This window comes from Enterobacter chuandaensis, from assembly GCF_003594915.1.
In the GTDB taxonomy this organism is placed as follows: Bacteria; Pseudomonadota; Gammaproteobacteria; order Enterobacterales; family Enterobacteriaceae; genus Enterobacter; species Enterobacter chuandaensis.
The window spans coordinates 57,672-173,014 of sequence record NZ_QZCS01000006.1; the positions used below are offsets into that span (position 1 = coordinate 57,672).

Annotated in this window: 100 protein-coding genes and 1 riboswitch (2 of these 101 cut by a window edge); of the genes, 51 read left to right on the plus strand and 49 right to left on the minus strand. The window is 55.3% G+C overall.

Going from position 1 to position 115,343, the window contains the following annotated elements:
- From D5066_RS11465 to hrpB, 5 genes are all read right to left on the minus strand, one after another.
- Window positions 1-478, minus strand: partial view of a fimbria/pilus outer membrane usher protein gene (locus tag D5066_RS11465; protein ID WP_119916001.1) — the beginning only. The gene continues 2,000 nt to the left of window position 1, outside the view; the window shows 478 of its 2,478 coding nt (coding positions 1-478); its start codon is at window positions 476-478; its stop codon lies beyond the left edge, outside the window.
- A 19-nt stretch (window positions 479-497) separates the two neighbouring features.
- The gene (locus tag D5066_RS11470; protein ID WP_080328736.1) at window positions 498-1,211 is read right to left on the minus strand and encodes a fimbrial biogenesis chaperone; all 714 of its coding nucleotides are present in this window, start codon (window positions 1,209-1,211) and stop codon (window positions 498-500) included.
- A 42-nt stretch (window positions 1,212-1,253) separates the two neighbouring features.
- The gene (locus tag D5066_RS11475; RefSeq protein WP_119916002.1) at window positions 1,254-1,826 is read right to left on the minus strand and encodes a fimbrial protein; all 573 of its coding nucleotides are present in this window, start codon (window positions 1,824-1,826) and stop codon (window positions 1,254-1,256) included.
- A gap of 334 nt (window positions 1,827-2,160) precedes the next feature.
- Window positions 2,161-4,683, minus strand: coding sequence for a bifunctional glycosyl transferase/transpeptidase (gene mrcB, locus D5066_RS11480; protein WP_080328734.1), 2,523 nt, complete (start codon window positions 4,681-4,683; stop codon window positions 2,161-2,163).
- 155 nt (window positions 4,684-4,838) lie between these two features.
- A complete protein-coding gene (hrpB, locus tag D5066_RS11485) occupies window positions 4,839-7,268 on the minus strand; it encodes an ATP-dependent helicase HrpB (RefSeq protein ID WP_119916003.1) in 2,430 nt (809 codons plus the stop codon).
- 73 nt (window positions 7,269-7,341) lie between these two features.
- Here hrpB and thpR point away from each other — a divergent pair, with 73 nt between their 5' ends.
- The 16 genes from thpR to D5066_RS11565 all read left to right on the plus strand — a co-directional run bounded on the left by thpR (window position 7,342) and on the right by D5066_RS11565 (window position 21,532).
- Window positions 7,342-7,896, plus strand: coding sequence for an RNA 2',3'-cyclic phosphodiesterase (gene thpR, locus D5066_RS11490; protein WP_119916004.1), 555 nt, complete (start codon window positions 7,342-7,344; stop codon window positions 7,894-7,896).
- Window positions 7,886-8,590, plus strand: coding sequence for a DNA/RNA nuclease SfsA (gene sfsA / locus D5066_RS11495; protein ID WP_119916005.1), 705 nt, complete (start codon window positions 7,886-7,888; stop codon window positions 8,588-8,590). The genes thpR and sfsA overlap by 11 nt, the downstream gene beginning before the upstream one ends.
- 176 nt (window positions 8,591-8,766) lie before the next feature.
- Window positions 8,767-9,222, plus strand: a complete 456-nt coding sequence (dksA, locus tag D5066_RS11500; protein WP_001155232.1) for an RNA polymerase-binding protein DksA — start codon at window positions 8,767-8,769, stop codon at window positions 9,220-9,222.
- 59 nt (window positions 9,223-9,281) lie between these two features.
- The gene (gene gluQRS / locus D5066_RS11505) at window positions 9,282-10,172 is read left to right on the plus strand and encodes a tRNA glutamyl-Q(34) synthetase GluQRS (protein WP_119916006.1); all 891 of its coding nucleotides are present in this window, start codon (window positions 9,282-9,284) and stop codon (window positions 10,170-10,172) included.
- 42 nt (window positions 10,173-10,214) lie between these two features.
- A complete protein-coding gene (pcnB, locus tag D5066_RS11510) occupies window positions 10,215-11,612 on the plus strand; it encodes a polynucleotide adenylyltransferase PcnB (RefSeq protein ID WP_208861685.1) in 1,398 nt (465 codons plus the stop codon).
- A complete protein-coding gene (folK, locus tag D5066_RS11515) occupies window positions 11,609-12,088 on the plus strand; it encodes a 2-amino-4-hydroxy-6-hydroxymethyldihydropteridine diphosphokinase (protein WP_119916007.1) in 480 nt (159 codons plus the stop codon). Before pcnB ends, folK begins: the two co-directional genes overlap by 4 nt.
- A gap of 123 nt (window positions 12,089-12,211) precedes the next feature.
- The gene (panB, locus tag D5066_RS11520) at window positions 12,212-13,003 is read left to right on the plus strand and encodes a 3-methyl-2-oxobutanoate hydroxymethyltransferase (RefSeq protein ID WP_080328727.1); all 792 of its coding nucleotides are present in this window, start codon (window positions 12,212-12,214) and stop codon (window positions 13,001-13,003) included.
- Window positions 13,004-13,014: 11 nt separating this feature from the next.
- Complete coding sequence (gene panC / locus D5066_RS11525) at window positions 13,015-13,866, plus strand: pantoate--beta-alanine ligase (protein ID WP_119916008.1); 852 nt, start codon at window positions 13,015-13,017, stop codon at window positions 13,864-13,866.
- A gap of 32 nt (window positions 13,867-13,898) precedes the next feature.
- Window positions 13,899-14,279, plus strand: coding sequence for an aspartate 1-decarboxylase (panD, locus tag D5066_RS11530; RefSeq protein ID WP_014168672.1), 381 nt, complete (start codon window positions 13,899-13,901; stop codon window positions 14,277-14,279).
- A 251-nt stretch (window positions 14,280-14,530) separates the two neighbouring features.
- Complete coding sequence (locus D5066_RS11535; protein WP_119916009.1) at window positions 14,531-15,139, plus strand: fimbrial protein; 609 nt, start codon at window positions 14,531-14,533, stop codon at window positions 15,137-15,139.
- A gap of 81 nt (window positions 15,140-15,220) precedes the next feature.
- Window positions 15,221-15,964: a fimbrial chaperone gene (locus D5066_RS11540; RefSeq protein ID WP_119916010.1), complete on the plus strand. Its 744-nt coding sequence runs from the start codon at window positions 15,221-15,223 to the stop codon at window positions 15,962-15,964.
- 80 nt (window positions 15,965-16,044) lie between these two features.
- Window positions 16,045-18,639 (plus strand): outer membrane usher protein, encoded by a 2,595-nt coding sequence (locus tag D5066_RS11545; protein ID WP_119916011.1) that lies wholly within the window; start codon window positions 16,045-16,047, stop codon window positions 18,637-18,639.
- A gap of 28 nt (window positions 18,640-18,667) precedes the next feature.
- Window positions 18,668-19,243: a fimbrial protein gene (locus D5066_RS11550; protein WP_119916012.1), complete on the plus strand. Its 576-nt coding sequence runs from the start codon at window positions 18,668-18,670 to the stop codon at window positions 19,241-19,243.
- Window positions 19,244-19,269: 26 nt separating this feature from the next.
- Complete coding sequence (locus tag D5066_RS11555) at window positions 19,270-19,833, plus strand: fimbrial protein (RefSeq protein WP_119916013.1); 564 nt, start codon at window positions 19,270-19,272, stop codon at window positions 19,831-19,833.
- Window positions 19,834-19,846: 13 nt separating this feature from the next.
- Window positions 19,847-20,455, plus strand: coding sequence for a fimbrial-like protein (locus D5066_RS11560; RefSeq protein ID WP_119916014.1), 609 nt, complete (start codon window positions 19,847-19,849; stop codon window positions 20,453-20,455).
- A 12-nt stretch (window positions 20,456-20,467) separates the two neighbouring features.
- Window positions 20,468-21,532, plus strand: a complete 1,065-nt coding sequence (locus D5066_RS11565; protein WP_119916015.1) for a fimbrial protein StkG — start codon at window positions 20,468-20,470, stop codon at window positions 21,530-21,532.
- 1 nt (window position 21,533) lies between these two features.
- Here the strand turns inward: D5066_RS11565 and D5066_RS11570 are convergent, their stop codons facing one another.
- The 4 genes from D5066_RS11570 to D5066_RS11585 all read right to left on the minus strand — a co-directional run bounded on the left by D5066_RS11570 (window position 21,534) and on the right by D5066_RS11585 (window position 25,083).
- The gene (locus D5066_RS11570; RefSeq protein WP_119916016.1) at window positions 21,534-22,781 is read right to left on the minus strand and encodes a polysaccharide deacetylase family protein; all 1,248 of its coding nucleotides are present in this window, start codon (window positions 22,779-22,781) and stop codon (window positions 21,534-21,536) included.
- Window positions 22,782-22,844: 63 nt separating this feature from the next.
- The gene (locus tag D5066_RS11575) at window positions 22,845-23,285 is read right to left on the minus strand and encodes a PTS sugar transporter subunit IIA (protein WP_119916017.1); all 441 of its coding nucleotides are present in this window, start codon (window positions 23,283-23,285) and stop codon (window positions 22,845-22,847) included.
- Window positions 23,286-23,389: 104 nt separating this feature from the next.
- Window positions 23,390-24,160 carry an ABC transporter permease gene (locus D5066_RS11580; protein WP_023334536.1) on the minus strand — a complete coding sequence of 257 codons (771 nt, stop codon included), beginning with the start codon at window positions 24,158-24,160 and terminating at the stop codon, window positions 23,390-23,392.
- Entirely contained in the window at window positions 24,157-25,083 is a 927-nt protein-coding gene (locus D5066_RS11585; RefSeq protein ID WP_119916018.1) for an ABC transporter ATP-binding protein, read from the minus strand. Before D5066_RS11585 ends, D5066_RS11580 begins: the two co-directional genes overlap by 4 nt.
- Before the next feature lie 107 nt (window positions 25,084-25,190).
- On the opposite strand from D5066_RS11585, the gene can reads away from it, so the two are divergent.
- Window positions 25,191-25,853: a carbonate dehydratase gene (gene can, locus D5066_RS11590; RefSeq protein ID WP_013095615.1), complete on the plus strand. Its 663-nt coding sequence runs from the start codon at window positions 25,191-25,193 to the stop codon at window positions 25,851-25,853.
- A 65-nt stretch (window positions 25,854-25,918) separates the two neighbouring features.
- On the opposite strand, the gene hpt is transcribed toward can, so the two are convergent.
- Window positions 25,919-26,455 carry a hypoxanthine phosphoribosyltransferase gene (hpt, locus tag D5066_RS11595; protein WP_003856303.1) on the minus strand — a complete coding sequence of 179 codons (537 nt, stop codon included), beginning with the start codon at window positions 26,453-26,455 and terminating at the stop codon, window positions 25,919-25,921.
- Between the two features lie 208 nt (window positions 26,456-26,663).
- Between hpt and D5066_RS11600 the strand changes: the two genes are divergently transcribed.
- The gene (locus D5066_RS11600; RefSeq protein WP_119916019.1) at window positions 26,664-29,054 is read left to right on the plus strand and encodes a glucose/quinate/shikimate family membrane-bound PQQ-dependent dehydrogenase; all 2,391 of its coding nucleotides are present in this window, start codon (window positions 26,664-26,666) and stop codon (window positions 29,052-29,054) included.
- 74 nt (window positions 29,055-29,128) lie between these two features.
- Here D5066_RS11600 and cueO read toward each other — a convergent pair whose 3' ends face one another.
- Window positions 29,129-30,697 (minus strand): multicopper oxidase CueO, encoded by a 1,569-nt coding sequence (cueO, locus tag D5066_RS11605; RefSeq protein WP_119916020.1) that lies wholly within the window; start codon window positions 30,695-30,697, stop codon window positions 29,129-29,131.
- A gap of 145 nt (window positions 30,698-30,842) precedes the next feature.
- Here cueO and D5066_RS11610 point away from each other — a divergent pair, with 145 nt between their 5' ends.
- The 3 genes from D5066_RS11610 to speD all read left to right on the plus strand — a co-directional run bounded on the left by D5066_RS11610 (window position 30,843) and on the right by speD (window position 32,970).
- Window positions 30,843-31,190, plus strand: a complete 348-nt coding sequence (locus D5066_RS11610) for a YacC family pilotin-like protein (RefSeq protein ID WP_014882582.1) — start codon at window positions 30,843-30,845, stop codon at window positions 31,188-31,190.
- Between the two features lie 115 nt (window positions 31,191-31,305).
- Complete coding sequence (gene speE / locus D5066_RS11615) at window positions 31,306-32,175, plus strand: polyamine aminopropyltransferase (protein ID WP_119916021.1); 870 nt, start codon at window positions 31,306-31,308, stop codon at window positions 32,173-32,175.
- Window positions 32,176-32,970, plus strand: coding sequence for an adenosylmethionine decarboxylase (speD, locus tag D5066_RS11620; protein ID WP_080328665.1), 795 nt, complete (start codon window positions 32,176-32,178; stop codon window positions 32,968-32,970). It abuts the gene before it with no gap.
- Between the two features lie 31 nt (window positions 32,971-33,001).
- On the opposite strand, the gene yacL is transcribed toward speD, so the two are convergent.
- Both yacL and acnB read right to left on the minus strand, forming a co-directional pair.
- Window positions 33,002-33,364 (minus strand): protein YacL, encoded by a 363-nt coding sequence (gene yacL / locus D5066_RS11625; protein ID WP_041911228.1) that lies wholly within the window; start codon window positions 33,362-33,364, stop codon window positions 33,002-33,004.
- Between the two features lie 188 nt (window positions 33,365-33,552).
- On the minus strand, window positions 33,553-36,150 hold the full coding sequence (gene acnB, locus D5066_RS11630) for a bifunctional aconitate hydratase 2/2-methylisocitrate dehydratase (protein ID WP_119916022.1): 2,598 nt from the start codon (window positions 36,148-36,150) through the stop codon (window positions 33,553-33,555).
- Window positions 36,151-37,043: 893 nt separating this feature from the next.
- Here acnB and D5066_RS11635 point away from each other — a divergent pair.
- Together D5066_RS11635 and D5066_RS11640 are read left to right on the plus strand one after the other, a co-directional pair.
- Complete coding sequence (locus D5066_RS11635) at window positions 37,044-38,606, plus strand: DUF3300 domain-containing protein (RefSeq protein ID WP_119916023.1); 1,563 nt, start codon at window positions 37,044-37,046, stop codon at window positions 38,604-38,606.
- A 10-nt stretch (window positions 38,607-38,616) separates the two neighbouring features.
- The gene (locus D5066_RS11640; RefSeq protein WP_119916024.1) at window positions 38,617-39,408 is read left to right on the plus strand and encodes a DUF2950 family protein; all 792 of its coding nucleotides are present in this window, start codon (window positions 38,617-38,619) and stop codon (window positions 39,406-39,408) included.
- A gap of 53 nt (window positions 39,409-39,461) precedes the next feature.
- Here D5066_RS11640 and lpdA read toward each other — a convergent pair whose 3' ends face one another.
- The 4 genes from lpdA to pdhR form a co-directional block, all read right to left on the minus strand.
- Window positions 39,462-40,886 carry a dihydrolipoyl dehydrogenase gene (gene lpdA, locus D5066_RS11645; protein ID WP_080328669.1) on the minus strand — a complete coding sequence of 475 codons (1,425 nt, stop codon included), beginning with the start codon at window positions 40,884-40,886 and terminating at the stop codon, window positions 39,462-39,464.
- Between the two features lie 175 nt (window positions 40,887-41,061).
- Window positions 41,062-42,960: a pyruvate dehydrogenase complex dihydrolipoyllysine-residue acetyltransferase gene (gene aceF, locus D5066_RS11650; RefSeq protein ID WP_119916025.1), complete on the minus strand. Its 1,899-nt coding sequence runs from the start codon at window positions 42,958-42,960 to the stop codon at window positions 41,062-41,064.
- Between the two features lie 14 nt (window positions 42,961-42,974).
- The gene (gene aceE, locus D5066_RS11655; RefSeq protein WP_080328671.1) at window positions 42,975-45,638 is read right to left on the minus strand and encodes a pyruvate dehydrogenase (acetyl-transferring), homodimeric type; all 2,664 of its coding nucleotides are present in this window, start codon (window positions 45,636-45,638) and stop codon (window positions 42,975-42,977) included.
- A gap of 123 nt (window positions 45,639-45,761) precedes the next feature.
- The gene (pdhR, locus tag D5066_RS11660) at window positions 45,762-46,526 is read right to left on the minus strand and encodes a pyruvate dehydrogenase complex transcriptional repressor PdhR (protein WP_006173806.1); all 765 of its coding nucleotides are present in this window, start codon (window positions 46,524-46,526) and stop codon (window positions 45,762-45,764) included.
- Window positions 46,527-46,789: 263 nt separating this feature from the next.
- On the opposite strand from pdhR, the gene D5066_RS11665 reads away from it, so the two are divergent.
- The 4 genes from D5066_RS11665 to D5066_RS11680 all read left to right on the plus strand — a co-directional run bounded on the left by D5066_RS11665 (window position 46,790) and on the right by D5066_RS11680 (window position 50,957).
- Window positions 46,790-47,017 carry a hypothetical protein gene (locus D5066_RS11665; RefSeq protein ID WP_119916026.1) on the plus strand — a complete coding sequence of 76 codons (228 nt, stop codon included), beginning with the start codon at window positions 46,790-46,792 and terminating at the stop codon, window positions 47,015-47,017.
- 46 nt (window positions 47,018-47,063) lie between these two features.
- Window positions 47,064-48,434, plus strand: a complete 1,371-nt coding sequence (gene aroP / locus D5066_RS11670) for an aromatic amino acid transporter AroP (protein WP_028015528.1) — start codon at window positions 47,064-47,066, stop codon at window positions 48,432-48,434.
- 164 nt (window positions 48,435-48,598) lie between these two features.
- Entirely contained in the window at window positions 48,599-49,996 is a 1,398-nt protein-coding gene (locus tag D5066_RS11675; RefSeq protein WP_080328673.1) for a glycoside-pentoside-hexuronide (GPH):cation symporter, read from the plus strand.
- A 10-nt stretch (window positions 49,997-50,006) separates the two neighbouring features.
- Window positions 50,007-50,957, plus strand: a complete 951-nt coding sequence (locus tag D5066_RS11680; protein WP_119916027.1) for a glycoside hydrolase family 43 protein — start codon at window positions 50,007-50,009, stop codon at window positions 50,955-50,957.
- 18 nt (window positions 50,958-50,975) lie between these two features.
- Here the strand turns inward: D5066_RS11680 and ampE are convergent, their stop codons facing one another.
- Complete coding sequence (ampE, locus tag D5066_RS11685; protein WP_080328675.1) at window positions 50,976-51,830, minus strand: beta-lactamase regulator AmpE; 855 nt, start codon at window positions 51,828-51,830, stop codon at window positions 50,976-50,978.
- A 9-nt stretch (window positions 51,831-51,839) separates the two neighbouring features.
- Window positions 51,840-52,391 (minus strand): 1,6-anhydro-N-acetylmuramyl-L-alanine amidase AmpD, encoded by a 552-nt coding sequence (ampD, locus tag D5066_RS11690; protein ID WP_119916028.1) that lies wholly within the window; start codon window positions 52,389-52,391, stop codon window positions 51,840-51,842.
- Window positions 52,392-52,478: 87 nt separating this feature from the next.
- Here ampD and nadC point away from each other — a divergent pair, with 87 nt between their 5' ends.
- The 4 genes from nadC (at window position 52,479) to hofC (ending at window position 56,551) form a co-directional block, all read left to right on the plus strand.
- On the plus strand, window positions 52,479-53,372 hold the full coding sequence (gene nadC / locus D5066_RS11695; RefSeq protein WP_119916029.1) for a carboxylating nicotinate-nucleotide diphosphorylase: 894 nt from the start codon (window positions 52,479-52,481) through the stop codon (window positions 53,370-53,372).
- Window positions 53,373-53,546: 174 nt separating this feature from the next.
- Window positions 53,547-53,984, plus strand: coding sequence for a prepilin peptidase-dependent pilin (gene ppdD, locus D5066_RS11700; protein WP_119916030.1), 438 nt, complete (start codon window positions 53,547-53,549; stop codon window positions 53,982-53,984).
- A gap of 10 nt (window positions 53,985-53,994) precedes the next feature.
- Window positions 53,995-55,377: a type II secretion system protein GspE gene (gene gspE / locus D5066_RS11705; protein WP_119916031.1), complete on the plus strand. Its 1,383-nt coding sequence runs from the start codon at window positions 53,995-53,997 to the stop codon at window positions 55,375-55,377.
- Window positions 55,367-56,551, plus strand: a complete 1,185-nt coding sequence (hofC, locus tag D5066_RS11710; protein WP_080328680.1) for a protein transport protein HofC — start codon at window positions 55,367-55,369, stop codon at window positions 56,549-56,551. The genes gspE and hofC overlap by 11 nt, the downstream gene beginning before the upstream one ends.
- A 38-nt stretch (window positions 56,552-56,589) precedes the next feature.
- Here hofC and D5066_RS11715 read toward each other — a convergent pair whose 3' ends face one another.
- Window positions 56,590-57,633 (minus strand): GMP reductase, encoded by a 1,044-nt coding sequence (locus tag D5066_RS11715; RefSeq protein ID WP_119916032.1) that lies wholly within the window; start codon window positions 57,631-57,633, stop codon window positions 56,590-56,592.
- A gap of 228 nt (window positions 57,634-57,861) precedes the next feature.
- Between D5066_RS11715 and coaE the strand changes: the two genes are divergently transcribed.
- Genes coaE through yacG form a run of 3 tightly spaced genes read left to right on the plus strand, consistent with a single transcriptional unit; the run spans window position 57,862 to window position 59,429 of the window.
- Window positions 57,862-58,482, plus strand: a complete 621-nt coding sequence (gene coaE, locus D5066_RS11720) for a dephospho-CoA kinase (RefSeq protein WP_080328682.1) — start codon at window positions 57,862-57,864, stop codon at window positions 58,480-58,482.
- On the plus strand, window positions 58,482-59,225 hold the full coding sequence (gene zapD / locus D5066_RS11725; protein ID WP_119916033.1) for a cell division protein ZapD: 744 nt from the start codon (window positions 58,482-58,484) through the stop codon (window positions 59,223-59,225). The genes coaE and zapD overlap by 1 nt, the downstream gene beginning before the upstream one ends.
- Before the next feature lie 9 nt (window positions 59,226-59,234).
- Entirely contained in the window at window positions 59,235-59,429 is a 195-nt protein-coding gene (gene yacG, locus D5066_RS11730) for a DNA gyrase inhibitor YacG (protein WP_119916034.1), read from the plus strand.
- Window positions 59,430-59,466: 37 nt separating this feature from the next.
- On the opposite strand, the gene mutT is transcribed toward yacG, so the two are convergent.
- The 23 genes from mutT to leuO form a co-directional block, all read right to left on the minus strand.
- The gene (gene mutT / locus D5066_RS11735) at window positions 59,467-59,856 is read right to left on the minus strand and encodes an 8-oxo-dGTP diphosphatase MutT (protein WP_080328684.1); all 390 of its coding nucleotides are present in this window, start codon (window positions 59,854-59,856) and stop codon (window positions 59,467-59,469) included.
- 56 nt (window positions 59,857-59,912) lie between these two features.
- On the minus strand, window positions 59,913-62,618 hold the full coding sequence (gene secA, locus D5066_RS11740; protein ID WP_119916035.1) for a preprotein translocase subunit SecA: 2,706 nt from the start codon (window positions 62,616-62,618) through the stop codon (window positions 59,913-59,915).
- A gap of 59 nt (window positions 62,619-62,677) precedes the next feature.
- A complete protein-coding gene (gene secM, locus D5066_RS11745; protein ID WP_080328723.1) occupies window positions 62,678-63,181 on the minus strand; it encodes a secA translation cis-regulator SecM in 504 nt (167 codons plus the stop codon).
- Between the two features lie 280 nt (window positions 63,182-63,461).
- Window positions 63,462-64,379, minus strand: a complete 918-nt coding sequence (gene lpxC / locus D5066_RS11750) for a UDP-3-O-acyl-N-acetylglucosamine deacetylase (RefSeq protein ID WP_008501977.1) — start codon at window positions 64,377-64,379, stop codon at window positions 63,462-63,464.
- Window positions 64,380-64,480: 101 nt separating this feature from the next.
- On the minus strand, window positions 64,481-65,632 hold the full coding sequence (ftsZ, locus tag D5066_RS11755) for a cell division protein FtsZ (protein ID WP_008501978.1): 1,152 nt from the start codon (window positions 65,630-65,632) through the stop codon (window positions 64,481-64,483).
- A 63-nt stretch (window positions 65,633-65,695) separates the two neighbouring features.
- Entirely contained in the window at window positions 65,696-66,952 is a 1,257-nt protein-coding gene (ftsA, locus tag D5066_RS11760; RefSeq protein ID WP_006173845.1) for a cell division protein FtsA, read from the minus strand.
- On the minus strand, window positions 66,949-67,791 hold the full coding sequence (gene ftsQ, locus D5066_RS11765; RefSeq protein WP_116342512.1) for a cell division protein FtsQ: 843 nt from the start codon (window positions 67,789-67,791) through the stop codon (window positions 66,949-66,951). Before ftsQ ends, ftsA begins: the two co-directional genes overlap by 4 nt.
- 1 nt (window position 67,792) lies before the next feature.
- Complete coding sequence (locus tag D5066_RS11770) at window positions 67,793-68,713, minus strand: D-alanine--D-alanine ligase (RefSeq protein ID WP_119916036.1); 921 nt, start codon at window positions 68,711-68,713, stop codon at window positions 67,793-67,795.
- Complete coding sequence (murC, locus tag D5066_RS11775; protein ID WP_119916037.1) at window positions 68,706-70,181, minus strand: UDP-N-acetylmuramate--L-alanine ligase; 1,476 nt, start codon at window positions 70,179-70,181, stop codon at window positions 68,706-68,708. Before murC ends, D5066_RS11770 begins: the two co-directional genes overlap by 8 nt.
- 58 nt (window positions 70,182-70,239) lie before the next feature.
- A complete protein-coding gene (gene murG / locus D5066_RS11780; protein ID WP_119916038.1) occupies window positions 70,240-71,304 on the minus strand; it encodes an undecaprenyldiphospho-muramoylpentapeptide beta-N-acetylglucosaminyltransferase in 1,065 nt (354 codons plus the stop codon).
- Window positions 71,301-72,545 (minus strand): cell division protein FtsW, encoded by a 1,245-nt coding sequence (gene ftsW / locus D5066_RS11785; RefSeq protein ID WP_119916039.1) that lies wholly within the window; start codon window positions 72,543-72,545, stop codon window positions 71,301-71,303. The genes murG and ftsW overlap by 4 nt, the downstream gene beginning before the upstream one ends.
- Window positions 72,545-73,861 carry a UDP-N-acetylmuramoyl-L-alanine--D-glutamate ligase gene (murD, locus tag D5066_RS11790; protein WP_119916040.1) on the minus strand — a complete coding sequence of 439 codons (1,317 nt, stop codon included), beginning with the start codon at window positions 73,859-73,861 and terminating at the stop codon, window positions 72,545-72,547. The genes ftsW and murD overlap by 1 nt, the downstream gene beginning before the upstream one ends.
- A 2-nt stretch (window positions 73,862-73,863) precedes the next feature.
- The gene (gene mraY, locus D5066_RS11795; protein WP_008501985.1) at window positions 73,864-74,946 is read right to left on the minus strand and encodes a phospho-N-acetylmuramoyl-pentapeptide-transferase; all 1,083 of its coding nucleotides are present in this window, start codon (window positions 74,944-74,946) and stop codon (window positions 73,864-73,866) included.
- Window positions 74,940-76,298: a UDP-N-acetylmuramoyl-tripeptide--D-alanyl-D-alanine ligase gene (gene murF, locus D5066_RS11800; RefSeq protein ID WP_119916041.1), complete on the minus strand. Its 1,359-nt coding sequence runs from the start codon at window positions 76,296-76,298 to the stop codon at window positions 74,940-74,942. The genes mraY and murF overlap by 7 nt, the downstream gene beginning before the upstream one ends.
- The gene (gene murE, locus D5066_RS11805; protein ID WP_119916042.1) at window positions 76,295-77,782 is read right to left on the minus strand and encodes a UDP-N-acetylmuramoyl-L-alanyl-D-glutamate--2,6-diaminopimelate ligase; all 1,488 of its coding nucleotides are present in this window, start codon (window positions 77,780-77,782) and stop codon (window positions 76,295-76,297) included. The genes murF and murE overlap by 4 nt, the downstream gene beginning before the upstream one ends.
- Entirely contained in the window at window positions 77,769-79,535 is a 1,767-nt protein-coding gene (ftsI, locus tag D5066_RS11810; RefSeq protein ID WP_080328694.1) for a peptidoglycan DD-transpeptidase PBP3, read from the minus strand. Before ftsI ends, murE begins: the two co-directional genes overlap by 14 nt.
- Before the next feature lie 15 nt (window positions 79,536-79,550).
- Entirely contained in the window at window positions 79,551-79,916 is a 366-nt protein-coding gene (ftsL, locus tag D5066_RS11815) for a cell division protein FtsL (RefSeq protein WP_006173860.1), read from the minus strand.
- Entirely contained in the window at window positions 79,913-80,854 is a 942-nt protein-coding gene (gene rsmH / locus D5066_RS11820) for a 16S rRNA (cytosine(1402)-N(4))-methyltransferase RsmH (protein ID WP_119916043.1), read from the minus strand. Before rsmH ends, ftsL begins: the two co-directional genes overlap by 4 nt.
- A gap of 2 nt (window positions 80,855-80,856) precedes the next feature.
- Window positions 80,857-81,315, minus strand: a complete 459-nt coding sequence (mraZ, locus tag D5066_RS11825; protein WP_119916044.1) for a division/cell wall cluster transcriptional repressor MraZ — start codon at window positions 81,313-81,315, stop codon at window positions 80,857-80,859.
- 598 nt (window positions 81,316-81,913) lie between these two features.
- The gene (gene cra, locus D5066_RS11830; RefSeq protein WP_014168621.1) at window positions 81,914-82,921 is read right to left on the minus strand and encodes a catabolite repressor/activator; all 1,008 of its coding nucleotides are present in this window, start codon (window positions 82,919-82,921) and stop codon (window positions 81,914-81,916) included.
- A 179-nt stretch (window positions 82,922-83,100) separates the two neighbouring features.
- Window positions 83,101-83,592 (minus strand): acetolactate synthase small subunit, encoded by a 492-nt coding sequence (ilvN, locus tag D5066_RS11835; RefSeq protein WP_045259452.1) that lies wholly within the window; start codon window positions 83,590-83,592, stop codon window positions 83,101-83,103.
- A gap of 1 nt (window position 83,593) precedes the next feature.
- Complete coding sequence (gene ilvI / locus D5066_RS11840) at window positions 83,594-85,318, minus strand: acetolactate synthase 3 large subunit (RefSeq protein ID WP_080328695.1); 1,725 nt, start codon at window positions 85,316-85,318, stop codon at window positions 83,594-83,596.
- 380 nt (window positions 85,319-85,698) lie between these two features.
- Complete coding sequence (gene leuO, locus D5066_RS11845) at window positions 85,699-86,643, minus strand: transcriptional regulator LeuO (protein ID WP_119916045.1); 945 nt, start codon at window positions 86,641-86,643, stop codon at window positions 85,699-85,701.
- 611 nt (window positions 86,644-87,254) lie between these two features.
- On the opposite strand from leuO, the gene leuL reads away from it, so the two are divergent.
- The 5 genes from leuL to leuD all read left to right on the plus strand — a co-directional run bounded on the left by leuL (window position 87,255) and on the right by leuD (window position 92,114).
- On the plus strand, window positions 87,255-87,341 hold the full coding sequence (gene leuL / locus D5066_RS23340) for a leu operon leader peptide (RefSeq protein ID WP_119916046.1): 87 nt from the start codon (window positions 87,255-87,257) through the stop codon (window positions 87,339-87,341).
- A gap of 91 nt (window positions 87,342-87,432) precedes the next feature.
- On the plus strand, window positions 87,433-89,004 hold the full coding sequence (leuA, locus tag D5066_RS11855) for a 2-isopropylmalate synthase (RefSeq protein WP_119916047.1): 1,572 nt from the start codon (window positions 87,433-87,435) through the stop codon (window positions 89,002-89,004).
- Window positions 89,004-90,095 carry a 3-isopropylmalate dehydrogenase gene (gene leuB, locus D5066_RS11860; RefSeq protein WP_014882533.1) on the plus strand — a complete coding sequence of 364 codons (1,092 nt, stop codon included), beginning with the start codon at window positions 89,004-89,006 and terminating at the stop codon, window positions 90,093-90,095. Before leuA ends, leuB begins: the two co-directional genes overlap by 1 nt.
- A 2-nt stretch (window positions 90,096-90,097) precedes the next feature.
- On the plus strand, window positions 90,098-91,498 hold the full coding sequence (leuC, locus tag D5066_RS11865; protein WP_119916048.1) for a 3-isopropylmalate dehydratase large subunit: 1,401 nt from the start codon (window positions 90,098-90,100) through the stop codon (window positions 91,496-91,498).
- 10 nt (window positions 91,499-91,508) lie between these two features.
- Window positions 91,509-92,114 (plus strand): 3-isopropylmalate dehydratase small subunit, encoded by a 606-nt coding sequence (gene leuD / locus D5066_RS11870; RefSeq protein WP_080328698.1) that lies wholly within the window; start codon window positions 91,509-91,511, stop codon window positions 92,112-92,114.
- A gap of 91 nt (window positions 92,115-92,205) precedes the next feature.
- Here the strand turns inward: leuD and D5066_RS11875 are convergent, their stop codons facing one another.
- The 3 genes from D5066_RS11875 to sgrT form a co-directional block, all read right to left on the minus strand.
- A complete protein-coding gene (locus tag D5066_RS11875; RefSeq protein ID WP_010427008.1) occupies window positions 92,206-92,358 on the minus strand; it encodes a Hok/Gef family protein in 153 nt (50 codons plus the stop codon).
- A gap of 216 nt (window positions 92,359-92,574) precedes the next feature.
- Window positions 92,575-93,753, minus strand: a complete 1,179-nt coding sequence (locus D5066_RS11880; RefSeq protein ID WP_119916049.1) for a sugar efflux transporter — start codon at window positions 93,751-93,753, stop codon at window positions 92,575-92,577.
- 120 nt (window positions 93,754-93,873) lie between these two features.
- Entirely contained in the window at window positions 93,874-94,026 is a 153-nt protein-coding gene (sgrT, locus tag D5066_RS11885) for a glucose uptake inhibitor SgrT (RefSeq protein WP_119916050.1), read from the minus strand.
- A gap of 88 nt (window positions 94,027-94,114) precedes the next feature.
- On the opposite strand from sgrT, the gene sgrR reads away from it, so the two are divergent.
- The 4 genes from sgrR to thiQ all read left to right on the plus strand — a co-directional run bounded on the left by sgrR (window position 94,115) and on the right by thiQ (window position 99,193).
- The gene (gene sgrR / locus D5066_RS11890) at window positions 94,115-95,770 is read left to right on the plus strand and encodes an HTH-type transcriptional regulator SgrR (protein WP_119916051.1); all 1,656 of its coding nucleotides are present in this window, start codon (window positions 94,115-94,117) and stop codon (window positions 95,768-95,770) included.
- A 36-nt stretch (window positions 95,771-95,806) separates the two neighbouring features.
- Window positions 95,807-95,907, plus strand: a riboswitch (TPP riboswitch).
- Between the two features lie 31 nt (window positions 95,908-95,938).
- Window positions 95,939-96,922 carry a thiamine ABC transporter substrate binding subunit gene (thiB, locus tag D5066_RS11895; protein WP_119916052.1) on the plus strand — a complete coding sequence of 328 codons (984 nt, stop codon included), beginning with the start codon at window positions 95,939-95,941 and terminating at the stop codon, window positions 96,920-96,922.
- Window positions 96,898-98,508, plus strand: coding sequence for a thiamine/thiamine pyrophosphate ABC transporter permease ThiP (thiP, locus tag D5066_RS11900; protein WP_119916053.1), 1,611 nt, complete (start codon window positions 96,898-96,900; stop codon window positions 98,506-98,508). The genes thiB and thiP overlap by 25 nt, the downstream gene beginning before the upstream one ends.
- A complete protein-coding gene (gene thiQ, locus D5066_RS11905) occupies window positions 98,492-99,193 on the plus strand; it encodes a thiamine ABC transporter ATP-binding protein ThiQ (RefSeq protein WP_080328704.1) in 702 nt (233 codons plus the stop codon). The genes thiP and thiQ overlap by 17 nt, the downstream gene beginning before the upstream one ends.
- 29 nt (window positions 99,194-99,222) lie before the next feature.
- Here the strand turns inward: thiQ and D5066_RS11910 are convergent, their stop codons facing one another.
- Both D5066_RS11910 and araC read right to left on the minus strand, forming a co-directional pair.
- Complete coding sequence (locus D5066_RS11910) at window positions 99,223-99,990, minus strand: DedA family protein (protein ID WP_119916054.1); 768 nt, start codon at window positions 99,988-99,990, stop codon at window positions 99,223-99,225.
- A 118-nt stretch (window positions 99,991-100,108) separates the two neighbouring features.
- Window positions 100,109-100,954, minus strand: coding sequence for an arabinose operon transcriptional regulator AraC (gene araC, locus D5066_RS11915; RefSeq protein ID WP_119916055.1), 846 nt, complete (start codon window positions 100,952-100,954; stop codon window positions 100,109-100,111).
- 337 nt (window positions 100,955-101,291) lie between these two features.
- On the opposite strand from araC, the gene araB reads away from it, so the two are divergent.
- From araB to rluA, 6 genes are all read left to right on the plus strand, one after another.
- On the plus strand, window positions 101,292-103,001 hold the full coding sequence (araB, locus tag D5066_RS11920; RefSeq protein ID WP_119916056.1) for a ribulokinase: 1,710 nt from the start codon (window positions 101,292-101,294) through the stop codon (window positions 102,999-103,001).
- Window positions 103,002-103,011: 10 nt separating this feature from the next.
- Complete coding sequence (gene araA / locus D5066_RS11925; protein WP_080328707.1) at window positions 103,012-104,514, plus strand: L-arabinose isomerase; 1,503 nt, start codon at window positions 103,012-103,014, stop codon at window positions 104,512-104,514.
- Between the two features lie 47 nt (window positions 104,515-104,561).
- Window positions 104,562-105,257 carry an L-ribulose-5-phosphate 4-epimerase gene (araD, locus tag D5066_RS11930; RefSeq protein ID WP_119916057.1) on the plus strand — a complete coding sequence of 232 codons (696 nt, stop codon included), beginning with the start codon at window positions 104,562-104,564 and terminating at the stop codon, window positions 105,255-105,257.
- 74 nt (window positions 105,258-105,331) lie between these two features.
- A complete protein-coding gene (gene polB / locus D5066_RS11935) occupies window positions 105,332-107,689 on the plus strand; it encodes a DNA polymerase II (RefSeq protein ID WP_119916058.1) in 2,358 nt (785 codons plus the stop codon).
- A 129-nt stretch (window positions 107,690-107,818) separates the two neighbouring features.
- On the plus strand, window positions 107,819-110,725 hold the full coding sequence (gene rapA / locus D5066_RS11940; protein ID WP_119916059.1) for an RNA polymerase-associated protein RapA: 2,907 nt from the start codon (window positions 107,819-107,821) through the stop codon (window positions 110,723-110,725).
- Window positions 110,726-110,737: 12 nt separating this feature from the next.
- Entirely contained in the window at window positions 110,738-111,397 is a 660-nt protein-coding gene (rluA, locus tag D5066_RS11945; RefSeq protein WP_119916060.1) for a bifunctional tRNA pseudouridine(32) synthase/23S rRNA pseudouridine(746) synthase RluA, read from the plus strand.
- Between the two features lie 30 nt (window positions 111,398-111,427).
- On the opposite strand, the gene djlA is transcribed toward rluA, so the two are convergent.
- Window positions 111,428-112,243 (minus strand): co-chaperone DjlA, encoded by an 816-nt coding sequence (gene djlA / locus D5066_RS11950; RefSeq protein ID WP_080328712.1) that lies wholly within the window; start codon window positions 112,241-112,243, stop codon window positions 111,428-111,430.
- A gap of 239 nt (window positions 112,244-112,482) precedes the next feature.
- Between djlA and lptD the strand changes: the two genes are divergently transcribed.
- On the plus strand, window positions 112,483-114,834 hold the full coding sequence (lptD, locus tag D5066_RS11955; protein WP_119916061.1) for an LPS assembly protein LptD: 2,352 nt from the start codon (window positions 112,483-112,485) through the stop codon (window positions 114,832-114,834).
- A gap of 53 nt (window positions 114,835-114,887) precedes the next feature.
- On the plus strand, window positions 114,888-115,343 hold the 5' end (the start) of the coding sequence (surA, locus tag D5066_RS11960; protein ID WP_119916062.1) for a peptidylprolyl isomerase SurA. 831 nt of this gene lie beyond the right edge of the window; the window shows 456 of its 1,287 coding nt (coding positions 1-456); its start codon is at window positions 114,888-114,890; its stop codon lies off the right edge, out of view.

The window sequence follows — 115,343 nt, forward strand, 5'->3', positions numbered from 1 at the left end:
CCGGAATGGCGCCAGCGGCAGCGCGATCGCGATACGCCTGCGGGATAACCAGCTTCAGGGTCTGGTTGTCCTGATTGTATTCGTAACGGGCATTTTCGATGAAATGGGAGATATCGCGGACGTAAGCACCGTCATCCAGATCTTTTAAATCCGGGATCGTGTCGACTTTTACGCCGTAATCACGCAGATCGGCTTTCGTCAGCTCCGGCAGCAGGCGCTGTTTATCGTCAGACAGCACGTAGGAAACGCTACGTTTATCCAGAATGTCGCGATCCCACATAATGGTCGTGAGGTAGCTTCCTGCAAGTAACCCGTTATCCTTGATGAAGTTTTCGAGCGTGGAGGTATTTTCGAGAGGCGTATCCAGCTCAAGGATCCGCAGGTTGAATTCGTCATCGCCACTTGCAGGCGGGATCGCGGCGAGCAGCGCCAGCGCGATCCCGGACAGTACCTGTTTGCGAAGCAGAGATGACGACATAACATACCAACATGATTATTTAAAGAGCCTGCTTGCGTTGCGGGGTCTGCCCACCGAAATCATTGATTGCCGTCCAGGTCACCGCGCCCTTTGCTGATGCGGGTAACGCGAAACGCTGTTCGCTGAAGGGGGCAACCATCATAGAAATGGCACCAGGCGTGGTTTTGGTCTCTTTCACCGGCACGCTTTTCCCGCCAACGGCCAGTTCGCCAAACGAGACATAAAACGGTGTCGGGTTTTTTGCGATTAGCGTGTCACCCTGACGGTTGAACGTTATTTTTTCATAGGCACTCAGAGCATCGGTTTCTTTCAACTGAGCGGGGCGCCAGAAAAGTTTCAGACGCGTTTTCATTGCAAACTGCAGCGTGTTTTTCTCTTTCAGCTCAGGCGAGAGTGCCGATACGGATTTAACGTTCGCCAGAAACAGTGATTCGCGGTCCGCTGGCAGACTGTTTTTATCGCCGGTGAAAATAACGTGCAAAAGCGTTTGACGATTTTCCTGCAATTTGTAAACGGGTGGCGTAATAATGAAAGGCGCTTTTGCGTCATTGGGATAACTAACCCAGCTCTGCACCAGATAACGTGTATGAGGATCTTTATTTTTAAGTGCTATCTGAACTTCAGACTTATTCGATGGATAAATAATTCTCGTACCACCGAGCACAACGCTTGCCTGTACTGAACAGCAAGAAATAATTAAACAACCACATAACAATTTAAATAAAGTCTTCATACAACGTTCCAGAAGGCAGCCGTTCAGGCTGCCCGTAATTGCTTAGCGATAGACAACCTCGAATGTTGCAGAGGAGGAGTAATGACCCGCGGTTGGCGCGGTATCACCCACCTGAATCACTTTCGCGGTGTAGTTAAAGACAGAAGCCGTTGCCCCCGTCGCGTCGTTATTCACATCGGTACCTGAATCCGGTACTGAGCCATCGAAGACCACATCGCCTTTAGAGCCATTATCATTGCTGACGATGATGCCAACGTTGGTTGCATTGCCTGCGCCGGAGAGATCGTTTTTCAAACGTTTGTAGGCGGCGTCTGTCGTTGTACCGCTGAACTTGAGGTTCAGTTTTGCAACCAGTGGATCACATTTTTTCACTTCAATTTTAAACGCTTTGGAGGTACCCACCGTACCATCAGCGCCAAAGTCTGAAGGATAGGTATCCGCAAACGTAACGGTGGAGGCGTTCGTTCCTGAGCCATCAACGTTAATTTCGCAGGTATCGGCAACAATTTTCCCGGCGAAATTCACCGTACCGGAATCATTGGATGCAAATACAGGCAGAGACAGCGCAGCCATAATGCTTCCGGCTAATAATGTAGAAAAAATTTGTTTGTTCATGAAAAATATCCTTATATTTGACAATTGAGGCATCCATTCGCACTACAAATATTTTGAGTCGAAATGTTATCCAGCATGTTACACATGACTGACTAAATAGGAATATCCTTTGAGCCAGTGAATTTCTTGAGGCGATTACATCAGATTATTCTTCATTATGTCCAGAGAGGATAATGTCACGTAACACGCAGATGATTCCAACTGCATGTTTTAGATAAAAAAGTGCGAGCTTAAAAATTCTAAATTAGATGTTTAATTTTTTTAAAAATTGCAGAATGTAAAAGATAAAAAAAAGCCGCTTTATATTAAAGCGGCTTTTTTTTCAGGGAATTAATTAGTTCCCACCAAACATATCCTTGATCCAGCCAGCGACGCCATCGCTGTCTTTCTTCTCATTCTGCTGCTGCGGCTGTTGTTGCTGCGGCTGCTGCTGAGAGGATTGATCGAACGGGTTGCCCGTTGGCTGTTCAGGCTGGCTCTGCTGGCACAGCGAGTCCGGGTTGGTCGTCCAGACAGGCAGAGTACGCATCCCGCCGCCGCAGACAAAGTTACCGGAACCATCCACGCCCATATCCACGATATCTTCCGGCGCAACCAGATTCAGCGGCACAGGAGACTGATTCGCCAGATAGCGCTGGTAAATCGACATCGCCCCGCTCGCCCCGTACAGTTTGGTCGGCTGGTTGTTATCACGGCCTACCCAGGTGATCACCACTTCACGGCCATCAATACCGGCAAACCAGGTATCGACGTTGTTATTGGTGGTCCCGGTTTTACCCGCCAGGTGCAGACCCGGATACTTCGCCCCCAGCTGACGCCCGGTACCACGCTGCACAACCTGCTGCATCGTCCACAACGTCATATAAGCCGCCTGCGCAGGAACGGCACGTTCCGCCTGCGGGAAGCTTTGATACAGCACGGAGCCATCTTCGGCAATCACCGAACGCAGCGCCGAGAGCGGAGCGCGGTTACCGCCGCTGGCAATGGTCTGGAACGCCTGCGCCACTTCGATCGGCGTCAGGTTAAGCGCCCCAAGAATCATCGCCGGCACCGGATGCAGCTGATCTTTCGCAACGCCGAGTTTCTGCCAGGTGTCGACAATCGCTGGCAGACCCAGCGCCATACCGAGGTTAACCGTTGGTACGTTCATGGAGCGGGTCAACGCATCCACCAGCATCACCTGGCCGCTGAACTGTTTGTCATCGTTCTGAGGTGACCAGACCTGGCCGTTAGGCTGGCGCAGGGAGATTGGCGCATCGGCAATCCAGGTGTTCAGTCGATAGAGGTTCGGCTGGCTCAGCGCGGTGAGATAGGTCGCTGGTTTTGCCAGAGAACCAATCGAACGACGCGCCTGCATCGCACGGTTATAGCCCGCATACTGCGGCTCGGCGCCGCCGACCATCGCGCGCACTTCGCCGGTATTACGGTCAACCACCACCATCGCGGTTTCGAGATCGCTCAGCTTACGCTGCTTCTTCAGCGCCGGAATACCTTCCACAGCCGCTTTTTCTGCCGCATCCTGCGCCACGGAGTCAAAGGTGGTGAAGATCTTCACGCCGGAAAGATCTTTGACCTTATCACCGAGCTTGCTTTGCAGCTCCTGACGCACCATCTGCATAAACGCAGGCTGCGGAGAGATCACCCCACCGCGCGGCTGAACGCCCAGCGGACGCGCGCTCAGCATGTCGTACAGCTCCTGGTCGATGACCTGCTGCTGTTGCAGCAGACGCAGTACCAGGTTACGACGCTCCAGCGCCAGTTTCGGGTTACGCCACGGGTTATAAATGGACGCCCCTTTTACCATGCCCACCAGCAGCGCCTGCTGGTCAAGGCTCAGCTCTTCAACAGGACGGCCAAAGTAGTACAGGCTCGCCAGCGGGAAGCCGCGGATCTCGTTATCGCCGCTCTGACCGAGATACACCTCGTTCATGTACAGCTCAAGGATACGATCCTTGCTGTAGCGTGCATCCATCAGCACGGCCATGTACGCTTCGTTGGCTTTACGCCAGTATGAGCGCTCGCTGGAGAGGAACAGGTTCTTCACCAGCTGCTGGGTCAGCGTACTCGCTCCCTGTACTGTACGGCCCGCCGTCAGGTTGGCCAGCACCGCACGGCCAATGGAGTAGAGGCTGATACCGTCGTGCTCGTAGAAGTGACGGTCTTCGGTTGCCAGCAGCGTGTCCACCAGCAGGTCCGGGAAGCCGTTACGCGCCACGAACAGGCGCTGTTCGCCGTTTGCGGACGACAGCATGGTGATCAGGCGCGGATCGAGACGGAAGAAACCGAACTGGCGGTCGTTATCCATGTTCTCAATGGTTTCCAGGCGATCGCCGTCAAAGGTCAGACGCGCGCGCACCTGCCCCTCTTTGCTGTCCGGGAAGTCGAACGGACGGCGGATCATCTCAATGCTTTTCGCCTGCACGGTAAATTCGCCAGGTCGGGTCATTTTAGATACCTGACGATACTGGGTGGCCTCCAGCAGTTTTACCATCTCGTTCTTACTGATCGACATGTCAGGCTCAAGGTTCACCATGCGACCATACACTGCCGCAGGCAATTGCCAGACTTTACCGTCGATACGGCTGCGGATCTTCTGATCCAGATAGACGCCGTAAATCGCCATCAGCACAACAAAAACAATGAACAGCTTCAGCAGCAGCCAGAACCAGCCGCGCTTGCCCCGAGGCTTACGCCCTTTGCCTTTTCCTTTACGCGGCATCGGTTCTTCATCCTCATAATCGTCTTCATAGTCATCGTCATAGTCCTCATCTCTGAGGCGACGACGGCTCACCTTTTCTTTGGCCGGACGCGTTGGTTTTCCCTTACGCCCAATTGGCTCGCGGTCATTCCCCGCCATGCTTTTTCTCCGCAACGTTCAGGCGCAAAGGCCCGATTCTCATTTCTTCCACTGGCCTGTGAAAGAAGAAATCTCTCAAAATTAGTTTTCTCCCTCTCCCTGTGAGAGAGGGCCGGGGTGAGGGCATCAGGCCGCACTCTCCTCTTTCTCCTGACTCACGAATATTTCTTCGTGCGCCGCGTCGGTGCCGTATTCGCCGGATCGTCCGGCCAGACGTGTTTGGGGTAGCGCCCCTTCATCTCTTTCTGCACTTCACGGTAGCTCCCCGCCCAGAAAGCCCCCAGATCGCGGGTGATCTGCAACGGGCGGTGCGCCGGAGACAATAGTTCAAGCACCAGAGAAACGCGCCCTTCCGCAATAGACGGCGTGGTGGCCTCACCAAACATCTCCTGCATCCGCACTGCCAGCGCCGGAGGATTATCCTCATGATAACGAATGGCAATCCGGCTTCCGGTGGGCACAGTGTAATGCCCAGGAAGCTCACTATCCAGACGTTGACGTAATGACCAGTCCAGTAAATTCTGTAACGCGGTCTTAACATCAAGTGCTTTAAGGGCGCGCAGAGAGTGCACGCCGCGCATTTCCGGCAGCAGCCACTGCTCAAGCGTCGCGAGTAGCGTCTCATCATCCACTGCGGGCCAGCTATATTCCGGTAGCCACTTCGCGGCACAATGCAGGCGAATGCGATACTGTTCAGCCTCCGGCGTCCAGTTCAGGACGCCCAGCCCCTTTTCCCGGATGCCGTTGAGCATCGCCTGGTGCAACTCTTCTTCCGACGGCTTCGCCAGCGGCTTTGTGCCGAGCGTCAGTTTGCCAATCTGGCTGCGCCGAAACGCCTTCAGCGTGCCCTGCGCATCATCCCACTCCACGATGTCCGATTGCTGAAGCAGCTGCGGGCAGTCGCGCGTCAGAGCGTCTATGTCCACGGCAATCGCCTGCAAAATACGCGCATCCGGGGAGTGGCTCCCCTGCAATAAAAGCGGCGCGATCAGCCATTCATGTCGCGTCAGCGCATCGTCGCTGTCCAGCATCGCGCCCATGCCGTTTGCCAGCTGATAGCGTCCATCCAGCCCGCGACGGCGTGCAATCCTGTCCGGGAAGGCCAGCGCCAGCAGGGAGGTAATCTTATCGCTAGCAGGTGAACCGCCCCGGCAATTCAGGCGTTTGCACAGCTGCTGCGCCCGCTGCTGCCAGTTCCCCTGATTGCGCGAAAACGCCTGCCCCAGATCGCTGCTGCCACCGCGAGGCGGCTCCTCAAGAATAGCCGCCAGTTTTGCCGCCGTGGCAATTTCATCTTCGCCCTGCGCGGCCACCAGCATCGCCGCCAGCCGCGGATCGTTGCCCAGCGCCGCCATTTTCTGACCGCGCGCCGTCAGACGCTCGCCTTCCAGCGCGCCAAGCTGGCTCAGCAAGGTGCGCGCAGCAGCGAGGTTCACGGCAGGCGGAGGATTAAGCCAGGTGAGCTGTTCAGGACTCGGGCAGCCCCACTGCAGCAGATCCATCACCAGCCCTGAGAGATCGCTTTGTAAAATCTCAGGCGTGCTTTGCATAGCCGCACGTTCAGCCTGCTCCGCGCTGATTAGATGCAGGCAAATACCCGGCTCAAGACGCCCCGCACGGCCCGCGCGCTGCACCATCGATGCCTGACTAATGCGCTGGGTAAGCAGTTTAGTCAGCCCGGTGCGCGGGTCAAAGCTTGCCACCCTCTCCTGCGCGCTATCCACCACCAGGCGAATGCCTTCGATGGTTAAACTGGTTTCGGCGATATTGGTCGCCAGCACCACCTTGCGCTGCCCCACCGGGGCTGGAAGGATGGCTTTACGCTGATCCTGTAGCGACAACGCGCCGTAGAGCGGGCAAAGCAGCACATCGCCGCCTACGCGGGTAGAAAGCTGCTCCTGTACGCGCTGAATCTCCCCCACGCCGGGCAAAAACAGCAGCAGCGAGCCGGGCTCCTGGCGAAGCAATTCGGCGGTGGCGATGGCCACCGCTTCATCAAAGCGCTGATGAGCAGGAAGCGGCTGATAGCGCCGCTCAACAGGAAATGCCCGCCCTTCTGAGCTGATGACCGGCGCATCGGGTAATGCCTGTCGTAGCCGCTCGTTATCCAGCGTCGCCGACATAATCAGCAGCCGCAGATCGTCGCGCAGCCCCTGCTGAACGTCGAGCAACAGCGCGAGAGCCAGATCGGCCTGCAGGCTGCGCTCGTGGAATTCATCCAGGATCACCAGCCCGACGCCGGTCAGCTCCGGGTCGTTTTGCAGCATGCGGGTGAGAATGCCCTCGGTGACCACCTCAAGACGCGTGGACGGGCCGATGCAGGTTTCGGCGCGCATCCGGTAGCCCACCGTCTCGCCCGGTTTTTCGTTCAACAGTTCCGCCAGGCGTTGCGCTACGTTGCGCGCGGCCAGCCTGCGCGGCTCCAGCAGGATAATTTTCCCGCTGATATTCCCGTCTTTCAGAAGCTGAATCGTCAGCCAGGTGGATTTACCCGCCCCCGTGGGCGCGTTAAGCAGCACCTGTGGGGCATGTTGTAAGGCAGCGAGAAGCTCAGGAAGGACGACGGCGACCGGCAATGAGGACACTAACAGCTCCAGAGGGTTAACATTAGTCGGCGTACATTGTAGCATCGGCGCATATCATTACCGAGTCCCCCGTATGTCTGAGTCGAAACGGCTGTTTTTTGCCATTGAGTTGCCCACTCCAATACAGCGTCAAATTGTACGCTGGCGCGCTGAACACTTCCCGCCGGAAGCTGGCCGCCCTGTAGCGGCGGCAAACCTGCACCTGACGCTGGCCTTTTTGGGCGACGTCAGTGCCGAAAAACAGCGGGCGTTAGCCGCCATGGCCGGGCGAATTTCTCAGCCACCGTTTACGCTGCACCTTGACGATGCGGGTCAGTGGCTGCGTTCGCGCGTGGTCTGGATGGGGACGCGCCAGCCGCCGCGCGGCTTATTACAGCTGGCGAATATGCTGCGCGCGCAGGCAGCGCGCAGCGGCTGTTATCAGAGCCCACAGCCGTTTCATCCGCATATCACGTTGCTGCGCGATGCGGGTCAGGCCGTTGCCATTCCGCCGCCGGGTTTTCACTGGGCTATTCCGGTCAATGAATTCGCGCTTTACGAATCCGTCTTTGCACAGGGACGCACCCGTTACAAGCCGCTACAGCGCTGGACGCTGGGCGACACCACAAGGAATCCTGATGAAGTTTAGCCCTGCACTACAATCTGCCACGCTGATCCAACGCTACAAACGCTTCCTCGCGGACGTGGTGACGCCAGAAGGCGAAGCGCTTACTCTGCACTGCCCCAACACCGGCGCCATGACCGGCTGCGCCACGCCGGGTGACACGGTGTGGTATTCCACTTCAGAAAATACTAAACGTAAATATCCCCATACCTGGGAAATGACCGAGACGCAAAACGGGGCATTTATTTGTGTTAACACTCTGCGCGCAAATCAGCTGGTTAAGGAAGCACTGACTCATGGCACTATTCCCGAACTGGTGGGTTACGGTACGCATAAAAGCGAAGTGAAATATGGCGATGAAGGCAGCAGAATTGACTTCATGTTACAGGCGGAAGACCGCCCTGAGTGCTATATTGAAGTAAAATCAGTAACGTTAGCGGAACAGGAAAATGGCTTCTTTCCGGATGCGGTAACGCTACGCGGGCAGAAGCATCTGCGGGAGCTGATGAGTGTTGCGGCGGCGGGCAAACGCGCCGTATTGCTGTTTGCGGTATTGCACTCAGCGATTGTACGGTTTTCCCCTGCCCGCCATATCGATCCTAAATACGCACAACTGTTGAATGAGGCACAAAAGCAGGGGGTAGAGGTTTTAGCTTATAAAGCGGAACTTTCTGCCGATAATATGACTCTGAGATCCTCTCTTCCCATTGTCTTATAAGGGATTAGACGATTGATGAATAAGTGTTCTGGCCGCGTGCGCAAATACGCTTTTCCTCACAGGCTTGTCAAGTGTTACGTTTAGATAATTGCCATACGGAAAAGCATCTGCTATTTATAGCGACCTGATTTTTCCCCCAACACGGGGATCGATAGTGCGTGTTAAGGAGAAGCAACATGCAAGAAGGGCAAAACCGTAAAACATCGTCCCTGAGTATTCTCGCCATCGCTGGGGTGGAGCCGTATCAAGAGAAGCCGGGCGAAGAGTATATGAACGAAGCCCAGCTGTCGCACTTCAAGCGTATTCTTGAAGCATGGCGTAATCAACTCAGGGATGAAGTCGATCGCACCGTTACTCATATGCAGGATGAAGCTGCTAACTTCCCGGATCCGGTCGACCGTGCCGCTCAGGAAGAAGAGTTCAGCCTCGAACTGCGTAACCGTGACCGCGAACGCAAACTGATCAAAAAGATCGAGAAAACGCTGAAAAAAGTCGAAGACGAAGATTTTGGCTACTGCGAATCCTGCGGTGTTGAAATTGGTATTCGTCGCCTGGAAGCGCGTCCAACCGCCGATCTGTGCATCGACTGTAAAACGCTGGCCGAAATCCGCGAAAAACAGATGGCCGGTTAATACCAGCGCTGTTTACACACTCCAAAGGCGGGAGTCTCTCCCGCCTTGTTACTATTGATATGTCTGAATCACACTATATCGGGCGCTTCGCGCCATCTCCTTCCGGTGAATTGCACTTCGGCTCATTAATTGCCGCGCTCGGCAGCTACCTGCAGGCTCGCGCCAGCCAGGGCAAATGGCTCGTCCGCATCGAAGATATCGATCCTCCGCGTGAAGTTCCCGGTGCTGCAGACACCATTCTGCGTCAGCTGGAACATTACGGTCTTCACTGGGACGGCGACGTTCTGTGGCAGTCGCAGCGTCATGAGGCTTATCGGGAACGCCTGGCATGGCTCAGCGCTCAGGGGTTCTCCTATAACTGCACTTGCACCCGCGCGCGTATTCAGGGCGTGGGAGGGGTTTATGACGGTCACTGCCGCACGATGAATCTTCCCCCGGAAAATGCCGCCGTACGCTTGCTACAGCGTGCGCCCGTCACCCGCTTCCACGATCGGCTCTCCGGTGAGATTCAGGCGGATGAACGTCTGGCATGTGAAGATTTTATTATCCACCGTCGTGATGGTCTGTTTGCGTATAACCTGGCAGTGGTGGTCGACGATCATTTTCAGGGCGTCACGGAAATTGTGCGCGGGGCGGACCTGGTCGAACCGACCGTACGGCAAATCTCGCTTTATCATCAGTTTGGCTGGACGGCGCCGGATTACATTCATCTGCCGCTGGCGGTCAACGCGCAGGGCGTTAAGCTCTCCAAGCAAAACCACGCTCCGGCCCTGCCAGACGGCGATCCGCGTCCTGTTTTGATCGACGCGCTGCGATTTCTCAACCAGAATGTAACCAACGAATGGCAGGATCTGCGCATTGACGAACTGCTGAAAATAGCCATTGCCAACTGGACGCTCACGGCAGTGCCAAAAATCCAGCATTCTCAAATGCGTTGCGCTGAGCTATGATTAGCCGCTTTTTTCATAACAAAACACACTACGAGGTGTACCATTTTTACCCGAGTCGCTAATTTTTGCCGTAAAGTGCTAAGCCGCGAAGAGAGCATGGCGAACGATGCTATTGCACAGCCACACATGTCGGTTATTCCGCGTGAGCAGCACAATATTTCCCGCAAAGATATCAGTGAAAATGCCCTCAAGGTGCTCTATCGTCTGAATAAAGCGGGCTACGAGGCCTATCTCGTTGGCGGTGGGGTGCGTGATTTACTTCTGGGCAAAAAACCGAAAGATTTCGACGTGACGACCAGCGCCACGCCTGAGCAGGTGCGCAAATTATTCCGTAACTGCCGTCTCGTTGGCCGCCGTTTCCGTCTGGCTCACGTGATGTTTGGGCCGGAAATTATCGAAGTGGCAACCTTCCGCGGCCACCACGAAGCGGGCGCATCCGATCGCACCACGTCACAGCGCGGCCAGAACGGCATGCTGCTGCGCGACAATATCTTCGGCTCCATCGAAGAAGATGCCCAACGCCGCGACTTCACCATCAACAGCCTTTATTACAGCGTGGCGGATTTCACCGTGCGCGATTACGTCGGCGGCATGCAGGACCTGAAAGAGGGTCTGATCCGCCTGATCGGCACACCGGAAACGCGCTACCGCGAAGATCCGGTGCGTATGCTGCGCGCCGTGCGTTTTGCCGCCAAGCTGAACATGCGCATCAGCCCTGAAACCGCAGAGCCGATCCCGCGTCTGGCAACGCTGATCAACGACGTGCCGCCTGCCCGTCTGTTCGAAGAGGCGCTGAAACTTCTGCAGGCTGGCTACGGGTTTGAAACCTACACTCTGCTGCGCGAATACAACCTTTTCCAGCCGCTATTCCCGACCATTACCCGCTACTTCACCGAAAATGGTGATAGCCCAATGGAGCGCATGATTGCGCAGGTGCTGAAAAATACGGATACCCGCATCCATAACGACATGCGCGTGAACCCGGCGTTCCTGTTTGCGGCAATGTTCTGGTACCCGCTACTGGAAACGGCTCAAAGAATTACTCAGGAGAGCGGCCTCGCCTATTACGATGCCTTCGCGCTGGCCGCAAACGACGTGCTGGACGAAGGGTGCCGCACGCTCGCTATTCCGAAACGCATTACTACGCTGGTGCGCGATATCTGGCAGCTTCAGCTGCGCATGTCCCGTCGTCAGGGTAAACGCGCCTGGAAGCTGATGGAGCATCCAAAGTTCCGCGCCGCCTTTGACCTGCTGTCGCTGCGTGCGGAAATCGAACGTAACCAGGAGCTGCAGCGCCTGGCGCAGTGGTGGGCTGAATTCCAGGTTTCCGCCCCGCCGGAGCAGAAAGATATGCTGACCGGTCTGGATGAAGAGCCTGCACCGCGTCGCCGTCATCGTCGTCCGCGCAAACGCGCGCCGCGTCGTGAAGGGACAGCATGACCCTCGCGTATATCGCCATCGGCAGCAATTTAGCCTCTCCGCTGGAGCAGGTTAACGCTGCCGTACAGGCGCTGGGTGAGATCCCGCAAAGCCGTATTGTGGCGGTCTCCTCGCTGTACCGCACGCCGCCGCTCGGCCCCCAGGATCAGCCTGATTATCTGAACGCCGCCGTGGTGCTGGAAACTTCCCTCGATGCCGAAACGCTGCTGGACAACACCCAGCGCATCGAGCTGCAGCAGGGCCGCATTCGCAAAGCCGAACGCTGGGGACCGCGCACGCTTGACCTCGATATTATGCTGTTCGGCCATGAGGTGATTAATACGGAACGCCTCACCGTACCGCATTACGACATGAAAAACCGCGGCTTTATGCTCTGGCCGCTCTTTGAAGTGGCGCCCGATCTCACCTTCCCGGATGGCATCCCGCTCAGGGCCATTCTGGACAACCTCAACGCGGAAAAACCCGCTCGCTGGTGATCCTTTTCCTCCACCGATTAGCCGCTAAATAATTGTGGTTAATCGGTTGCCTAAAATCATTGTTCCCTCGAATGTTACTGTTAGAATGCGCAAAGATTCGCTTTTGGGCTATCAGGAAACAGTATGAAACCAACCACCATCTCCTTACTGCAAAAATGCAAACAGGAAAAAAAACGCTTCGCCACCATCACCGCGTATGACTACAGCTTCGCAAAACTGTTTGCCGAGGAGGGTATCAACGTCATGCTGGTCGGAGATTCGTTAGGGATGACGGTACAAGGACATGATTCCACCCTGCCGGTCACGGTTGAGGATATCGCTTACCATACCCGCGCCGTGCGCCGCGGCGCACCGAACTGCCTGCTGCTCTCCGACCTGCCGTTTATGGCCTATGCCACGCCAGAACAGGCATTTGAAAACGCGGCGGCGGTGATGCGCGCGGGCGCGAACATGGTCAAAATTGAAGGTGGTGCCTGGCTGGTGGAGACGGTGAAAAAGCTCACCGATCGCGCCGTACCGGTGTGCGGCCACCTGGGGCTGACGCCGCAATCCGTCAACATCTTTGGCGGGTATAAGGTGCAGGGCCGTGGCGATGCGGCGCAGACGCTGTTTGACGATGCCCTGGCGCTGGAAGCCGCAGGCGCACAGCTGCTGGTGCTGGAGTGCGTGCCGGTTGAGCTGGCGAAACGCATCACCGACGCGCTCTCCATTCCGGTGATTGGTATTGGCGCAGGCAACGTCACCGACGGTCAGATTCTGGTGATGCACGACGCCTTTGGTATTACCGGCGGGCATATCCCCAAATTTGCCAAAAATTTCCTCACTGAAGCGGGCGACATGCGCGCTGCGGTCAGGCAGTATATTGCCGACGTTGAATCCGGTGTTTACCCGGGTGAAGAACACAGTTTCCATTAAGGAGTCTCGTTGTGCTAATCATTGAAACCCTGCCGCTGCTCCGCCAGCATATTCGTCGCGCGCGTCAGGAAGGTAAACGTATCGCACTGGTCCCGACCATGGGCAACCTGCACGATGGCCATATGAAGCTGGTCGACGAAGCAAAAGCCCGCGCAGATATCGTGGTGGTCAGTATTTTCGTTAACCCAATGCAGTTTGACCGCGCCGACGATCTGGCTCGCTATCCGCGCACCCTGCAGGAAGATTGCGAGAAGCTCAAAAAACGCCATGCGGATATTGTCTTCTCTCCGGCGCCGTCGGACGTGTATCCGCAGGGTACGGAAGAGGCAACGTATGTTGACGTTCCGGGCATTTCCACCATGCTGGAAGGCGCAAGCCGCCCTGGCCACTTCCGCGGCGTTTCCACCATCGTCAGCAAGCTCTTCAATCTGGTGCAGCCGGACGTTGCCTGCTTTGGCGAGAAAGATTTCCAGCAGCTGGCGCTGATCCGCAAGATGGTTGCTGACATGGGTTACGATATCGAGATCGTCGGCGTACCGATTGTGCGTGCGAAGGACGGTCTGGCGCTCAGCTCCCGCAACGGCTACCTGACCGCTGACCAGCGCAAGATCGCGCCGGGCTTAAGCAAGGTCATGAACACCATGGCGGAACAGCTGCTGGCGAAAGAGCTAAACGCTGAAGAGATCGTCGCCCTTGCAGAGCAGGCGCTGAACGACAAAGGCTTCCGCGCTGACGATATTCAAATCCGCGATGCTGATACCCTGCTTGAACTGACAGAGACCAGCAAACGCGCGGTGATTCTGGTGGCGGCATGGCTCGGCCAGGCACGCCTGATTGACAATAAAGTCGTTGAGCTGGTGTAGTTCTTCACCCTTGATAATTAAAGGTAAACGTAATGATTCGCAAAATGCTGCAAGGTAAGCTTCACCGTGTGAAAGTCACTCAGGCCGACCTGCACTATGAAGGCTCCTGCGCCATTGACCAGGATTTCCTCGACGCGGCGGGTATCCTTGAAAACGAAGCGATTGATATCTGGAACGTTAATAACGGCAAACGCTTCTCGACCTACGCCATTGCCGCCGAGCGCGGCTCCAGAATCATCTCCGTCAACGGCGCGGCAGCACACTGCGCTGACGTGGGTGATATCGTGATTATCGCCAGCTTCGTGATGATGTCTGACGAAGAAGCGCGTCGCTGGCAGCCTAAAGTCGCCTACTTTGAGGGCGACAACGAAATGAAACGCACTGCGAAGGCGATTCCTGTGCAGGTTGCATGATAGTTTTGCTATACCGCCCATTCATTATTTATTTAATGAATGGGTCTCCACCCATAAATTATTATTTAATATAACCCCTTCCCTTCTCTTCAATCACAATATCCAAACATTAAATTAACTTAATTATAGATTAAGTTTAAGTCATGTGTACCCCGTATATTTCAAAAGAAAAAGCTCCTAGAATTCGCCTCGAAATTTAATTTCAAAAAGACTTTTTTGAGTTTACTGTTTCTACCAATATGGATATTAAGATGACTTTTAAAAATTATGGCTTGGCAATTGCAATGGCATCGGTTCTGGCTGCGGGTTCTGCAGTAGCAGCAGATTCTGACACTGGCACTATCACTTTCCACGGTATGGTTTCTAACAATACCTGCCAGGTTTCTCTTGATCAGAAGATCGATCAGAACGGTAACGACTTCGACGTTACGCTGGATACTGTTTTTGTACGTGACTTCGCAAATGCGCTGGGTACCACTAGTACCCTGGGCGAGAAGAAATTCTCCCTGTCGCTGACAGGTTGTGATCCTGAAACCGTTAAGAAAGCTTCCGCACAGTTCTCTTCCTGGGCAGGTTCCTCTTCCACTGAAGGTGGTCTGCTGGTTCCACCAGCCAATGCTGAGGGTTCTGCTAAGAACGTTAACCTGGTACTGTCAAACGACGGTAATACTGCTACCGATCAAATTAAAGTTGACCAGACCAACAACACCCAGAAAGCCGATATCGATGCAGCAACTGGCGCGGGTAACCTTTACTACCGCGTAGCCTATACCCAGGGTCAGGGTTGGGATGCAGCGTCTAACCCGGTATCTGCGGGTACCGTGCAGGCGCAGGTTGCCTTCACCATGATTTACGAATAAGACATTCGTAAAATTTAAAATTAACAATCCCTCATTTAACAGCGAGGGATTGTTTGTAAAATTCCAAAAGGAAGTGGAAAAATGTCTACGTTTTCATTCGTTAAGGGTTTTCAATCCTTACTGCTCGCCTCGTCACTATTTATTGCGTTTAACGCAAGTGCAGATATTGTTATTTCAGGCACCCGAATTGTCTATCCGCAATCATCAAAAGATGTTGTGGTTAACCTTGATAACCATGGTAATAAACCGCTTCTGGTTCAGACATGGCTGGATGATGGCCGTAGCGATGTAAACCCACAAGAACTTAAGTTACCGTTCATCATTACGCCCCCGGTATCACGAATTGACCCTAAAAAAGGCCAATCAGTACGTATTACTTACACTGGTACACCATTGCCACAGGATCGTGAATCTTTATTCTGGTTCAACGTCCTCGAGATCCCACCTAAATCTAAAGCAACCGGTAAAGAAAACCTTAACCAGTTGCAACTGGCATTCAGAACACGAATTAAATTCTTTTACCGTCCTGATGGTTTAAAAGGAACGCCAGGCGATGCGGCCGAGAAGTTAACCTGGACGCAGATGAAAGAAGGCAACACGGTCAAACTCGTGGCTCACAACAATTCACCTTACAACGTATCCGTTTCTTCGGTGAAAATGAAAAGTAGCCAAAAAACCTATGACGCCGTACACCAATCCGTTCAACCGTTTAGTGATGCGACGATGGTGATCAAAGGCTTGTCTTCCGCAGTAAGCGGCAGCGTGGAGTTTGACACGATTAACGATTATGGCGGCACAGATCATCATACGGCTGGGCTTAAATGAATCGAACATCCTTTATAAATTATAATTGATAGCATTAACGCTGCGGATAATATTATCCGCACTGATTAAGTGGATGTATCATGTTATTTCGACATTCTATTTTATGCCTTGCAATTAGTGCGGCATTGCCATTCTACGCCCTTGCAGAAAATACTGCATCAGTAGATGACGCATCAGAAAATGAAGAAGCTATTGAATTCAACGATCAGTTTCTTCTTAACGGTAGCGGAAATATTGATATTAACCGTTTTGCGCATGGCAACCCCGTGTTACCAGGGACATATCGAATCAAGATTAACCTGAACGGTAAATTAAAATCGACCGTCGAGGTGACATTTAAAGATAACGGAACTCCCCGTGCTACAGCATGCCTGACAAAACTGCTGCTGGCACAAGCAGGTGTGGACACAAGTACGCTGGATAAACAGCAGGAAGACGACAACACAGTATGTGTTGACATTAAAAAAGCTTACCCCGGAGCTGCGGCTAACTATGACAGCGGGAAGCAGACGATGGATCTCACGTTCCCACAGATCTATGTACTGAAACGCCCTGCAGGCTTTGTTGACCCTTCGCTTTGGGAAAACGGTATTCCTGCCGCGCTGGTTTCTTACGACATGAACGCCTGGCACAGCGAGAATGGTGGCAGCACGTCGGAAAGCGCCTATATGGGGTTACGCTACGGGCTCAATATGGGACCCTGGCGTCTGCGTTCACGCGGCAACCTCAACTGGGATAAAGATAGCGGCTCAAAATATTCCAGTCAGGATGTTTATTTGCAACGTGATGTGACCCCACTCAGTGCACAATTCGTCGTGGGCGATTCGTACACGCGCGGTGAAGCGTTTGACTCCATGAGCCTGCGCGGCGCACGTATGTACAGTGATGACCGCATGCTGCCTATGGGCTCAACAGGCTACGCGCCGGTCATCCGGGGTGTTGCGAACAGTAACGCAAAAGTGAGCGTTACACAGAGCGGTAATAAAATTTATGAAACCTCGGTCCCTCCTGGCGCGTTTGAGATAAACGACCTGAGTACCACGGGATACGGCAATGATTTGCTGGTCACGATTGAAGAAGCGGATGGCAGTAAACGCTCCTTTACTGTGCCTTTTTCTTCAGTGACTCAAATGCTTCGCCCTGGTGCTTCTCGCTGGGACATCGGGTTGGGTGAATTAAATGACAAGTCACTGATTGAAGCACCTAAAGTTGGCTATGGCACGCTGTATTACGGCCTGAATAATACCTTCACGGGTTACGTTGGTGCGCAGTATACCGATATGGATTTTTATGCCGGAATTATCGGTCTGGCGATGAATACCCGCATTGGTGCTTTTGCCGTCGATATTACCCAGTCTCGTGCGCAGATTGAGGGGTTGGATACATTAAGCGGTCAAAGTTATCGCTTAACATACAGTAAAATGATTGAGGCTACAGATACCTCTTTTAACGTAGCTGCGTATCGATTCTCGACTGAAGATTATCTAAGCCTTAACGATGCGGCTCAGCTTCAGGACAGTATTAAGCATCAGAAATACGCTAACCGTAGCTATGACTCAAACGAAGCGCTTTATGATGACTACCAGCGTACCAAAAATCAGGTACAAATTAGTCTTAACCAGCCGCTAAACGCAGGCGAAGAGAGTTATGGCTCTCTATATATCAGCGGCACATGGCAGGATTACTGGAACGCCTCCGGGTCAACGTCTAACTACAACATTGGATATAACAACAGTTTCACGTATGGCAGCTACAGCCTGTCATTACAGCGAACCTATGATCAGAATGGTAAAAAAGACGACAGCGTGTATTTAAGCCTTAGCGTTCCGTTAAATGTATTTTCACATGACGGTTCACGTTCGGGTGGTTTCTCTAATATTAATATGGGCTTACGCTCCGATCTTAAAGGTGGCACAAGCTATAACACCTCTGCGAGCGGAAACACACAGGATAATAAAATAAGTTATTCTGTCAGCGCTGCCACTAACAGCGGTAATTACGGCCATCTGAACCAGTTCAGTGGTTATGGTTCATGGAATAGTATGTATGGTCCTCTTGGATTATCAGCTTCATTCGGTGACGATAACAGCAAACAATATTCTGCTTCCTATAACGGCGGAATGGTATTGCATTCAGGCGGTATCGCCTTTGCACCTGGAAGTATTGGTGACAACGATGCACTGGCGCTGGTAAAAGCCAGTGGTGCGAAAGGTGCAGGCATTGGTTTCGGCAGCAGTCAAATTGATGGCTCTGGCTACGGTATTTTACCGTATATGTCAGCATATCGTGAAAACCGGGTATATCTGGATATCAGCACTCTCGAAACTGACGTTGAAATAATAAACACTAGTGAAATCACCGTCCCGCGAAGCGGTTCCGTTGTACTGGTTGATTTTGAAACCAATGAAGGTCGTTCTTATATTTTAGAACTCCAGCGCACCGATAAAGGGTTTATTCCGTTGGGTGCTGACGTCCTGAATGAAAAAAATGAATCCGTAGGTACCGTAGGACAGGCCGGCCAGGCATATATTCGCGGTATCGAAGATGAAGGCACGCTTCATGTTGTCTGGGGAAGTGATAAGGACAATCAATGTGATGTGCATTATAGCGTTTCACCACAAGCTCAAAAAGTAGGACTTACAACGGTACTCAGTAATCAACAGTGCCAAATGTAATTATTCAGGAAAATAGATGAGAGTAAGTATGAAAAAAAATCATTCTAGCCTGCCAGTCGTTGCCATTACGATGCTGGCTTTATCAAGTTCGGTACTTGCCGAAGGCACGGATCTTAATGTGAATTTCACAGCGAATATCCGTGAAACTACCTGTGATATGAAACTGGCGGGAGGCACAGGCTCTGATACACAGCAAACACTTATCCTGGGCAACAATGGCCAGGTGCGTATCGATGATGTCAAAGCAGGTACCGCGAATGGAACGTTTAAAATCATGATGGTTGAGTGCCCATCATCGCTGACGGCATTAAAAACCACGGTGAAAGGAACAGCATCAGGAAATTTAGCTACCGGGCTCGTTAACCAGATTACGAAAGCTAACGGTGGCGCAGATTTCTCTGCGGTTGAAATTGCCAGAGCCAGCACACCGGATGCGCCTTTTAAGATTAACTCCACCGTGGATGCAGAACGTCTGGTCTGGAGCGCAACGGAAATTCAAAATAAAGAAGTGCCTTTAGTCGCTACACTGCGTGAAACCCAGGCAGACAGTATGACCATTGGTGATTTTCAGGCCGTGGCCACTTTTGAATTTAGCTACGAGTGATTGACGCAGGACAACGGAGCAACATTATGAAATTTAAATCAACCCTTATCGCCCTGTCCGTTTCTGCCCTTCTGTTCTCTGGAATGGCCAGTGCAGCAATTACAGGCACCAGTAGTGCAGAATTGACGATTCAAACAAAAGTGGTATCGGGCACATGTACAGCACAAGTGATTAATGGCGCAGGAACAGCATCTACAGAAATTGCGTTTGGCGATGTATACAAATCGGATCTTGTTAACAAAACCCGCGTCGAGCCGCTCAAAATCACCTTCACTAACTGTTCTGGCGTGACGAAGGCCACGGTGTCCTCTGCACCAGGCGCCGGCGGTGGTTGCTCTGGCCCCAATGTTGATGGCGATTCCTATACTGCAGGACTAGCGACAGGCTTCGAAATCTGGTCAGGGATGGTCGACACGGGCGTAATGATGAGTTGCAAGCGTCCTCCGGCAGGTCAAGAGGTCACCATTACTGAGGGTGCAGGTGAGTTCCCAATGAACTCACGCATCGTTATCGCTAAAGACAGAAGTATCGCTGATGTCGGTACTGGTGCCGTCTCCGCGCCAATCACCTTCACTATCGCGTACCCGTAATTCAGGAAATACTATGCAACTATCAGCGTTTACTTTACACCAGCCCGGTCTGATGTTGCTTATCGGTCTGGCTGGTTATATTCTGCCTGGCGTAAGCCAGGCAAGTTCAGGTGTTGATGTAAACCTGACAGCAAATATTGTTAATAATACATGCCAGTTGAGCGTTGAAAATGGCGGAGAGATTTATTTGCCGACCGTCACACGAGACTGGTTTTATAACAGCGATAAAAGCGATCGCTTATCGCCAACCGATGATGAAGCCGGAACCCCTTTTACTATTCACGTTGATAACTGCTATGCGAGCAGTGAAGACGGCGGGAATATTAATCAACTGAAATTTAGTTTTGCCCCGCAAAATGGTTTCTGGAGTGACCACAACCAGGTATTTAAAAATGAAGCAACGGCCGGCGCGGCTGAGAATGTGGGTATCGTTATATTCTCTGACAAGTTTAACACGAATGTATTGAACAGCGATGGCACATCTAATGTTATTTATGGTGTCAGCGGAAACAGTGAAAGTTATATAAAGGATTATGGATTTTACGCGCGTTATCAGAACACAGGCCCCATCACTAGCGGAATGGTAATGAGCTCTGTTCTGGTGAATGTAAGTTACGAATAAAGGGATTTTTTAATGAATAAGTACCTAAATATATTAGCATTTTTGGTGTTCGGTATTTCTGGCGCAACGCAAGCTTACGAGTGTAAATTCTACGCGGGCACGGACGATGTATTGATTATGTCTCCGGGTACGCAGCCTGTCATCACCCCTTTGCCAGTCGGCACGGTAACCACCCCAACACAGATCAGCACCACTATTATTATGGAGACAACACCGACATTGAGATCGCACTGCGCAGGCGGTGATGATGGCGCAGATGTTTACCAGTCAACCTATAATACCATGCTGGAAGGGGAAATAGATGGCAAAGCCATGTTTCGCACCAACATCCCAGGGATTTACTACACGCTGGCGTTTTTTCCAGATGGCAATGGCGTAACGGCATGGTTTCCTCCAAGCCCGAACGCATTTTATAGAACAGGTATTGTCGGTTATGATTATGACATGCTCCAGGAGAAAAACTGGCATGTTCGTATGGAGTTTTGGCAGACAAACGGGTTTACCGGTGTGCCAGTTGATGAGAATTTCCTGACCGCAAACAGCGGACCAATCGGTCAAATTGTTGTCGGCGACCCTGATGAACTCAAGAAGGACGATCACCCGCGTTCGCATGTGAGTATGTCTCAGATGTCATTCAACATTCCGTTAAACCGGCCAACCTGTGCTATGCGTGCACCTGCTACTGTCGATCTTGGTGATTGGTTCGTAGGAGATGTTGAACATGGCAATACAACGCCTGTCGAGTTTAAAATTTCAGGGACATGTTCAAATACAACCCAGGTTTGGGCTGTAGCGACTTCCACGCACGTTACCGCAGACAAAAGTTATTTCACGAACTCGGTTGGCGGGGGAGGCGTTGTTGCTGCAGAAGGGGTGGGTGTAAAACTGGCACAACCCTACCACTACTCTCATCTGAAAGCAGATTTTAAGACCTTGATTTCGCATTCAGAAATGGCGGGCGATCCAGTTTACTTTGTTGACGCCCCCTTCACTGCCCAGGTGGTCAAAATCGGTAGCGACCCGGTTACCGTGGGAGCATTTGGTTCCAACATCACCTTCCAGATCACTTACGAATAATCTACCCCTGCGGCTGATTGCTGATCAGCCGCGACATGGTCTCCAGCGAATCCGTTCTTAAGATATACAGACGTTTCAGTAAGAACGGATTATCCCCCGGCTTCACCTTCCCTTTCACCGTCGTCACCGCCAGATGAAAACCGGCATCATTCGCCGCCTTTATCGCTTTATTGTCATAGCCGCCAAACGGATACGAAAGATACAGCACACGCGGGTTGAACTGCGCCAGCGCGCGGCGAGAACGCTCAAAATCAAACAGGATCACGTGATAGCTGCGGCTCAGTAAGATCGGATGTTTATACCCGTCCACGCGATGCAGGAAGTGAGTATGCGACTGAATGTCGAACACGTCCTGGATGCCCTTAATTTCCTGAACGCTCATAAACTGCAGCGATTTCGGGTCCCACTTTTGCGGGTGGCCTTTAATACGCGAGGAAATGATAAACGCCGTCGCGTTGAAGCCGTACTCTTTCAAGACAGGATACGCGTAGCGGCTCACCGACTTCAGGCCGTCGTCAAAGGTAATCACCACCGCCTTCGCGGGCAGGTTCATCTTATTACGCACGTATCCTTCCAGCTGGTACATCGTCAGCGTGGTGTAACCCTGATCGCGAAGCCAGGTCATCTGGTTGCTGAACGCGCGCACGCTGGTGGTGGTGGAGGTATGACGAAAACGGGTGTTCTCTTCATCACGCAGAATATGGTGGTAGGTCAGAACCGGAATGCCATTATCTTCCTGCGCATCCAGGCTGCTAATCCAGGCCAGGCGGTTGCCGATGCGGATCTGATACCAGGTCTGATTCAGACGGTCTTTAAGTTTGTTCAGAATGGGATAACGCAGGTTGGCGCTAAGGATGCCAAAGGGCGCGCTTCCGCTGCTGGGCGCGTTATAGACGGGCGTATCTTTCCAGGTGATGAGGTTCTGGTTACTGAGCGGCTTGTTCAGGTCGCCCAGGCTGTCCTCTACGCGCTGCTTGCCCTGCACTTTCTCCAGATGCTCTTTATCAATAAACCCCGTGCCGAACCCGAAGCGAAATTCGTAATAATCCGCCGCGGCCGGAAAGACCGCGAGGATCTGCCCGGCGCGGATATTGCCCACGTTAACTACGGAGTTACCCACCTGAGACCAGATAGCAGCATCCTCAGTCGTTTGCATATATTGAGCAGGAAGTCTCTGCTGGCTTAACAGGCTGGCAGACGCCCCGCCGGAAACCAGCAGCAAAAGGATAAAGATAACGCGCATGAACATAGGATATAAATCGACACGGGAAATCAGTCGCCATTGTAGCAAAAGCGACATCAATACCAATGTTTAATGCTTATACAGATCGTGAAGCAGAACGAAAGGCGGGTTCTTCTGCTGCTGGTGCCACAGGCTGCTCACGCCCGGCGCGCCCTGCGCCACAATGGCGTGACGAAACTCAGCGCTGCTTAACGTAGCGCGCAGTGGATACATGGCTTCGAGTAGAGGCAGGCTGATACCCGAGATAACTTCACAGTTATCGTGCTTGTGGCTCATTAACGCCGCGGAACGGTAAGGTGCCGCCCCTGACCTGTCGGTGAGAAATATCACGCCATTACCGGTGTCCGTTTCATGCAGGGCATCGCACATCATCCGGCTGAGCATATTGGTGCTTAGCCCGCGCCAGTAGTTAACCGCGCGGCATTGCACCAGCGGACCAAATCTGGCTTCAAGCTTATCCAGTATTTCCTGTGCCTGTTCATCGTGGCAGGTGATAACCCATCCCAGCATAACTTTCTCCTTAGCAGGCAAGTAGTTTAGCGGAGTGAAGGTTAGCTTTCGGTGATAACTGTCAAAGAAAGTGCCCGGCAAACAGAACGTCGCCGGGCAGAAGGCTAGCTACGCAACCCGCGCCCGCGCTGGATCAAATACCAGCACAGCAGGTAGAAGGCGATGATAAACACCACCAGCACCGCCACCGTGGTAAACAGCGGCACATCGGTGATGCCGAGGAAGCCAAAGCGGAAGCCGCTGATCATGTAGACAATCGGGTTCAGGTGCGACAGCGCCTGCCAGAACGGTGGCAGCAGCGTCAGGGAGTAGAACACCCCGCCGAGATAGGTCAGCGGTGTCAGCACGAAGGTCGGGATCAGGCTGATGTCGTCAAACGTCTTAGCAAACACCGCGTTCAGCAATCCAGCCAGCGAGAACAGGATTGCCGTCAGCAGCAGCGTCAGCGCCACGAACAGCCACGAATGCACCTGGAACGGCACGAAGAACAGCGAAATCGCCGTCACCAGGATCCCCACGCACAGACCACGCGCCACGCCGCCACCCACGTAACCGGCAATAATGACGTGCGTCGGCACCGGCGCCACCAGCAACTCTTCAATGTTGCGCTGGAATTTGGCGCTAAAGAACGACGAGGCCACGTTCGCGTAGGCGTTGGTGATCACCGCCATCATGATCAGACCCGGGACGATAAACTGCATATAGGTAAAACCGTGCATCTCACCAATCCGGGAACCAATCAGGTTACCGAAGATGATGAAATAGAGCGTCATGGTGATGACCGGCGGCACCAGGGTTTGCACCCAGATACGCATAAAGCGGTTAATCTCTTTCGCCCAGATACTTTTTAGCGCGACCCAGTAAAGATGCGTCATGCCTTGTCTCCTTGTTTATCGTGCACCAGAGAGACAAACAGCTCTTCCAGTCGGTTCGCTTTGTTACGCATGCTTAAAACCTGAATCCCCTGCGCGCTCAGCTGGGAGAACACGCTGTTGATCCCCTGCTCGCGCAGCACTTCCACTTCCAGCGTCGAGGTATCCACCAGGCGATACTGGTACCCTTCCAGCTTTGGCAGCGCGCTTTTTGCCGCCAAATCGAGAATGAAGGTTTCGGATTTCAGCTTAGAGAGCAGGTTCTTCATTGAGGTGTTTTCCACCAGCTCGCCGTGCTGAATAATGCCGATGTTGCGGCACAGCATTTCCGCCTCTTCAAGGTAGTGGGTGGTCAGAATGATGGTGGTGCCTTTGTCGTTGAGATCCTTCAGGAAGCCCCACATGGAACGACGCAGTTCGATATCCACGCCCGCGGTCGGTTCATCGAGGATCAGCAGCTTCGGCTCATGCATCAGCGCGCGGGCAATCATCAGGCGGCGCTTCATCCCGCCGGACAACATGCGCGCACGTTCGTTACGCTTTTCCCACAGATCGAGCTGTTTCAGGTACTTTTCGCTACGCTCAAGCGCCTCTTTACGCTCGACGCCGTAATACCCCGCCTGGTTAACAACGATCTGCTGCACCGTCTCAAACGGGTTAAAGTTGAACTCCTGCGGCACCAGCCCCAGCTGGCGCTTGGCGTTGACCACATCTTTTTGCAGATCGTATCCGAACACGCTGACGCGGCCGGAGGATTTGTTCACCAGCGAGCTGATGATCCCGATGGTGGTGGATTTCCCCGCTCCATTCGGCCCCAGAAGCGCGTAAAAATCCCCGGCCTCTACTTTTAGATCTATCCCGCGTAGCGCCTGAACGCCACCCGGATAGGTTTTTTTAAGCTGCTCAAGCTCCAGTGCAATTGCCATGAATTTAACTTACCTTCAGTTCTTACACACGTTGTGTGGTTTCATTAAAAGTCGGGTTACCCTATAGTAGCGCAACGCAATTACTCGGTTACAGGTCGCTAACCTCCATGAACAACATAGATACACTCATCAGCAACAATGCACTATGGTCAAAAATGCTGGTGGAGGAAGACCCCGGATTTTTTGGAAAACTCGCACAGGCACAGAACCCGCGCTTTCTCTGGATTGGTTGTTCCGACAGCCGCGTACCTGCCGAGCGCCTGACCGGCCTCGAACCCGGCGAACTGTTTGTTCACCGTAACGTCGCCAACCTGGTGATTCACACCGACCTCAACTGCCTTTCAGTGGTTCAGTATGCCGTTGACGTTCTGGAAGTCGAGCACATCATTATTTGCGGCCACTACGGCTGCGGCGGCGTGCAGGCGGCGGTTGAAAACCCGGAGCTGGGTTTAATTGATAACTGGCTTCTGCACATCCGCGATATCTGGTTCAAACATAGCTCACTGCTGGGTGAAATGCCGCAGGAGCGCCGCATGGATACCCTGTGCGAGCTGAACGTGATGGAGCAGGTGTATAACCTTGGGCATTCAACCATCATGCAGTCGGCGTGGAAGCGCGGGCAGAAGGTTTCTATCCACGGCTGGGCGTATGGTATTCATGATGGCCTGCTGCGCAATCTGGAAGTGACCGCCACCAACCGCGAAACGCTGGAGCAGCGTTACCGTTCGGGGATTGCCAACCTCAAGCTTAAGCATGTGAATCATAAATAAACAAAGCCGGGGGTTTTCACCCTCTCCCTGTGGGAGAGGGCTGGAGTGGGGGCATCAGCCCGCAATTACTCGTCCAGAATAACAACCTTCCCAACATACGGCAGATGACGATAGCGCTGCGCGTAGTCAATGCCGTAACCCACCACGAATTCGTCCGGGATGGAGAAGCCCACGAACTCAACCGGCACCTGCACTTCACGACGCTCCGGTTTATCCAGCAGCGTACAAATCGCCAGTGATTTTGGCTCGCGCAGGCTCAGGATCTCGCGCACTTTTGAAAGGGTGTTGCCGGAGTCGATGATGTCCTCAACGATCAGCACATCTTTGCCACGAATATCTTCATCCAGATCTTTCAGGATTTTCACATCACGGGTTGTGGACATGCCGCTGCCGTAGCTGGAGGCGGTCATAAAATCGACCTCGTGTGGCACCTGCACTTCACGGCACAGGTCCGCCATGAACATGAAAGAGCCACGCAACAGACCGACCAGCACCATTTCGCTGCCGCTGTCCTTGTAATGTTCGGTGATTTGACGACCCAGTTCGGCGATACGCGCTTTGATCTCGGCTTCCGGGATCATCACTTCAACAGTATGTTTCATATTACTAACCATATGATTTTAATGAAAATCTCTCAATGCAGATGAATTAATCTCCGGCATTGATACGCAAGCCCGCCATTATACCAGTAAATGGATAACCGGGGCGTATGAGTTATAAAAAGCAAATATTGTGATTCCGATCACACTTGTTAATACCTATAATTAGTTGCTAGCAAATTATTAACAAAAACTGACGAGTACACTTTCTATGGCTGAAACAAACTCTAAACAGCCGCGTCTACTGGTGACACTAACAGCGTTATTCGCCGCCTTCTGCGGCTTGTACCTGTTAATCGGTGGCGTCTGGCTGGTCGCGATCGGCGGCTCCTGGTACTACCCGATTGCGGGCCTGGTTATGCTTGGCGTAACCGTCCTGCTCTGGCGTAGAAAACAATCCGCACTGTGGCTGTATGCCGCACTCCTCCTTGCCACGATGATCTGGGGCGTCTGGGAAGTCGGTTTCGACTTCTGGGCACTGACGCCTCGCAGCGATATCCTGGTCTTCTTCGGTATTTGGCTGATCCTGCCGTTCGTCTGGCGTCGCCTGATTGTCCCTTCCAGCGGTGCGGTTGCGGCCCTGCTGGTGGCGTTGTTAATCAGCGGCGGCATTCTGACCTGGGCCGGCTTTAACGATCCGCAGGAGATCAACGGTACGCTGAACGCGGAATCCACGCCTGCTGCGGCTATCTCGCAGGTGGCGGACGGCGACTGGCCAGCGTATGGCCGTAACCAGGAAGGTCAACGTTACTCCCCGCTGAAGCAGATCAACGCCGATAACGTGAAAAACCTGAAGGAAGCCTGGGTATTCCGTACCGGCGACCTGAAAATGCCGAACGATCCGGGCGAGCTGACCAACGAAGTGACGCCAATTAAAGTAGGCGACATGCTTTACCTGTGTACGGCGCACCAGCGTCTTTTCGCGCTCGACGCGGCCACCGGTAAAGAGAAATGGCACTTCGATCCACAGCTGAACTCTAACCCGTCGTTCCAGCACATCACCTGCCGTGGCGTCTCTTACCACGAAGCGCGTGCCGATAATGCCAGCCCGGAAGTCATTGCCGACTGTCCTCGCCGCATTATGCTGCCGGTGAACGATGGCCGTCTGTTCGCCATCAATGCCGAAACGGGCAAGCTGTGCGAAACCTTCGCCAACAAAGGCATCCTGAACCTGCAGACCAACATGCCGGACACCACGCCGGGTCTGTATGAACCAACTTCACCGCCAATCATCACCGATAAAGCCATCGTGATTGCCGGTTCGGTAACGGATAACTTCTCCACGCGCGAAACCTCCGGCGTCATCCGTGGTTTTGACGTGAACACCGGTAAACTGCTGTGGGCCTTCGACCCGGGTGCGAAAGATCCAAACGCGATCCCGTCGGACGAGCACACCTTTACCTTCAACTCGCCGAACTCCTGGGCACCGGCAGCGTATGACGCGAAGCTGGACCTGGTTTACCTGCCGATGGGCGTCACCACGCCGGACATCTGGGGCGGCAACCGCACGCCGGAGCAGGAGCGTTATGCCAGCTCTATCCTGGCGCTGAATGCGACGACCGGTAAACTGGCATGGAGCTACCAGACCGTTCACCACGATCTGTGGGACATGGATATGCCGTCCCAGCCGACGCTGGCGGACATTACCGTTAACGGCAAAACCGTGCCGGTGATTTACGCCCCGGCGAAAACCGGCAACATCTTCGTGCTGGACCGTCGTAACGGCGAGCTGGTTGTGCCTGCACCGGAAAAACCGGTCCCGCAGGGTGCGGCCAAAGGCGACTACGTCACCAAAACGCAGCCGTTCTCTGACCTGAGCTTCCGTCCGAAGAAAGACCTCAGCGGAGCAGACATGTGGGGTGCCACTATGTTTGACCAGCTGGTGTGCCGCGTAATGTTCCATCAACTGCGCTATGAAGGCATCTTCACGCCGCCGTCTGAGCAGGGCACGCTGGTCTTCCCGGGTAACCTGGGGATGTTCGAATGGGGCGGTATCTCCGTTGATCCGAACCGTCAGGTGGCCATCGCTAACCCAATGGCATTGCCGTTCGTTTCCCGTCTGATCCCTCGCGGTCCAGGTAACCCGATGGAGCAGCCGAAAGACGCGAAAGGCAGCGGTACCGAAGCCGGTATCCAGCCACAGTATGGCGTACCGTTTGGCGTAACGCTGAATCCGTTCCTGTCTCCGTTTGGTCTGCCGTGTAAACAGCCGGCCTGGGGTTACATCTCAGGTCTGGATCTGAAAACCAACCAGATCGTCTGGAAAAAACGTATTGGTACGCCACAGGACAGCATGCCGTTCCCGATGCCGGTTCCGGTGCCGTTCAATATGGGTATGCCGATGCTGGGTGGCCCAATCTCCACCGCCGGTAACGTGCTGTTCATCGCGGCAACCGCAGATAACTACCTGCGCGCGTACAACATGACCAACGGTGAGAAACTGTGGCAAGGCCGTCTGCCAGCCGGTGGACAGGCAACGCCGATGACCTATGAAGTGAATGGCAAGCAGTACGTTGTCATCTCTGCGGGTGGTCACGGTTCGTTTGGTACGAAGATGGGCGACTATATTGTCGCGTATGCGTTGCCGGACGACGCAAAATAAAAGCAAAACGGCAACGAAAGTTGCCGTATTTAGCAATGCAGGCCGGGTAAGGCGAAGCCTCCACCCGGCTTTTTTTATACGGTAAAACCGAGCATCATCCCCGTATCTTCATGCTCTAGCAGATGACAGTGCGCCATATAGGCAAACTCCTTCGGTGCCTCATGGTCGAACTTTACCAGCACCTCGCTGACACCGCCTTCCACTCTCACCGTATCTTTCCAGCCTGCTCGATGCGCTTCCGGCGCTTTACCGTTCTCAGACAGAATGCGGAACTGCGTGCCGTGGATATGGAACGGGTGCAGCATCATGTCGCCTTCGCCGGAGATCACCCAGCGCTCAAACTGTCCCTTCGTGGCGGCAAACATCGGCGTATTCATATCAAACGCTTTGCCGTTGATCATGTTGGCGTTGTGGAAATCAAACCCGTGACCGCCGTGATTCATGTTCCCCATGCCGCCCATTTTGCCGTGGTCCATATTCATATGGCCCATCATCTGACCGTGGTGCATCCCCGTCATGGCCTGATTACCGTACTTCTTCATCAGCGCCTGCATGCCCATCATGTCGAGCATCGGGTCCATGGAAAGCTGGAGTTTGCGCTGCGTAAGCCCGTCAAGAGACGGGAGTGCTGGCAGCGCGGCTAAGGTATCCGGCAGCGTACCGGAGGCGGTAATCAGCAGCGGCTGAATGCGCAGCACCGGATGCGGCTTATCAAACGGCGCCACCGCCATCCCCATCTGGCTGACCGGCAGGGTCACCAGGTCAAACGGCTTGCCGTCGCTGATATCCACCAGCACTTCGAAGCGTTCGCCCATCAGCATCGGCAGCTCGCTCACCTTCACCGGCTCCGGCAGCAGGCCGCCGTCGCTCGCTACTACGTAAAGCGGGCGCTTATCGCTGGCGGCAAAATTCAGAGAACGCGCGTTACAGCCGTTAAGCAGGCGCAGGCGCAGCCAGCCCTTCGGGGCCGCGTGCTGCGGGTAAATGGCACCGTTGGTGAGTAGCGTATCGCCAAACCAGCCGACCGCCGCGCTCATTACGTCGAGCTGATAGTCAATTTGCCCGTCGGCGGTAAATTTTTTGTCCTGCACAATCACCGGCACGTCGTCGATGCCCCACTGTTTCGGCAGGCGCAGCAGGCGACTTTCATCGTCTTCAATCAGCACCAGCCCCGCCAGCCCCATCGCTACCTGATGGCCCGTTTTGCCGTGCTGATGCGGATGGAACCAGCAGGTCGCCGCACGCTGATCCGGCGTAAAAGTGACGCTGCGCGTACCACCGGCCTTGATGACGCCCTGCGGTCCGCCGTCCACCTCGCCCGGCACTTCCAGCCCGTGCCAGTGCAGGGTCGTCTCCTCGGCGAGCGTGTTGTGGATATCCACCGTCACCGCTTTCCCTTTGCGTAACTGAAGCGCCGGGCCGAGCAAATTGCCGTTATAGCCCCAGGTGGTGGCGTTGTGCCCGCCGAATGTCGTTTTACCGGCCTGAACAACGAGCTGAATACGGCTACGGGCGTCTGCGGTCAGTAAGTCAGGGATGGGTAAGGCAGGCCTGTCAGCCGCGAAAACGGCGCGGCTCCAGAGTGGTAATGCGCTGGCAGCCCCCAGCGCAGCGGAATACTTTAAAAAATCACGACGTTGCATGTTCATTTCCTTATTTCCAGCCGGCGATCTTTTGAGCATAAACCCTCCCCTTACCGGAAGGTCAAGCACGGCGGCAATAATAAAGATCGTCGCACTGGCATCAAGTATGCTAACGTTAATTTTCCGTGAAGAAGTGGTAGAAGCAATGAAGACGTTTTTCAGGACAATTTTGTTCGGTAGCCTGATGGCAATGTGTGCGAACAGCTATGCGCTCAGTGAAAATGAAGCGGAAGATATGGCCGATTTAACGGCGGTTTTTGTATTCCTGAAAAATGATTGTGGCTACCAGAATTTACCCAACGGGCAAATTCGCCGCGCGCTGGTCTTTTTTGCCCAGCAAAACCAGTGGGACCTCAGCAACTACGACAGCTTTGACATGAAGGCGCTCGGTGAAGACAGCTACCGTGACTTGAGCGGTATTGGCATTCCCACGGCTAAAAAATGCAAAGCGCTGGCTCGCGATTCACTCAGCCTGCTCGCCTACGTTAAATAATCTTCCCGACGCCCCCTGTTAAACCTATAACCGTGCAACCACGGTTATAGTTAGCTATCATGTTTCGCTCATTTTTTGTGAGTGTTACGGATGTTAACAAAGGAGGAGTCCGCGTATGGCCGACCACACGTTGTGGCATGAAACACTGCATGACCAGTTTGGTCAGTACTTTGCCGTTGATAACGTGCTCTATCATGAGAAAACCGATCACCAGGATCTGATCATCTTCGAAAACGCCGCCTTTGGCCGCGTCATGGCGCTGGACGGTGTGGTGCAAACCACCGAGCGGGATGAGTTTATCTATCATGAGATGATGACCCACGTCCCGCTGCTGGCCCATGGACACGCGAAGCATGTTCTGATTATCGGCGGCGGCGACGGCGCAATGCTGCGTGAAGTTTCCCGCCATCAGTCCATTGAAACCATCACCATGGTGGAAATCGATGCGGGCGTGGTCTCTTTCTGCCGCCAGTACCTGCCCAACCACAATGCCGGTAGCTATGACGATCCGCGCTTCAAGCTGGTCATTGACGACGGCGTTAACTTCGTTAATCAAACCACGCAAACCTTTGACGTGATTATCTCCGACTGTACCGACCCTATCGGCCCGGGCGCGTCGCTGTTTACCTCTTCGTTCTACGAAGGCTGCAAACGTTGCCTGAACCCTGGCGGCATTTTTGTGGCACAAAACGGCGTCTGCTTCCTGCAGCAGGATGAAGCCCTCGACAGCCATCGTAAGCTGAGCACCTATTTCGGCGACGTCAGCTTCTATCAGGCGGCCATTCCGACGTACTACGGCGGGATCATGACCTTTGCCTGGGCGACGGATAACGACGTGCTGCGTCATCTCTCCACCGAAATTATCCAGGCCCGCTTCCATCAGGCCGGGCTCACGTGCCGCTACTACAATCCGGCTATTCATACCGCAGCGTTTGCTTTACCGCAGTACCTGCAAGACGCATTATCCACTAAGGGGGTGAGCTAATTGAAAAAGCTTAAACTGCATGGCTTTAACAACCTGACCAAAAGCCTGAGTTTTTGTATTTACGATATCTGCTATGCCAAAACAGCGGAAGAACGCGATGGTTACATCGCCTATATCGATGAACTCTACAACGCCAACCGTCTGACCGAGATCCTGTCAGAAACCTGCTCGATTATTGGTGCCAATATCCTGAACATCGCCCGACAGGATTATGAGCCTCAGGGCGCCAGCGTGACCATTCTGGTCAGCGAAGAGCCGGTCGACCCGCAGCTTATCGACAAAACCGAACACCCGGGCCCGCTGCCGGAAGTGGTCGTCGCCCATCTGGATAAAAGCCATATCTGCGTTCACACCTACCCGGAAAGCCACCCCGAAGGCGGGCTGTGTACCTTCCGCGCGGATATTGAAGTGTCGACCTGCGGCGTGATTTCACCGCTGAACGCGCTGAACTATTTAATCCACCAGCTGGAATCCGACATCGTCACCATTGACTATCGCGTGCGTGGTTTTACACGCGATATCAACGGCATGAAGCACTTCATCGACCACGAGATCAACTCCATCCAGAACTTCATGTCCGAGGACATGAAATCGCTGTACGACATGATGGACGTGAACGTGTATCAGGAAAACATCTTCCATACCAAGATGATGCTTAAAGAGTTCGACCTTAAGCACTACATGTTCCACACCAGGCCGGAAGATTTGAGCGAAGAAGAGCGTAAGGTCATTACCGACCTGCTCTGGAAAGAGATGCGCGAAATCTACTACGGCCGCAATATTCCGACCGTGTAAGTGTTGCCCGGAGCAGGGACGCTTCGGGGAGTTACTTCTGTTTCATAAACTCACGGTAGGCATTCACTACCTGCAGGAAGTCTTCCACGCCGCACAGCGACAGGCTCTCTTCGTCGTAGTAGCTCATCCCCTCTTCCATCTCGTCACCTGAAAACTCGAGCTGGTTGGCACGCACCATGACCTCTTCGCCATCCATCCACAGCGTGTATTCATGCCCGGCACGTTGCCAGGAGCGTTCACTGCCTTTCACCGTATTTGCCGCCTGTTCGACTTCATCCAGCAGCGCGAGATTCTCTTTCACCTCTTCGTTAAACCAGTGTCCAACGGCTTCATGCCCCATCGACATGCGCACTTTCACCACGCCGGTGATATCGCGCAAAAATTCGTAATCCATAGCGTTTTCCTCTGCAAAGCCATTAGGGTAATTATCGCAGCAGAGAGAAAGAAAAAAAGCGGGAGAGGCAGGAGGAATGAAAATAAAAAAAGAATCACCCCTCACCCTAACCCTCTCCCCAAAGGGGAGAGGGAACTGGATTCCCCTCGCCCCTTTGGGGAGAGGGGCTGGGGGTGAGGGGGCGTTTTTTATACCGCCGTCTGGAAGATAACCCCGTCGGCCTTCTCGGTGTACTGAGAGAGCTGGTCGAAGTTCAGATAGCGATAGGTATCTACCGCGGTCTTATCCACCTGAGCCACAAAGGTCTGGTACTCTTCCGGCGTTGGCAGTTTGCCGATCAGCGCCGCAACCGCCGCCAGCTCCGCAGAGGCCAGGTAGACGTTCGCACCGGTACCTAAACGGTTCGGGAAGTTACGGGTTGAGGTGGAGACCACCGTCGCACCGTCAGCCACGCGCGCCTGGTTGCCCATACACAGGGAACAGCCAGGGATTTCGATACGCGCACCGCTCTTACCAAACACGCTGTAGTAACCCTCTTCGGTCAGCTGCGCTGCATCCATACGGGTTGGCGGCGCCACCCACAGGCGGGTCGGCAGCTGGCCTTTGTGAGTATCCAGCAGTTTACCGGCAGCACGGAAGTGGCCGATGTTGGTCATACAGGAACCGATGAACACTTCATCGATCTTATCACCCTGCACGTCAGACAGCAGACGCGCATCGTCCGGATCGTTCGGCGCACACAGGATTGGCTCTTTGATATCCGCCAGATCGATGTCGATCACCGCCGCGTACTCTGCGTCTGCGTCAGCTTCCAGCAGCTGCGGATCCGCCAGCCATTTTTCCATGCCCTGAATACGACGCTCCAGCGTACGACGATCGCCGTAGCCTTCCGCAATCATCCACTTCAGCAGCACGATGTTGGAGGTCAGATACTCAATAATCGGCTCTTTGTTCAGCTTGATGGTACAGCCCGCCGCAGAACGCTCGGCGGAGGCATCGGTCAGCTCGAACGCCTGCTCCACTTTTAGATCCGGCAGACCTTCAATTTCCAGAATGCGGCCAGAGAAGATGTTTTTCTTCCCTTTCTTCTCAACGGTCAGCAGACCCTGTTTAATCGCATACAGCGGGATCGCGTGAACCAGGTCGCGAAGGGTGATGCCCGGCTGCATTTTGCCTTTGAAGCGCACCAGCACCGATTCCGGCATATCCAGCGGCATTACGCCGGTCGCGGCAGCAAATGCCACCAGACCGGAGCCCGCCGGGAAGGAGATACCAATTGGGAAACGGGTATGGGAGTCACCGCCGGTACCCACGGTATCGGGCAGCAGCATGCGGTTCAGCCAGGAGTGGATAACGCCGTCTCCCGGACGCAAAGATACGCCGCCGCGGTTCATGATGAAGTCTGGCAGCGTGTGGTGCGTGGTGACGTCAACCGGCTTCGGATACGCCGCCGTGTGACAGAAGGACTGCATCACCAGGTCAGACGAGAAGCCCAGGCATGCCAGATCTTTCAGTTCGTCACGGGTCATTGGACCTGTGGTGTCCTGAGAACCCACGGAGGTCATCTTTGGTTCGCAGTACGCGCCAGGACGGATACCGGCTACGCCGCACGCGCGACCGACCATTTTCTGTGCCAGCGAGAAGCCGCGGTTGCTTTCGGCCACATCTTTCGCGTGACGGAAAACGTCGGAGTGCGGCAGACCCAGCGCTTCACGCGCTTTGGTGGTCAGGCCGCGGCCGATGATCAGCGGAATACGGCCACCGGCACGCACTTCGTCGATCAGCACGTCGGTTTTCAGCTCGAAGCTTGCCAGCAGTTCATTGGTTTCGTGGTTGCGCACTTCGCCTTTATACGGGTAAACGTCAATGACGTCGCCCATGTTCAGGTTGCTCACATCCACTTCAATTGGCAGCGCGCCCGCATCTTCCATGGTGTTGAAGAAGATTGGCGCAATTTTTCCACCGAGGCACAGACCGCCGCCGCGCTTGTTCGGCACGTGCGGAATGTCGTCGCCCATGAACCACAGCACGGAGTTGGTGGCGGATTTACGGGAAGAGCCGGTGCCGACAACGTCACCGACATAAGCCAGCGGGAAACCTTTCTTCTGAAGCGCTTCGATCTGTTTGATCGGGCCAACAGCGCCTGGCTGATCAGGCTCAATGCCTTCACGGGCGTTTTTCAGCATCGCCAGGGCGTGCAGTGGGATATCCGGGCGAGACCACGCGTCCGGTGCCGGAGAGAGGTCGTCGGTGTTGGTTTCACCGGTCACCTTAAAGACGGTCACCGTGATTTTTTCAGCCAGAGCTGGACGGTTCAGGAACCATTCGGCATCAGCCCAGGACTGCATCACCTGCTTCGCATAGACGTTGCCCGCTTTGGCTTTATCTTCTACGTCGTAGAAGTTATCGAACATCAGCAGCGTGGAAGAGAGCGCTTTAGCAGCAATTGGTGCCAGCTTGTCGTTATCCAGCGCGTCAATCAGCGGATGAATGTTGTAACCACCCTGCATGGTGCCGAGCAGTTCAATGGCTTTTTCAGGAGTAACCAGTGGGGAGGTGGCTTCGCCCTTGGCGATAGCAGCAAGGAATCCGGCTTTTACGTAGGCAGCTTCATCTACGCCAGGCGGTACGCGGTTGATCAACAGATCTAACAGGAATTCTTCTTCGCCCTTAGGCGGGTTCTTCAGCAGCTCGACGAGCGCGGCCATTTGGGTTGCATCTAAAGGTTTGGGTACAATTCCCTCGGCGGCACGTTCTGCTACGTGCTTACGGTATTCTTCTAGCACGACGGTTCTCCTCGCTCTCATTGTCATATGCGGCGGGCGTTCTCTTCACGCTCCTGTGAGACAGCAGTTTGTAGGGTAAATGCCCGATACCGCGTCGGGCAGCATAGCAGGATTTCTGCACAGTGTTAATCCGTTTACAAAAAAGCAACATTAAAAAATTTGCTGAATCGTTAAGCATGGTATAGCGGGGAGACGAGAGGAATTTTGGGTACAAAAAAACCGCCTGGTAGCGGTTTATTTGTTGCCTTACGGTGGTAGCACACCGGGCTGGCAGATTTGCGGCAATGCACTCGGCATGAATAATGCTCCTGAGTATGCAGATCCGCAAGCACCTATTTTGTGTTTACGAGCCGCCATCCAGTTTCGAATGTAAAAGGATGAAACTGCATTCCACCTCTTCTCAGGCCATTTCGGCTGTAATACTGTTGCCCCCGGTCTGCTTCGCTGGTGTAGCAACCAGTCACCGGGCCCGGAAGCAGTTCCGCAACCTACGCGGCAATGTACTCATTTGCCTGGTTCTGCCTTTCCCGGTGAAGAAGGAACCCGCGTAGCCTGTACAGGAACGCACGCAATGGAGATGCGAATCACTGCGCTGATCGTTGTGACCGGTTTACTGCTTACCGCACTGCACGGTGGCTGGAATATTTCCGACATCACGGTGCTGTTTGTCGTCAACCTCGGCAACTAGCTGCTGGCCGCTCGTAAGAGCGGCCTTCTGAATTCCCTGCGGTTTTTCCCGCATCGCATATAATTGTGTAATAAATACTCACACTCTTTATCCGGACGTACCAGACGCTTCCCAATAAAAGTCAAAACAGTAAAAGACGGGTGAATAATACTCACGCCAACCGTAACGCCTCACGGCACAGCGCTTGTCTCGTTGGAGTCATTTTATGAAGTTGCCCTTTAAGCCACATCTGCTTGTCCTTCTGTGCAGTGCCGGGCTGTTTGCCGCCTCAGGCGTCATGTTTGTCAAAGGCCGCGCAACGGAGCCCGCTGCGCCAGCCACCGTCGCACAACAACCGGCTGCACCGGTGCCTGCCGCAGCCCAGCCCGCCCCTGTCGCTGCGCCAACCTACACTGCGGCGCAAATCGATCAATGGGTTGCGCCCATCGCGCTCTACCCGGATGCCCTGCTGTCGCAGATTTTAATGGCGTCAACCTACCCGTCTAACGTTATCCAGGCAGCGCAGTGGTCCAAAGACAACCCTAAAATGGAGGGAGACGCCGCGATTCAGGCCGTTGCCAGCCAGCCGTGGGATCCCAGCGTAAAATCGCTGGTCGCGTTCCCTCAGCTGATGTCCCTGATGGGTGAAAACCCGCCATGGGTACAAAATTTGGGTGATGCGTTTCTCGCACAGCCGAAAGACGTGATGGATTCCGTTCAACGCCTGCGCGCGCTGGCACAGAAGACCGGCGCCTTACAATCGACGCCTCAGCAGACGGTCACCACCGTGACAAAACCGGCATCGGCCAAAACCAGCACCACCGAGGCAACGACAACCGCAGCAACAACGCCCGCACCGGCCCCAACGGTGATCAAAATAGAATCTGCCGATCCGCAGGTCGTTTACGTCCCCACCTACAACCCCAATACGGTTTACGGGACCTGGCCAAACACCGCCTATCCGCCCACCTACCTCCCCCCCTCACCCGGGGAGCAGTTTGGCAACAGCTTCGTAAACGGTTTAGGTTTCAGCCTGGGCGTCGCCACCACCTATGCCATCTTCAGCAATATCGACTGGGATGATGACGATGACTGGGATCATCATCATGACGACTGGGATAATCACGGCGGCTATAACCGCAACGGTGATAACAACATCAATATTAACGTTGAGAACTTCAATAAGATCAGTGGCCAGCGACTGACGGACGCCAACCGTACCTGGCAGCACAACCCGGCCTATCGTGAAGGTGTGCCCTACCCGACTAACCAGCTCAACACGCGCTTCCACTCCACTAACACAGCTACAGGGCTCAGTTCAACGCAGCAAAAACCGGTTAATCGTGATAGCCAGCGTCAGGCTGCCCTTAGTCAGATGGAGAAATCCACGGGCAAAACGTTCCCCCAAACGGCGCTTCCAGGAAGTAAAGATGTGCAGCGTCAGGCTTCGGCCGAACAGCTGAAGCAGATTTCTCAGCGCAATAACTACCGTGGCTATGACACCAAACCGCAAACGGCGAAGCGGACCACTACGCAGCAGCGAGAAAACCGCCAGACCGCCGCGCAAAGACAAGAGAAACGGATTTCCCAGCCTGCACAGCAACGCGCGCACCAGCAGCGAAGCAGCCAGCCCCGTGCCAATGCGCTGAGCGGCAACGACAGCCGCTCCGCGAACTGGCAGGCGCAGCAGCAGCGCGGTGCGCAAAGCCGGCAGCTCGCTACTCGTCAACATCAGCCGCGCCAGTTCTCTGGCGAACGCGCTGAACGCCGTGAATTCCGTCATCGTTAAGGAAGCCGACATGAAACGTAACTTACTCAGTGGAATGGTGTTGTTCATGGTCTCGGCGGCCGTCATGGCGCAGCAGTCGTTCAGCTCGCCAGAACAGGCGACCAATGCGCTGGCAAGCGCCATCAGAGAGCAAAACGAAAGCGCCATGAACAACCTGCTCGGTGAAAACTGGCGCGATTTTCTGCCACCTGAAGGCGTTGATCCTGATGCGGTCGATCGCTTCCTGCGCGACTGGAAAGTCCGTCATAACACCGTTGTCGAAGGGGATACGGCGCATCTTGTAGTCGGCGACAGCGGCTGGCAGCTTCCCATTCCGGTAATCAAAACCGCCTCCGGCTGGCAATTTGACATCAAAGAAGGGGCCGAGGAGATCCTGACCCGCGAAATTGGGCGTAACGAGCTTGCCGCCATTGAAGCCCTGCATGCCTACGTGGATGCCCAGCAAAGCTATTTTGCGATGAACCAGAAATACGCGCAGAAGATTGTCAGCTCTGAAGGGAAGAAAGACGGTCTGTACTGGCCCGTTTCGCCTGGCGAAGCGCCAAGCCCGCTTGGTCCGTCATTCAGTCCGAAAGAGCCGGGTGCGGGATACCATGGCTATCGCTTCCGCATCCTGCCGGATAACAACGGTTTTGCGATGGTGGCCTGGCCGGTCAGCTATGGTCAAACGGGCGTAATGAGCTTCGTGATAAACCAGGATGATAAAGTGTATCAATCAGACCTGGGCAGCGATTCGGCGCAGAAAGCGCAGGCTCTCGCCGTTTACCATCCGGATAAAACCTGGCAACCAGTCACCCCCTGAACGCGGCGCATAAAAAAAAGCGGCCTCAGGCCGCTTTTTTCATCTGAAGAAACTTATTTCTTCTTCGCTTTCGCGTTTGGCAGGTCGGTGATGCTGCCTTCAAACACTTCAGCCGCCAGGCCCACAGACTCATGCAGAGTTGGGTGAGCGTGGATGGTCAGCGCGATGTCTTCCGCGTCACAGCCCATTTCGATAGCCAGACCGATTTCACCCAGCAGCTCGCCGCCGTTGGTACCGACAATTGCACCACCGATTACGCGGTGAGTCTCTTTGTCGAAGATCAGCTTGGTCATACCGTCTGCGCAGTCGGATGCGATAGCACGGCCAGAAGCAGCCCACGGGAAGGTGGCGGTTTCGTAGCTGATGCCTTTCTCTTTCGCTTCTTTCTCTGTCAGACCGACCCATGCCACTTCTGGCTCGGTGTAGGCGATAGATGGGATCACCTTCGGATCGAAGTAGTGCTTCATGCCGGCGATAACTTCAGCGGCAACGTGACCTTCGTGAACACCTTTGTGCGCCAGCATTGGCTGACCGACGATATCGCCGATAGCAAAGATGTGAGGCACGTTAGTGCGCAGCTGTTTGTCAACGCGGATAAAGCCACGGTCATCCACTTCCACGCCAGCTTTGCCCGCGTCGAGGTTTTTACCGTTCGGCACACGGCCGATAGCCACCAGCACGGCGTCGTAACGCTGTGGTTCGGATGGGGCTTTTTTGCCTTCCATGGAAACGTAAATACCGTCTTCTTTCGCTTCAACGGCAGTCACTTTGGTTTCCAGCATCAGGTTGAACTTCTTGCTGATGCGCTTGGTGAAGACTTTAACGATGTCTTTGTCGGCAGCCGGGATAACCTGGTCGAACATTTCAACCACGTCAATGTCTGAACCCAGCGCATGGTACACGGTACCCATTTCCAGACCGATGATACCGCCGCCCATAACCAGCAGACGCTCAGGAACGGTTTTCAGTTCCAGGGCATCGGTGGAATCCCACACGCGTGGATCTTCATGCGGAATGAATGGCAGTTCGATTGGGCGAGAGCCTGCCGCGATGATCGCGTTGTCGAAGTTGATCACGGTTTTGCCGTTTTCGCCTTCCACTTCCAGGGTGTTCGCACCGGTGAATTTACCCAGACCGTTGACCACTTTCACTTTACGGCCTTTGGCCATACCCGCCAGACCGCCGGTCAGCTGAGTGATAACTTTCTCTTTCCAGGTACGAATTTTGTCGATATCGGTTTTCGGCTCGCCGAAGACGATACCGTGTTCAGCCAGCGCTTTGGCTTCTTCGATAACTTTCGCTACGTGCAGCAGCGCTTTAGAAGGGATACAGCCGACGTTCAGACAAACACCGCCGAGGGTGCTGTAACGTTCTACGATGACGGTTTCCAGACCTAAATCCGCTGCGCGAAATGCTGCGGAGTAACCTGCCGGGCCTGCCCCAAGTACTACGACCTGAGTTTTGATTTCTGTGCTCATCATGACCTCTTAATGTATACCCGTCGTCCACCGGGTCGTTCTATCCGCCCGTATTTTACAAAATTGTTAACAATTTTGAAACAACAAACGGCTCACGAATTATCGCTTTCACCAATAACCTCAAAAGCCCCATGAGGTTATCAGAAAAAAGCCGGCCGATTGGCCGGCTTTTCGATTACATCACCAGGCGGCGAATGTCGCTCAGGGTGTTGTTGATGATGGTGATGAAACGCGCACCATCAGCCCCGTCGATCACGCGGTGGTCGAAGGACAGAGAGATTGGCATCATCAGACGCGGCACGAACTCTTTGCCATTCCACACCGGCTCCATCGCGGACTTGGACACACCGAGGATAGCCACTTCCGGCGCGTTAACAATCGGCGCGAAGTGGGTGGTACCCAGGCCGCCGATGCTGGAGATAGTGAAGCAGCCGCCCTGCATTTCGCCGGCAGTCAGCTTACCATCACGCGCTTTTTTGGAGATGGTGGTCAGTTCACGGGACAGCTCAGTGATGCTCTTCTTGTTCACGTCTTTGAAGACCGGAACAACCAGACCATTTGGCGTATCAACCGCAACACCGATGTTGATGTATTTCTTCAGCGTCAGCTTCTGGCCGTCTTCGGACAGAGAGCTGTTGAAGCGTGGCATCTGCTCCAGGGCAGCGGCAACGGCTTTCATGATGAAGACCACTGGGGTGAATTTCACGTCCAGTTTGCGCTTCTCAGCTTCGGCGTTCTGCTGTTTACGGAACGCTTCCAGATCGGTGATATCGGTTTTGTCGAAGTGCGTAACGTGCGGGATCATCACCCAGTTACGGCTCAGGTTCGCACCAGAGATTTTCTGGATACGGCCCAGCTCCACTTCTTCGATTTCGCCGAACTTGCTGAAGTCCACTTTCGGCCATGGCAGCATACCCGGGATACCGCCGCCAGCGGCTGCAGCTGGTGCAGCTTCGGCGCGTTTCACCGCATCTTTCACGTAAGCCTGAACGTCTTCGCGCAGGATACGACCCTTACGGCCGGTTCCTTTCACTTTCGCCAGGTTCACACCGAACTCGCGCGCCAGGCGACGAATCAGCGGAGTTGCGTGGACGTAAGCGTCGTTTTCAGCGAACTCAGATTTGCCTTCCGCTTTCGCAGCAGGGGCAGCAGCTGGTTTAGCAGCCTGAGCCGGTGCAGCAGCCGGTGCCGGAGCAGCAGCGGCAGCCGGAGCGGCGGCAGGTGCAGCGCCTTCCACTTCGAAGACCATGATCAGAGAGCCGGTAGACACTTTGTCGCCGGTGCTGATTTTGATCTCTTTAACGGTACCGGCGAACGGCGCTGGCACTTCCATAGAAGCTTTGTCGCCTTCAACGGTGATCAGTGACTGTTCAGCGGCAACTTTGTCGCCCACTTTTACCATCACTTCGGTCACTTCAACTTCGTCACCGCCGATGTCCGGAACGTTAACGTCTTTCGCGCCGCCAGCCGCCGCTGGTGCAGCAGCCTGAGCTGGCGCAGCGGCCTGTGCAGGCGCGGCAGCTGGGGCAGCACCCGCCACTTCGAAGACCATGATAAGCGACCCGGTAGACACTTTGTCACCAGTGTTGATCTTGATCTCTTTAACGGTACCGGCGAACGGCGCTGGCACTTCCATAGAGGCTTTGTCGCCTTCTACGGTGATCAGTGACTGCTCAGCCGCAACGGTGTCGCCCACTTTCACCAGGATTTCGGTGACTTCAACTTCGTCACCGCCGATGTCAGGCACGTTAACTTCTTTCGCTGCCGCGGCCGCTGCTGGAGCAGCAGCAGGAGCGGCTTCTTTCTTCTCTTCCTGCGCAGGTGCAGCAGCTGCTGCACCGTCGGCGGAATCGAAAATCATGATCAGTTTGCCAGTCTCGGTTTTATCGCCAACAGAGACTTTGATCTCTTTAACGATGCCAGCCTGAGGAGACGGGACTTCCATAGAGGCTTTATCGCCTTCTACGGTGATCAGCGACTGTTCAGCTTCAACTTTGTCGCCTACTTTGACCAGGATCTCGGTGATTTCAACTTCATCAGCCCCGATGTCCGGTACATTGATTTCGATAGCCATTATTCTTTTACCTCTTACGCCAGACGCGGGTTAACTTTTTCTGCATCGATGTTGAATTTGGTAATTGCGTCCGCAACCACTTTCTTATCGATTTCGCCACGTTTAGCCAGTTCGCCCAGTGCTGCTACAACCACGTAAGAAGCATCAACTTCGAAGTGGTGACGCAGGTTTTCGCGGCTGTCAGAACGACCGAAGCCGTCAGTACCCAGTACGCGATAATCATCCGCTGGAACGTAAGTACGAACCTGCTCAGCGAACAGTTTCATATAGTCAGTAGACGCCACCGCTGGTGCATCGTTCATCACCTGAGCGATGTACGGAACGCGTGGAGTTTCCATTGGGTGCAGCATGTTCCAGCGCTCACAATCCTGGCCATCACGCGCCAGCTCAGTGAAGGAGGTCACAGAGTACACGTCGGAACCCACACCGTAGTCTTTCGCCAGGATCTGCGCTGCTTCACGGACGTGACGCAGGATAGAACCGGAGCCCAGCAGCTGAACTTTACCTTTGCTACCTTCAACGGTTTCGAGTTTGTAGATACCTTTACGGATACCTTCCTCGGCACCTGCTGGCATTGCCGGCATGTGGTAGTTTTCGTTCAGGGTGGTGATGTAGTAGTAAATGTTCTCTTGCGCTTCACCGTACATGCGCTGCAGACCGTCATGCATGATGACTGCCACTTCGTACGCATAAGACGGATCGTAAGAGATACAGTTAGGAATAGTCAGAGACTGAATGTGGCTGTGACCATCTTCGTGCTGCAGACCTTCACCGTTCAGGGTCGTACGACCAGAAGTACCACCGATCAGGAAGCCGCGAGCCTGCTGGTCGCCTGCCTGCCAGCACAGGTCACCGATACGCTGGAACCCGAACATGGAGTAGTAGATGTAGAACGGGATCATCGGCAGGTTGTTGGTGCTGTATGAAGTCGCAGCAGCCAGCCAGGATGCGCCTGCGCCCAGCTCGTTGATACCTTCCTGCAGAATCTGACCTTTCTCGTCTTCTTTGTAGTATGCAACCTGCTCACGGTCCTGCGGGGTGTACTGCTGGCCGTTCGGGCTGTAAATACCGATCTGACGGAACAGACCTTCCATACCGAAAGTACGCGCTTCGTCAGCGATGATTGGAACCAGACGATCTTTGATCGACTTGTTCTTCAGCATCACGTTCAGGGCACGAACGAAAGCGATAGTGGTAGAGATCTCTTTGTTCTGCTCTTCCAGCAACTGAGAGAAGTCTTCCAGCGCTGGCAGTTCCAGCTTCTCGGTGAAGTTAGGCTGACGAGCAGGCAGGTAGCCTTTCAGCGCCTGACGACGTTCATGCAGGTACTTGTGCTCTTCAGACCCTTCCGGGAAGGTGATGTAAGACAGGTTTTCTACCTGCTCATCGGTCACTGGAACGTTGAAACGGTCGCGGATATAACGCACGCCGTCCATGTTCATTTTCTTAACCTGGTGAGCGATGTTTTTACCTTCTGCGGTATCACCCATGCCGTAACCTTTGATGGTGTGGGCCAGGATTACAGTCGCTTTACCTTTGGTTTCACGCGCTTTTTTCAGTGCAGCGTAGACTTTCTTCGGATCGTGACCACCGCGGTTCAGGGCCCAGATCTGCTCGTCAGTCCAGTCTGCAACCAGTGCTGCGGTTTCAGGATATTTACCGAAGAAGTGCTCACGAACATAGGCACCGTCTTTGGATTTGAAGGTCTGGTAGTCACCGTCAACGGTTTCGTTCATCAGCTGGATCAGTTTACCGCTGGTGTCTTTACGCAGCAGCTCATCCCAACGACCGCCCCACATGACTTTGATCACGTTCCAGCCAGCACCCGCGAAGATGCCTTCCAGTTCGTTGATGATCTTGCCGTTACCGGTTACCGGACCATCCAGACGCTGCAGGTTACAGTTGATGATGAAGCACAGGTTGTCCAGCTTCTCACGGGTTGCGATGGTGATCGCACCTTTAGATTCTGGCTCATCCATTTCGCCGTCGCCCAGGAAGGCGTAAACGGTCTGCTCGGAGGTGTCTTTCAGACCACGGTGTTCCAGGTACTTCAGGAATTTAGCCTGATAGATCGCACCGATTGGACCCAGACCCATAGATACGGTCGGGAACTGCCAGAATTCAGGCATCAGTTTAGGGTGCGGATAAGAAGACAGACCTTTACCGTGAACTTCCTGACGGAAGTTGTTCATCTGCTCTTCAGTCAGACGGCCTTCAAGGAATGCACGTGCATAGATGCCCGGAGAGATGTGGCCCTGGAAGTACACCAGATCGCCGCCGTCTTTCTCGTTCGCTGCACGGAAGAAGTGGTTGAAGCACACTTCGTAAACGGTTGCAGAAGACTGGAAGGACGCCATGTGGCCACCCAGTTCCAGGTCTTTCTTGGACGCACGCAGAACGGTCATGATGGCGTTCCAGCGGATTGCAGAACGGATACGACGTTCCAGATCCAGATTGCCCGGGTATTCCGGTTCGTCTTCAACGGCAATCGTGTTTACGTAGTTGCTAGCCCCTGCACCTGAAGCAACCTTCACGCCGCCTTTGCGGGCTTCAGAAAGCAGCTGATCAATCAGATACTGAGCGCGCTCAACACCTTCTTCACGGATGACCGATTCGATCGCCTGTAGCCAGTCGCGAGTTTCGATCGGATCCACGTCATTTTGGAGACGTTCTGACATGGGGGTATTCCTTATCTATCTAATACGTTGATTTGTCTGGAACCTGTCCCATTGTGCTCTTGGGCAAGAACACAATAAGACAGGTTCTGCGTTTAGTTGCCGCGCTCTAAAAGTACCTGGCGCTTAATCCTTTCGTTGCTGTATGCGGCGTAATGAACGTTCGCGACGCGATTGTTCACGGCTGCGGTCCAGCAAGATTTCCTCAATGAAAGCCAGATGGCGGTGCGACGCTTCGCGCGCCTGCTCCGGTTCCCCGGCCATTATCGCCTCGAATACTCGGGTGCGATGGTTGCTTACCAGTGGGAGCATCTCCCGACGGGCATACAACAATTCAAAATTCTGACGAACGTTCTGGGCCAGCATCGGCTCCATGCAGCGTAGCAGATGGAGGAGCACTACGTTGTGTGCTGCTTCGGTGACGGCGATTTGATACTGGACAACGGCGCTGGACTCGGCGTCTAAATCGCCGGACTGCTGTGCCCGTTCAATGGCCTGATGCAGTTCGCGGATACGCACGCGATCTTCATCAGTGCTGCGAAGGGCGGCGTAATAGGCCGCAATACCTTCCAGCGCGTGACGGGTCTCAAGCAGGTCAAACTGGGATTCTGGGTGGTCAGAGAGAAGTTCTACCAGCGGATCGCTGAAGCTCTGCCACAGGCTGTTTTGCACAAAGGTTCCGCCGCCCTGGCGACGAAGCAGCAAGCCCTTTGCTTCGAGACGTTGAATCGCCTCACGCAGAGAGGGACGTGAAACGTCGAACTGTTTTGCCAGCTCGCGTTCTGGCGGAAGTTTCTCACCCGGGCGCAGAGTCCCTTCGAGGATTAAAAACTCCAGCTGCTGCTCAATCACATCAGATAGTTTTGGTTGGCGAATTTTGCTGTAGGCCATATTCCCTGTCTTACGCCTTTTTGCCCGGAGTCAATTGGTCTTACCAATTTCTATTTCGTATCGCTAAAGTAACAAAGTATTCACCTTCTGTCCATATTGGTTTTGATTGAAATCAGTAAACCCTGCACATTTTAACAACCTTACAGAAATAACGTTTCAGAAATGTAACTTTGCACAAATGAGTTGATTACTCCCAAAGAGAGAGTTTTAACCATAATGAAACGAGGGTTTTTGCAATCTGAAGCGATTCAACAAGGCAAATAATGAAAATTCGCCCACTTATGGAGCATTTCTATTCTATAGGTTGGGTTAGGAAAAATAAGCGGGCCGATTTACAAATGGTTTCTTTTTATTCAAGTGGTCATCATCCCTTCATAAAGCAGGTGCATTCGCAGGCGCTTACCACTATTCTGGCGCTTACGGAAGTCACCACCGCTTTTTTCGGTATCGTTTACCGTAAAGAAATAAATACAGAATATGGACTTTCATAATTACACACGCACAGCGTGAACATAACAACCACACACGAGGTTTCAAATGGAAGCTCAACAGCACGGCGATCAGCTAAAGCGCGGGCTTAAAAACCGCCATATACAGCTCATCGCACTGGGCGGTGCGATTGGTACCGGCCTGTTTCTGGGCAGCGCATCTGTTATCCAGTCAGCCGGTCCCGGCATTATTTTGGGTTACGCGATTGCCGGTTTTATTGCCTTTCTGATTATGCGCCAGCTGGGTGAAATGGTCGTTGAAGAGCCGGTCGCAGGCTCCTTCAGCCACTTTGCCTATAAATACTGGGGCAGCTTCGCGGGCTTCGCCTCCGGCTGGAACTACTGGGTGCTGTACGTTCTGGTTGCCATGGCTGAACTGACCGCCGTTGGGAAATACATTCAGTTCTGGTATCCCGAGATCCCAACCTGGGCCTCTGCTGCGGCTTTCTTCGTGATTATCAACGCCATTAACCTGACCAACGTAAAAGTGTTCGGCGAGATGGAGTTCTGGTTTGCCATTATCAAAGTCATTGCCGTTGTGGCGATGATCATCTTTGGCGGCTGGCTGCTGTTCAGCGGCAACGGCGGCCCGCAGGCAACCGTGCGCAACCTCTGGGAACAGGGCGGCTTCCTGCCTCATGGCATGACCGGTCTGGTGATGATGATGGCGATCATTATGTTCTCCTTCGGCGGCCTGGAGCTGGTGGGTATCACCGCCGCGGAAGCCGATAATCCGGAGCAAAGCATTCCAAAAGCCACTAACCAGGTAATCTACCGCATCCTGATCTTCTACGTGGGCTCGCTGGCCGTGCTGCTCTCTCTGCTGCCGTGGACGCGCGTGACCGCTGACACCAGCCCGTTTGTTCTCATCTTCCATGAGCTGGGCGATACGTTTGTCGCTAACGCCCTGAACATCGTGGTGCTGACCGCCGCGCTCTCCGTTTATAACAGTTGCGTATACTGCAACAGCCGCATGCTGTTCGGCCTGGCTCAGCAGGGCAACGCGCCTAAGATGCTGCTCAACGTTGATAAACGCGGCGTGCCGGTCAATACCATCATTGTTTCAGCCATCGTGACCGCGCTGTGCGTGCTGATTAACTACATGGCACCGGAATCGGCGTTTGGCCTGCTGATGGCGCTGGTAGTCTCTGCCCTGGTTATCAACTGGGCGATGATCAGTCTGGCGCATATGAAGTTCCGCCGCGCGAAACAGCAGCAGGGCGTGACTACGCGCTTCCCTGCCCTGCTCTATCCGCTGGGTAACTGGATTTGCCTGCTGTTCATGGCGGCCGTGCTGGTGATCATGCTGATCACGCCGGGGATGGCGATTTCCGTCTACCTGATCCCGGTCTGGATTGCGATCCTTGGCGTTGGCTATCTCTTTAGCCAGAAAAGCCGTAATGCCATGAAGGCACACTAAGCCCTTCTTCGCGGCGCCTGCTTTTGCGGGTGCCGCGCGTTGTTATCTCCCTCACACTTTCGCTCCCACAGCGCATTTATCCATATCACCGCCCTGATACTGCAACGCATATATTCCTTTGCCAGCAAATAATTCTCTCCATACCGTAAACCGGAGAGCTGTCGATGGATAACAACAAACTGTCAGTAAAAGAAAAGATCGGCTATGGAATGGGTGACGCGGGATGCAACATCATCTTCGGCGCCATCATGTTGTTTGTTAACTATTTCTATACGGATATTTTTGGCCTCGCGCCTGCGCTGGTCGGCGTGCTGCTGCTGTCCGTCCGCGTGATTGACGCCGTAACGGACCCGATCATGGGGGCGATTGCCGACCGTACCCGCAGTAAATATGGCCGGTTTCGTCCATGGCTGCTGTGGATTGCGTTCCCCTACGCGCTGTTCAGCATCCTGATGTTCACCACGCCAGAGTGGAGCTATAACAGCAAAGTTATCTATGCCTTTGTCACCTACTTCCTGTTGTCGCTGACCTACACAGCAATCAACATTCCCTACTGCTCGCTCGGCGGGGTGATCACCAACGATCCGAAAGAGCGCGTCGCCTGCCAGTCGTATCGCTTCGTGCTGGTCGGCATCGCCACGCTACTGCTGTCTCTGACGCTGCTGCCGATGGCCGACTGGTTTGGCGGGGACAACAAAGCCAAAGGCTACCAGATGGCGATGACCGTTCTGGCGCTGATTGGTACCTGCATGTTCCTGTTTTGCTTCGCCACGGTGCGCGAGCGCGTGCGTCCGGCGGTGCAAACCAATGACGAGCTGAAAAACGACCTGAAAGACGTGTGGAAAAACGATCAGTGGGTGCGCATTCTGCTGCTGACGCTGTGCAACGTCTGCCCGGGCTTTATCCGTATGGCCGCGACCATGTATTACGTCACCTGGGTGATGGGCCAGAGCACCCACTTCGCCACGCTGTTTATCAGCCTGGGCGTGGTCGGCATGATGCTCGGCAGTGTGCTGGCGAAAGTGCTGACCGACCGCTGGTGTAAGCTGAAGGTTTTCTTCTGGACCAACATCGTGCTGGCGGTATTCTCCTGCGCCTTCTATTTCTTCGACCCGAAAGCCACCGTTACCATCGTGGTGCTCTACTTCCTGCTGAACATCCTGCACCAGATCCCGTCTCCGCTGCACTGGTCGCTGATGGCCGACGTGGACGACTACGGCGAGTGGAAAACCGGGAAACGCATCACCGGGATCAGCTTCTCCGGCAACATCTTCTTCCTGAAGCTGGGCCTGGCGATTGCCGGCGCGATGGTCGGCTTCCTGCTCTCCTGGTACGGTTATGACGCGGGCGCAAAAGCGCAGAGCGCGGACGCCATTAACGGGATCGTGCTGCTCTTTACCGTCATTCCCGGCATTGGATACTTAATTACCGCTGGCGTGGTACGTCTGCTGAAAGTGGACCGCGAAACCATGAAGCAGATCCAGTCCGATCTGGAAAAGCGTCGCGCCAACTACCGCGAGCTGAACGATTATCAGGAACTTAAAGCCGCTGAGACTAAATAAGGAAAGCTGAATGCAAACCTGGCCAAACCCGTTTATTGAACAACGCGCCGATCCGTATATTTTGCATCACGAGGGGCAATACTATTTCATTGCCTCCGTGCCGGAGTACGACAGGCTGGCGATCCGCCGCGCGGACTCGCTGGAAGGGCTACGCGACGCTGAAGAGGTCGTTGTCTGGCGTAAACCCGAGAGCGGCCCGATGAGTCAGCTAATCTGGGCGCCGGAACTGCACCACATTGACGGCAAGTGGTACATCTATTTTGCCGCGACGCACACCCAGGCGCTCGACGCGCTCGGGATGTTCCAGCACCGTATGTTTGCTGTTGAATGTGCCGACAGCGATCCGCTTACCGGCGCGTGGGTAGAAAAAGGCCAAATAAAAACGCCGTTCGACACCTTTGCGCTGGACGCTACCACGTTCGTGCATCAGGGCAAACGCTGGTACCTGTGGGCGCAAAAAGCCCCACATATTTCCGGTAACTCTAATCTTTATCTTTGCGAAATGGAGAACCCGTGGACGCTGAAAGGCGAGCCGGTGATGCTCAGCAAGCCGGAGTATGACTGGGAGTGCCGCGGTTTCTGGGTCAACGAGGGTCCGGCGGTGCTGGTTCACGGCGATAAGCTGTTTATCAGCTATTCCGCCAGCGCGACCGACGAGAACTACTGCATGGGGTTACTGTGGATAGACCTGAATGCCGATCCGCAAAACCCGGCAAACTGGCACAAATCCCCTCGCCCGGTTTTCGTCACCAGCTACGAGAACCGCCAGTACGGGCCAGGCCACAACAGCTTTACGCAAACGCCGGAAGGGGAAGATGTGCTGGTGTATCACGCAAGAAATTACACCGAAATTGAAGGCGATCCGCTCTACGATCCGAACCGTCATACCCGCCTGAAGCTTGTCCGCTGGAATGAAAACGGGATGCCTGATTTCGGCATCCCGCCTGCGGATACGTTGTAACGGCTTCGGCGCGCTGGCTTACACCAGCGTGCCGTAAATCGTCAGCAGCGCCACAATCACCACCACCACAAACGAGGTTTTCTTCGCCATTGAGACGGCGGCTTTTGGCGTTTCGATCCTGTCGGTATGCGGCTCTCGCGCCAGCGAGAACTGCGCCAGGCGCGTCAACACCTGATACTGCGACGTATGGCGGTCCGCAAGAGAGGCGAACCATGCGGGCAGCGCTTTTTCACCGTGACCAATTAACGCATACACCACGCCCACCAGACGCACCGGGAGCCAGTCGAGCACGTGCAGGATGGCATCAATGCCCGAGAGCAAACGCTCGTGCGGCGTCAGGTAACGGGCAAGCCAGGTCTGCCAGGCGCGCAGGAACGCATATCCCATCAGCAGTACCGGCCCCCACGGGCCGCCCACCACGAACCAGAACAGCGGCGCCAGGTAATAGCGGAAGTTAATCCACAAAAGCGCGTTTTGCAGCTCGCGCAGAAACTCGCGCTCATCGCAGTCCGGCGGCACGCCGTGGATCATCGTCAGCTCGCTCGCCATGGCACCGCGCGCGTGGGCATCATCACGGGAGGCGGCTTTCAGGTAGGCGTGATAGTGCAAACGCACCTTACCCGCACCGATGCACAGCACCCCAAGCAGGATCCACACCACCAGCAGCGGCACGTTGAAAAAGAGTCCGTACAGCGAGCGCAGCAGCAGGAAAGTAATAAGCATGACGCCCGCCATCATCAACAGCGTACGCAGCATGGAAAAGTGCTTAATCCGGCGGAATATCACCTCCAGCCGGTGATCCAGATGCCAGTGCTCGCCGAGCTTGAACAGGCGTTCAGCGATGATAACCAGCAGCATGGTGAACAACGTCATGGTATCTCCTTATTCTGACGACGCGGTAAGCATGGCGCGAAACCGTGACCAGTCAAATGCCGGGCCGGGATCGGTTTTTCTCGCCGGAGCAATATCACTGTGTCCGGTAATATTGTCAGCGATTGCCGGATAGAGCCCAATAAGCGTTTGGGTCACGGCTGCTAATTGTTGATACTGTGCATCCGTGTAAGGCGTGGTATCCGTGCCTTCCAGCTCGATCCCGATGGAGAAATCGTTGCACCGTTCGCGCTCCTGATACATCGATACCCCGGCATGCCAGGCGCGCTTGTCAAAAGGAACGTACTGAACCACCTCGCCATCACGACGAATCAGACAGTGAGCCGACACGCGCAGATGCGCAATCTCAGCGAAGAAGGGATGAGCATTCGGATCTATCGTTCCCGTGAATAACGCATCGATCCACGGACCGCCAAACTCACCCGGCGGGAGACTTATATTATGAACCACCAGCAGTGTGGGCTTTTCATCCTCCGGGCGGCAGTCGTGGTGCGGCGAAGGCATATGCCGCGCATCCACCAGCCATCCGTTTTCTAACAACATGCTGGAACTCCTTCTGTATGGTGCAATGACTCGGTTCAGAGTAGCATGTTTCAATATTATGATTCGTTACCAATTTGGAGTTTTATCATGCCGCCTCGCCGCTATAACCCCGACCATCGACGTGAAGCGCTTCTGGAACGTATTAATAGTGATATCCCGGCAAGCGTTGCCCATGCCCTGAAAGAAGATCTCGGCGGTGACGTCAGTGCCGATAACGATATTACCGCCCAATTGTTGCCAAAAGAGTCTCGCTCGCACGCGGTCATTATTACCCGTGAAGAGGGTGTTTTTTGCGGCAAGCGCTGGGTTGAAGAGGTCTTTACCCAGCTGGCGGGTGACGAAGTGCAGGTGACATGGCATGTTGCAGATGGTGATGCGGTAACAGCCAATCAGCCGTTGTTCGAGCTGGACGGTCCTTCACGCGTATTGCTGACCGGCGAGCGTACCGCGCTCAATTTTGTCCAAACCCTCTCGGGCGTCGCCAGTGAAGTGCGTCGCTACGTTGACCTGCTTTCCGGTACCCGAACCCAGCTGCTGGATACCCGCAAAACGCTGCCGGGCCTGCGCACTGCGCTGAAGTACGCGGTGCTGTGCGGCGGCGGCGCAAACCATCGTCTTGGCTTATCCGATGCCTTCCTGATTAAAGAGAACCACATTATTGCTTCTGGCTCCGTGCGTCAGGCGGTGGAGAAAGCCTTCTGGCTGCACCCGGATGTGCCTGTTGAAGTGGAAGTCGAAAGCCTTGAAGAGCTGGAGCAGGCAATTAAGGCGGGGGCCGATATCATCATGCTCGATAACTTCGAAACAGAGCAGATGCGCGAGGCGGTAAAACTGACGAACGGCCGGGCCCAGCTGGAAGTGTCCGGGAACGTCACCTTCGACACGATCCGTGAATTCGCCGAAACCGGCGTGGATTACATCTCCGTCGGCGCGCTGACCAAACACGTCCGCGCCCTCGACCTCTCAATGCGCTTCAAATAACACTCGCTCCCCTCTCTGCGCGGAGAGGGGAATTTCAGCCTCGCTCGCAATTCCGTTGCCCTTTTCTGCAACGCGGAATGAAATCTCTGAAGCTCCTTTCTCGTTCTCTTTTTTGCCCCTCGTTTCTGCCCTTTCCCGCTGACAAAGTAGCGCCACTTTGCATAAGGAGCAGATATGAACAGACAACAAGGATTCACACTCATTGAGCTGATGGTGGTCATTGGCATTATTGCGATTCTGAGCGCCATCGGCGTTCCCGCCTATCAGAACTACCTTCGTAAAGCAGCTCTCACCGATATGCTGCAAACCTTCGTTCCCTATCGCACTGCCATTGAGCTGTGCGCGCTGGATCATGGTGGCGTAGAGAGCTGCGATGCGGGCAGTAACGGCATCCCTTCCCCCACCACGACGCGTTACGTCTCGGGGATGAGCGTGGCGAAAGGGATCGTGAGTCTGACAGGCCAGGAGAGCCTGAACGGGCTGACGGTCATCATGACGCCGCAGTGGAGCACCGGCAACGGCATGACGGGCTGGATGCGTGACTGCAATATCAGTGCTGACAGCGCGCTTAAGCAGGCCTGCGAAGACGTTTTCCGCTTCGACACTCACTAAGGAGCGGATAATGAACACCGATCAACTCGTGGCGCTTTGTCTTCGCCATCACGCTCTGCTGCTCACCAGCGACAGCGATATGATTAGCATCGCCGTCGTGGGAAACCCGGCAACTGAGCTGATGGAGGCCCTGCGATTCGCAACCCAGAAGCGGATTGATATCGAATGCTGGAGCGCTGAACGCATGGAAAAGCACCGGCAATTAACCGCACAGTCGCATCTGCCCGTCGTTTCGCAAACCCACTCAGCGGTGGATATCCTTAACCATACGCTGCAGCAGGCGATAAGCCAGCGCGCATCCGACATTCATATTGAGCCGATGGAACACGCCTGCCAGATCCGCCTGCGTATCGACGGCGTACTTTGCCCACAGCCTCCTCTTTCCGCTGCGCTGGCGACGATGCTCAGCGCCCGGTTAAAAGTGCTGGGTAATCTGGATATCGCTGAACGCCGCTTACCGCAGGATGGCCAGTTTACGGTTGAGCTAACAAACGAGCCGGTCTCGTTTCGTATCGCCACGCTTCCCTGCAGCGGCGGTGAGAAAATTGTGCTGCGTCTGCTGCATCAGGTTCAGCAGGCGCTTGAACCGAAAGCGCTTGGTATGAGCGCTCAACAGCTGGCCTGTTTTAATGAGGTGCTCCACCAGCCTCAGGGGCTGATTCTGGTCACCGGCCCCACGGGCAGCGGCAAAACCGTAACGCTGTACAGCGCGCTGCAGGCGCGTAACACTCCTGATGTCAACATCTGCAGCGTAGAGGATCCCATTGAAATCCCGCTTGCGGGGCTGAATCAGACGCAGATTAACCCCCGCGCGGGCTTAACCTTCCAGAGCGTGTTGAGGGCGCTGCTTCGTCAGGATCCCGACATCATTATGGTCGGTGAAATTCGCGATGGCGAAACGGCAGAAATCGCCATTAATGCCGCGCAGACCGGCCATCTGGTGCTGTCGACGCTGCACACCAACTCAACGACGGAAACCCTCATTCGCCTGGAGCAAATGGGCGTCGCGCGGTGGATGATCTCTTCCGCGCTCACGATGGTGATTGCCCAGCGGCTGGTTCGGCGTCTGTGTCCACACTGCCGACAGAAAACCGGGGAACATACAGACTTACCCCGCTCGGTCTGGCGGCAGCCGCTTCCACGCTGGCAGCCTGCAGGCTGCGAGCGTTGCTACCACGGTTTTTATGGCCGCCTGGCTATTTTTGAAGTGCTTGCAATCGATAATCCCCTGCGGCAGGTGATTGCCAGCGGAGCAGGCGTCGAGGTGATAGAAGCCAGCGCCCGGCAGGCAGGATTAGTCTCGCTGTTTGAACATGGCTGTATGGCCGTTGAACAAGGGATGACCACGCTCGAGGAGTTAATGCGAGTTCTGGGTATGCCCGATGGCTGCTAATCAACTCTGGCGCTGGCGAGCGCTCACCAAAGAAGGGGAGCCCAGAAGCGGGGCTCTCTGGGCAGAAGACCGCAACGCGGCCTTCACCAGGCTGATGCGTGAGGATCTCCATCCTTTGACGTTAACCCGATGCCCTCCGCGACACCGCTGGCGACCACATCACTGCTACGAGATGTTTCGCCAGCTTGCAACGCTTCTGCAGGCTGGCCTGACGCTTGCGCATAGCCTGCAAATGCTGGCAGAACAGCATCCACTCGAACCGTGGCGGGCGCTGCTGCAAAGCGTTGCCGATGAGCTCAGCGAAGGGTCTCCTTTTTCTGAGGCGCTCAAACGGTGGCCAGCGGTCTTTAGCCCACTGCATATCTCAATGGTGAAGACCGGGGAGCTAACGGGAAAGCTTGAAGAGTGCTGCCGTCAGCTTGCTGAGCAGCAAAAATCGCAGCAGCAACTCAGTGCGAAAGTGCAAAAAGCGCTTCGCTACCCGGCGATCGTCCTGATGCTGGCCGTGCTCGTCGTACTGGCAATGGTCACCCTGGTATTGCCCGAATTTGCCGCGATCTACAAAACGTTTAATACTCCGCTTCCGGCGCTGACGCGAATTGTGATGGGGATAGCCGCTTTTATGCAGTCATATGCCCTCGCACTCTTCGCGATGCTACTGATTCCTGTCATCGCAGCCCGGGCTCTGCGGCACCATCCTCGCTGGCAGCGTATTCTGTTGCATATGCCCGTAATGGGAACGCTAATAAAAGGGCAAAAAATGGGGCAGATTTTCACCGTGCTGTCGCTCACGCAGCAGGCGGGCATTGCTTTCCTGCAGGGGCTTGAGAGTGCAGAGGAGACCGTTGAAAGCCGGTACTGGCAAGAGATTCTTCGCAGTGTGCGGGAGGACATTGAAAAAGGTCTCCCCGTCTGGTCATCTTTTCAGAAGGCGGCATTGTTTACCCCGCTCTGTATTCAGCTTTTGCGAACCGGCGAGATGTCAGGTTCGCTGGACGTGATGCTGGCAAATCTTGCCCGTCATCACACGGAGCAAACCTTTCAGTTAGCCGATAATCTGGCAGCGCTTCTGGAGCCGCTGCTCCTGGTTGTGACGGGGGTCATCATCGGCACGCTGGTGGTGGCAATGTATTTGCCAATCTTCCATCTGGGGGATGCGATGAGCGCGGGATAGTGCATTGCTGGCGCACGAGCATGCGCCAGCGAAAGCCATTACAGGCTGTTGAAAACGCGGTTTTCCTGCTCCTGAACGCGAATAAACGTTGTGCGTTTCGTCAGCTCTTTCAGGCGGGATGCACCGACGTAGGTACAGGCTGAGCGCAGGCCGCCCAGGATGTCGCGCGCGGTGTTTTCAACCGGGCCGCGCAGAGGCAGCTTCACGGTTTTGCCTTCTGCCGCACGGTATTTGGCCACGCCACCGACGTGGCGGGTCATCGCGGATTCAGAGCTCATACCGTAGAACAGCATGAATTTCTCGCCGTTTTCTTCCACTACGGTGCCGCCGCTCTCTTCGTGGCCTGCCAGCATACCGCCGAGCATCACGAAGTCCGCGCCGCCGCCAAAGGCTTTAGCCACGTCGCCTGGCATGGTGCAACCGCCGTCGCTGATGATCTGGCCGCCCAGACCGTGCGCCGCATCGGCACATTCAATCACCGCAGAGAGCTGCGGATAACCGACACCGGTCTTGACGCGCGTGGTGCATACGGAACCCGGACCAATGCCCACTTTCACGATGTCAGCCCCGGAAAGAATCAGCTCTTCACACATTTCTCCGGTCACCACGTTGCCCGCGATGATAGTTTTGGTCGGCCAGGCCTGGCGCGCCTTGCTGACGAACTGCACGAAATGCTCGGAGTAACCGTTCGCCACATCAATACAAACGAAGTTAAGCGCCGGGTTAGCATTCAGGATCTGTTTGGTCTTCTCGAAATCGGCATCGGAGGTACCGGTAGAAACCATTACGTGCTTCACCACGTCAGCAGACGCTGAGGCAACAAACGCATTCCACTCTTCAGGGGTGTAGTGTTTGTGGACCGCGGTAAGAATATCGAACTGAGCCAGCGCCATTGCCATCTCAAAGGTACCGACCGTATCCATGTTGGCAGCAATGATTGGCACGCCAGACCAGGTCTGACCGGAATGCTTAAAGGTGAATTGACGTTCGAGTTCAACGTCTGAGCGACTTTTCAGTGTAGAGCGTTTAGGGCGGATAAGAACGTCTTTGAAACCTAACTTCAGATCTTCTTCGATACGCATGTGCGGATTCCTGGGGTTAGAGGCAAATATGTTAAAAGCACAACTCCAGTGACGCTATCATACGCACTAATACCTGCTCCGCAAGACTGCGAAATTCTCTTTTTTTACGCTACAATCCTATAAATTTACCTGGTAAAAAGCCGGTAAAGAGAGCCAAACATTTGCTGTCGCACGTTTGTTTTTTAAGCATCTGATTTTAATAATGAATAATTCCCAGGATTTGATTTAATGGGGTATATCGTCGCATTAACCGGCGGCATCGGTAGTGGCAAAAGTACCGTTGCGGACGCGTTTTCTCGTCTTGGCATCGCGATTATTGATGCTGATATCATTGCCCGTCAGGTGGTAGAGCCCCATACACCCGCGCTAAAGGCCATCGCAGACCATTTTGGTCAGGCTATCATCAATGCCGATGGCACACTGAATCGCCGCCAGCTTCGCGAATGCATTTTTTCCGATTCTGCGGAAAAAGCCTGGCTTAATGCCCTGCTCCACCCCATTATCCATCAGGAAACTCAGCGTCAGATAGCCGCAGCCCGCTCGCCTTATGTCTTGTGGGTGGTTCCGCTCCTGGTTGAAAATCAGCTGCATAAGAAAGCCGATCGGGTACTGGTGATTGATGTTGCACCCGAGACGCAAATCCAGCGAACCATGACGCGCGACCATGTCTCGCGTGAACATGCTGAACAAATTCTTGCCGCTCAGGCCACGCGCGCTCAGCGCCTTGCCGTTGCGGATGATGTCATTGATAATAACGGCGCACCAGATGCCATTGCATCGGATGTTGCCCGTCTGCACGCGCAGTATCTGTCGTTCGCCGCGCAGGCCGTTGCACAGGAAAAACCATAATGTCGACTCACATCCTTTTTGAGCATCCGCTTAATGAAAAAATGCGTACCTGGCTGCGCATAGAATTTCTCATCCAACAGCTTTCACAACATCTGCCTGTTAACGATCATGCCACGGCGTTGCACTTCTTTCGCAACGTAGGCGATCTGCTGGATGTGATTGAGCGTGGCGATGTCCGCACTGAGCTGTTGAAAGAGCTGGAGCGCCAGCAGCGTAAATTACAGGCCTGGGCCGAAGTGCCGGGCGTGGATCAAAGTCGAATTGACGCCTTACGTCAGCAGTTGAAAAACAGCAGCACGACGCTGATGGCCGCACCGCGCGTCGGACAGTTTTTACGAGAGGATCGTTTAATTGCGCTGGTGCGCCAGCGTCTGAGCATACCGGGCGGATGTTGCAGTTTTGACCTGCCAACGCTGCATATGTGGCTGCACATGCCTCAGGAACAGCGCGATCGCCAGGTGAACAACTGGCTGGGAAGCCTGGAGCCAATGCATCAGACGTTATCGCTCATCCTCGATCTTGTGCGTAACTCAGCCCCGTTCCGCAAGCAAACCAGCCTCAATGGTTTCTATCAGGACAACGGCGACGACGCCGATCTGCTGCGCCTGAACCTGTCTCTCGACGAACAGCTTTACCCGCAAATATCCGGGCATAAAAGCCGTTTCGCGATCCGCTTTATGCCGCTGGACAGTGAAAATGGCACCGTGCCGGAACGCCTCGATTTTGAACTGGCCTGTTGTTAAGGAGTGCCAATGTCTGACATCACAACCGTAAACTGCCCGACCTGTGGCAAAACCGTTGTCTGGGGCGAAGTGAGTCCGTTCCGCCCATTCTGCTGCAAGCGCTGTCAGCTCATTGACCTGGGCGAATGGGCGGCGGAAGAGAAACGCATTCCAAGCGAAGGCGATCTCTCGGACAGCGATGACTGGAGTGAAAGCCAGCAGTAACATCCAAAGCCTGCTGGCGCTTCGCTTAGCAGGCCTGCTATTGTGCAGCTAACCGCAGGATAACGGGCTCATTAGCTGGCGGAAATTTTTCGGCATCACTGGCCTGAAGTTCCACCCAGTTACCCGGCTGTCCCTCTTTTCCCCAGGGTTCACCTTCCCAGTTTTCCACCAGCCAGAACCACAGCGTGATGTGCCTGTCCGGAAACTGGTATTCAAGCTTATCAAACAGCGTTGCGCCAAGCGGAGTTATTCCCACCTCTTCCTGAAGCTCCCGAATCAGCGCCTCTTCCGGCGTTTCACCTGACTCGATTTTACCGCCAGGAAACTCCCACTTGTTCGCCATATGGGCGTCGGCAGCGCGCTGGGTGATGAAGATTTGGTTTTGCGGGTTGCGAATAATCCCGACAGCAATTTGCAGTATTTTCATAGTGTCACTTCCATAAAAAAGGCGCAGAAATCTGCGCCTTTTTGTTTTTTATGAACTTAGCTCAGACGGCCGTGGCACGCCTTGTACTTTTTACCGGAACCACACGGGCACGGATCGTTACGACCCACTTTACGATCGCCGGTCTGTGCGGCGATCGCGGCTGCGGCTTCGCTTTCGTCAGTCTGGTGGCTCAGCTGCTGCATCTGCGCCAGACGCTCAGCTTCTTCACGACGCTGCTGCTCCATCGCTTCCACTTCTTCCGGCATGCGCACCTGAACCTTGCTCAGGGTGCTGATTACTTCGTACTTCAGTGATTCCAGCATAGAGGCAAACATGGAGAAGGATTCACGCTTGTACTCCTGCTTCGGATCTTTCTGCGCATAGCCACGCAGGTGGATACCCTGACGCAGGTAGTCCATTGCCGCCAGGTGCTCTTTCCACAGGGAGTCCAGGGTCTGCAGCATGACGCCTTTCTCGAAGTGACGCATCATCTCTGCGCCAACCACTTCTTCCTTACGCTTGTAGACGTCCAGCGCGGTTTCGTAGATACGCTCGCGCAGGGTCTCTTCATGCAGCTCAGGCTCTTTATCCAGCCACTCTTTGATTGGCAGATCGAGATCGAAGTCGTTTTTCAGGCGTTCCTGCAGGCCTTCAACATCCCACATCTCTTCCAGAGACTGCGGTGGAATATGCGCGTCGATGGTGGCTTTAAACACATCTTCACGAATGCTGTTGATGGTTTCGCTCACGTCGGACACGTCCAGCAGTTCGTTACGCTGGGTGTAAATTGCACGACGCTGGTCGTTGGCAACGTCATCGTATTCCAGCAGCTGCTTACGAATATCGAAGTTGCGGCTTTCCACTTTACGCTGGGCGTTAGCAATCGCCTTGGTGACCCACGGGTGCTCGATGGCTTCGCCTGGCTTCATGCCCAGCTTGCGCATCATGCCCGACACGCGGTCGGAGGCGAAAATACGCATCAGCGCATCTTCCATAGACAGGTAGAAGCGGGAGGAACCGGCATCACCCTGACGACCTGCACGGCCGCGCAGCTGGTTGTCGATACGACGAGATTCGTGACGCTCGGTACCAATGATGTGCAGACCACCGGATGCCAGCACCGCATCGTGACGCACCTGCCAGTCGGCTTTGATCTGCGCGATCTGTTCTGGCGTTGGGTTTTCCAGCTCCGCCACTTCCGCCTGCCAGCTACCGCCGAGCATAATATCGGTACCACGGCCTGCCATGTTGGTGGCGATGGTCACGGCTGCCGGATAACCCGCCTGCGCAACGATATCTGCTTCTTTGGCGTGGAATTTGGCGTTCAGAACATTGTGTTTGATGCCCGCTTTGGTCAGCTCGTTGGAAACCACTTCAGATTTCTCAATCGAGATGGTCCCCACCAGCACCGGCTGACCATTGGCGGTACGATCGCGAATATCTTCGATGATCGCCTGAATTTTTTCCGCTTCGGTCATGTACACCAGGTCCGGCATATCTTTACGGATCATCGGACGGTTGGTTGGCACAACCACGGTATCCAGCTTGTAGATAGAGCTGAATTCAAACGCTTCGGTATCGGCAGTACCGGTCATCCCTGCCAGCTTCTCGTACAGACGGAAGTAGTTCTGGAAGGTGATAGAGGCCAGCGTCTGGTTTTCGTTTTGAATATCCACGCCTTCTTTGGCTTCAACAGCCTGGTGTAGACCGTCAGACCAGCGACGCCCCTGCATGGTACGGCCAGTATGTTCATCGACGATGATGACTTCACCGTCTTTTACGATGTAGTCGACGTCCCGGGTAAACAGCGCGTGGGCACGCAGCGCAGCGGTCACGTGGTGCATCAGCATGATATTGCTCGGGGAGTACAGGGACTCACCCTCTTCCATGATGCCTTCAGCGACCAGCAGCTCTTCGATTTTCACCAGGCCGCGTTCAGTCAGGTTGACCTGACGCGCTTTTTCATCAACGGAGAAGTGGCCTTCACCCTGGAAGGTATCGGAGTCTTCTTTCTCCTGACGCAGCAGGTGTGGAATGATTTTGTCGACTTTACGGTACATTTCGGAGCTGTCTTCGGCCGGGCCGGAGATGATCAGCGGGGTACGCGCTTCATCGATCAGAATGGAGTCAACCTCATCCACCAGCGCATAGTGCAGCTTACGCTGTACGCGCTCTTCGGGGCTGAACGCCATGTTGTCGCGCAGGTAGTCGAAGCCGTATTCGTTGTTGGTGCCGTAGGTGATGTCCGCGTTGTAGGCTTCGCGCTTAGCGGGTGCCGGCAGTCCGGACATGTTAATGCCAACGGTCATGCCGAGGAATTCGAACAGCGGACGGTTATTTTCGGCGTCACGCTGCGCCAGATAGTCGTTGACGGTAACGACGTGAACCCCTTTACCGGTCAGTGCATTCAGGTAAGCCGGCAGCGTTGCGGTCAGGGTTTTACCTTCACCGGTACGCATTTCCGCGATGCAGCGCTCGTTGAGCACCATACCACCCAGCAGCTGAACGTCGAAGTGACGCATGCCGAACACACGCTTACTTGCTTCACGTACTACGGCGAAAGCTTCCGGGATCAGGCTTTCTAAGGTTTCACCTTTTTCCAGACGCGCGCGGAATTCCGCGGTTTTCGCTTTCAGCTCGTCGTCGGAGAGCTTCTCCATCGCCGGTTCCATACCGTTGATGACGTTTACCGCTTTGCGCATACGGCGCAGGGTACGATCGTTACGACTACCAAAAACTTTGGTTAATAATTTGATTAGCATAATAAATTCTCAAACGCCCCAGATGGGCAGATAAATTAAGGTATTGAAAAAGGATTAATTTAGCTGAGGCGTTGTGGCCCGGCACGGATGCCGTGAGCCTGGCTAATCCAGGTTGAAATGGAGAATGATGCTGGGGGAACAAACCAGGTTTGTGCCGTCTGGCTCACGGTTACAGGCGGCTGGTTGTCCTGCGTCAGAAGCGCATTAAGCGTATCGAGCAGGGCAAGATGCTGAGCCTGAACCGGCAGCGTTTCTTCCGCAGCAGGCATCGTCTGCGGCGCCATCGCGAACGACAGATGACGGATAACCGTGCGGATGGCGTGTTGCTGCCAGTAATCAACGGAGAAATTTGGACGACGGCTGGCTTCAAGCCATGCGAGGTTAGTAAAGTTAACCCGCGTCGAGAGATCGTGTTTGGTCGTAGTGGAACGTGCTGGCGTCGCCGCTTCCGCGCTGTTGCTGAGCGCAGGCAAGCCGAGACTCGCCGCGACCATCCCTAATAAGAGATGCGGCCAGAAGTAACGTCTGCCAAATTGTCGCCAGCGCGTCAGTATTCCGCTCACCTGCTCCACCACATAAGCCAGCCTGTTACAGGCTGAAGCCAGTTATTCTTTTTTAGCGCCCAGATATTACCACTAAAGCCAATACACAGCAGCAGGAATGACGTCTTGTCGCAGGGAAAAACGGTCAAGAATGCAGCTAACGCACAGATTTTCTGCGCCGGGTAATTTAAGAAAAGAAGCTGGAGTCGCCAAAGAAGGGATAAAAATAAAAACGACTGGTCTTCCTGGTCGGAGAGAGTACCAGGTTAACCAGTCGATTTTTTACGAACGGTATAGACCGTTACGCCAGAACCATGCTTGGTGCTTTGAAGGCCAGCGGCAGTTCAGCTTCGTCTTCAAAGGTCACATATTCCCAGGCTTCCTGTTTTGCCAGGACGGCCTGCAACAGTTTGTTGTTCAGTGCATGACCGGATTTGAACGCGGTAAATGCACCAATGATGTTGTGACCACACATAAACAGGTCGCCGATCGCATCCAGCATTTTGTGACGAACGAATTCATCTTCAAAACGCAGGCCGTCTTCGTTCAGTACGCGATAATCGTCAACAACGATGGCACAATCGAAGCTGCCGCCCAGGCACAGGCCGCGGGACTGCAGATATTCGATATCACGCATGAAGCCAAACGTACGTGCGCGGCTGATCTGACGCATAAACGCATCAGCAGAGAAGTTCATCGCATAGCGCTGGGTGCTGGAGTCAATCGCCGGATGGTTAAAGTCGATGGTAAAGTCCAACGAGAAACCATTGTACGGTTTGAATTCAGCCCACTTGTCGCCATCTTCGACGCGAACGGTCTCTTTGATGCGAACAAATTTCTTCGCGCAGTTCAGTTCTTCGATGCCGGCATCCAGCAACAAATAAACGAACGGAGCAGCACTGCCATCCATAATCGGGATTTCTGGTGCATCGACTTCAACAATAATGTTGTCGATACCCAGACCCGCCAGGGCGGCGTTCAGGTGCTCTACGGTAGAAATCCGCACGTCATGCTCGTTCACCAGACAAGTACAGAGCATAGTATCACGCACAGATTTGGCATCGGCCGGAAAATCTACCGGTGGATTCAAGTCGGTGCGACGATAGATGACCCCGGTATTGGCCGGCGCAGGGCGTAACGTCAGCGTGACTTTCTTGCCGGTATGTAAACCGACACCCGTCGCCTGAACGATACGTTTAAGTGTCCTTTGTTTGATCATCGTATAATCTCGCCAAATTAACTATCCAACCGAGAGTGTATATCACTAACGGTGGGCCAGTTTAGCACAAAGAGCGCAAATCCCCAAATTCCAGCCAATTCTTAGTCAGCTTGCTTACGAAGGAACGCCGGGATGTCCAGATAATCTGGCTCTTTCGCCGTTTGCGGCGTTGGGTCGTTCACTACTTTCGCGGCCGGTTTTTGCTCCTGAGTCAGAGGAGACATACCGTGCTGCTGGTAACGATCCATTACCGGTTGCTGAGTCTGCTTGTTGGTCACGAGGGTGATCTCAGGACGCTTGTCCATACCGATACCGGTCGCAACAACGGTAACACGCAGCTCGTCGTTCATTTCCGGGTCAAGGGAAGTACCGATTACCACGGTCGCGTTGTCAGAGGCGAACGCACGGATGGTGTTACCCACGGTTTCGAACTCATCCAGACGCAGGTCAAAGCCAGCGGTAATGTTGACCAGCACGCCGCGCGCACCAGACAGATCGATATCTTCCAGCAGTGGAGAAGAGATCGCCATTTCAGCCGCTTCTTCCGCACGGTCTTCACCGCTTGCCACGCCAGAGCCCATCATCGCGTAGCCCATTTCAGACATCACGGTGCGAACGTCTGCAAAGTCAACGTTCATCAGGCCAGGACGGGTAATCAGTTCAGCGATACCCTGAACCGCGCCTTTCAGCACGTCGTTTGCTGCACCGAACGCGTCCAGCAGGGAGATACCGCGACCCAGAACTTTCAGCAGCTTGTCGTTCGGGATGGTAATCAGCGAGTCCACATGCTTGGACAACTCGGTGATACCCTGCTCCGCGAAGGCCATACGCTTCTTACCTTCGAAGTTGAAAGGCTTGGTCACGACAGCAACGGTCAGGATACCTAAATCTTTTGCCACTTCAGCCACAACAGGTGCTGCACCGGTACCGGTACCGCCGCCCATACCAGCTGCGATGAAGACCATGTCCGCACCTTCCAGTGCAGCACGCAGGGCTTCACGATCTTCTTCAGCCGCGTTGCGACCGACTTCCGGGTTAGCCCCAGCGCCCAGCCCTTTGGTGATACCACCGCCGATCTGGATAGTCTGGCCTACAGCCGTTTTACGCAGTGCCTGCGCATCGGTGTTAACTGCGAAGAATTCAACACCTTCAATGCGTTCACGCACCATATGCTCTACGGCGTTACCGCCGCCGCCACCGACGCCGATGACTTTAATCACCGCGTCGTTGGTCAGTTCCATAGGTTCAAACATAATTTCTCTCTCCGTTGTGCCTGTCGCCCGAGACCGCTAATTCTCTCCGGTCTCTTAAAAAAATTAAAACTCTTTTCGCAACCAGTTGTTCAGTCGTTTGACCCACGACCCCACTGAGACGCGTTTTTCCACTTCTGCTTCACCACTGAGATGAGATTCCTTCCCGTAGTGGAGCAGGCCCACAGCCGTTGAATAGTACGGCTCCTGAGCATAATCCGTTAAACCGGTAATATTCAGCGGCGCACCAATACGCACCTGCGTATGGAACACGCGCTGAGCACAGGCCGCAAGACCTTCAATTTGCGCTGCACCGCCGGTTAATACAATCCCCGCCGCAAGATGATGCTTAACACCCTGCTGACGAAGCTGTTCCTGAAGCTGTAAAATTTCTTCGTTGACCAGGTTGAGCAGCTCGGTATAGCGCGGCTCAATCACCTCTGCCAACGTCTGGCGCTGCAGGCTACGCGGCGGACGGCCGCCCACGCTTGGCACTTCAACGCTCTCATCTTTGCCAACAATGGAACCCAGCGCACAGCCGTGGCGCACTTTAATCGCTTCTGCATCGCTCGGTGGCGTACCAAAAGCGTAAGCAATATCGCTGGTCACAACGTTCCCTGCATACGGGATCACTTTGGTGTGGCGCAGCGCACCGCCGGTATACACGGCCATGTCCATTGTACCACCACCGATATCGACCACACAGACACCCAGTTCACGTTCGTCTTCGGTCAGCACGGAATAACTTGCCGCCAGACCGGCGAAAATAAGTTGGTCAACTTTCAGGCCACAACGTTCAACGGCTTTTACAATGTTCTTCGCCATATCGTTGTGACATGTGATCAGGTGCACTTTTGCCTGCATACGCACGCCAGACAGACCAACCGGGTTCTTGATCCCTTCCTGGTAGTCGATCGCATATTCCTGCGGGATCACGTGCAGCACGCGATGTTCATCGCGCACGCGCACGGACTTCGCCGTATGCACAACATTCTCAACGTCTTCCTGCGTCACTTCTTCTTCGGAAATCGGCACCATACCGATTTCGTTCTGGCAGCTAATGTGCTTGCCAGAAAGGGCCAGATAGACAGAAGAAATCTGGCAATCTGCCATTAATTCAGCCTGATCGATGGCGCGCTGTACGCATTTCACCACCGACTCAAGGTCGTTTACCCCACCTTTATCCATACCACGGGACGGGCAACTGCCCACGCCAATGATATTGACCATACCGTCGGGCAGAACTTCCCCTACTAAAGCGGCAACCTTCGCGGTGCCAATCTCCAGTCCAACTACCAGTTTTCTGTCCGTCGCCTTGATCATTGTTGTTCTGCCTGTACCTGTGCCTGATTCTGTTGCTGATTAGGTTCCTCGACCGGAGCCGGCTCCCAACCGACTGCTGCGCCTGAGTCATAGCGCAAATCAACGTAGCTTATCCGTTTGCCGTCCGTCTGCGCCTGCTGTTGTAAAACCGGGTAAAGTTCTACAAAACGCGCCAGACGTTTCATTGTGTCGCCGCGTCCCAGGTTTAGCTTTATGCCGTTCGTCAACGTCAACTGCCAGGAGCGGCGCGCCGTCATCGCAGCATCTTTTAACGTAAACCTGTCCTTCGCCAGCACCTGCCCCATTTCACGAAAACCCTGCAATACTTCGTTTTCGCTACCTTCAGGGCCATACAACATCGGTAAATTTTGCTTGTTGACACGATCGCTCGGGACGCTGAAGGAATTTCCGTCTACGTCAACCATGTGCTGATCATTCCAACGCGCAATGGGCACATATTCAACCAGATGAATCTTCAATTCATCAGGCCATTGCTTTCTGACACTCGCCTGTTTTATCCATGGCAGCCGTTCAATCTGGCTCTGGATAATATTGACGTCCTGCGTCATAAAGGTGCCAGGCGATCCCAGCGCCAGAATAGACTGGCGAATATCATCGTTACGCGTGTAGTGACGCTCGCCGGTCACCACCAGCTTTGACAGCGGCAGGCGCTGCGCATCTTCCATCCAGCCCAGCACCATCCAGCCGCTGATAAACACGGTGCACAGCACCCCGAGCAGGAAAATTATCCCTGCAAGACGCGTTCCATTACTCCGGCGTGAAGACGTGTATTCTTCTTCGTCATCGCGGTTGCGCGTGTTCAATGCAGCCTGAGACATATCAGCCCGCCTGGTCCAGAATACGTACGACTAACTGCGAGAAGCTCATTCCCGCCTGACGCGCGGCCATCGGCACAAGGCTGTGGCTGGTCATGCCTGGAGACGTGTTTGCTTCCAGCAGATAAAATTGCCCGTCTTGATCCTGCATCACATCAATGCGCCCCCAGCCGCTGCACCCCAGTACATTCCAGGCTTTAAGCACCAGAGACTGTAATTCGGCTTCACGCTCGGCTTCAAGACCAGATGGACAGAAATATTGCGTCTCGTCAGAGAGATACTTCGCCTCATAATCATAGAAGACGCCAGCAGGTTGGATGCGAATCGACGGTAAAATTTCTTCACCCAGCATTGCGACGGTAAATTCCGGGCCGCTGAGCCATTTTTCAATCAAAACTTCTTCATCATGTTGAAAAGCCAGCGCTAAAGCGGACGCTAAATCGACAGCTTTATCGACCTTTGACATCCCCACGCTCGACCCTTCCCGGCTCGGCTTAACAATAACCGGTAAGCCCAGTGCCGCAATGCGTGCATTAACGCTGTCCGACAGGCCCAATTCAAATTCGCAGCGCGTCAGTGCCACCCACGGCGCAACGGGTAAACCCGCTCCCTGCCAGAGTAACTTACTGCGCAGTTTATCCATAGAAATGGCGGAGGCCATCACGCCGCTGCCGGTGTACGGCAGGCCGATTAAATCCAGAAGTCCCTGCAGCGTTCCGTCTTCACCACCACGACCATGTAACGCGATAAAGACTTTATCGAAGCCCATCGCTTTTAATTGCGTTACGTCGATCTCTTTTGGATCGACCAGGTGCGCGTCTACGCCGCCTTCACGCAAGCCCGCCAGTACGGCTGCGCCGGAATTCAGAGAAACCTCGCGCTCAGCGGAGGTGCCGCCAGACAGGACAGCAATCTTATCAGCCATGATGCTCATCCTCCTGGTTTTGCGGCTTCAGTTTGATTTCAGCTAAGGTACGGGCGATTTTGCCGATATTTCCCGCCCCCTGAATCAGGATCAGATCGTTACCTGTCAGGACCGGTGCCAGAATTTCCGCCACCTGAGCCGGGTCAGAAACCAGAATTGGGTCCACTTTACCGCGCCCGCGGATGGTACGACAAAGGGAACGGCTGTCCGCGCCCGGGATCGGCGTTTCGCCTGCGGCGTAAACATCCAGCATCAGCAGGGTATCGACCTGCGACAGCACGCTGGCAAAATCGTCATACAGATCGCGGGTACGCGTGAAGCGGTGCGGCTGGAAGATCATCACCAGATTTTTCTCCGGCCAGCCCGCGCGTGCGGCTTTGATAGTCGCATCCACTTCGGTCGGATGGTGACCATAGTCGTCCACCAGCATGGCGGTGCCTGGCTTACCGTTCACCGCGTCCAGCGGGAACTCGCCGAGGAAATCGAAGCGACGGCCCGTGCCCTGGAAGCTTTCCAGCGCGCGCAGAATAGCCTCATCATCAATGCCTTCTTCCGTCGCAACGGCCACTGCCGCTGCGGCATTGAGCGCGTTATGGCGCCCTGGCGCATTCAGCGTGACGTGCAGCAGCTCTTTGTCCTGACGCGCCAGGGTGAAATGCCCCTGCGCACCAATCTGCTTGTACTCTTCCACGCGGACGTCAGCATCGTCGCTGAAGCCGTAAGTGGTAATTTGACGCCCGACGCGCGGCAGCAGCTCGCGGATCACCGGGTCGTCCACGCACATCACCGCACGTCCATAGAACGGCAGGTTGTGCAGGAAGTTGATAAAGGTCTGCTTTAAGTTCTCGAAGTCACCCTGGTAGGTATCCATATGGTCAGCTTCGATATTGGTGACAATCGCTACCATCGGCTGCAGGTGCAGGAACGACGCATCGCTCTCATCCGCTTCCGCAATCAGATAACGGCTGTGGCCCAGACGCGCATGTACGCCTGCGGCTTTAACCAGACCGCCGTTGACGAACGTCGGGTCGAGACCCGCTTCCGCATAAATACTGGAAACCATCGCCGTGGTCGTGGTTTTACCGTGGGTCCCGGCAATCGCGATGCCGTGGCGGAAACGCATCAGTTCCGCCAGCATTTCTGCACGGCGGATCACCGGAATGCGCGCTTCGTGCGCGGCAACGATTTCCGGGTTGTCAGAGGAGATGGCGCTTGAGACCACCACCACGCTCGCATCGCGCACGTTTTCCGGGCGATGGTTGAAATAGATAGTCGCCCCAAGCGACGCCAGCTGCTGCGTGACAGGGTTTGGCGCCAGGTCAGACCCGCTGATCTGATAGCCTTCGTTAGCTAACACTTCGGCAATACCGCCCATGCCAGCACCACCGATGCCAACAAAGTGAATGTGCCGGACGCGACGCATCTCGGGCACGATTGAACGCAGTTTTGCCAGTTGTTGTGTATTCATTCTCTAAACGCCATCGACTACTTAAAAAAATCGTGCAGCGCAACACGCGCTGCGAGGGTTAAGCCTGGGCTGCCAGGCTCACTTCTTTTGCCACCCGCTCCGTTGCATCAGGAATGGCCGCCGCACGTGCACGTTGCGCCATCTCCATTAATGTTTCCCGGTTCCAGCCCGCCAGGGTGGTGGCGACCGCATCGGCGGTAAATTGTGGCTGCTCGAATATTTTCGCGGCACCGGCTTTTTCAAGCGGCAGCGCATTCCAGTACTGCTGACGATCTTTGTGCTGGAACGGCACAAACAGAGCCGGTAAACCCGCGGCGGCAATTTCACTCACCGTTAATGCACCGGAGCGACAGACCACGACATCGGCCCAGGCGTACGCTGCCGCCATATCGTCGATAAACTCTGTGACTTTATGCTGCGGCTGCCCTGCCCCGGCATAAGCCTGTTCAACGGTCTGCTGCGCGCCTTTTCCGCTTTGATGCCAGATGGTCACGGTATCGCCCAGCTTTGCGGCAACCTGCGGCATAGTCTGGTTTAAGACACGCGCCCCCTGAGAGCCGCCGACGACCAGTATACGAACCGGCCCTTCACGGCCCGTCAGGCGAGCGTCCGGTAGCGGCAGCGCCAGCACGTCCATACGCACCGGGTTACCCACCACGTCCGCTTTCGGAAACGCGCCGGGAAACGCCTGCATCACTTTGGTGGCGATTTTCGCCAGCCACTTGTTGGTCAGACCGGCGATACCGTTCTGCTCATGCAGCACAACGGGAATGCCTAATGACCACGCGGCCAGCCCGCCGGGGCCAGAAACATAGCCGCCCATGCCCAGCACCACATCGGGCTTAAAGCGCTTCATGATGGTGCGCGCCTGACGCCAGGCGTTAAAAATACGCACCGGCGCCATCAGCATGGCCTTGAGGCCCTTGCCGCGCAGGCCGGAAATACGAATAAAGTCGATCTCGATACCGTGCTTCGGCACCAGGTCGGCCTCCATGCGGTCTGCGGTTCCCAGCCAGCGTACTTGCCAGCCCTGCTCCATTAAATGGTGCGCAACCGCCAGCCCCGGGAACACGTGTCCGCCGGTACCGCCTGCCATCACCATTAACCGCTTCGGTTGATTCATCGTGAACCTCGTGTAAACGCCTGGGCTTTCTCCAGACGCGTCTCATAATCTATACGTAACAAAAACATAATGGCCGTCGACATGATCAACAGGCTCGAACCACCATAGCTGATCAGCGGCAACGTCAGACCTTTGGTCGGCAGCATACCTGCTGCGGCCCCGACGTTAACCAGCGCCTGGAAGCTAAACCAGATACCAATTGAGCAGGCTAAGAAGCCCGAGAAGCGGTGATCGATCTCCAGCGCTTTTCGGCCAATCGACATGGCGCGGAAAGCGACGAAGAATACCATTAAAAGCGCTAATACCACACCGATATAACCCAGTTCTTCCCCAATAATGGAGAAGATGAAGTCGGTGTGTGCTTCCGGTAAATACTCCAGTTTCTGTACCGAGTTGCCCAGACCTTGCCCCCAGACCTCACCGCGACCAAAGGCCATCAGCGACTGCGTCAGCTGATAACCGCTGCCGAAGGGATCTTCCCACGGGTTCCAGAATGAGGTCACGCGTCGGATACGGTAAGGCTCGGCGAGGATCAGCAGCACTACCGCTGAAATCCCCATCCCGATAATGGCGATGAACTGCCACAGCTTGGCCCCTGCCAGGAACAGCATCGCCAGCGTGGTAACAAACAGTACGACAACGGTACCGAGGTCAGGTTGCGCCAGCAGCAGGATCGCGAGCACCAGAATCACGCCCATCGGTTTTAAGAAGCCGCGAAGGTTGTTACGCACTTCATCAACCTTACGGACCAGGTAGTTCGCCAGATAGCAGAACAACGAAAGCTTGGTAAATTCCGCTGGCTGAATACGCAGCGGCCCGAAGGCGATCCAGCGCGATGCCCCGTTAACGGAGCTCCCGACAACCAGCACGATCAGCAGCATGATAATGGAGGCGATCAGCATCGCGGTGCTGTGCCGCTGCCAGAACGCCATCGGCAGACGAAGCGTCACCATTGCCAGGCAAAACGCCAGAATGATGTACAACCCGTCACGCTTGGCGAACAGGAAGGGATCGTTCGCCAGACGCTGTCCAACAGGCATGGAAGCCGAGGTCACCATGATAAAGCCGATCGCCGCCAGCCCCAGCGTCAGCCAGAACAGGGTGCGGTCGTACATAATCAGGCTATCGGAATCTTTATCCCGTGAAGCCATCACCCAGCCTTTCAGTGCCGCAAACAGCCACATCAGGATCCCAAATCCTGGCAGGCGCGGCATTTTCAGGCGAGGGAGAGATAAACGCATCAGCCTAACTCCTTCGCAAGGCGGGTAAAGACATCGCCACGCTGTTCAAAATTCTTAAACTGATCGAGGCTGGCGCAGGCCGGAGAGAGCAGAACCATGTCGCCAGGCTGCACGCGCGGGGCGATCAGGCGCATCGCCTGCTCCATCGTTTCAGTTTGCTCGGCAATTTCCGGGCGTAGCTCAGCCAGCTCGCTGCCGTCACGGCCAAAGCAGTACAGGCGGATGTTATCGCCGGTGAGGTATTGCTTCAGGGAGGAGAAATCAGCGGATTTACCGTCACCGCCCAACAGAAGATGCAGGGTACCGTCAACGTGCAGGCCGTTCAGCGCGGCCTCCGTGCTTCCCACGTTGGTTGCTTTGGAGTCGTTAATCCAGCGCACGCCGTTATGCTCCAGCGCCAGCTGGAAGCGGTGCGCCAGGCCAGTAAACGTGGTCAACGCTTTCAGGCTGGAGGAGCGCGGCAGCCCTACGGCATCCGCCAGCGCCAGCGCCGCCAGGGCATTGGTGTAATTGTGCTGGCCGGAAAGCTTCATCTCCTTCACGTTCAGCACTTTCTCGCCTTTCACGCGCAGCCAGGTTTCGCCCAGCTGACGGTTCAGGTGGTAATCCCCCATGGTGATACCAAAGCTGATGCAGCGCTCGTCCGCGCCGCGCACCGGCATAGTCAGCGCGTCGTCGGCGTTAACCACGCAGACTTTGGCATTTTCGTAAACGCGCAGCTTGGCCGCGCGATACTGCTGCAGACCAAATGGATACCGGTCCATATGATCTTCCGTCACGTTGAGGATCGTTGCAGCGGCGGCATGCAGGCTGGAGGTGGTTTCAAGCTGGAAGCTGGAGAGTTCCAGCACGTATAGCTCGCAGCCTTTGTCCAGCAGCATCAGCGCTGGTAAACCAATGTTGCCGCCAACGCCGACATTTTTCCCCGCTGCTTTCGCCATTTCACCCACCAGAGTGGTGACGGTACTTTTGCCGTTGGAACCGGTAATCGCGATAACGGGTGCCTGCGCTTCGCGGCAGAACAGCTCGATATCGCCAACAATTTCAACGCCCGCATCCGCAGCGGCGCTCAGCGAAGGGTGCGCCAGCGCCATACCGGGGCTGGCAACAATCAGATCGGCTGCCAGCAGCCAGTCATCATTCAGACCACCAAGGTGGCGTTCAACCTGTTCTGGCAGCTTGTCCAGACCCGGCGGAGAGACACGCGTATCCATCACGCGCGGCGTCACGCCACGCGCAAGGAAAAAGTCCACGCAGGAGAGGCCAGTGAGGCCTAACCCGATGATAACGACTTTTTTGCCCTGGTAATCTGCCATGATTAACGTACCTTCAGCGTTGCCAGGCCAATCAGCACCAGCATCAGCGAAATAATCCAGAAGCGCACGATCACGCGCGGCTCCGGCCAGCCTTTCAGTTCATAGTGGTGGTGGATCGGCGCCATACGGAAGATGCGCTGACCGCGCAGCTTGAAGGAACCAACCTGCAAAATCACCGACAGGGTTTCAACCACAAACACGCCGCCCATGATCACCAGCAGGAATTCCTGACGCAGCAGCACGGCGATAATGCCGAGCGCGCCGCCCAGCGCCAGAGAACCGACGTCGCCCATAAAGACCTGCGCAGGATAGGTGTTGAACCACAGGAAGCCCAGCCCCGCGCCGACAATCGCCGTACAGACGATAACCAGCTCACCCGCATGACGCAGATAAGGAATGTGCAGGTAGTTCGCAAAGTTCATGTTACCGGTCGCCCACGCCACCAGCGCAAAGCCGGCCGCCACGAAGACGGTAGGCATAATCGCCAGACCATCCAGACCATCGGTAAGGTTAACGGCGTTCCCGGTGCCGACAATCACAAAGTAGGCCAGCAGGATGTAGAACAGCCCCAGCTGAGGCATCACGTCTTTAAAGAACGGCACCACCAGTTCGGTGGCGGGCGTGTCTTTTCCTGCCAGATACAGCGCGAAGGCGACGCCCAGCGCGATCACCGACATCCAGAAATACTTCCAGCGGGCAATCAGGCCCTTGGTATCTTTGCGAACGACTTTGCGGTAATCATCCACAAACCCGATGATGCCGTAGCCCACCAGTACGGTCAGAACGCACCAGACGTACGGGTTAGACGGATAGGCCCACAGCAGTACGGAAACGACGATCGCGGTCAGGATCATGATCCCGCCCATGGTCGGCGTACCGCGCTTGCTGAAGTGCGACTCCGGACCGTCGTTACGCACAACCTGACCGAAAGAGAGTTTTTGCAGACGGGCAATCATGCGTGGGCCCATCCACAATGAGATGAACAGCGCAGTCAGCAGGCTGACGATGGCGCGAAACGTCAGATAGGAAAAGACGTTAAAGCCTGAATAATATTTGACCAAATGTTCGGCCAGCCAAACTAACATGTCCCGTTCTCCTGTAATGCGTGCACAACCTCTTCCATGGCGGCACTACGTGAACCTTTCACTAACACTGTCACAATTTGTTTTTCTGTAATCAACGCTTTAAGGCGCTCTATCAACGCGGTTTTGTCAGCGAAATGTTCGCCAACGCCGCTGGCCTGGCTAATCGCCTGGCTCAGTTTTCCTGCGCTCAGCACGCAGTCCAGCCCCACCGCTTTCGCCGCTTCTCCCACCTGGGTATGGCAGGCTTCGCTTTCGTCGCCCAGCTCTGCCATATCGCCAACCACCATGATGCGGTAGCCCGGCATTTCAGATAACACCTGCACCGCTGCCGTCATTGAGCCGACGTTGGCGTTGTAGGAGTCATCCAGCAGCAGCTTGTTCTCCGAAAGCTGTATCGGGAACAGACGCCCCGGCACGGCTTTCAGGTTCGCCAGACCTGCTTTGATCGCATCATGCGATGCACCTACCGCCATGGACAACGCCGCAGCCGCAAGCGCGTTGGCAATGTTATGGCGACCCGGCAGCGGCAGCAGCACCTCAACGCCACCCGTTGGGGTTGTCAGCGTGAATTCCGTGCCATGCGACGTCACATGGATATTGGTCGCGGTAAAATCACTGTTGGCTGCGTTCGGCGAGAAACGCCAGGTTTTACGCGAACCAATGATGCTCTGCCAGTTCAGCCAGTCGTTGTTGTCGGCGTTCAGAATGGCAATACCGTCATCCGGCAGGCCGGTGTAAATCTCACCTTTGGCTTTCGCCACGCCTTCCAGTGAGCCAAAGCCTTCCAGATGCGCAGCCGCGAGGTTATTCACCAGCGCCGCTTCCGGGCGAGTCAGGCTTACAGTCCAGGCGATTTCGCCCTGGTGGTTTGCCCCTAACTCAATCACCGCATAGTCATGCTCTTTGGTCAGGCGAAGTAATGTCATCGGCACGCCGATGTCATTATTGAGGTTGCCCGCGGTATAAAGCGTGTTACCACACTGGCTGAGAATGGCTGCCGTCATCTCTTTTACTGACGTTTTGCCTGATGACCCGGTCAGCGCGACGACGCGAGCAGATACCTGCTGACGCACCCAGGCGGCCAGTTCACCGAACGCAAGACGCGTATCTTTCACCACAATCTGCGGCAGATCGATGTCGAGCCTGCGGCTGACCAGCAGCGCGCCCGCGCCATTCTCTTTGGCCTGTCCGGCAAAATCATGCGCATCAAAACGCTCGCCTTTCAGCGCCACAAACAGACAGCCCGCGGTCACTTTGCGCGTATCGGTCGTGACGGCGTCAATGGTCAGATCCTGACCCAGCAGTTCACCGTGCAGCACGGCAGCGGCCTGGCTTAAGGTGATGCTAATCATGCGACGACTCCCAGCAGACGCGCTGCCGTTACGCGGTCGGAGTAATCCAGACGACGGTTGCCAACAATCTGATAATCTTCATGACCCTTACCGGCCAGCAGAACCACGTCGTTTTCTTTTGCCTGCATGATGGTGTTCGTCACGGCTTCCGCGCGGCCTTCCACCACGCGAGCGCGGCCCGCGTCCAGCATGCCCGCCAGAATGTCGTTGATGATGGCGCGCGGCTCTTCCGTACGCGGGTTGTCATCGGTGACTACCGGAATATCTGCGAACTGCTCGGCAATAGCCCCCATCAGCGGGCGTTTGCCTTTATCGCGATCGCCGCCGCAGCCAAACACGCACCAGAGCTTACCGGTGCAGTGCAGACGCGCCGCTTCCAGCGCTTTTTCCAGCGCATCCGGCGTGTGGGCGTAATCGACCACCACGGTCGGTTTGCCCGGCGCGCTAAACACTTCCATACGGCCACAAACCGGCTGCAGACGCACTGACATTTTCAGCAGTTCGTCCATCGGGTACCCCAGCGCCAGCAGCGTCGCCAGCGCCAGCAGCAGGTTGCTGACGTTAAAAGCGCCCATCAGACGGCTTTCGATTTCGCCTTCACCCCACGAAGAGGTAAAGCGAATTGTCGCCCCGCTATCGTGATAATTCACCGCAATCGCCTTCAGCCAGCGGCCGTGGCAGTTCGGATTGATATGGTCTTCCATCGACACCGCTACCGCGTCCGGCAGCTTCGCCAGCCAGCGGCGGCCCACTTCGTCGTCGGCGTTGATGATGGCTTGTCCGTAATGGTGAGTGGAGAACAGCAGCCATTTCGCGGCTTCGTACTGTTCCATATCACCATGATAATCAAGATGATCGCGGCTCAGGTTGGTAAACACGGAAGCCGCAAATTTCAGCGCTGCCACACGGTGCTGTACCAGGCCGTGCGAGGAAACTTCCATCGCGGCAAAGGTTGCCCCCTGCCCTGCCAGACCGGCAAGCACGTGCTGTACGTCAACCGCGGAGCCTGTGGTGTTTTCCGTCGGGCTCACTTTGCCCAGCAGGCCGTTACCCACGGTGCCCATCACCGCACCGGTTTCGCCCAACAGCTGCGCCCACTGCGCCATCAGCTGGGTCGTGGTCGTTTTTCCGTTTGTGCCCGTCACGCCAACCAGCCGCAGCTGGTCAGAAGGTTCATGATAAAAACGTCCTGCCAGCGCAGAGAGACGCTCATTCAGCTGGCTGAGATAGATAACCGGCACACCGTGCATTTCACGGACCTCACCGTCGGTTGCCTCGTCTTTGGCCTCAGCAATAATGGCAGCAACACCTTGCGCAATCGCCTGCGGGATATAACGACGCCCGTCCGCCTGATGACCGACCACCGCCACAAAAAGATCGCCAGAAGCAGCCACGCGGCTGTCCAGTACCATCTCTCGTAGTGCTCGCGCAGGTAGCATAGGCACCCACGGAGCGAGAAGGTCGCGCAAATTACGATCTGCCACCTGTACCCTCGCCTTGATTAATTACAAATTCACTTTTTTCGCCCGTCGCCAGCGCATCCGGTTCGATGTTCATGGTGCGCAGTACGCCGCCCATGATGGCCCCGAACACAGGCGCGGAGACGGCGCCGCCGTAGTATTTACCCGCTTGTGGGTCGTTAATCACGACCACCAGCGCAAAACGCGGATTGCTTGCAGGCGCAACGCCTGCGGTATAGGCAATGTATTTGTTGATGTAGCGGCCGTCTGGCCCCACTTTTTTCGCCGTACCGGTTTTAATGGCGATGCGGTAGCCTTTGATGGCCGCCTTCACGCCGCCGCCGCCCGGCAGCGCCACGCTTTCCATCATGTGCACAACGGTACGAACGATAGATTCCGGGAAGATACGCTCGCCCGGAACCGGTGGATCAACTTTGGTAATCGACAGCGGGCGATAAACGCCATAGCTGCCAATCGTTGCGTAGACTCGCGCTAACTGTAACGGAGTTACCATTAGCCCGTAGCCGAAAGAGAAGGTGGCCCTCTCTATGTCAGACCACCGTTGTTTTTGAGGATATAAGCCACTGCGTTCTCCGACCAACCCCAAATTGGTCGCCTTTCCTAGCCCAAAACGTGAGTAAGTCTCTACTAACGCTGAGGACGGCATCGCTAACGCCAGCTTTGAAACACCGACGTTACTCGACTTCTGTAACACCCCGGTCAGGGTCAATTCGCTGTAGCGCGCCACGTCTTTAATTTCGTGGCCGTTGATACGGTAAGGGATGGTATTAAGAACCGTGTTTTCATTGACGATACCGCGCTGAAGCGCTGTCATCACCACCATCGGTTTCACCGTGGAGCCGGGTTCGAACACGTCGGTGATCGCCCGGTTACGCATCGCATCTTTTGCGGTGCCGGTAAAATTATTCGGGTTGTAGGACGGGCTGTTGGCCATCGCCAGCACTTCGCCGGTGCTGACGTCTACCAATACGGCGCTGCCAGACTCGGCCTTGTTGAAGGCCACGGCGTTGTTCAGCTCGCGGTAGACCAGCGCCTGCAGGCGCTCGTCGATACTCAGCGCCAGGTTGTGCGCTGCCTGGCTGTCAGTGGAAGAGATATCCTCAATGACGCGTCCGTAGCGGTCTTTACGTACGATACGCTCGCCAGGCTGGCCGGTGAGCCACTTATCGAAGCTTTTTTCAACGCCCTCAATCCCCTGGCTGTCGACGTTGGTGAAACCGATGAGGTGAGCGGTTACTTCGCCTGAAGGATAATACCGACGGGATTCCTCACGCAGATGTATGCCCGGCAGCTTCAGTTTACGGATGTAGTCCGCCATGTCAGGGTTAACCTGACGCGCCAGATAGATAAAACGCCCTTTCGGGTTGGCGTTGACGCGGGAGGCTAGCTGATCGAGCGGCATTTTCAGTGCATCAGACAGCGCTTTCCAGCGGTTATCAAGCGTAATGCCACCGGCATCGTGCAGTTCTTTCGGGTCGGCCCAGATCGCTTTTACCGGCACGCTCACCGCCAGCGGGCGACCGGAACGGTCAGTGATCATTCCGCGAGAAGTCGACACTTCCTGAACGCGAAGGGAGCGCATATCCCCCTGGCGTACCAGCATGTCAGGGGCGATGATTTGCAACCACGCCACGCGTCCCAGCAGAAAACCCAGCGCCAGTAAAATGCAGCCGCAAAGCAACGCAAAACGCCAACTGATAAAGTTGGCCTGTTCTTCCTGACGTTTTGGTTTGAGCGTTTTTGCCGCTGCTTTCATGCGTCGCGTGTTCCCTTATTTTTGTACTACGATATTTTCCTGGGAAGGATCAACATGCTGCAGTTGCAGCTTTTCCGTTGCGATCCGTTCAACCCGGCTGTGATCGCCGAGCGCGTTTTCTTCAAGGATCAGATTTCGCCATTCAATATCCAGCGCATCGCGTTCCAGCACCAGCTGCTCGCGTTGCGCAGTCAATAAACGAGTATGGTGGGCAGTCGTTACCACCGTGACTGCCGTAACAATGATGCAAATGAACAAGCAGAGTGGCAGTTTCCCGAACCGCAAAAGATCGTCGCCGATCACGCCAGGCAAGGCATGGCGCTCGTTGCTTCCTAACGATCCCTTAACTTTGCTTAGGGTTTCTGTCACTCTGCCGATCATGCGTTCGTCCTCTCTGCAACTCGCAGCACTGAACTACGGGCGCGTGGATTCTCTGCCACCTCTTCTTCGCCCGGCATCAACTTGCCTAATGCTCGCAACTGACGGCCACCCAGTTTCCTGAGTTGTTCTTCCGTCATCGGCAGCCCCGCAGGAACCTGAGGACCGCGGCTCTGTTCACGCATAAAGCGTTTCACAATGCGGTCTTCCAGCGAATGGAAGCTGATGATGGATAACCGCCCACCCGGGGTCAGCACGTCGAGCGAGCTTTTTAGCGCCAGCTCTATTTCCTCCAGTTCACTATTTACCCAGATGCGAACCGCCTGGAAGGTACGGGTCGCGGGATGTTTGTGCTTATCCTTCACCGGCGTGGCCGCCGCAATCACTTCGGCCAGCTCTTTGGTGCGGGTCATTGGCTCAACGCGATTGCGCTCAACGATGGCGCGCGCAATGCGCTTGCCAAAACGTTCTTCACCGAAGGTTTTGATCACCCAGGCAATATCCGCTTCGTCAGCGGTCTGTAACCACTCGGCGGCAGACTGGCCGCGCGTCGGGTCCATACGCATATCCAGCGGACCGTCGCGCATAAAGGAAAAGCCGCGTTCGGCATCATCAAGCTGGGGTGAAGAGACGCCAAGATCGAGAAGAATCCCGTCGATCTTGCCCGTAAGATCGCGCTCGGCTACATAATCCGCGAGCGCAGAGAAAGGTCCATGCACGATGGAAAAGCGTGGGTCATTGATGGTCTGTGCAACAGCAATCGCCTGCGGATCGCGATCGATTGCCAGCAGACGTCCTTCCTCACCAAGTTGGGAGAGGATCAAACGCGAGTGACCACCGCGACCAAAGGTGCCATCAATGTAGATGCCATCCGGACGAATATTCAGGCCGTTGACGGCCTCGTCCAGTAACACCGTTTTATGTTTATAATTTTCCATCATATTTATAGAGACAAGTCCTGCAGCCGTTCCGATAATGTCGCGGAATCGGACTGCTCAGCGTCGATATCTTCCTTGACCTGTTGATACCAGGTCGTTTCATCCCACAGTTCAAACTTGTTGAACTGCCCGACCAGCATCACTTCTTTGATCAGACCGGCATGTTGCCGCAGCACGGGCGCAATCAGTAATCGCCCTGCGCTATCCATCTGACATTCACTGGCATGTCCCAATAAAAGCCGCTGCACGCGGCGTTCCTGCGGGTTCATGCTCGACAGTCGCGACAGCTTTTGCTCGATAATTTCCCATTCGGGTAAGGGGTAAAGCAGCAGGCAGGGGGAGTTGATGTCAATGGTGCAAACCATTTGACCCGAAGCGTTCTCAATCAGCTGGTCGCGGTATCGGGTTGGTACCGATAAACGCCCTTTGCTGTCGAGATTGACTAACGTAGCTCCACGGAACATGCCAGTCTCACCCCTCCTCACCACTTTAACCCACAAATTCCCACCTAAAGGAGTTTACGGAGCGAGGGAAAAGCTTGTCAAGCCAGGACTCTCCCTATAAGGACCCGAAAGCCCTCTATTTACAGAGATAAACAGTCCTGGTTAATAACTGCACAACTGGCGAGGCAAAATTAACGTTATGAATATTTGTAAGAAAAAAACCGAATATGCACACTAGCGTTAAGGCTCACTCAATATCATCGCAGATAAATATAAAGTGTCAGTTTGCGACGCGGGCAGCATTTTATGACAGATTCACTGGGGATAACAGCGGCAGATTCACTCAGGCACTCAGCGGACGCGGCGGTGAGCATGCTGGCTGGCGAAGGTGAAGGAAAAACGTCTGAATATTCATCGACCGAAGAGGGTTTGTAACAAAATAATACAAAGAGAGGCTTTTAAAATCACTTCGTGGCTCTTAAAAGAACATTTAAAAAGGCAAAATGAATTAAGAAAAATAGTAGATTACGATCCCTCAGGAATTATCCTAATTTCTCTGCGGGAATTAACGCCGCGAATTATTTCAGCAAAAAGGGGCGATTTTCGCCGCCCCGTCATTTCATTTATGGCGGCTCAAAATTCCGCGATGATAGAGATTACGTTTGATACGCGTCAGACCCGGCTTCGGTTTTCGCGGTTCGTCCAGGCTTGCCAGAACGATCTCAAGCACGCGTTCAGCCACATCGCGGTGACGCTGCGCTACGGCCAGCACCGGACATTGAAGGAAGTCGAGCAGTTCGTTATCCCCGAACGTGGCAATGGCCAGGTCGGAGGGAAGCTTGCCTTCACGGCGTAAGGTCACATCCATTACCCCCTGCAAGAGCGCAAACGAGGTGGTAAACAGCGCCTGAGGCATCGGGTGCGTCTCCAGCCATTTCTCGAACAGCTGCGCAGCGGCTTCGCGTTCATAGCTGTTGGCATAGAGATAGTGAACTTCACGCGGATCGTCTTTCCAGGCGGTTCTGAACCCTTGCTCACGCAGGAAGCTTACGGAAAGCTCGGGCAGCGCGCCAAGATACAGCACCGTTTCAGCGGGGAAGGTTCTCAGCTCTGCCGCCAGCATTTCCGCGTCATCCTGATCCGCCCCCACGACGCTGGTGAAATGCTCGCGATCGAGCGCACGATCCAGCGCAACAATAGGGAAAGGATCGTTCGCCCAACGCTGGTAGAACGGATGCTCTGGCGGTAAGGAAGTTGACACAATAATGGCGTCAACCTGGCGCTGCAGCAGATGTTCAATGCAGCGCATCTCGTTATCGGGCTGATCTTCCGAGCAGGCAATCAGCAGTTGATAGCCGCGCTGGCGCGCCTGACGTTCAAGATAGTTGGCGATACGGGTATAGCTGGTGTTTTCCAGATCCGGGATCACCAGACCAATAGAGCGGGTGCGCCCGGCACGCAGACCGGCAGCGACAGCATTCGGATGGTAATTATGCTCACGAACCACCGCCATCACTTTTTCAACGGTCTTATCGCTGACGCGGTACTGCTTTGCTTTGCCGTTAATCACATAGCTGGCCGTTGTTCGTGACACGCCGGCTAGCCGGGCGATTTCATCCAGTTTCACAATTGCCCCTTAAAAAAAGAAAAGAGTCCATGGCCCTGTCAAGGTTATGGTTAAATCTTTTAACATCTAAACGCAGAAAAGCCTTCGCGGCAACCGCTTTTATCTGCGTTGTCGGCTGATTACACAAAAAAAAGCCCGGCTTTGCTGACCGGGCTGAAAGAGGCGAACCTTTTTGACAACTAACGCATGATTTTCTCGCCGCGTGACAGACCGACAATGCCCGATCTCGCCACCTCAACAATTTTTGCTACATCCCGCACGGACGCCAGGAAAGCATCCAGCTTGTCACTGGTTCCGACCAGTTGAACCGTATAGAGAGAAGGCGTGACGTCGATGATCTGACCGCGGAAAATGTCCGCATTGCGTTTGACCTCTTCTCGCCCGTAGCCGCTGGCCTGAATTTTGACCAGCATGACCTCACGCTCAACGTAAGCCCCCTGCCCCAGCTCGCTCACGCGCAGCACATCGACCAGCTTATGCAGCTGTTTCTCGATCTGCTCAATCACTTTGGCATCGCCGACGGTCTGAATCGTCATCCGCGACAGCGTCGGGTCGTCCGTTGGCGCAACGGTCAGGCTTTCAATGTTGTAACCGCGCTGTGCAAAAAGCCCAATGACGCGCGACAGTGCGCCAGACTCGTTTTCCAGTAATACCGATAATATCCGACGCATATCAGGTTCTCTCCGTTTTACTTAACCACATTTCATCCATACCACCGCCGCGGATATGCATCGGATAAACGTGCTCGGTGCCATCAACGATGACATCCATAAAGACGAGGCGGTTGTTTTTGACGTGCTCAAGCGCTTCTGCGAGCTTCGTTTCCAGTTCAGCCGGATCGGTCACCCGCATGCCTACATGACCGTAAGCTTCAGCAAGACGGACAAAATCAGGCAGAGAGTTCATGTATGACTGCGAATGGCGGCCTGAGTAGATCATGTCCTGCCACTGCTTCACCATACCGAGGTAGCCGTTATTGAGGTTCAGCACCAGTACCGGAAGTTCATACTGCAGCGCGGTGGAGAGTTCCTGAATGTTCATCTGGATACTGCCGTCGCCGGTCACGCAGACAACGGTTTCATTCGGCAGCGCCAGCTTTACCCCCAGCGCGGCAGGCAGGCCAAAGCCCATCGTGCCTAAACCACCCGAATTGATCCAGCGACGTGGTTTATCAAACGGATAATAGAGGGCGGCAAACATTTGATGCTGACCGACGTCAGAAGTTACATATGCATCGCCTTTCGTCAGTCGCCAGACCGCTTCGATGACCGCCTGCGGCTTAATGTGCTCGCTTTGCGTGTCATATTTCAGGCACTGGCGCGCGCGCCACCGTTCAATCATCTGCCACCAGTCGCGGATCTCATCCAGCGGTTGAGCCGTGCTTTCCTGGGCCAGCAGTTCCAGCATTTGTTCTAGAATCTGTCGGGCGTCGCCGACAATAGGTACATCAGCCGACACCGTTTTTGAAATTGACGTGGGATCGATATCAATGTGCAGCACGGTGGCGTTGGGGCAATACTTCGCCAGGTTGTTGGTGGTACGATCGTCAAAGCGCACGCCGACGGCAAAGATCACGTCGGAGTGATGCATCGTCATGTTGGCTTCATAGGTACCATGCATGCCCAGCATACCCAGCGCCTGACGGTGGGTCGCGGGAAATGCCCCCAGCCCCATCAGCGACGAGGCAACAGGAAGATTGAGCTTTTCAACCAGTTCACGGAGCTGTGGCTCGCACGCTGAGCTGATTGCACCGCCACCCACATAGACCACCGGTTTTTTAGCGGCCAGAAGCGTCTGCAGCGCGCGCTTGATCTGACCTTTGTGGCCCTGCGTTGTTGGGTTGTAAGAGCGCATACTCACCGATTCCGGCCAGACATACGGCAGCTTGTTAGCCGGGTTCAGAATATCTTTGGGGAGATCGACCACCACCGGTCCCGGGCGTCCGCTTGCAGCCAGCCAGAACGCTTTTTTGAGCACCCCTGGAATATCTTCGGTTTGCTTGACCAGGAAGCTGTGCTTCACGACGGGACGCGAAATCCCGACCATGTCGCACTCCTGAAACGCATCGTAGCCAATCAGCGATGTCGCCACCTGCCCGGAAAGGATTACCAGCGGGATAGAGTCCATATAGGCCGTCGCGATACCGGTAATGGCGTTTGTTGCACCCGGTCCGGACGTGACTAAAACCACGCCCACTTCCCCCGTCGCACGGGCCAGGCCGTCAGCCATGTGTACCGCAGCCTGCTCATGACGAACCAGAACATGGTCAATGCCGCCTACCGTATGAAGGGCATCATAAATATCAAGGACCGCGCCGCCAGGATAGCCGAACACTTGCTTTACGCCCTGATCGATCAGCGATCGGACGACCATTTCCGCGCCAGACAACATCTCCATGCTTTGCCTCCAGGCATTTTGTTATAGACGGACCGCCGAATTCATTTCCGCACCGTCTTGCGATCGGGACAAACCCGTCTTCTATTTTGCAGAGTGATACTTACCTTAACCGCTCGTTATAAGGCAGGCAATTAGCAAACCAGGAGAGCGAAGAGGCACTCAAAGCAGAAAAAACAGACATTGGGAGGGGATATGGTTAATTCATCTGAAATTAGAGGATGAGATGATAATTCATCGCTGAAAAGCGCGGCGATACAGGAAATCATCTATTTTTACAGGCCTGGCAGCCGTCAGATAAAAACAACAACAGAACAAAATAGCAATAAACAAAACAAAACCAGGATAAATCACATGCGAAGATGCAATTTATCCTGACACCATTAACGACGGCAGATGCTAATAAGCAACTCTTCCATCCATTGATGACCCTTATCGCGTCCCGCGGCTTCATGCCAGGAGAGATAGCAGGTACGGCTATTTAGCTTGAGCGGCAGGGGCAGAATTTGCAGATTTAACGCATCTGAGAACTCTTCCGCCAGCCAGCGCGGCGCAATAGCCACCAGCTGCGTCTGGGAGACAACGTTTAATACGCTGACCATAGCCATCCCTTGATACGCCACGCTGGCCTGTTTATCCGCAGTGTCGTACCACGGAAGGCTAAAGGAAGCATATCTGTCGAGTGCAACAACGGCATGTTGTTCGCTATATACATCACTTTCACGTAGCGGAGAATTCAGTCGCGGATGTTTTTTACTGGCAACCAGCACCATTTCATCTTTAAACAGCGGCACGCAGGAAAATTCAGGGCGGCGGAACTCTTCATATCCCAGCACGAATTCGGTTTCCTGATAACGTAACTGGTGTTCAGTGTTTTGATTTAAGGATGATTTAAAGACCAGGTTAATATTAGGCGCAATCTCTTCAACTTTATTATAAATAATCGATGTCAGATAATTATCTAATGGGCTGCAGACGCAGAGATGGAATACGCGCTCACTGCTTAAGGGTTCAAAGCCCGAGCCCGGCAGTTCATTTTGTACCAACTGCAGCGCCTGACGGATGGAGCCGAAAAGCTGGAAAGCCCGCGCTGTAGGCTGGATACCTCTGCCATAACGAACGAATAATTCGTCGTTGAACATCACTTTCAGCCTGGCAACCGCGTTGCTTACCGCGGGTTGCGACATGCCCAACGTTTGTGCCGCGCGGGTGATATTTTGCTCCTGCATGACAGCATCAAACACCGTCAGTAGATTAAGATCCACCGTGCGCAACTGTGGTTTAATTCCATCAGTAATTTGCGGCTGTTTAATATTATTTTCTGGCACTTCTGACTCCACTGTCACGCTACACTCCCTTCGCCAACGCACTGTAATAATTTCGAAAAATATGATTTACCATGCAAATATGACCAGCGAAAGAGAATTGTTTAAAAATCGGAATATATAAAGATGATGCAATCATGCTAAAATAAAAAAATCGGTTCTAAAGATATGTTTAACTTTAGAGTTGGAATGAAACCATAAACCCAATCAATATACAATTGGCATTCGGTTAATGATGACTTAAGTATTATTAAACTGTTATACCTCTCGCGATCTATTAAGTTAATATTCTGTTATCATCATTCGGTTTGCGAACCGACGAAAAACATTCATAAAACTGATAACTAAATGATATCAAAAAAGTTTAAGTACAAGACCTCAAAGGACGGATCGTCGACTAAAAAATACCCGTTATATTTATTCTTTTATGCAACCATTTTTTAAGTCCAAAATTAGACAATTCGTTAAGTCTGAAAAGTAAAATCCAGCACAATAAGCTAAAGAACATATCCTCGCTTTTCGGCCTGCCGGCACCGTTTTTATCAGCAGGGGTTGACATGAACAGCCGTATCCAGTACCACTAAAAGCATATTGAATTTAACGGAGCACGATTCATGACACGCACCACTCGTTTCACCGGTCTACTACTACTAAACGCATCCACTGTGCGCGGTAGACTGGCGGGCGAAATTCAGCGTTGAATCGTCACCAGTAAGACTAAAAACCCGCGCCACTGCGCGGGTTTTTTTATGCTCGTAGCAAGGCGCCCTAAGACTGACAAGGACCTAACCCATGAGCCAGCAAGTCATTATTTTCGATACTACTTTACGTGACGGTGAACAGGCATTACAGGCAAGCCTGAGTGTAAAAGAGAAACTGCAGATTGCGCTGGCTCTCGAACGTATGGGCGTCGACGTGATGGAGGTCGGTTTCCCGGTCTCTTCTCCTGGTGATTTTGAATCCGTCCAGACTATCGCTCGCACTATTAAAAACAGCCGCGTATGTGCCCTGGCACGCTGCGTAGAGAAAGACATCGACGTTGCCGCCGAGTCATTGAAAGTCGCCGAAGCGTTCCGTATTCACACCTTTATTGCGACATCGCCAATGCATATCGCAACCAAATTGCGCAGCACGCTGGATGAGGTCATTGAGCGCGCGGTCTACATGGTGAAACGCGCACGCAACTACACCGACGACGTTGAATTCTCCTGTGAAGATGCGGGCCGTACGCCAATCGAAGACCTGGCGCGTGTAGTCGAAGCCGCCATTAACGCGGGCGCCAAAACCATCAACATCCCGGACACCGTCGGCTACACCATGCCGTTCGAGTTCTCGAACATCATTACCGGCCTGTATGACCGCGTACATAACATTGATAAAGCGATTATCTCAGTACACACCCACGATGATTTGGGTCTTGCCGTCGGCAACGCTATCGCCGCAGTGCATGCCGGTGCACGTCAGGTTGAAGGCGCGATGAATGGCATCGGTGAACGCGCGGGCAACTGCTCGCTGGAAGAAGTGATCATGGCGATCAAGGTGCGCAAAGACATCATGGACGTGCACACCCGCATCAATCACAACGAAATCTGGCGCACCAGCCAGACCGTTAGCCAGATTTGCAACATGCCGATTCCTGCCAACAAGGCGATTGTCGGCACCGGCGCCTTCGCCCACTCCTCCGGTATTCACCAGGACGGCGTACTGAAGAACCGTGAAAACTACGAAATCATGACCCCGGAATCCATCGGCCTGAACCAGGTGCAGTTGAACCTGACCTCCCGTTCCGGCCGTGCTGCGGTGAAACACCGTATGGAAGAGATGGGTTACAAGGACAGCGATTACAACATGGATCAACTGTACGACGCGTTCCTGAAGCTGGCCGACAAGAAAGGCCAGGTATTCGATTACGACCTGGAAGCGCTGGCCTTCATCAACAAGCAGCAGGAAGAGCCTGAGCACTTCCGTCTGGATTACTTCAACGTGCAGTCCGGCTCCAGCGACATCGCTACCGCTTCGGTCAAACTGGCCTGCGGTGATGAAATTAAAGCGGAAGCGGCAAACGGTAACGGCCCCGTTGATGCGATTTACCAGGCAATTAACCGCGTCACCGAGTACGACGTTGAGTTGGTGAAATATGACCTGACGGCAAAAGGACACGGTAAAGACGCACTGGGTCAGGTGGATATCGTCGTCAACTACAATGGTCGCCGCTTCCACGGCGTGGGACTGGCGACGGATATCGTTGAATCCTCCGCGAAAGCGATGGTGCATGTCCTGAACAACATCTGGCGCGCCGCTGAAGTCGAAAAAGAGTTGCAACGCAAAGCTCAGAATAAAGAGAACAACAAGGAAACCGTGTAATGTCGAAGAATTACCATATTGCTGTATTGCCGGGTGACGGTATTGGCCCGGAAGTGATGGCACAGGCGCTGAAAGTACTGGAAGCTGTTCGTTCGCGTTTTGCGATGAAAATTACCACCAGCCACTACGACGTGGGCGGTATTGCGATTGATAACCACGGTACGCCATTGCCGAAAGCGACCGTTGAAGGCTGCGAAAATGCCGATGCCGTGCTGTTTGGCTCCGTCGGTGGCCCGAAATGGGAACACCTGCCGCCGGCAGAGCAGCCAGAGCGCGGCGCACTGCTGCCGCTGCGTAAGCATTTCAAGCTGTTCAGCAACCTGCGCCCGGCGAAGCTGTATCAGGGGCTTGAAGAGTTCTGCCCGCTGCGCGCGGATATTGCCGCCAACGGTTTCGACATTCTCTGCGTGCGTGAGCTGACCGGTGGGATCTACTTCGGTCAGCCAAAGGGCCGCGAAGGCAGCGGCCAGCATGAAAAAGCGTTTGATACCGAGGTCTATCACCGTTTCGAAATTGAACGTATCGCCCATATCGCCTTTGAATCTGCGCGCAAGCGCCGCCATAAGGTGACCTCCATCGATAAGGCGAACGTGCTGCAGTCGTCCATTTTGTGGCGCGAGATCGTCAGTGAAGTCGCTAAGCAGTACCCGGACGTTGAGCTGTCGCACATGTACATCGACAACGCGACGATGCAGCTGATTAAAGATCCGTCCCAGTTTGATGTGCTGCTCTGCTCCAACCTGTTCGGCGACATTCTTTCTGATGAGTGTGCAATGATCACCGGCTCTATGGGCATGCTGCCATCCGCCAGCCTGAATGAAGAAGGCTTTGGCCTGTACGAACCGGCGGGCGGCTCCGCACCGGATATCGCCGGCAAAAACATTGCGAACCCGATTGCGCAGATCCTCTCCCTGGCCCTGCTGCTGCGCTACAGCCTGGATGCAGGCGACGCAGCAACCGCAATTGAAAACGCCATTAACCGGGCGTTAGAAGAAGGCGTCCGTACCGGTGACTTAGCACGCGGCACGGCAGCAGTCAGTACCGATGAAATGGGCGACATTATTGCCCGCTATGTCGCAGAAGGGGTGTAATCATGGCTAAGACGTTATATGAAAAGTTGTTTGACGCCCATGTTGTCTACGAGGCGCCAAACGAAACCCCGCTGCTGTACATCGACCGCCACCTGGTGCACGAAGTGACCTCACCTCAGGCATTTGACGGCCTGCGCGCGCACAAGCGCCCGGTGCGTCAGCCGGGTAAAACCTTCGCAACGATGGATCACAACGTCTCCACCCAGACCAAAGACATCAACGCGTCCGGCGAAATGGCCCGTATCCAGATGCAGGAGTTGATTAAGAACTGCAACGAATTTGGCGTTGAGCTGTACGATCTGAACCATCCGTATCAGGGCATCGTCCACGTGATGGGGCCTGAACAGGGTATTACCCTGCCGGGCATGACCATCGTCTGCGGTGACTCCCATACCGCGACCCACGGCGCGTTTGGCGCGCTGGCGTTCGGGATTGGCACGTCTGAGGTGGAACATGTGCTGGCCACGCAGACCCTGAAGCAGGGCCGCGCCAAGACCATGAAGATTGAAGTGAAGGGTAAAGCCGCGCCGGGTATCACCGCCAAGGACATCGTGCTGGCGATCATCGGTAAAACCGGCAGCGCAGGCGGTACCGGCCACGTGGTGGAATTCTGCGGCGAAGCCATTCAGGCGCTGAGCATGGAAGGTCGTATGACCCTGTGCAATATGGCCATTGAGATGGGCGCTAAAGCAGGCCTGGTCGCGCCGGACGAAACCACCTTTAACTATGTGAAGGGGCGTCTGCACGCGCCGAAAGGCCAGGATTTTGACGACGCGGTCGCGTACTGGAAAACCCTGAAAACTGACGACGGTGCCACCTTTGATACCGTTGTCACGCTGCAGGCGGAAGAGATTGCGCCGCAAGTCACCTGGGGCACCAATCCGGGCCAGGTGATTTCCGTCAACGACAGCATCCCCGATCCGGCGTCCTTTGCCGATCCGGTCGAGCGCGCCAGCGCGGAAAAAGCGCTGGCCTATATGGGGCTGAAGCCAGGCGTGCCGTTGACCGATGTCGCCATCGATAAAGTCTTTATCGGCTCCTGCACCAACTCCCGCATCGAAGATTTACGCGCGGCGGCAGAGATTGCGAAAGGCCGCAAGGTGGCGCCGGGCGTACAGGCGCTGGTGGTTCCCGGCTCCGGTCCGGTGAAAGCCCAGGCGGAAGCGGAAGGACTGGATAAGATCTTTATCGAAGCAGGCTTCGAATGGCGTCTGCCAGGCTGCTCAATGTGTCTGGCGATGAACAACGACCGGCTGAATCCGGGTGAACGCTGCGCCTCCACCAGCAACCGTAACTTTGAAGGCCGCCAGGGCCGCGGTGGGCGTACCCATCTGGTCAGTCCGGCAATGGCCGCCGCCGCGGCAGTCACCGGCCATTTCGCCGATATTCGCAGCCTGAAATAAGGAGACAATCATGGCAGAGAAATTTACCCAACATACGGGCCGGGTTGTCCCGCTGGACGCCGCTAACGTTGATACCGATGCGATCATCCCCAAGCAGTTCTTGCAGAAGGTGACCCGCACCGGCTTTGGCGCGCACCTGTTCAACGACTGGCGTTTCCTCGACGATAAGGGCGAAGTGCCGAACCCGGAATTCGTCCTGAACTTCCCGGAATACAAAGGGGCATCCATTCTGCTGGCGCGCGAAAACTTCGGCTGCGGATCTTCGCGTGAACACGCGCCCTGGGCGCTGACCGATTACGGCTTTAAGGTGGTTATCGCCCCGAGCTTCGCGGATATCTTCTACGGCAACAGCTTCAACAACCAGCTGCTGCCGGTCACGCTGAGCGACGAGCAGGTCGATGAGCTGTTTGCGCTGGTACAGGCAAATCCGGGCATATCGTTTGAGGTGGATCTGGAAGCGGAAGTGGTGAAAGCCGGAGACAAGCGCTACAGCTTCAGCATTGATGCCTTCCGTCGTCACTGCATGCTGAATGGTCTGGACAGCATTGGCCTGACGCTCCAGCACGAAGACGCCATCTCCGCGTACGAGAAAAAACAGCCTGCGTTTATGGGCTAACGGCAATGGCCCGCAGGACGCGGGCCATTGATAAGGGTGCGTTGAGGCTCAACCACTCTGGAGAGGCGGGGAAATTTCCCCGCCAATACCGCTAACGTTTTGCTTCGTAAGCCAACACTGCCGCCAGCTCTGTTTTCTCCTGTCTGAAGTGCAGCTCACACAGCGAGTCGCGCACCATCCAGGTGAAGATCAACAGCGTCGTACAGATCAGAAACAAACCTAACAGCAGAGTACGTTTTGGCATTCCAGCCTCCTTATTGCTTTTCGACAATGAAGAGACTAACCTCGCAATGTGGGTTGTGAAGTTGGTCTCCCCATCAGTTTTTTGATGTGGGACTCTCCACTGTTTGCCTCTTGCGAAAGCCTGAGGCAAACAGCCTCAAGCACCCGCCACGCACTCTATGCGCCTTCTCTGCTCCTGTCAGAAAGTCGTTTCATTTCGTGAAGCCGCCTTCCAGAATCAGACATCCTTGACCCGGCAGGTCAGCCCAAGCGTCACCACCGAAATCGCCGCAATCATCCAGTAAACCGAGGCATGCCCATAGCTTTGCGCCAGCGCGCCCTGAATCACACCGGCAAGAATAACGCCCGTCGAAATGCTGTTGGTAAACAGCGTGGTCGCGGAGCCGGCGCGGCCGGGCATGAGATCCTGGAACCAGAGCATGCCGATCCCGGCAACAATCCCGATAAACACGGCGTTAAACAGCTGCAGCACCAGCAACGCTTCACGCGAATGGAAAAGGATCAACCCCGCGTAAAAAAGCACCCCGGCCGCCACGGCGACGATCATCATCCGGCGTTTTCCGAAGCGCTTAACGTAATACCCCGCCAGAATCATCGCCGGAATCTCCAGCCCGGCGGCGGTGCCCATCAGGATCCCCGCGAGCTTGTCCGGCAGACCCAGATCGCTGCTGATCCACAGCGGCATATCGATGATGTACATGGTGTTGCAGGTCCACATCAGCGTGGAGGCGATAAACAGCATCCGGACGTTCTTATCCTGCCAGCCGCTCACCTGGGTGATGGGCTTATCCGTCGTCTGCTCAACCCGGGCAACCGACGGCAGCGCAAAGGCAATCAGCGCCAGGCTGATAATAAAAATGCCTGCCGCGATGGAAAACATGACCGTAAAGCCGTAGTTCAGCGCCAGCATGAATGCCAGCGGCGGGCCAATGACCCACGCCAAAGAGAGCTGTGCGCGCATCACCGAGCTGAACATCACCACTTCCCGCGCCGAGTTATCGGCGTATTCACGGGCCAGCGCGAAGAGCTGCGGCATGGCGGTATTCGCGAGAGAGGCCAGCAGCACGCCGCAGGTGATGAGCGTCAGGTAGTGGCGGTTGAAGGCAAAGAGCAGCGCGTTGCCCACGGCCATCGCGCAGCAAAAGAGGATCAACTTACGGCGATCGCCCTGGCTGTCGGATCGTTTCGCCAGCACGAGGCTGACCAGGATCCCAGCAATCGCGTTGACGGTGTAAAACAGCCCCACCCAAAACGGCTGCGCCCCCACCTCGCGGCTGAGAAACAGACTCAGCGTCGGTGCCTGAAGCGCCCCTGCCACGCCCATCATAAAGGCCACCAGCATAAAAGCGGCGTACACGCCGTTCAGGCGTCGCCCCATCGTCATCAACCACAGCATGCGCAAGTCCTTGTGAAAGCGAATCGAAATTGGGTGAAAGAATAAACGAAAAAAGCCAGCAAAAACATTTTGCTGGCGGGTGATAAACACCAATACTCAGTCACACATGATCGAGGCGAGTTAGCGGGAAGAGGTCGGTTTCGTAACGTCCCACTGCATCAATTCTTCTAACGTTTTCAGCCGTTGTTCTGCACACTGGCGGGCCAGCCAGGACACTCCCTTTGTCGCGGAAAAGTACTGCTGATAAAACTGACGTGCGGTAGACCTCTTCATAATTTACCTCCTCGCTTCATCGGGAAGGATTATTGGCCTAATATAGGGATAAATAAATTGCTGGTTTTTTGTCAGGAGTTCCCCTTTTATGCCTTCTGGTCGTCTGCAACAACAATTTATCCGCCTCTGGCAGTGCTGCGAGGGGCAATCGCAGGAGACCACGCTGAACGAGCTGGCTGACCTGCTCAACTGTTCACGCCGACATATGCGCACGCTGCTCAACACCATGCAGCAGCAGGGCTGGCTGAACTGGGAAGCCGAGGCCGGACGCGGCAAGCGCTCGCGCCTGACCTTCCTCTATACCGGGCTGGCGCTGCAGCAGCAGCGGGCGGAAGATCTGCTGGAGCAGGACCGCATCGATCAGCTGGTACAGCTGGTGGGCGACAAGGCCGCCGTGCGCCAGATGCTGGTCTCGCACCTTGGGCGCAGCTTTCGTCAGGGTCGGCATATTCTGCGGGTGCTCTACTACCGTCCGATGAAAAATCTGTTGCCCGGCACGGCATTACGACGTTCTGAAACCCACATGGCCCGACAAATTTTCAGCGGCCTGACGCGCATAAATGAGGAAAACGGGGAACTGGAAGCGGATATCGCCCACCACTGGCAGCAGCTTTCTCCCCTGCACTGGCGTTTCTTTTTACGCCCGGGCATTCACTTCCACCACGGTCGCGAGCTGGAGATGAGTGACGTCATCGCCTCTCTGGAACGCGCCCGCACGCTTCCGCTCTATTCGCACATCTCGCGCATTCACTCCCCCACGGCCTGGACGCTGGATATTGAGCTGTCTCAGCAGGATAAGTGGCTGCCCTGGCTGCTGGGCTATGTGCCGTCGATGATCCTGCCCGGCGAGTGGGAATCGCTGAGCAATTTTGCCAGCCAGCCGATTGGCACCGGTCCCTACGCCGTCTCGCGCAATAACAACAATCAGCTCAAGATACGCGCCTTTGACGACTATTTTGGCTACCGGGCGTTGATCGACGAAGTGAACGTCTGGGTGCTGCCGGACCTTAACGAAGAGCTGAGCGCCGGGCTAACGCTGGAAGGCCCAACCACCGGTGAAAAGGCCGTCGAGAGCCGCCTTGAGGAGGGCTGTTATTATCTGCTGTTTGACCGTCGCACCCATCGCGGGGCGAGCCACGACGTGCGTCAGTGGGTAAGCCACATTCTTGCACCCGCGAACTTAATCTATCATGCCGACATTCAGTATCAGGCCTGGTGGTTCCCGGCCTACGGCCTGCTTCCCCGCTGGCACCACGCGCGTCCCGCACGCTGCGAAAAGCCTGCCGGGCTGGAATCCATCACCCTGACCTACTACCGCGAGCACGTGGAGCACCGCTTTATCGCTAAAATCATGATCCGGCTGCTGGCGGCCGAGGGGGTCACGCTGGAGGTCAACGAAGTCGACTATGACGAATGGCACCAGGGGGATATCACCAGTGATATCTGGCTCAACAGCGCCAACTTCACCCTGCCGCTCGATTTCTCGCTCTTCTCGCACCTGTATGAAGTCCCGCTGATCCAGCACTGCATCGATCGGGACTGGCAGCAGGACGCCGCCGGGTGGCGCGCGGGTGAGATGAATCTGGCCACCTGGTGCCAGCAGCTGCTGGCCGAACAGGCGATCGTGCCGCTGATCCACCACTGGCTGATGATCCAGGGGCAGCGCAGCATGCGCGGCCTGCGGATGAATACCCTGGGCTGGTTTGATTTTAAATCCGCCTGGTTTGCGCCGCCGGAGCCATAACGCTTTCGTAATATTCACCAAATCATTACAATACTGCCGTTCTCAACGGGGTGCTGCATCACTGATGTGCGCTGAGATAATACCCGTCGAACCTGATCCGGATAACGCCGGCGAAGGGATTTGAGGCTGTCGCTCAAAATCCTTTGCCACTCAACCCTGAGGTGCAAAGTGTTAAAAAACGTTCTTCCCCTGCTGGCGCTGGTTGCGCTGCCTGTTTTTGCTAAGCCCGTCCTGACGGTCTACACCTACGACTCCTTCTCCGCTGACTGGGGCCCTGGCCCGGTAGTGAAAAAAGCTTTCGAAGCCGACTGCAACTGCGAGCTGAAGTTCGTGGCGCTGGAAGATGGCGTGTCGCTGCTCAACCGTCTGCGCATGGAAGGTAAAAACAGCAAGGCCGACGTGGTGCTCGGGCTGGATAACAACCTGCTTGAAGCCGCGACGCAGACCAAACTGTTTACCAAAAGCGGCGTGGCGGCAGATGCCGTTAACGTGCCGGGGGGCTGGAAAAACGACACCTTTGTGCCGTTCGATTACGGCTACTTTGCTTTTGTCTACGACAAAAACAAGCTGAAAAACCCGCCGAAGAGCCTGAAAGAGCTGGTCGAAAGTGACCAGAAGTGGCGCGTGATTTACGAAGATCCGCGTACCAGCACGCCGGGTCTGGGCCTGCTGCTGTGGATGCAGAAAGTCTACGGGGATAAAGCGCCGGAAGCGTGGCAGAAGCTGGCCGCTAATACCGTCACCGTCACCAAAGGCTGGAGCGAAGCCTACGGCCTGTTCCTGAAAGGAGAAAGCGACCTGGTGCTGAGCTACACCACCTCTCCGGCCTACCACATTATCGCCGAGAAGAAAGACAACTACGCGGCTGCGAATTTCGCTGAAGGTCACTACCTGCAGGTGGAAGTGGCAGCCCGTACCGCCGCCAGCAAGCAGCCAGAACTGGCCGAGAAGTTCCTGAAATTTATGGTTTCACCGGCGTTCCAGAACGCCATTCCCGCGGGCAACTGGATGTATCCGGTCACTGACGTTGCGCTGCCCGCAGGTTTCGAGCAGTTGACCAAACCAACAGCCTCGCTGGAGTTTACGCCGCAGCAGGTTGCCGCGCAGCGTACCGCATGGGTAAGTGAATGGCAACGCGCCGTCAGCCGTTAATTCCCGGCTGGTTAATGCCCGGTCTGTTCGCCGCCCTGCTGATGGTGGCGGTCAGCCTGGGGGCGTTCCTTGCACTGTGGTTTAACGCGCCGGAGAGCGACCTGTTTGCGCTCTGGCACGACAGCTATCTCTGGCACGTTATCCGGTTCTCCTTCTGGCAGGCGTTTCTCTCCGCGCTGCTGTCGACGCTCCCGGCCATCTTCCTCGCGCGGGCGCTGTACCGCAGACGCTTTCCCGGCAGGCAGGCGCTGCTGCGCCTGTGCGCCATGACGCTGATCCTGCCGGTTCTGGTGGCCGTTTTTGGTATTCTGAGCGTCTACGGTCGCCAGGGCTGGCTGGCCTCGCTCTTTGCGTCTTCAGGCCTGGAATGGACCTTCTCTCCCTACGGGCTGAAGGGCATTCTGCTTGCGCACGTCTTTTTCAATATGCCAATGGCGACGCGTCTCTTTTTGCAGGCGCTGGAGAACATACCCGGTGAGCAGCGCCAGATTGCCGCCCAACTCGGCATGCGCGGCTGGTCATTCTTCCGCTTTGTTGAATGGCCGTGGCTGCGCCGCCAGATTGCCCCGGTAGCCGCACTGATCTTTATGCTCTGCTTTGCCAGCTTTGCCACCGTGCTCTCTCTCGGCGGCGGGCCGCAGGCGACTACCATCGAGCTGGCAATCTATCAGGCCTTAAGTTACGACTACGATCCGGGCCGCGCCGCGCTGCTGGCGATGGTGCAGATGGCGTGCTGCCTTGTGCTGGTGTTGCTGAGCCAGCGTCTGAGTAAAGCGATTCCCGCAGGAAGCAACAGCATTACAGGCTGGCGCGATCCGCAGGACAGCCTGCACAGCCGTGTCTCGGATTTTATGCTGATCGCGCTGGCGCTCCTGCTTCTGCTGCCACCACTGCTGGCTGTTATCGTTGATGGTCTGAATATGAACGTGCTGTCAGTACTGCAACAACCCGTCCTCTGGCAAGCGACATGGACCTCATTGCGCATCGCGCTGGCAGCGGGGCTAATCTGCGTGACGCTGACCATGATGCTGCTCTGGAGCAGCCGCGAGCTGTACGCGCGACATGCCCGTAGAGCCGGACACGCGCTGGAGCTGTCGGGCATGCTGATTCTGGCAATGCCGGGCATCGTGCTGGCGACAGGGTTCTTTTTGCTGTTCAACAGCACCATCGGCCTGCCGGAAAGCGCCGACGGCATCGTCATTTTCACCAACGCACTGATGGCCATCCCTTACGCGCTCAAGGTGCTGGAAAACCCGATGCGCGACGTCAATAGCCGCTACAGTTTGCTGTGCCAGTCGCTGGGCATGAAAGGCTGGCAGCGTCTGAAAGTGGTGGAACTCCGCGCGCTGAAACGCCCGCTCGCCCAGGCGCTGGCCTTCGCCTGCGTGCTGTCGATTGGCGATTTTGGCGTAGTGGCGCTCTTTGGCAATGAAGATTTCCGCACGCTGCCGTTCTGGCTTTATCAGCAAATTGGCTCCTATCGCAGCCAGGACGGCGCGGTCACGGCACTTTTACTGCTGGTGCTGTGCTTTGCGTTATTTACCGTTATCGAAAAACTCCCGGGGCGTGATGTTAAAACTGACTGATGTAACCTGGCTTTACCAGCATCTGCCGATGCGCTTCACGCTCTCCGTGCGTCAGGGGGAGATGGTCGCTGTACTTGGCCCAAGCGGCGCGGGAAAAAGTACCCTGCTCAATTTAATTGCCGGTTTTTTGCCGCCTGCCAGCGGGTCGATAGTCATCGATAATCGTGATTTCACCCATGCCCCTCCGGCTAAACGCCCGGTATCGATGCTGTTTCAGGAAAACAATTTGTTCAATCATCTTACGGTGTGGCAGAACATCGCGCTGGGGATGGATCCGGGGTTAAAACTCGATGCTGCGCAGCGGCAAAAGCTGGCGGCGATCGCCGAACAAATGGGGCTTTCCGCCTTCATCGACAGACTGCCAGGCGAGCTTTCCGGCGGCCAGCGCCAGCGCGTGGCGCTGGCGCGCTGTCTGGTGCGCGAGCAGCCGATCCTGCTGCTTGATGAGCCGTTCTCGGCGCTCGATCCCGCGCTGCGCCAGGAGATGCTCTCGCTGGTGGAGGAGGTTTGCCAGCGCGAGCAGATCACGATGCTGATGGTGTCGCACAGCATTGAAGATGCCGCACGGATTGCGCCCCGATCGGTGGTCATTGCCGAAGGACGTATTCTATGGGATGGGGAAACGGAAGAACTGCTGAGTGGTAAAGCGGGGGCGTCTTCATTGTTGGGCATTCGTACGGTCTGATGCCCTCTCCAAGGGAGAGGGAAAAGTCCTTAACGGCTGACCACTTTTAATAAAATCTCGCCGTACACTGGCATCAGCGGGTGGCGAATCAGCGCGACCAGGGCCACCACGGCCACACCCAGCGTCAGCGGGGCCAGCCAGATCAGGCGCGCGCGCGGGAGATAGCGCGTCAGGCGATCGACGCTGGCTTTCGCGCTGCGCCACAGGCGCCAGCAGAGCCAGGCCGCCAGCCACAGCAGTACCGCCGTTCCCAGCAGCAGCCACTTAAACTCACCGCTTTGCATACCGTCAGGGATATCGATCGCCGCCCCCGCCAGGATACCCGGCAGGAAGTAAAACGGCGGCCAGAAGACGCAGCCGATAATGTTCGGCACTACAAACTTCGCGACGGGCAGATCGAGCATCCCCGCCACCATCGGCACCAGCGGACGCGTTGGCCCGACAAAGCGGCCGACGAGAATGGTGAACATGCTATGCTGGTGCAGCGCATGCTCGGTTTTATCCAGCAGCGCTTTGTTCTTCTTCATAAACGACCAGCGGTGCAGCGGCTTCTTAAAGCGCCAGCCCAGCCAGAAGGAGATCCAGTCGCCCAGCAGGCAGCCGATAATCCCGGCCAGCCACGCCTGCCAGAAATTGACCTCACCGCTACCGATCAGCGCACCGAGCCCCGCCATCATCACGGTGCCGGGCAGGATCAGCCCAACCAGCGCCAGCGATTCGAGAAACGCCACCAGCGCCACGGCGATGAGCGAGTACATAACGGACTGGGTAATAAAGTGTTCCAGCAATGCCTGCATAACTATTCCGGTCAGAAAACGAATCGGCGATTCTGCTTAGCGCCCTGCACCGCGTCAAGGCATCAATTGTCTGAATAGTTTACAGGATGCTCCTGAAGTTCACCTGAATGTTTACCGTTTATTCACATCCCGCGCGGAATTCGCTCGGGCTGGCGCCAGTGCACTTCTTAAACACGCGAGAAAAATAGAGCTGATCTTCAAAGCCCACGTTGCGTCCGACGGTCGCGATAGGCATCCGGGTGGTGCTAAGCAGCAGTTTCGCCTGGCTGATGCGCTGATCTTCACGCCAGCTCAGCACGCTGACGCCAAGCTGCTGGCGGAACAGATGTGAGAGCCGCGACGGCGACAGGCAGACGTGCTGGGCGACGCTGGCGATATCAAACTGGGTGTCGGCCAGATGGTCGCTGATGTACTGGCAGGCGTCGCGGACGCGGTTGTCCAGCGGTGGGTTAAGGGATTCGTTGATGGCCTCCATGCGGCGCAGCAGCACCTGCTCGAGCAGGTTAATGGCCAGCAGCTCGGCGTAACGCCCGCCCGCCTGCCCCGCCTCAATAATCTGCGCGAACAGCTCACGAAACTGCGCCAGATGCGCCTCATCCGGACGGTAAAAACCGGTTTGCGCGAAAATGGCCGGCCACGACAGCCACTCCTGCCAGTAGGCGCGCGGACGGAAATAGACCCACTGGTGATACCACTCTTTGGCGTCCGGGTGACGCCCGTAGTGGTGGATTTCCCCTGGCGGGAACAGCAACATATCGCCGGGGCGGCAGATAAACTGCCGATCGCCGTTTTTGATCACCCCTTCCCCGCGTACGGTCAGGTTGAGAATATATCCTTTCATGCCGAGCGGTCGGTCGACGTAAAAATCGAGATATCCCTCGGCCTCGATAGGGGTCAGTCCCGCCACAAGGTGCGCGTTAAACGAGTATCCCGGCAGCAGGGGATCGTTTTGCGGTTCGGCCATAGATTCAGTTCTCCCAAAGGTCCTGAAGGAAACCAATTGTCCATATCACTAAAAGCAGGTTAAAAATGGCCCGCAAAAAGATCTTAAAAGCATCACGCCTCTTTTACGTCCGCCATGTTTCAGCCTTTCCCCCTGATTTCTCCGCCAGCACGGGCAGATAAGCAGTAACAAAAGTGTCTATAAGTGCGGCAGAAATGTCCACATTGAATATTTGCACGGCGTCACACTTTCAATCGCAACAGCAATTTAGTCCATAAGATTAGCGGATCCTGCCTGACGATTTTCGCCCCCAGTCTCTAATGTTCTTCCATACCTGTTTTTTGGATGGAGCAACACCATGGCAATTGCAATTGGCCTCGATTTTGGCAGCGACTCGGTTCGCGCGCTGGCAGTGGACTGTACGTCCGGCCAGGAGATAGCAACCAGCGTTGAGTTTTATCCGCGCTGGCAAGAGGGGCGCTACTGCGACGCGCCGAACAACCAGTTCCGTCACCACCCGCGCGACTACATCGAGTCGATGGAAGCGGCGATCAAAACCGTACTGGCCGAACTGACCGACGCCCAGCGGGCCGATGTCGTGGGCATTGGCGTCGACAGCACCGGCTCAACGCCAGCCCCGGTAGACGCTGAAGGCCGCGTGCTGGCGCTGCGCCCCGAGTTTGCCGACAACCCGAACGCCATGTTCGTACTGTGGAAAGACCATACCGCCGTAGAAGAGGCAGAAGCCATTACCCGTTTATGCCACCAGCCGGGTAAAACCGACTACTCGCGCTACATCGGCGGGATCTACTCCAGCGAGTGGTTCTGGGCCAAAATCCTCCACGTTACCCGCGCCGACGCCTCCGTTGCGCAGGCGGCGGCATCGTGGATTGAGCTGTGCGACTGGGTGCCAGCCCTGCTCTCCGGGACTACCCGTCCGCAGGACATCCGCCGCGGCCGCTGCAGCGCCGGGCACAAATCCCTGTGGCATGAAAGCTGGGGCGGCCTGCCGCCAGCCGCGTTTTTCGACGAGCTCGACCCGATCATCAACAAGAATCTGACATACCCGCTGTTTACCGACACCTTCACCGCCGATATTCCGGTCGGCACGCTCTGCGAAGAGTGGGCGAAACGCCTCGGCCTGCCGCAAAACGTAACCATCTCCGGCGGCGCGTTTGACTGTCATATGGGCGCCGTGGGCGCGGGCGCGCAGCCAAACACGCTGGTCAAAGTTATCGGCACCTCAACCTGCGACATCCTGACGGCAGATAAAGCCAGCGTCGGCGACCGCGCGGTGAAAGGCATCTGCGGCCAGGTTGACGGCAGCGTGGTGCCGGACTTTATCGGCCTTGAAGCCGGTCAGTCCGCGTTTGGCGATATCTACGCCTGGTTTGGCCGCGTGCTCGGCTGGCCGCTGGACCAGCTGGCGGCGGCGCATCCTGAGCTGAAAACCCAGATTGCCGAGAGCAAAAAGCAGCTTCTGCCGCAGCTCACCGAAGCCTGGGCAAAAAATCCGTCTCTCGAACACCTGCCGGTGGTGCTGGACTGGTTTAACGGCCGCCGTACGCCGTTTGCCAACCAGCGCCTGAAAGGGGTGATTACCGATCTCAACCTGGCGACCGACGCCCCGGCGCTGTTCGGCGGTTTGATTGCCGCAACCGCCTTCGGTGCCCGCGCCATTATGGAGTGCTTCACCGAACAGGGCATCGACGTGAATAACGTGATGGCGCTGGGCGGCATCGCCCGTAAAAACCCGGTGATCATGCAGGCCTGCTGCGACGTGCTGAACCGTCCGCTGCAGATTGTGGCCTCCGATCAGTGCTGCGCGCTCGGCGCAGCGATTTTCGCCGCCGTGGCCGCAGGCATCCATGCCGACATCCCGACCGCGCAGCAGCATATGGCGAGCGCCGTCGAAAACACGCTCCAGCCGCGCGCCCGGCAGGCACAACGCTTCGAACAGCTTTATCAGCGCTACCAGCAGTGGTCAAAAAGCGCCGAGCTTCACTATCTCCCTGTCGCCGCCCCGGCCAAAAGCACCGCGGACACTACGGCAACCCTGACCCATTAAGGACACGATGATGACCATTTTTAATAACTATGAAGTGTGGTTTGTGATTGGCAGCCAGCATCTGTACGGACCGGAAGCGCTGCAGCAGGTAACGAAACACGCGGAGCACGTGGTTAACGCGCTGAATGCGGAAGCCAAACTGCCGTGCAAGCTGGTGCTGAAGCCGCTGGGCACCACGCCGGACGAAATCACCAATATCTGCCGTGACGCCAACTATGACGATAAATGCGCTGGCCTGGTTGTGTGGCTGCACACCTTCTCGCCGGCCAAAATGTGGATCAACGGCCTGTCGATCCTCAACAAACCGCTGCTGCAGTTCCATACCCAGTTCAACGCCTCCCTGCCGTGGGACAGCATCGATATGGACTTCATGAACCTGAACCAGACCGCACACGGCGGCCGCGAGTTCGGCTTCATCGGCGCGCGCATGCGCCAGCAGCACGCGGTAGTCACCGGCCACTGGCAGGACGGCAAGGCGCAACAACGTATCGGCTCCTGGATGCGTCAGGCGGTCTCTAAGCAGGATACCCGTCACCTGAAAGTGGTGCGTTTCGGCGACAACATGCGTGAAGTGGCGGTCACCGACGGCGACAAAGTGGCCGCGCAGATCAAGTTCGGCTTCTCCGTGAATACCTGGGCGGTGGGCGACCTGGTGCAGGTGGTGAATGAAATCAGCGATGGCGACGTGAGCGCGCTGGTGGACGAGTACGAAAGCAGCTACCGCCTGACGCCTGCGGCACAAATCAACGGCGACAAGCGCCAGAACGTGCTGGATGCGGCACGCATCGAGCTGGGCATGAAACGCTTCCTGGAACAGGGCGGTTTCCATGCCTTTACCACCACTTTTGAAGACCTCCACGGCCTGAAACAGCTGCCGGGTCTGGCGGTACAACGTCTGATGCAGCAGGGCTATGGCTTTGCGGGCGAAGGCGACTGGAAAACTGCCGCTCTGCTTCGCATCATGAAGGTGATGTCGACCGGTCTGCAGGGCGGCACCTCCTTTATGGAGGACTATACGTACCACTTCGAGAACGGCAACGACCTGGTGCTTGGCTCGCACATGCTGGAAGTGTGTCCGACGATCGCCGTCGAAGAGAAACCGATCCTCGACGTGCAGTATCTCGGCATCGGCGGTAAAGCGGATCCGGCGCGTCTGATCTTCAACACCCGTACTGGCCCGGCCATCAACGCCAGCCTGATCGACCTCGGCGATCGTTTCCGCCTGCTGGTGAACTGCGTCGATGCGGTTGAAACCCCGCATTCTCTGCCGAAACTGCCGGTCGCCAACGCCCTGTGGAAGGCTCAACCGGACCTGCCAACCGCGTCAGAGGCGTGGATCCTGGCGGGTGGTGCGCACCATACCGTCTTCAGCCACGCGCTGGACCTCAACGACATGCGTCAGTTCGCCGAGCTGCACGATATCGAACTGACCGTGATTGATAACGACACCCGCCTGCCAGCCTTCAAAGACGCGCTGCGCTGGAACGAAGTCTATTACGGTTCAAAACGCTAAGTACGGAATGCCCGGTGACGCGACGCTCACCGGGCAGGGAGACAACGATGTTAGAAGATCTCAAACGTCAGGTACTCGAAGCCAACCTGGCGCTGCCAAAACATAACCTGGTGACCCTCACCTGGGGGAACGTCAGCGCCGTTGACCGGGAAAAAGGCGTGTTCGTGATCAAGCCTTCCGGCGTGGATTACACGGTGATGACCGCAGAAGATATGGTGGTGGTCAGTATCGAAACGGGTAAAGTGGTGGAAGGCAACAAAAAGCCCTCCTCCGACACGCCCACCCACCGTCTGTTGTACCAGGCATTCCCGACTATCGGCGGGATTGTGCATACCCATTCGCGTCACGCGACCATCTGGGCGCAGGCGGGTCAGTCCATCCCGGCCACCGGCACCACGCACGCGGACTATTTTTACGGCACCATTCCCTGCACGCGCCTGATGACCGATGCAGAGATCAACGGTGAGTACGAGTGGGAAACGGGTAACGTGATTGTCGAAACCTTCGAGAAACAGGGAATCGACGCGGCGCAGATGCCCGGCGTGCTGGTGCACTCCCACGGCCCGTTTGCCTGGGGTAAAAACGCGGAAGACGCGGTGCATAACGCCATAGTCCTCGAAGAGGTGGCCTATATGGGGATCTTCTGTCGCCAGCTCGCGCCGCAGCTGCCGGATATGCAGCAAACCCTGCTGGATAAGCATTATCTTCGCAAGCACGGCGCGAAGGCCTATTACGGACAGTAAACTGTATATATACCCAGCATAAAATATTCAACCAGGCTATAATCAGGCCTGGTTTTGTTTTATGGGATAACGGCGTGGCGCAGGCGCAAGAAGGTTTTTTACTGACCCGACACTGGCGGGATACGCCTCAGGGCACTGAGGTTGAATTCTGGCTGGCTACGGACAACGGCCCGCTGCAGGTCACGTTGCCGCCACAGGAATCCGTGGCCTTTATTCCTGAAGCCCACGTCGAAAAAGTGAAACAGCTGCTGCGCGGCGAAAACGGCTGGCGCATCACGCCGCTTGAATTGAAAGATTTCCACCGCCAGCTGGTTTACGGCCTCTACTGTCGCGCCCATCGACAGCTGATGCGCTATGAAAAACTGCTCCGCGAAGCGGGCGTGACGCTCTACGAAGCGGATATCCGCCCGCCGGAACGTTTTCTGATGGAGCGGTTCATCACCGCCCCCGTCTGGGTCGACGGCACCGCGCACAACGGCAGCCTCGTTAACGCGCGTCTGAAACCTAACCCGCACTATCGCCCGCCGCTGAAGTGGGTCTCGCTGGATATCGAGACCACCCGCCACGGTGAACTGTACTGTATTGGTCTGGAAGGCTGCGGACAGCGGGTTGTCTATATGCTCGGGCCGCCGAACGGCGATGCGTCCGCGCTCGATTTTCAGCTTGAGTACGTCAACAGCCGCCCGCAGCTGCTGGAGAAGCTTAACCAGTGGTTTGCCGAGCACGATCCGGACGTGCTGATCGGCTGGAACGTGGTGCAGTTTGACCTGCGCGTCCTGCAAAAACACGCCGAGCGGTATCGCATCCCGCTGATGCTCGGGCGCGGAAATACGGAGCTGGAGTGGCGCGAGCACGGCTTTAAGAACGGCGTGTTCTTTGCGCAGGCCAACGGCCGCCTGGTTATCGACGGCATCGAGGCGCTTAAGTCCGCCTTCTGGAATTTCTCCTCTTTCTCTCTCGAAGCGGTGGCGCAGGAGCTGCTGGGTGAAGGTAAATCCATCGACAATCCGTGGGACCGCATGGACGAGATCGACCGGCGCTTTAACGAAGACAAACCGGCGCTCGCCACCTATAACCTGAAAGACTGCGAGCTGGTGACGCAGATTTTCCACAAAACCGAGATCATGCCGTTCCTGCTGGAGCGGGCGACGGTGAACGGTCTTGCGGTCGACAGGCACGGCGGATCGGTTGCTGCGTTTAGCCACCTTTATTTTCCACGGATGCACCGTGCGGGATATGTCGCCCCTAATCTCGGCGACGTACCGCCCCAGGCCAGCCCCGGCGGCTACGTGATGGACTCCCGTCCAGGACTGTATGATTCGGTTCTGGTGCTGGACTACAAAAGCCTCTACCCGTCAATTATCCGCACCTTCCTGATTGACCCGGTGGGGCTGGTTGAGGGCATGGCGCAGCCGGATGCTGAACACAGCACGGAAGGTTTTCTCGGGGCCCGCTTCTCACGGGAAAAACACTGCCTGCCTGAAATTGTGGGAAACATCTGGCACGGCCGCGACGAGGCGAAACGCTACGGTAATAAGCCGCTATCACAGGCGTTGAAAATCATCATGAACGCCTTTTACGGCGTGTTGGGCACCAGCGCCTGCCGCTTCTTTGATCCCCGTCTGGCGTCGTCCATCACCATGCGCGGGCATGAGATTATGCGCCAGACTAAAGCGCTGATTGAATCCCGGGGCTATGACGTTATTTACGGCGACACGGACTCCACCTTTGTATGGCTGAAAGGCGCACACTCGGAAGACGATGCCTCGCGAATCGGCAAAGATCTGGTGGCCTTCGTAAATGAATGGTGGCAAAAGCATTTGCAAAAAGAGCGGTTAAGCAGCGCGCTGGAGCTGGAATTTGAAACGCATTTCGCCCGCTTTTTAATGCCCACCATCCGCGGAACCGACCAGGGCAGCAAGAAGCGCTACGCCGGTTTGATTCAGGAAGCCGACACGCAGCGGATGGTCTTTAAAGGGCTGGAAACAGTGCGCACCGACTGGACCCCGCTGGCCCAGCAGTTCCAGAAGACGCTCTATCTGCGGATATTTCGCAACGAGCCCTATCAGGACTACATCCGCGAAACCATCGCCAGCCTGATGGCCGGCGAGCTGGATGACCAGCTGGTCTATCGCAAACGCCTGCGTCGCCCGCTGGCGGAGTACCAGCGCAACGTCCCGCCCCACGTGCGCGCCGCGCGTCTGGCGGACGAAGAGAACGTGCGCCGGGGACGCGCGCCGCAGTATCAGAACCGTGGCAGCATCAAATACGTCTGGACTACCAGCGGCCCGGAGCCGGTTGATTATCAGCAATCGCCGCTCGATTACGATCACTACCTGACGCGCCAGCTTCAGCCAGTCGCGGAGGGAATTTTGCCCTTCATCGACGATGATTTTGCTACACTAGTGACAGGGCAACTTGGCCTATTTTGACGCGTGACGAAATGGCTGCCATCCAGTACCATAGCGCCCTTTCCATTCCCGGACCCATTTTTCGATGACCGTCTTTTTTTGACGGGGGTCGAACTATTGCCTGCAATTAAAGATTAGAGCCGAACAACTATGCCTTTTACACTTGGTCAACGCTGGATCAGCGATACAGAAAGCGAACTTGGATTAGGAACCGTCGTTGCCGTCGATGCGCGCATGGTTACCCTCCTCTTCCCTGCCACCGGTGAAAACCGCCTGTACGCTCGCAATGACTCCCCTGTGACCCGCGTGATGTTCAATCCGGGTGACACCGTGACCAGCCACGACGGCTGGCAGCTCAAGATTGAAGACGTAAAAGAAGAAAATGGACTGCTCGCCTACATTGGTACTCGCCTTGATACGGATGAAGCCAATGTTATCCTGCGTGAAGTGCTGCTCGACAGCAAACTGGTGTTCAGCAAGCCGCAGGACCGCCTGTTTGCCGGGCAAATCGACCGTATGGATCGTTTCTCCCTGCGCTACCGCGCGCGCAAGTTCCAGAGCGAACAGTACCGCATGCCGTGGAGCGGACTGCGCGGCCAGCGCACCAGCCTGATCCCCCACCAGTTGAATATCGCTCATGACGTGGGCCGTCGCCACGCACCTCGCGTGCTGCTGGCAGATGAAGTGGGCCTGGGGAAAACCATCGAAGCGGGTATGATCCTGCACCAGCAGCTGCTTTCCGGCGCTGCCGAGCGCGTGCTGATTGTCGTGCCTGAAACCCTGCAGCACCAGTGGCTGGTTGAGATGCTGCGCCGCTTTAACCTGCGCTTCTCCCTGTTCGACGACGAGCGCTATGCCGAAGCGCAGCACGACGCGGATAACCCGTTTGAAACCGAACAGCTGGTGATCTGCTCGCTGGACTTCGTGCGCCGCAGCAAGCAGCGTCTTGAGCACCTGTGCGATGCCGAATGGGATCTGATGGTTGTCGACGAAGCGCACCACCTGGTGTGGAGTGAAGATGCCCCAAGCCGTGAATATATGGCGATTGAACAGCTTGCCGAGCGCGTACCTGGCGTCCTGCTGCTGACCGCAACGCCGGAGCAGCTCGGTCTGGAAAGTCACTTCGCCCGTCTGCGCCTGCTCGATCCAAACCGCTTCCACGACTTCGCGCAGTTCGTGGAAGAGCAGAATAACTACCGCCCGGTTGCGGATGCCGTCGCGCTGCTGCTGGCGGGTAAACGTCTCTCAAACGACGAACTCAACACCCTGAGCGATCTGATTGGCGAACAGGATATCGAGCCGCTTTTGCAAGCTGCGAACAGCGACAGCGACAATGCGGAATCCGCGCGTAAAGAGCTGATCGACATGCTGATGGACCGTCACGGTACCAGCCGCGTGCTGTTCCGTAACACCCGTAACGGCGTGAAAGGGTTCCCGAAACGCGAGCTGCACACTATCAAGCTCCCGCTGCCGACGCAGTATCAGACGGCGATTAAAGTCTCCGGCATTATGGGCGCGCGCAAAACTCAGGAAGAGCGCGCGCGTGACATGCTCTACCCGGAACAGATTTATCAGGAGTTTGAAGGCGATACCGGCACATGGTGGAACTTCGACCCGCGCGTGGAGTGGCTGATGGGCTACCTGACCGCGCACCGCTCCCAGAAAGTGCTGGTGATCTGCGCCAAAGCCGCCACCGCGCTGCAGCTGGAGCAGGTTCTGCGCGAACGCGAAGGCATTCGTGCCGCCGTGTTCCACGAAGGCATGTCTATCGTCGAGCGCGACCGCGCGGCGGCGTGGTTCGGTGAAGAGGACAGCGGCGCGCAGGTGATGCTGTGTTCCGAAATCGGTTCTGAAGGGCGCAACTTCCAGTTCGCCAGCAATCTGGTGATGTTCGATCTGCCGTTCAACCCGGATCTGCTGGAGCAGCGTATCGGCCGTCTGGATCGTATCGGCCAGGCGCATGATATTCAGATCCACGTGCCGTACCTGGAAAAAACTGCCCAGTCCGTACTGGTGCGCTGGTTCCACGAAGGTCTGGATGCGTTTGAGCATACCTGCCCGACGGGTCGCACCATTTATGACCAGGTACATGGCGATCTGATCGGTTATCTGGCCGCGCCGGAAAATACCGACGGTTTTGACGATCTGATTAAATCCTGTCGCGAGAAACATGAAGCGCTGAAGGCGCAGCTTGAACAGGGTCGCGATCGCCTGCTGGAGATCCACTCCAACGGCGGTGAAAAAGCGCAGGCGCTTGCCGAGAGCATTGAAGAACAAGATGACGACACCAGTCTGATCAGCTTCTCCATGAACCTGTTCGACATTGTCGGGATTAACCAGGACGATCGTGGCGAGAACCTGATCGTATTAACCCCGTCAGACCACATGCTGGTTCCGGATTTCCCGGGCCTGCCGGAAGATGGCTGCACCATCACCTTCGAGCGTGATGTGGCGCTGTCCCGCGAAGATGCCCAGTTCATCACCTGGGAACACCCGCTGATCCGTAACGGGCTGGACCTGATCCTCTCCGGCGATACCGGCAGCAGCACCATCTCCCTGTTGAAAAACAAAGCGTTGCCGGTGGGTACGCTGCTGCTGGAGCTGATCTACGTTGTGGAAGCGCAGGCGCCGAAACAGCTTCAGCTCAACCGTTTCCTGCCGCCAACGCCGGTGCGTTTGCTGCTGGATAAAAACGGTACGAACCTGGCCGGACAGGTGGAGTTCGAAAGCTTCAACCGTCAGCTGAGTGCGGTGAACCGTCATACCGGCAGCAAGCTGGTGAACGCGGTGCAGCAGGACGTGCACGCGATTCTCCAGCTGGGTGAAACCCAGGCCGAGAAAGCGGCCAGAGTGCTGATCGACGCGGCGCGCAGTGAGGCCGACGAGAAATTGTCTGCGGAGCTGTCACGTCTGGAAGCGTTAAAAGCGGTCAACCCGAACATTCGCGACGACGAACTGGCAGCGATTGAAAGCAACCGTCAGCAGGTGCTGGAAAGCCTGAATCAGGCAGGCTGGCGTCTGGATGCCCTGCGTCTTATCGTTGTGACGCATCAGTAAACGGAGCGCAAGATGGTGATGGAGCCGTATAATCCGCCGCAGGATCCCTGGCTGGTCATTCTGTATCAGGACGAGCACATTATGGTGGTCAACAAGCCAAGCGGCCTGTTATCCGTGCCGGGGCGTCTGGATGAGCACAAGGACAGCGTGATGACACGCATTCAGCGCGATTATCCGCAGGCCGAGTCCGTCCATCGCCTGGACATGGCCACCAGCGGTGTGATTGTGGTGGCGCTAAATAAAGCGGCGGAGCGCGAGCTGAAGCGTCAGTTCCGCGAGCGCGAGCCGAAAAAGCAGTATGTTGCCCGCGTCTGGGGCCACCCGGCGCAGGCGGAAGGGCTGGTGGATTTGCCGCTGATCTGCGACTGGCCGAACCGGCCAAAGCAGAAGGTGTGCTATGAAACCGGCAAGGCCGCGCAGACCGAGTATGAAGTGCTGGAGTACGCGGCGGATAACACCGCGCGCGTGCTGCTTAAACCGATTACCGGGCGTTCACACCAGCTGCGCGTGCATATGCTTGCCCTGGGTCACCCGATTCTGGGCGACCGCTTTTACGCGCCGCCGGAAGCGCTGGCGTTAGCATCACGCCTGCAGCTCCATGCGCAAACGCTCACCATCACTCATCCGGCCTTCGGGAACGCGATGACGTTTAAAGCCCCGGTGGACTTCTGAAAAAAAAGCCCGACATCGTCGGGCTTTTTCTTATTTGAAACCTTTCTTCTCTTTAATAAGCTCGTACGCTTTCTGAATTTCCTGCGCTTTTTGCTTCGCCATCTCCATCATTTCCGGCGGTAAACCTTTCGCCACCAGCTTGTCAGGGTGATGCTCGCTCATCAGCTTACGGTAGGCACGTTTAATGGTGGTCTGATCGTCAGAAGGCTTCACGCCCAGCACGTTACAGGCATCTTCCAGTGTCGGACCACGCTGCGCCTGCTGCCAGGCACCACCGGACGACTGCTGGTGATAGCCGCCGCCAAACTGGGCACCGCCCTGCATCATGCGCAGGAACTGGTCGAACTGCATACGGGAGATGCCCAGCTCTTCCGCGATAACGTACAGGACATCACGTTCATTCGGGTGAAGCGAGCCGTCGGCAAACGCCGCCTGGATTTGGATTTCCAGAAACATCCGAATTAAATCAAAACGTCCGAAGCAGATGCTGCGGAACTGGCGCATCTTTTCACGCAGCGGATAGTTGTCGGCTTTACCGATGCGAAATGCATTCTGCGCCGCCAGGCGGGATTCACCATGCAGGTTCATGCGATCCATAAAGACGCTGGCAATCTGAATATCGGCTTCGGTTACACGCCCTTTGGATTTGGTTAAGTGCCCCATGACCTCAAAGGTGGTGGAGAAAAAGAGCGACTGACGCTCGCGCTGGTTGGCAAACCAGGCCATTTTGCGGCTGCGCGCCTTATCAAACATATGGCCAATAATAAGCCCAAGCACAATTCCCCAGAACCCGGCACCCATGATGATGGCGAACACAACGCCGATTATTTTACCCCAATACTGCATATACTCCCCGGATAGTCATATTCCTGGCCGACGCAACGTCATCATCACAGTGTTCAAGCCACGGTCAATTGAAGGACATCGCCTATAATTTGCTTTATCATACTCGTCATTCGATAGCGAGCCTAACACTCTGGCACGCAAACGGGCAGGATTAACGCTGGTACTGCGCTGATGAGTAAGATAGTCTCTGAGCGTTTGTAAGCCGTAGCCACTGATGACGGAACAATAAAATACAACGTATGAAAAAACGTATCCCCACCCTCCTGGCCACAATGATTGGCACCGCCCTGTACAGTCAACAGGGGCTGGCGGCCGATCTCGCCTCGCAGTGTATGCTTGGCGTCCCAAGTTATAATCGTCCACTGGTGAAGGGCGATACAAATAGCTTGCCGGTAACCATTACTGCCGATAGCTCTAAAGGTACTTATCCTGACAATGCCACGTTTACGGGCAATGTGGATATTAACCAGGGCAATAGCCGCCTGCAGGCGGACGAAGTGCAGTTGCACCAGAAACAGCCGGATGGTGCGGCCGAGCCGGTACGAACGGTGGATGCGCTGGGTAATGTGCACTATGACGACAATCAGGTCATCCTGAAAGGTCCGAAAGGCTGGTCAAACCTGAATACCAAAGACACTAACATCTGGGAAGGTGATTACCAGATGGTGGGTCGCCAGGGTCGCGGTAAAGCGGACCTGATGAAACAGCGCGGTGAAAACCGCTATACGATTCTGGAAAATGGTTCCTTCACCTCGTGTCTGCCGGGTTCAAATACCTGGAGCGTGGTCGGGAGCGAAGTGATTCACGACCGTGAAGAACAGGTCGCGGAGATCTGGAACGCCCGCTTCAAGCTGGGTCCGGTGCCGGTATTCTACAGCCCTTATCTTCAGCTTCCGGTAGGTGACAAGCGCCGCTCAGGTTTCCTGATCCCTAACGCCAAATACAGCACCACGAACTACTTTGAGTTCTACCTGCCGTATTACTGGAACATCGCGCCCAACATGGACGCCACGATCACGCCGCACTATATCCATAAGCGCGGCAACGTCATGTGGGAAAACGAGTTCCGCTATCTGACTCAGGCAGGTGCTGGCCTGATGGAGCTGGATTACCTGCCGTCGGATAAGGTTTTCCAGGATGAGCACCCTAAAGAAGGCGATAAACACCGCTGGTTATTCTTCTGGCAGCATGCCGGGGTGATGGATAAGGTGTGGCGCTTTAACGTTGACTATACCAAAGTTAGCGACTCATCTTATTTTAACGACTTCTCGTCCAAATACGGTTCAAGCACAGATGGCTATGCCACGCAGAAATTCAGCGTAGGCTATGCGGTGCAAAACTTTGATGCCACCGTCTCGACCAAGCAGTTCCAGGTATTCTCTGACCAGTCCACGCCGACCTATGGCGCAGAGCCGCAGTTGGACGTTAACTGGTATCAGAATAACGTAGGTCCATTCGACACCCGGGTTTACGCTCAGGCGGTACATTTCGTGAACACGGATTCGGACATGCCGGAAGCCACGCGTGTTCACATTGAGCCGACGATCAATCTGCCGTGGTCTAACGACTGGGCAAGCCTGAATACCGAAGCCAAGCTGATGGCGACACACTATCAGCAAAAAAATGTTGATAACTACAACACCACGAACAATACGCATCTGGAAGAGTCAGTTAACCGAACGCTTCCGCAGTTCAAAATGGACGGCAAGCTGATCTTCGAGCGTGATATGGGCCTGCTGGCGGATGGTTATACCCAGACGCTTGAGCCACGTATGCAGTATTTGTACGTACCGTACCGCGATCAGAGCAAGATTCAGAACTACGACTCCTCTTTACTGCAGTCTGACTACAGCGGCCTGTTCCGTGACCGTACTTACGGCGGTCTGGACCGTATTGCATCCGCTAACCAGTTAACGACCGGCGTCACAACACGTGTTTATGATGATGCCGCCGTTGAACGTTTTAACGTTTCTGTTGGTCAAATCTACTATTTCACCGAGTCACGTACCGGTGATGACAACATTAACTGGGAGAAAGACAACAAAACGGGCTCGCTGGTTTGGGCGGGAGACACGTACTGGCGCATGACTGACCGTTGGGGTCTGCGTGGTGGTGTGCAATATGACACTCGCCTCGATAATATCGCCACAAGCAGTGCCGCTATCGAGTACCGTCGCGATGAAGACCGCATGGTACAGTTGACGTATCGTTATGCCAGCCCGGAATATATTCAGGCAACATTGCCTTCTTATGCTGGCAATGAACAGTATAAAGACGGCATCTCGCAGGTGGGTGGCGCAGCAAGCTGGCCTATCGCCGACCGCTGGTCAATCGTAGGCGCTTACTACTTTGACACTAACGCGAACAAGCCAGCTGACCAGATGGTGGGGCTGCAATATAACTCCTGCTGTTACGCGCTGCGCGTCGGTTACGAGCGTAAGCTTAACGGCTGGGACACTGTAAACAATCAGAGCAAATACGATAACGTGATTGGCTTTAATGTCGAACTGCGCGGCCTGAGCTCCAACTACGGCCTTGGCACACATCAGATGCTGCGTTCGAACATTCTGCCGTACAGTAGTTCTTTGTAATGTGCTTGATTTACAACGTAATCCGCTTTGCGGTTAATTGAAATGGAAAAAGTATGAAGAACTGGAAAACGCTGCTGCTTGGTGTCGCTATGATTGCGAATACCAGCTTCGCGGCCCCCCAGGTTGTTGATAAGGTCGCCGCTGTCGTTAACAACGGCGTCGTGCTCGAAAGTGACGTTGATGGTCTGATGAAATCCGTGAAGCTCAATTCGGGCGAAGCGGGTCAGCAACTTCCGGATGACGCCACGCTGCGCCACCAGATCCTGGAACGTCTGATCATGGATCAGATTGTCCTGCAGATGGGTCAGAAAATGGGTGTGAAGGTGACTGACGAGCAGCTCGATCAGGCCATCACGAACATTGCGAAGCAGAACAACATGTCCCTGGACCAGATGCGCAGCCGTCTGGCCTATGATGGCATCAGCTACGCCACCTACCGTAATCAGATCCGTAAAGAGATGCTGATTTCAGAAGTGCGTAACAATGAAGTGCGTCGTCGCGTCACGATC

Bases quoted from the DNA above. Each gene is read 5' to 3' on its own strand.
- D5066_RS11470 (WP_080328736.1), bottom strand. From the start codon at position 1,211: ATGAAGACTTTATTTAAATTGTTATGTGGTTGTTTAATTATTTCTTGC.
- D5066_RS11475 (WP_119916002.1), bottom strand. From the start codon at position 1,826: ATGAACAAACAAATTTTTTCTACATTATTAGCCGGAAGCATTATGGCT.
- mrcB (WP_080328734.1), bottom strand. From the start codon at position 4,683: ATGGCGGGGAATGACCGCGAGCCAATTGGGCGTAAGGGAAAACCAACG.
- thpR (WP_119916004.1), top strand. From the start codon at position 7,342: ATGTCTGAGTCGAAACGGCTGTTTTTTGCCATTGAGTTGCCCACTCCA.
- sfsA (WP_119916005.1), top strand. From the start codon at position 7,886: ATGAAGTTTAGCCCTGCACTACAATCTGCCACGCTGATCCAACGCTAC.
- dksA (WP_001155232.1), top strand. From the start codon at position 8,767: ATGCAAGAAGGGCAAAACCGTAAAACATCGTCCCTGAGTATTCTCGCC.
- gluQRS (WP_119916006.1), top strand. From the start codon at position 9,282: ATGTCTGAATCACACTATATCGGGCGCTTCGCGCCATCTCCTTCCGGT.
- folK (WP_119916007.1), top strand. From the start codon at position 11,609: ATGACCCTCGCGTATATCGCCATCGGCAGCAATTTAGCCTCTCCGCTG.
- panB (WP_080328727.1), top strand. From the start codon at position 12,212: ATGAAACCAACCACCATCTCCTTACTGCAAAAATGCAAACAGGAAAAA.
- panD (WP_014168672.1), top strand. From the start codon at position 13,899: ATGATTCGCAAAATGCTGCAAGGTAAGCTTCACCGTGTGAAAGTCACT.
- D5066_RS11535 (WP_119916009.1), top strand. From the start codon at position 14,531: ATGACTTTTAAAAATTATGGCTTGGCAATTGCAATGGCATCGGTTCTG.
- D5066_RS11540 (WP_119916010.1), top strand. From the start codon at position 15,221: ATGTCTACGTTTTCATTCGTTAAGGGTTTTCAATCCTTACTGCTCGCC.
- D5066_RS11545 (WP_119916011.1), top strand. From the start codon at position 16,045: ATGTTATTTCGACATTCTATTTTATGCCTTGCAATTAGTGCGGCATTG.
- D5066_RS11550 (WP_119916012.1), top strand. From the start codon at position 18,668: ATGAAAAAAAATCATTCTAGCCTGCCAGTCGTTGCCATTACGATGCTG.
- D5066_RS11555 (WP_119916013.1), top strand. From the start codon at position 19,270: ATGAAATTTAAATCAACCCTTATCGCCCTGTCCGTTTCTGCCCTTCTG.
- D5066_RS11560 (WP_119916014.1), top strand. From the start codon at position 19,847: ATGCAACTATCAGCGTTTACTTTACACCAGCCCGGTCTGATGTTGCTT.
- D5066_RS11565 (WP_119916015.1), top strand. From the start codon at position 20,468: ATGAATAAGTACCTAAATATATTAGCATTTTTGGTGTTCGGTATTTCT.
- D5066_RS11570 (WP_119916016.1), bottom strand. From the start codon at position 22,781: ATGTTCATGCGCGTTATCTTTATCCTTTTGCTGCTGGTTTCCGGCGGG.
- D5066_RS11575 (WP_119916017.1), bottom strand. From the start codon at position 23,285: ATGCTGGGATGGGTTATCACCTGCCACGATGAACAGGCACAGGAAATA.
- D5066_RS11580 (WP_023334536.1), bottom strand. From the start codon at position 24,160: ATGACGCATCTTTACTGGGTCGCGCTAAAAAGTATCTGGGCGAAAGAG.
- D5066_RS11585 (WP_119916018.1), bottom strand. From the start codon at position 25,083: ATGGCAATTGCACTGGAGCTTGAGCAGCTTAAAAAAACCTATCCGGGT.
- can (WP_013095615.1), top strand. From the start codon at position 25,191: ATGAACAACATAGATACACTCATCAGCAACAATGCACTATGGTCAAAA.
- hpt (WP_003856303.1), bottom strand. From the start codon at position 26,455: ATGAAACATACTGTTGAAGTGATGATCCCGGAAGCCGAGATCAAAGCG.
- D5066_RS11600 (WP_119916019.1), top strand. From the start codon at position 26,664: ATGGCTGAAACAAACTCTAAACAGCCGCGTCTACTGGTGACACTAACA.
- cueO (WP_119916020.1), bottom strand. From the start codon at position 30,697: ATGCAACGTCGTGATTTTTTAAAGTATTCCGCTGCGCTGGGGGCTGCC.
- D5066_RS11610 (WP_014882582.1), top strand. From the start codon at position 30,843: ATGAAGACGTTTTTCAGGACAATTTTGTTCGGTAGCCTGATGGCAATG.
- speE (WP_119916021.1), top strand. From the start codon at position 31,306: ATGGCCGACCACACGTTGTGGCATGAAACACTGCATGACCAGTTTGGT.
- yacL (WP_041911228.1), bottom strand. From the start codon at position 33,364: ATGGATTACGAATTTTTGCGCGATATCACCGGCGTGGTGAAAGTGCGC.
- D5066_RS11635 (WP_119916023.1), top strand. From the start codon at position 37,044: ATGAAGTTGCCCTTTAAGCCACATCTGCTTGTCCTTCTGTGCAGTGCC.
- D5066_RS11640 (WP_119916024.1), top strand. From the start codon at position 38,617: ATGAAACGTAACTTACTCAGTGGAATGGTGTTGTTCATGGTCTCGGCG.
- lpdA (WP_080328669.1), bottom strand. From the start codon at position 40,886: ATGAGCACAGAAATCAAAACTCAGGTCGTAGTACTTGGGGCAGGCCCG.
- aceF (WP_119916025.1), bottom strand. From the start codon at position 42,960: ATGGCTATCGAAATCAATGTACCGGACATCGGGGCTGATGAAGTTGAA.
- aceE (WP_080328671.1), bottom strand. From the start codon at position 45,638: ATGTCAGAACGTCTCCAAAATGACGTGGATCCGATCGAAACTCGCGAC.
- pdhR (WP_006173806.1), bottom strand. From the start codon at position 46,526: ATGGCCTACAGCAAAATTCGCCAACCAAAACTATCTGATGTGATTGAG.
- D5066_RS11665 (WP_119916026.1), top strand. From the start codon at position 46,790: ATGAAAATTCGCCCACTTATGGAGCATTTCTATTCTATAGGTTGGGTT.
- aroP (WP_028015528.1), top strand. From the start codon at position 47,064: ATGGAAGCTCAACAGCACGGCGATCAGCTAAAGCGCGGGCTTAAAAAC.
- D5066_RS11675 (WP_080328673.1), top strand. From the start codon at position 48,599: ATGGATAACAACAAACTGTCAGTAAAAGAAAAGATCGGCTATGGAATG.
- D5066_RS11680 (WP_119916027.1), top strand. From the start codon at position 50,007: ATGCAAACCTGGCCAAACCCGTTTATTGAACAACGCGCCGATCCGTAT.
- ampE (WP_080328675.1), bottom strand. From the start codon at position 51,830: ATGACGTTGTTCACCATGCTGCTGGTTATCATCGCTGAACGCCTGTTC.
- ampD (WP_119916028.1), bottom strand. From the start codon at position 52,391: ATGTTGTTAGAAAACGGATGGCTGGTGGATGCGCGGCATATGCCTTCG.
- nadC (WP_119916029.1), top strand. From the start codon at position 52,479: ATGCCGCCTCGCCGCTATAACCCCGACCATCGACGTGAAGCGCTTCTG.
- ppdD (WP_119916030.1), top strand. From the start codon at position 53,547: ATGAACAGACAACAAGGATTCACACTCATTGAGCTGATGGTGGTCATT.
- gspE (WP_119916031.1), top strand. From the start codon at position 53,995: ATGAACACCGATCAACTCGTGGCGCTTTGTCTTCGCCATCACGCTCTG.
- hofC (WP_080328680.1), top strand. From the start codon at position 55,367: ATGGCTGCTAATCAACTCTGGCGCTGGCGAGCGCTCACCAAAGAAGGG.
- D5066_RS11715 (WP_119916032.1), bottom strand. From the start codon at position 57,633: ATGCGTATCGAAGAAGATCTGAAGTTAGGTTTCAAAGACGTTCTTATC.
- coaE (WP_080328682.1), top strand. From the start codon at position 57,862: ATGGGGTATATCGTCGCATTAACCGGCGGCATCGGTAGTGGCAAAAGT.
- zapD (WP_119916033.1), top strand. From the start codon at position 58,482: ATGTCGACTCACATCCTTTTTGAGCATCCGCTTAATGAAAAAATGCGT.
- yacG (WP_119916034.1), top strand. From the start codon at position 59,235: ATGTCTGACATCACAACCGTAAACTGCCCGACCTGTGGCAAAACCGTT.
- mutT (WP_080328684.1), bottom strand. From the start codon at position 59,856: ATGAAAATACTGCAAATTGCTGTCGGGATTATTCGCAACCCGCAAAAC.
- secA (WP_119916035.1), bottom strand. From the start codon at position 62,618: ATGCTAATCAAATTATTAACCAAAGTTTTTGGTAGTCGTAACGATCGT.
- lpxC (WP_008501977.1), bottom strand. From the start codon at position 64,379: ATGATCAAACAAAGGACACTTAAACGTATCGTTCAGGCGACGGGTGTC.
- ftsZ (WP_008501978.1), bottom strand. From the start codon at position 65,632: ATGTTTGAACCTATGGAACTGACCAACGACGCGGTGATTAAAGTCATC.
- ftsA (WP_006173845.1), bottom strand. From the start codon at position 66,952: ATGATCAAGGCGACGGACAGAAAACTGGTAGTTGGACTGGAGATTGGC.
- ftsQ (WP_116342512.1), bottom strand. From the start codon at position 67,791: ATGTCTCAGGCTGCATTGAACACGCGCAACCGCGATGACGAAGAAGAA.
- D5066_RS11770 (WP_119916036.1), bottom strand. From the start codon at position 68,713: ATGGCTGATAAGATTGCTGTCCTGTCTGGCGGCACCTCCGCTGAGCGC.
- murC (WP_119916037.1), bottom strand. From the start codon at position 70,181: ATGAATACACAACAACTGGCAAAACTGCGTTCAATCGTGCCCGAGATG.
- murG (WP_119916038.1), bottom strand. From the start codon at position 71,304: ATGAATCAACCGAAGCGGTTAATGGTGATGGCAGGCGGTACCGGCGGA.
- ftsW (WP_119916039.1), bottom strand. From the start codon at position 72,545: ATGCGTTTATCTCTCCCTCGCCTGAAAATGCCGCGCCTGCCAGGATTT.
- murD (WP_119916040.1), bottom strand. From the start codon at position 73,861: ATGGCAGATTACCAGGGCAAAAAAGTCGTTATCATCGGGTTAGGCCTC.
- mraY (WP_008501985.1), bottom strand. From the start codon at position 74,946: ATGTTAGTTTGGCTGGCCGAACATTTGGTCAAATATTATTCAGGCTTT.
- murF (WP_119916041.1), bottom strand. From the start codon at position 76,298: ATGATTAGCATCACCTTAAGCCAGGCCGCTGCCGTGCTGCACGGTGAA.
- ftsI (WP_080328694.1), bottom strand. From the start codon at position 79,535: ATGAAAGCAGCGGCAAAAACGCTCAAACCAAAACGTCAGGAAGAACAG.
- ftsL (WP_006173860.1), bottom strand. From the start codon at position 79,916: ATGATCGGCAGAGTGACAGAAACCCTAAGCAAAGTTAAGGGATCGTTA.
- rsmH (WP_119916043.1), bottom strand. From the start codon at position 80,854: ATGATGGAAAATTATAAACATAAAACGGTGTTACTGGACGAGGCCGTC.
- mraZ (WP_119916044.1), bottom strand. From the start codon at position 81,315: ATGTTCCGTGGAGCTACGTTAGTCAATCTCGACAGCAAAGGGCGTTTA.
- ilvN (WP_045259452.1), bottom strand. From the start codon at position 83,592: ATGCGTCGGATATTATCGGTATTACTGGAAAACGAGTCTGGCGCACTG.
- ilvI (WP_080328695.1), bottom strand. From the start codon at position 85,318: ATGGAGATGTTGTCTGGCGCGGAAATGGTCGTCCGATCGCTGATCGAT.
- leuL (WP_119916046.1), top strand. From the start codon at position 87,255: ATGACACGCACCACTCGTTTCACCGGTCTACTACTACTAAACGCATCC.
- leuA (WP_119916047.1), top strand. From the start codon at position 87,433: ATGAGCCAGCAAGTCATTATTTTCGATACTACTTTACGTGACGGTGAA.
- leuB (WP_014882533.1), top strand. From the start codon at position 89,004: ATGTCGAAGAATTACCATATTGCTGTATTGCCGGGTGACGGTATTGGC.
- leuC (WP_119916048.1), top strand. From the start codon at position 90,098: ATGGCTAAGACGTTATATGAAAAGTTGTTTGACGCCCATGTTGTCTAC.
- leuD (WP_080328698.1), top strand. From the start codon at position 91,509: ATGGCAGAGAAATTTACCCAACATACGGGCCGGGTTGTCCCGCTGGAC.
- D5066_RS11875 (WP_010427008.1), bottom strand. From the start codon at position 92,358: ATGCCAAAACGTACTCTGCTGTTAGGTTTGTTTCTGATCTGTACGACG.
- D5066_RS11880 (WP_119916049.1), bottom strand. From the start codon at position 93,753: ATGCTGTGGTTGATGACGATGGGGCGACGCCTGAACGGCGTGTACGCC.
- sgrT (WP_119916050.1), bottom strand. From the start codon at position 94,026: ATGAAGAGGTCTACCGCACGTCAGTTTTATCAGCAGTACTTTTCCGCG.
- sgrR (WP_119916051.1), top strand. From the start codon at position 94,115: ATGCCTTCTGGTCGTCTGCAACAACAATTTATCCGCCTCTGGCAGTGC.
- thiP (WP_119916053.1), top strand. From the start codon at position 96,898: ATGGCAACGCGCCGTCAGCCGTTAATTCCCGGCTGGTTAATGCCCGGT.
- thiQ (WP_080328704.1), top strand. From the start codon at position 98,492: ATGTTAAAACTGACTGATGTAACCTGGCTTTACCAGCATCTGCCGATG.
- D5066_RS11910 (WP_119916054.1), bottom strand. From the start codon at position 99,990: ATGCAGGCATTGCTGGAACACTTTATTACCCAGTCCGTTATGTACTCG.
- araC (WP_119916055.1), bottom strand. From the start codon at position 100,954: ATGGCCGAACCGCAAAACGATCCCCTGCTGCCGGGATACTCGTTTAAC.
- araB (WP_119916056.1), top strand. From the start codon at position 101,292: ATGGCAATTGCAATTGGCCTCGATTTTGGCAGCGACTCGGTTCGCGCG.
- araA (WP_080328707.1), top strand. From the start codon at position 103,012: ATGACCATTTTTAATAACTATGAAGTGTGGTTTGTGATTGGCAGCCAG.
- araD (WP_119916057.1), top strand. From the start codon at position 104,562: ATGTTAGAAGATCTCAAACGTCAGGTACTCGAAGCCAACCTGGCGCTG.
- rapA (WP_119916059.1), top strand. From the start codon at position 107,819: ATGCCTTTTACACTTGGTCAACGCTGGATCAGCGATACAGAAAGCGAA.
- rluA (WP_119916060.1), top strand. From the start codon at position 110,738: ATGGTGATGGAGCCGTATAATCCGCCGCAGGATCCCTGGCTGGTCATT.
- djlA (WP_080328712.1), bottom strand. From the start codon at position 112,243: ATGCAGTATTGGGGTAAAATAATCGGCGTTGTGTTCGCCATCATCATG.
- lptD (WP_119916061.1), top strand. From the start codon at position 112,483: ATGAAAAAACGTATCCCCACCCTCCTGGCCACAATGATTGGCACCGCC.